The sequence below is a fragment of the Snodgrassella sp. ESL0253 genome, assembly GCF_013344965.1.
GTDB lineage: Bacteria > Pseudomonadota > Gammaproteobacteria > Burkholderiales > Neisseriaceae > Snodgrassella > Snodgrassella alvi_B.
Map to the genome: position 1 here is coordinate 1 of NZ_JAAEDQ010000004.1, position 115,343 is coordinate 115,343.

Sequence of the window (115,343 nt, forward strand, 5' to 3'; positions counted from 1 at the left end):
CTAACCATTTATAACACCGAAAGACCTCATGAAGCACTAAATAATATGACGCCGATTGAGTATAAAACACTAAAACAAGCAGCATGATTTTCTACGTCAGTTTTGTACTAACTATGGGGTATTTACACACCATCTACACTCATATAACGCGCCAATACCAAGCAGGGATAATCAAAGCCTCCTACACCTTAACTCACAGCCTCAAACGACTTGTCAAGATTTTTTTCGCACATAGAAATATCCATATATTCAATATTTTAACTACTTTGTTAAGAACATTTAACATAGGGCTAATATATAAGTTACCATTTAATCAGACTTGGTTACTAAACGCTGAATAATCAGTTTTCTTCCTGATAATAAATCTTATAAAACTTACGCCCATCACCATCTCTACCCTTTTCAATCATATCTTTACCACCGTGAATATAGATATGAAAATTTTTATCCAGCTTCACTACACTCTTAAAATACCTCTCCTGTTTTTTTACTGCTTTCGGAGAAATATCAAAGTTCTTAACCGGCTCTACTTGATTTTCCTGCGCATAATTCTGACTAAAATCTTGATATTTCCTGATTAAATCATCTTTGGCAAACACCTGCTGCTCAAATTCCTGTAAATCAAACTGTTCATTATTTTTAAAATAGTCCACAGAACGATTGAGTAAATCTATTTTTTCCGACTTACTGGCTTCATCATCAGCATCCATGGTTTGAGCTATAAATTGCTTAGCCGTTTCCATAATATGTGTCGTCTGATGAAATTCGTTATTGATTGGTTTAATACCCAGAAAATCATCTGTCCAGTACTTAGCTTCTGCACGTCTGTTTGTATTATCCACAATGGCAACCAGATAGCCCTGCTCCCGATGCAGATTAAAAATTAGACACCCTTTATCCAGCTTCTGAATGCTTAGGCCTTCAATATCCGCCAAATCGTAACCGGTTTGCTTGTCTTCAACTTTAAGAATTTTTTGCTTATTTTCTGATTTAAAGATACCAATACAACCCACTAATTCATCATCAACTGTACAATCAGCAAGATAAAATACCCCTAACTCACCAGCTTTGATTTGCGGGTGGTTAGTTTTCTCATACAGATAGCGCCCCATATTTTTAGACTGATTGATAAAACTATCAATATCAGTGTTCTCAAACATGGCATTGATAATGGTATAAACTGGATTAAGCTCCAAATCGGGAAAAAAATGAAACTGATACAATTCATCAAATTTGAAATTAGAAGTGATTAACTTATTAAGAGTATCTTCCACATTCGTATAATTGCTTAACTCATCGCATAGGCGTACACCGTCTGAGCAATTTTTATTGCCAATATAATGTATAACTAGTTGTTCAATTTTACCTAAGTGAATATTATGCATTGATTTAATCATTCTTTAATCAATTGTTGAGGAATTAAAGCATTACCATTTATGAACTCTTCAACAGTATGGAAATGTTCAAGAATATTTTCCCAATTATCTTTTGATGCATGCTCTACCATAAATATCTGAAAATCACCATTTTTTTTACTTACCATCAGATCAATAAATTCATTGAGCAAATGAAAAGCATCGGTAAGCTTTAAATCATCATTTCCTCCTTGATAGTACGGAATACTAGGCTGGTCAATAAATAAAAATTGTGGCACATAAGATTTTACAACATTAAATAAATAAGCATGTAGTCCAAGATAAAAATACAAATGCATAAACATAAAATTCGACTTGCTGCCTAAATTGCCAATCGGGAACATATCATTTGGTGGGTAAAGTCTCAAGGACATTTCATCAAGGTCAAATTTAGTAGCATAATTTTTATAAACAGGAATTGAATCAATTAAGCAATAAAAGAACTGAATAGAACTGTTTAGTTGATTAATTATGTCTCGTCGCATTGTTTTTACTGATGCCAAAGCATCCAATAATTCTTGTTTTAGTTCCTTATTATCTGCCAATTTTTTTTCTTTAATAGTTTTAGGGCTATAAGATTTTTTAATATTTTCTAATTTCTCCTTTATTTTACCCAAAATAAAACAATTATTTCTATTCTCTAATAAAGTAATATTAGTAATCTTACTTCTCCGGGCTATTTCCTCATCTACTAATTTTATTTGTTCTTGAATGAAATTAATCTCGCTTTCTATACTATCAGGAATAACATAGTTTACACTTGTTTTATTCTTTATCTTTTTTAAAGAATATTCTAAATTTTGCAAAAATTCCTTAGCTTCTAATGGATATATTATTTGATCTTGCAAATTTCTATATAAAAAATCAATAGGTTGAAGACTATCTGCCGATTTAATCAAACTATTGCGATAATTATTACATTCTTTTTGATATTTTCGAATTAAAAATAACTCACTTTGTAGATTATTCCTTTGATTTTTTAATTTATCTATTTCTTGTAAAAAATTATTATCTTCAACATTATTAACATCAGGAATAATACTCTCAATAATATTGACAATTTCTTCTGCTGAATCAAAAGAAATAGACTCATCTAGAAGTTTATTGTTTTTACATTCATCCAAAAGTTTTTTTAAACTCTCTTTGTATCTAACATTATTTTCTTCATTTTTCCTTTTTTTCTCTTCAGTATTCTCTATATATTTTTGAGTTTTCTTTAATTTTGACTGAGTTATGATATTTTCAAAAGTGGTAATGCCAGTCACAAGATTAAATATTTCTTTTAATTTATCTATATAACTACCTTTCGGGTACTCCCGTTCAAAATAAGAAGTGTCAAAATAAACTTCTTGAGATGCGATTATATTCTCCGTTAAAGAATTAAATAACAAAAAATCTCTATAGGAAATATTAAAATTATTCTTTAATTCCTGAGTTATATTGAGTGTTTCGTTTAATAAATTTATTATTTCTGTCGGGTTTGAATTTTTATAGGGTAGTTCTGGAAAAGAAGTTTTGTCTAAAAATAAATCAAATGATGGCGCACCATTATTTGCACTTTTACGCGCTATAAACAAATTTTCATCATTAATAGAAAATTTTATACCAAACCATTCAACGGCATTAATAATAGGTGTTGCAATTTTTACCTGATCAGAAATTAGGCAATAGTCGATAATGTTAAAAAAACTGCTTTTACCTGTATTAGAATCACCAGTAATTACATTTACTTTATTTGGTAAAAAATAATATGACTTCGGCTCAAAACTTTTATTTTTAAACCATAATTTAATTTCATGAAGAGTAAATTTCATAGTTTTATTTTTAAAATCCTATATAATTCATCTGTAGAGTAAAAATTCATCATTTGAACAAGTTTTGGAATCATCCTATTAATTTTATTAAAACGTTTACCCAAATCTTCATCTTCAAATGTAATCCTTTTTTTTTTCGTGACTTTTATATCTAATTCAATCACGTTATTTTTTGACAATATATGCAATGCATTTATACATACCGGCAGTAACATGTTATATCTTGAACTAAAAGATAAAAATATTTTTTGCTTTTCATCTATTAATTGCTGTAATGTAAATGTTTCTCTTTGTTTTCTTGTAAAGTAATTAACTGTTCTTTCATCAAAAACAAATGGCAATATTAAGCAAATCCGAGCTATATCCATGGTTTGACAATGATGTAATGCTGCAATAAACACACAACACGCTAAAGCTTCATTGTTATATATATAATAGAATTCTTTCATTGTTTTTTATACATCCTTTCCCAATCATAATGCCATCCAATTTTTAATTCATTTGAAAGCAACCAAAAAAAACCATTGTTGAATTCTATTCCTAATTTTGAACCGTAATCTGGCATAGATAAATTTATTTCACGTACTTTATCTACAACTTGTATGCCATTTTTAATAATTTCTTCTTCCAATTTATCAATATCCACTCCAAAATACAATTGATTTTCAATTTCTCTATAAACACTATCAAATATGTTATTCCAGATATCACAGCAATCCTTTTCATAAGATTTTAAATCAACACTTGTAATTGCTGTTTCCTTTAACCAATACTTTATATATTTATCTGCTTTCAACATTTCAATACAGTATCTTATTAATCTCTTATCTTTTCTTCGAGAATCACTCATCACAGCTCTAATATCAATTAATTGTCTAGCAAAATTCAGTTGCTCTAAATTCGCTGGGGGAGTTATTTCTTCGAAAATTCTTTTAGGGAGTCTTGTTTTATTTACAGTAGCATTAAAACAACTATTATATATTACGGTAAATTCATTTTTAGTGAGTATATATTTTTTTTCTGACTTTATTGCATCATATGAGGCAATTTTTAACTGTGCATATAAATCATTAAAAAATCTATCTATAAATTGCTCCGGTATATGAAAATTGTCATATAAAGACTTCTTGATTTCGGTAACAATATCATCTTTATTAAGAAAGATTTTTATTTTTTTCAAAAATAAACTAAGCTTATCATCATCTAAATTAATTACTTCCTCAATCTTTTTTGAGATAATTTTTGAACTAGTAGAGCTTAATATTAATCTCAATCTATACTTAACATTGTCTAAGTCATTATCATTATTAAAATCGTTATATAAACTAATAAATTGATTATCACTATGATTCTTATTACTGACTAACACAAAAGAATGTTTATCCAAAAAATTATTTTTTGATTTTACTTGCTTTGCCCAGTTATAAAGCGTATGCCATAAATCATCATCCAGACTAGATAGATTTATAATTTCCCCATTTTTTTTTCGTTGAGATGAATGTTTTAATTGAAACAATATCGTACTACCATCCTCTTTATCTAGTTGGACATCATCTTTATCCTCATAACTAATGCTTTCATCTTTTTTTAATTGTAAAGCAAGCAAAGTAAAATAATAAAATTGATAATCAAATCCTATTAATTTTTGACCTTCAAAAATTTTATTCTCAGTATGGATGCTTGTATTCATAGTTAGGATATCAATAAATTTACTTTAACAAAAATTAATAAAAAAATTATATCAATAAATGCAAAAATGACTTATCTACAACATAAACATCTATTAAATGTTAATTATTTTATTATTTTTTATCTATTTGTATATAGATATCTGTTTTAAAGTCCTATAATTATTTTTTTAAAAGTAAAAAAATATATATTTCAATCAAAATCTTTTTATAAATAATTACTTTACCTTATTTATTAGCATAATGTCTGAATGTATTATGAAAACTACACTTTTTAAAAGTTTGTCTTTTCATATAATTTTATACAATTTCATAATTGTATTATTGATCAGGTGACTAGTTTATCTTAGTAACTGCATTAACTGATTTATCTTTTAGGTTTATATAAATACAACTACAATTATCATGATTTAACAACCATACTTTAAATTCCATTATAAGGAAATTCTATATGACAGCCAGCACCACACTGCTCCCCATCACCGAAATTGCCCGCAAATGCGACATCCCTGAACAATACCTTATTCCTTACGGCCGTGAAGTAGCCAAGGTGGATTTGCAGGTGATTCAGCCGGATGCAAAACAGGGCAAGCTGGTGCTGGTGTCAGCGATTACGCCTACGCCGCTGGGTGAAGGAAAAACGGTTACGACAATCGGGCTGAGTCAGGGGCTGAATTTTATCGGGCAGAAGGCGATTGCCTGTATCCGCCAGCCCAGTCTGGGGCCGGTGTTTGGGGTGAAAGGTGGTGCTGCGGGTGGCGGTAAGGCACAGGTGTTGCCGATGGAGAAGCTTAATCTGCATTTAACCGGTGATATTCATGCGATTACGGCGGCGCATGATCTGGCCTCTGCGGCACTGGATGCACGCTTATACCATGAGGAGCATCTGGGTGAGGAGTTTACGGCGCAAACACAGTTGCCACGGCTGAATATTGATAAAAACCGGATTGTGTGGAAACGGGTCATCGACCATAACGACCGTGCGCTGCGCCGGATTAAGGTGGGTGTGGGCGGTGGTGCTAATGGGGTGGAACGGGAAGACGGGTTTGAGATTTCGGCTGCTTCGGAGCTGATGGCGATTCTGGCTCTGGCTACTGATTTACAGGATATGCGCCAGCGTATCGGGCGGATTATTCTGGCTTATGATACTCAGGGTAATCCGGTTACGGCGGAACAACTGGAGGTAGCCGGCGCGATGACGGTTTTACTGAAAGAGGCAATTAATCCTAATCTGATGCAGACGGCGGAGCAGACGCCGGTGCTGATTCATGCTGGCCCGTTTGCCAATATTGCCCATGGGAATTCTTCGGTGCTGGCAGATAAGGTGGGATTACAGCTAGCCGATTATGTGGTCACTGAAGCTGGTTTTGGTTCGGATATGGGTATGGAGAAGTTTTTTAATATCAAGTATCGCCAGACTGGTGTGGCACCGTCCTGTGTGGTTCTGGTGGCTACGGTGCGCAGTTTGAAATCCAACAGTGGCCGCTTCAATATTAAGCCCGGGCAGGCGTTACCGGCGGAGGTAACGCAATGCAATGTGGAACTGCTGGCAGAAGGCAGTGCCAATCTGGGCTGGCATATCCAGAATGCGAAAAGTTATGGTTTGCCGGTGATTGTGGCGATTAACCGCTTCCCTTACGACCATCAGGAAGAGCTGGATTTTGTTAAACAATATGCTCTGGAACACGGCGCTTGTGCCTGTGAAATCAGTGATGCGTTTACTCAGGGCGGTGCGGGTACGCAAGCGCTGGCACGGCATGTAGTGGCTGCGTGTGCACAGGATAATGCGGTTACTCTGCCGTATGCGGACAGTATGCCGCTGGCGGAAAAGATTCAGACGATGGTGAAAAAATATGGCGCGCGTCAGGCTAATCTGTCTGCACAGGCTGAGCAGAATCTGGCGGAAATCCAGCAACTCAAGCTCGACCATTTGCCTTTGTGTATGGTGAAAACGCCGTTGTCTATCAGTGCCGACCCTAATCTGAAAAATGTGCCTACTGATTTTGATGTTGAAATTACACGTTTGCAGCTATCAGCCGGTGCCGGTTTTATTCGGGTGTATGCTGGTAATGTGATGACGATGCCGGGGCTGGGTACTTTACCTGCTTACCGGCAGATTGATGTTGATGCTGAGGGCAATATTGTCGGCTTGCATTAGTATTGTTTAGGCGCGATTAATACGGACAGGTGTTAATTATCACTGAAAAGGCCACGATGGTTTGTATGCTGTTGTGGCTTTTTTTTGCGGTTTATTGCGGCAGTAGTGCTGGCAGTACGGTTTCAGGCTGGTTTATCTGTGGTGGTATTTTGCTATGCTCGGTTAATAGTGTTGGTGATGTCTGTAAGGATAGCGTTTAATTTTTAGGTATAAATATATAATGATTTTTTGTTATACAAAGTAATTTTGGTGACTTTTATAATCTTTTGTTTATATTTCATTTATTCATTTTACAATTTAGATTTAATAAATTTAAGTTGTAATTATAATTTCAGATAAATTTTATATTTTTACAATATAATTATTGGTTATATGTAATACAAATTTTATATTTGAAATTAAAAATAACAGGTATACATTACACATAATATAATGTATACCTGTTATTATTTTAACCTAAACCATTTAAGCTAAAGGTTGTAATAAGGCATCGAAGGCATCTACAAATTGTTGCAATCCTTCCTGTTGCAGACGGCTGGCCAGTGATTCAAGGTTAATACCCAGTTGCTCGATTTCAATCAGTACGCTTTTGGCCTGTTGTACGTCCTGAGTTAGGGTAGCAGCAGCTTTGCCGTGGTCGATAAAGGCGTTGAGGGTATTGGCTGGTACGGTATTGATGGTATCTGCACCAATGATGTTTTCTATGTAGCAGACATCGGAATAAGCTGGATTTTTGGTGCCGGTGGAAGCCCAGAGCAAGCGCAGTGGTGCGGCCTGCTGCGCAGCCAGATCGGTGAATTCGCGGCTTTGGGTAAATTCCTGCCATTCGGCATAGGCGGTTTTGGCCAGTGCTATGGCGGTTTTGCCCTGTAAAGAGGCTGGCAGGGTGATGTCCAGTGCGCTGTCAATCCGCGACAGGAAAAAGCTGGCTACTACTTGTATGCGGTCAACTGGCAGGTTGTTGGCCAGACGCTGGCGAATACCGGCTGCATGCGCCTGCCATGATTTTTGTAGCTGGGCTTTGGAAAACAGCAAGGTAAGGTTTACGTTGATGCCTTGTGCCACGAGTGTGGTTAGAGCCTGTATGCCGCTATCGGTAGCAGGTATTTTTATCATGACATTGGGGCGGTCAAGCAGTTTCCATAAGCGTTCGGCTTCGGTAACAGTGGCCTGTGTGTCGTCGGCCAGATCGGGAGCGACTTCCAGACTGACAAAGCCGGCTTTACCCTGACTACGCTCATATAAAGGCAGGCAAATATCACATGCAGCCTGTACATCAGCCACGGCTAGCTGTTCGTAACGCTGTTTCGGGGTAAGTGCCTGCTGTTTGAGACGGGCGATATCGCTCTGGTACAGGCTGTCGCCGGCGAAGGCTTTCTGGAAAATGGCCGGATTGGAAGTCACGCCACTGATGCCTGCCTCCAGCATTTGTGCCAGCTCTCCCGACTGAATCAGGCTTCTGGAAAGGTTGTCTAACCAGATTTGCTGTCCCAGTGTGTTGACTTGTGATAATACGGCCATATTATTTCCTTGTGGTAAATATCTGTTAGATATGATTTGTTTAGGTTAATCAATCGATTGAACCGGTTACTCATGGGTTATGGTTTACTCTAACGAGGCTTGGGTATTTTGACAAGTTCCTTAAGCAAACATAATGACTGTTATCAGGTTATAATCAGGTTAAATTTGTTGTGTCTTTGTTTGCTTATTATTGCTGCTGATGGTGCTATGAACGTTCAGGATAAATATTTAGACTGGGGCAAGGAAGTTTTTGCTATTGAAGAGCAGGCTGTACGCGAAGTTGCGGCCAGTCTGGATGAGCATTTTGCCGCGGCTGTGGCCACTATTCTGGATTGCCGCGGGCGGGTGATTATTACCGGTATGGGTAAAAGCGGCCATATCGGGCGTAAGATTGCTGCTTCTATGGCTTCCACTGGTACACCGGCCTATTTTGTTCATCCGGCTGAAGCAGGACATGGCGATCTGGGTATGATTGTTGATGGTGATGTGTTGATTGCTCTGTCCAATTCCGGTGAGAGTGAGGAAATTCTGGCGCTGATACCGGCCATCAAGCGCAAACATGTGCAGCTAATCTGTATCACCGGTAAAGCCAGCTCCAGTATGGCAAGGCATGCGGATATTCATTTGTGCGCCCATGTATCACATGAGGCCTGTCCGTTGGGACTGGCGCCTACATCCAGTACTACTGCGGTGCTGGTACTGGGCGATGCGCTGACGGTTGCGCTGTTGCGGGCACGTCAGTTTACGCCGGAAGATTTTGCCCTGAGCCATCCGGCCGGTAGCTTGGGTAAGCGTTTGTTGTTAACGGTGGCCGATGTGATGCATGGTGGTCAGGATATGCCGCTGGTACAGGAAGATACGCTATTGCGTCAGGCCATTGTGACTATGAGCGAAAAAGGCTTGGGCATGCTGATAGTGGTAGACTGCAACGGGCAGTTAACTGGTTTGTTTACAGATGGCGATTTACGCCGCCTGTTTCAAAGTAACCAGCAGTTGAAAGACTGGGTGATGGCGGACGTGATGGGGCATGCGCCTAAAACCATTACTCAGGAGCGGCTGGCTACGGAGGCTTTGAAAACCATGCAGGCCAATAAGGTAAATGGTCTGGTGGTTATTGATGAGGATAACCGTCCGGTGGGTGCGCTGAATATGCATGATTTATTACAGGCGCGCATTGTTTAGACGGATTGGCAAGTTATTTTAAAGGTATGTTGATGAATGCAATGATGTCTGCTACTGCGCTATTGCAGGCTGCACAGCAAATCAGGCTGTTTATTATGGATGTAGACGGGGTGCTGACTGATGGCCGTATCTTTATCCGTGATAATGGCGAGGAAATCAAGGCATTCCATACGCTGGACGGGCATGGGCTGAAAATGATGCACCGGCACGGTATCCAGACGGCAATTATTACCGGACGTGATGCGCCCTCTGTTGGAATTCGTGTTCAGCAGCTCGGTATTCATCATTACTTTAAAGGTATTACGGATAAGCGTAGTTGTTATCAGCAACTGCTCCAGCAACTGGAGCTGGGTGAACAGCAATGTGCTTATATCGGTGATGATGTGGTGGATTTACCGGTGATGAAGCATTGTGGGCTGGCGGTAGCCGTACCCAATGCGCATGAGCTGGTATTACGGCATGCTGATTATGTTACCCGTGCACCGGGCGGTGCCGGTGCGGTACGTGAGGTATGTGATTTGCTACTGGATGCACAAGGTTTTCTGGCTGCTGAGATGGCGGAGTATCTGGCATGAGTGTGTTACGCAGTCGCAGTAACTGGGCGTTCCCGCTGATTCTGGCGGTGGCGCTTGGTGGTATCAGCTTCTGGCTCGACCGCATTACTGAAGTGAAAATGGTGGAAGTTCCGCTGAATCCGAAAGAACCGAAATATGAGATTAGTACGATTAACGGTGAACGCTTTGATGAGCACGGGCAGTTGAGTGAAACTATCCATGCAACTGCTGCACGGCAGTTTCCACAGCAGACAGTTATCTATATCGATAATCTTGATATGAGTCTGTATAAAAACGGCGCAGAACTGTATCGTGTTAAGGCCACTACTGGCCAGTATTATACTGACAGCCGTAAGGTGGATTTGCTTGGGCAGGTAATGTGGCACAAGAAGTCGGTAGGCGATGAGCCGGAAGGCCAGCTGCAAACCAGTGTTTTACATGTAGATACACAAACTCAGGTGATTAAAACGGATGCACCGGTCACATACCAGTATGGTATGTCACGTGGTACATCGCAAGGTTTTGAATATGACAAACAGCGCGGTTTTCTGAATTTACCCGCGCGTGTAAAGGCTATTATTTATGATCCGCATTCGCACTAATGGTAAAGTTTTAGCAGCTATGTTGCTGCTTGCTGGCAGCGTGCATGCATGGGCACTGGACAGTGACCGGCAGCAACCGATTCAGATTGAGGCAGATCAGGGTTCACTGGACAAACAGAATCAGACAACGGTGTTTACTGGTAATGTTAAAATGCGGCAGGGTACTATGTATATGAATGCTGCCCGTGTGACTGCACATAAGGATAATGCCGGCAACCAGACCATTATTGCTGATGGCAAACCGGCTACGTTTGGCCAGCAACTGGAAAAAGACGGTATGGTGTTTGGTCAGGGTGATAATGTGCACTATGAAAGCCAGAGTGGTATTGTTACTATTACTGGTAATGCTCAGGTAAACCGCGGTGGCGATATGGCACGTGGTGCTGTGATTATCTATAACACCAATACTGAAGTTTATACGGTTAAGAGCGCGCCTAAAGGGCGGGTACATGTCATCATCCAACCGCAACAGAAAAAGAAATAAGCCAAGTTCATGAATATAACGCCAACTGTGCCGCAAAGCCAGCTACGTGTCAGCGGTCTGCAAAAAAGTTTTAAACAGCGTCAGGTAGTCAATGATGTTGCTCTGGAAGTGAATAGTGGTGAGGTAATCGGTTTACTTGGTCCGAATGGCGCAGGTAAAACCACCAGCTTCTATATGATTGTGGGGCTGATTGCTGCCGATGGCGGCTGTATTAAGCTGGATGATCAGGACATTACTCACCGTCCGATTTATGAACGCGCACGTCTTGGCTTGGGCTATCTGCCACAGGAAGCGTCAATTTTCCGTAAAATGACGGTAGCCCAGAACATCAATGCTATTCTGGAAATCAGCTATCCGCCGGAAAAACGTGCTGAACAGCTGGAATTGCTGCTGGCTGACCTGCATATCGAACATTTACGCAATAATACTGCGCGCTCTCTGTCTGGTGGTGAACGCCGCCGTGCCGAGATTGCGCGGGTGCTGGCGATGAATCCGCGCTTTATTCTGCTGGATGAACCTTTTGCCGGGGTGGATCCGATTGCGCTGATTGACATTCAAAATCTGATCTCATTCCTGAAACAACGCGGTATCGGCACGCTGATTACAGATCATAATGTACGTGAAACGCTGCGTATCTGTGACCGTGCCTATATTATTAATCAGGGTAGTGTACTGGCTTCCGGTGTACCGGAAGAACTGGTTAATAATGAACAGGTACGCGCTGTTTATCTGGGTGAGCATTTCGAATATTAAGTGCGTATGCAAAAGCCTGCTACTCATCTCAAACTCAATCTTTCAACACGCCTTAGTGCCAAGCTGCAACAATCGTTACAGGTATTGCAGCTATCCACACTGGAATTACAGGAACTGGTTTCTGGCTGGCTGGCCGATAATCCTTTTCTCGAAGAAGTTGAAAATACAGCTGAGGATGCTGCGGCTTTCGCCCAGTATGTGCAGCCACCACAGCATGGGATGATTCAAGGCGAAAGCGATGTCTGGGACACGCTGGCCGATGACCCTGATATGTATGCCTTACTGCGCCGGCAGGTATGTGAATACGACTTGGATGATGCTACGGAGACTCTGGTTTATTTTCTGATTGATAATCTAAATGAACAAGGGTATCTGGATGGCAGTTTAACCGATCTGGTAGAAAATGCGCCGCTGGAGTGGCGACTGGATGAAACCGAGCTGGCTCAAGCTTTGACTATTCTGCAACAGTTTGAACCAACCGGCGTTGGTGCACGTAATTTACAGGAATCACTGTTATTGCAACTGGATAATCTGTCACCTGCATCAGCTACAATTAGTGATGAAATTCATAGCTGTGCACGCTTACTGATTAGTGAACATTTTGGTCAGTGGCTCAGCACCCACCAGTTCAAGCAATTGTGCCGGAAACTGCCGCAATTTTCAGCTACCACTCTTGAGGCTGCCTGTAAACTGATTGGCACTCTGAATCCTTTTCCCTGTTATGGCTTACCCGATCGCAACGGCATTCTGGCTATCCGTCCTGATCTGGAAGTATATGCCGATAACAGCGGCTGCTGGCAAATCCGTATTCTGCGCGATGCTTTTCCACAATTGAGAATAGAAAGTGGTGTAGAAGAGTGGTTACAGCAGGAGGACACGGAAATGGATGCAATGTGCAAAAGCAAATGGCAGGAAGCGCAAACCTGTCTTCACAGCTTAGAGATGCGTAAAACCACTTTGCAACGTCTGGGGGAGTGGATTTTGCAGCAACAGCAGGATTTTTTCAGTTTTGGTTCGTTGGCATTGGCGCCTTTAACCATCAAGGAAACAGCTCAGGCGCTGGAACTGGCAGAAAGCACTATTTCACGCGCCATTAATCAGAAATACCTGACTTGTTCACAAGGTGTTTTTCCTCTGCGCTACTTTTTTAGCCAGTCTGTTGCAGCTATGGATGATGGTACGGGCAACAGCCAGACGGCAATCAAATCGCTACTGCAAAGTATGATTAACGAAGAAGATCCGCAACACCCCTACTCTGATGCTTATCTGGTCAGCCAACTGGCCAAGCAGGGCATCAATCTGGCACGGCGCACGGTAGCAAAATATCGTGAGGCCTTGAAAATTCCACCGGCGCACCAACGTAAAGTACAATATAACAATCATTAATTTTCAGTTAGCTTATACAAAATTTATCCTGTTTTCGAAAAAACCTTTAAAAAAGGAGTTAGGCTATGAATCTGAAATTTGTCGGACAGAATCTTGATGTTACCGCAGCCTTAAAGGACTATACCTTGAGTAAGCTGGAACGCATTATTCGGCATGTAGATCAGGTAATCAGTGCAACTGTTACTTTTTCAGTTTTAAAAGTTCAGAAAAAAGCGGAAATTAATTTACATTTATCTGGCAAAGACATTCATATTGACTGTGTTGATAATGATATGTATGCGGCGATTGACTGTTTGATGGATAAGCTGGATCGGGCAGTAATTAAATACAAGGAAAAAAAGCAACCTTCACACCAGACACCCGAGATATTGACGGATATTGTAACTGAAACTGAATAATCGATAGGTATCTTAATTATACTCATATAAATGCCTTTGCGTTTCTGAATGCAGTTTTTCTGCTAAATTGGTTCGCTACAGGTATATAATTAATATGGAAATAATACTTTGTTTGCTATTAAATGGTTTACTAGCAATACAAATATGATTTGATACATAAATAATCTATTACATTTGAAAGAGGCATTGACATGAAATCAAGTATGAAAACTTTGGTATTAGTAGCCGCAATAGCTGCATCCCTCTCTGCCTGTGCAGACATGACGCCAGCTCAGCGCAATACTGCCGCAGGTGTTGTGGTGGGCGGTGTGGCTGGTAATCTGCTTGGTAAGGATACGGGTGCTACTTTAGGTGGCGCTGCACTGGGTGGCGTTATTGGCAGCCAGATTAAATAATCAAGCCGTTAGATGTCAAAAGCCTGCGATTAATCGCAGGCTTTTTTTATGATTGCCTAATGGTACGAAATTATTCAGCTTCTGGCAGCTCAATTTTGCTGATGCGCACGCGTTCCAGACGATGGCCATCCTTGCTCAATACTTCAAAGCGGTAACCGGCATAATCAATGGTATCACCCACATCAGGAATATCCTGCATTTCCTCCATGATTAATCCAGCTACAGTATGATATTCAGCATCTTCCGGCAATGTAGGCAAAGACAGATGCTGGGCCAGAATGGCATATTCCAGACTGCCATCTACGGTAACACTGTTGTCAGCATTTTGCTGGATACTGGGGGCATCTGCGCGCTCATACTCTTCTGGGAAATCGCCGGCAATGGTTTCCATCAAATCTTTCATGCTTACGAGCCCGAGTACAGCACCAAATTCATCCACAACCAAGGCAATATCCGCACTGCGTGAACGGAACAATTCCATGGCATCAAGCACGGTACTGCTGTCTGGTAAAACCAGCGGCTGCCGTAAAGCAGCCTGAATATTTAACGATTCGCCCCTTAAAAGTTGGTTTAACAGGTCTTTTTTATTAACAAATCCCAAAGGTTCATCAATACCGGCCTTGCCTACTACTACCAGTCGGGAAAAGGGCGTATTTTGTAACTGCTGGTGCTGCTGTTGACGTGGTTGCGATAAATCCAGCCGTTCAATGTCGCTGCGTGGTGTCATTACACCCATTATCGGCCGTTCTGCCAGCGTCAACACACTACGTATCATGGATTTTTCATTCTCTTCAAAATGCTCATCATCTTCAGCTTGCGTACCATTCTTAGCCAGTTCCTTTTCACGCAATCCCATCATACCCAGTACACTGTCTGCGGTACGATACCGCCATGAACGGCCAATCATGTCGTTGCGACGGCTATTGCGTGTAGAAATCTGGTTAAAAATTTCAATCAGAATTGAAAAGGCAATCGCAGCATACAGATAGCCCTTAGGTATGGCAAAGTGCAACCCTTCGGCAATCAGGCTGAATCCAATCATCAGCAAAAAACCCAGACACAGCATCACTACCGTAGGATGTCGGCTCACAAACTCAGTTAGTGGCCCGCTAGCCCAAATCATCACTGCCATAGCTATAATCACTGCCAGCATTGCTACTGTAATATGTTGCACCATGGCCACTGCAGTAATCACTGAATCAAGTGAAAATACCGCATCCAGCACCACAATTTGCAATACCACACTCCAGAAACTGGCATATACAGTTACATTGGTAATGGAGGCCATGGCAGTATGGCCTTCAAGACGCTCATGTAATTCAGTGGTGGCCTTATAGAGCAAGAACAGCCCGCCACCAAACATAATCAGGTCCTTAACCGAAATGGCAAAACCATTGATATGCACAAACGGCTTGGTTAGAGTAATAATAAAAGACATCAGTGCCAGCATGACAATGCGAATCAGCACTGCCAGAGTTAGGCCGGCTATACGGGCATGATCGCGCTGTTTCGGACTGGCCTTATTGGCCAGAATGGCCACAAATACGAGATTGTCTATACCCAGAACGATTTCCAGAATCACCAGAGTAATCAGCCCTGCCCATGTGGCCGGTTCTCCCAACCAGCTAAAATCCATTTTCTTTTCCTATGCGTTAAACAGAAACAGGCAGCTTGCTACGCGAGCAAAGCTGCCTGAAATCAGAGAAAAACACGTCTACATGCACAATACAACTGCCCGAGACCTCGTCTTTCATCTGAACGTTTCCTTGAAATAAACTTCTATCAAGTTTAGCAGTATGAAGCAAAAAATCAAGTGTCGTGCGTTAAAACCTGCGTTAACATGCGTTGCTGAACCCGGATTGTGCGCAAAAACATGGTATGCTACTACCTTGTTATCTTTTTTTGTTACTCATGAATCTGTTCCGTCACGCCTGCTTTTATACTACCGTTAATCACCTGAAAGACCTGCCGGCAACAACCGCAGAAATTGCTTTTGTAGGCCGCAGTAATGCAGGTAAATCAAGTGCCATTAATACCCTGACCAGCCACACCCGTCTGGCCTATGTATCCAAAACACCCGGTCGTACACAGCATATTAATTTTTTCGAACTGACCAATGGCGGCTTTATGGTAGATTTACCCGGTTATGGTTATGCACAGGTACCGGAAGCAATACGCCGACACTGGGTAACTTTACTGGGCGATTATCTGCAAACGAGAGCACAGCTAATCGGGTTGATTCTGATTATGGATGCACGCCATCCGCTCAAAGAGCTGGACAGGCAGATGCTGGATTTTTTCGCGGTAACCAATCGACCCGTTCACATTCTGCTATCTAAAGCGGACAAATTATCCAAAAACGAGCAAATTAAAACGCTGGCCAACGTCAAAAAAGCACTTCAGCCATATTTTGCCCGCCAGCAAGTAACAGTACAGCTATTCTCCAGCTTGAAAAAACAAGGTATAGACGAAGTCAATCAGATTGTAGCTAACTGGTTTGCCCAACACGCTGCCCTGCCAGTAGCAGAAACAAATGAACAGAAAACCGCCGATTAATTTCCAGTTATAGCAGAAATTTATTATCACTGGCCTGACTGGTTACCAGACTACATATTAAAATCACGGTTGATTTTGAGGCAAATAGTATTGTGCAAATGGCGGGACACACTAGCCTGTAGCCAGAATGTGAAAAAACCGGATAAAGACAATAACTTTATCCGGCAACTGAGTAGGGCTTAATTTTTATCCTTCTGCCGATTCCTGTTTCTGCCCGGCGTAAATTTAGGCAACAAAAAATGCATACTTAAGCCTTTGGGCTGTTGATTATCCGCATAAATCTTGCCATGGTGACGATCAACAATATGTTTGGTTAATGCCAGACCTAAACCAGTACCCGGTTTATTGGCACTGCTGTCTGCCCGATAAAAGGCCGTAAAAATGTGCGGCAACTGATTTTCTGCCACACCGGGGCCATTATCACTGATATCGACCTGCCATTGCTGCTTGCCACCTTCATGCAGATGAATTCTGATTTCACTGCCATCAGGACTATAATTAATCGCATTTCGCACTACATTGTCAAAAGCGCGATACAAATAGCTTTCGTTAGCCTTTACCATCGCTGTTTCAGGAATGTCACATTGCCATGATAAAGTTTGGTGGTGCTGCATAGCCACTGCCTGATTGTCTTCAACAATCTGCTTAATTACCGGCACCAATGCCAGCGGTTCCAGCGTAATTGGCAAATCAGAAGTTTCCAGCCGCGACAGGGTAAGCAATTCCCCTACCAGTAAATCCATGCGTCCCAGTTCGCTTTCCAGACGTTGTAGGTGCTGTTCCTGCTTTTGCGGTTGCACATGAATCAATCCAATAATGGCCTGCATACGTGCCAGTGGTGAACGCATTTCATGAGAAACGTGATGCAATAAATGACGCTCTTTTTCAACCAGTTTCTGCAATTTATCTGCCATATTGTCGAACTGTACAGCCAGAGAATACAGCTCATCACGTCGTTCTGATAGTTGATGGGATACGCGAGTCTGTAAATTTCCATGTGCCAAGCGATCCATACCTCGCCACAGAACACGAATAGGCTGAGTAATATTGTTGGCCAGAATATAGGCGGTGAGTAAACCAACAATAATAATAAAACTGAGAATAATAAATTCATGCCAGACTGGTGCAATCGGCAGGCCGGGAATAAAAAACGGGCTTGGCGGACGAGGGGTACGCTCATGATTCCAGCCACGAATCATAAACAGGTATTCTTCACCAAGTGAATTATAGGAAATCTGCACCAGTTTTGAGTTTGGATGTGACAGGGCAAATTCATGCGCCTTATCTATGTCTTCAGGGTCAATAGGACGCCCAAGAATGTCGTTCTTATTGTCACCGGTAATTACATACAGATTTTCACCACCAGGACTATTACCCCATTCCATTAACTGTTCTCGTATACCGGCATCGCCACGTGCCTGAAACGCATTCATGGTACTGCTAAGCAGGTTTTCTTCAAAGTTACGCTGCTGCTTGAAGCGGGTTTCAGCCAACGTGTTTTGCACCAGCCAGAAAGAAGAGCTGGCCACAAAAATGGCACAAACAATCACTGCGCAAAACGTAGCAAATATACGGGGAAACAGTTTCATATATTAGAACAGGCTGTTTACCAACAGCCTGTATTCTGGTTCAATTTTTAACAAACAAATAACCCAGACCACGTACGGTCTGAATCAGACTGGCATTGCCAAGCTTATGCCTAATACTTGAAATATGAACGTCAATACTGCGGTCAAATTTAGCCAGTTTGCGTTCCAATGCTTCCAGTGACAGGGTTTCCTTGCTTACTACCTGTCCGGCATGGCGCATCAGTACTTCAAGCAGATTGAATTCCGTACTGGTCAGCTCGAGAGGTTCTTCCTCGATGGTAACCTGACGCTTGGCTGGATACAGTACTACACCACTGGCTGCAATACTGTTCGGAATACCATTCTGGTCACTGTCGTGACTCTGGTGCGTACGGCGCAAAATCGCATTAATGCGTGCCAGCAGCTCACGTGGCTGACAAGGTTTCGGTACATAATCGTCCGCGCCCATTTCCAGACCAATAATGCGATCAATATCGTCACCTTTGGCTGTCAGCATAATAATCGGTATCTTGCTTTGTACCCGTACGGTTTTCAAAACATCCAGACCGTTCATTTTCGGCATCATGGAATCCAGCACCACCACGTTATACTGACCAGTTAAAATTTCTTTAACACCGGCTTCGCCATCGGCGACACGACTCACTTCCAGCCCTTCTGCTGTCAGATATTCAGTGAGTAATTCAGTCAACAAGTTATCGTCATCAATTAATAATACACGATTCATATCATCCTCCTAAATGTAAGTGCACAGTCTGTATACACTACAAACGCATTTACTTTATTTACACTTTGTATCTTAACATGTAGGTTGAAATTATCTTTACAGTGGCAAGTCTTTTGCTCACTTTTTCATTAAAAACCACTATGTTAAATATCTGTCTAAACCCTATAAGCAATTCATTTTCTGAGCGCTTTGCTGCTGATATTTCAGGCAATCCTGTTGTAACTGTGGTATCACTGCCACTGCCTGAGGCTGCTGTCTGATTCTGCTTATAAAATTAGGAACTAATCTCGGATAATAATGACTTACCTGACTAAACCACTGCTGTGCAGCTTCATTCTGATGCTCCTGCTGTAAGTAAAGGCCACGCATAAAAGTGTTGCTGTAAGGCCGATACCGGCCAGAGAGCAATGCAGCCTGTTTACCCCACATAGGTAAAAAAGAATCAGTAACATTAAGTTTTTCGATAATAGCCATGTCAATATAATAACGCATAAAATACATTCGCTTACGCAAATCTTGCATACGACTCATTTGTTCTACCTGTGGCAGGTCACGATTAGCACGGACTTTTAAAAAACGTTGATAGGACAACATCTGCCACAACATCAATGTCATAAACAGCAATGCTAATATAGCCCAAAACTGGTTTGCCTGAGCGGAAGCTGGCCGGGCAGATTGTGTCTGCTGAGCCTGTGATAGCGGTGTCAATGCAATAAACAGTATAAAAACAGCAAGAAAATAGCTATACCACAACGGATATTCCAGCATACTGTGGCATAAAGACACCAGAATCATACTCACCAGCACAATCGAGGCTGGATTAAATCCCTTGTGCAAATGTGGCCAGATTGCCCAGATAAAACAGATAGTAGCAATTAAAAATCCGATGATTCCTGTTTCCGCCAGTAATTGTAGTACCAGATTATGACAATGCGTAAACAGTACTGTATTTTCATACTGGCGAAATCCATTCGGATAAATATCAGCAATGGCAAAGCCCTGATAAGCATAACTGCCCCAGCCATAGCCAAACCAGGGTGCACTTTTGAATATCAGCCACGCTTTATGCCATTCCATTTGGCGTCCAGACTGTGCAAATCCACCCTGCTCCAGCCGCGCTGTACCAGACTGGAAATTGATATGCAACAACATTTCAAACAAAGGACTCAATATCAGCTGAAACAGCAGTACCAGTCCGATAGCTGTGGCCAGCATCAGTAACAAACGATTTGCTGCGGCACCGGCACGCCAGCGCCAGAAAAAAAGTGACAGCCCAATAACCAGCACATACACAATAATCGTACGTGAACCAATCAGCCCCATCACACCGGTAAACCAGATTAATAATGGCCATACCAACCAGCTAGGTAGACGCCGCTGTTGCCACAGAAAACACAAGGCCAGCACACCCCACATCAGGTAATGCCCCAGATGATTGCGCTGTGCCAACTGTCCGTAGATGTAATGATTACCCGGGCCGCGCAATACACCCGGTATCCAGCCAGTCACACCGGTAAACTGCATCACACATACCAGCGATTGCAACAATATCCCCAGTACCAGAGCCATGGCCAGAATCGTTACCACCTGAGTCTGACCAATGCGAATCACCCAGTCGCGTGCAGCCCAGGCCAGCATAGCAAGCACCACAAACACCAGCGCCGTCAGGTCAGACTGGCTGGCATAAGGAAGGTGCATTAGTCGTGCCTGTAGCACCAGCAGAGCGGCAAGCAATAATAGCCCGATACTGGTAGCAGGAAGGGAAAACCGTGTTTTGCGTGTCAGCACTGTTAGCCCGGCCAGACAGAGTGCAAAAAATAATGTTCCTGCTTCCAGATAGAAACTTGACAGCGTACCAACACGCCAGCTCGACATAAATGGCACGATGCATAAAGTCAGCATCCCCAGCCACCAGATCAGAGTGGATGAGCGGTAAATATTTGGACACGAATCAATTTGCGACTGATTCATATAATTCTCCAACGAACAATGTCGTCAACTGGCTTAGTATTTATAAACAGGCTGCCTGAAAATTTTCAGGCAGCCTGTTTATTTCAGTATAAAGTAATAAAAAATTTATTGTCTCCGCGACTGGACAGATAAAGCTGTCTCTTTCCTGTTACCACCCAGGCAGCGACATACCAGAATCCCAACCTCATAAAGCAGTATCAGCGGAATGGCCAGCAAGGTTTGTGACAAAACATCCGGCGGCGTTACCACAGCTGCCACTACAAAAGCCCCTACTACGACATAAGCACGGGCTTTTCTTAACTGCATAACTGATACCAACCCAATTCTGTTTAGCAGAATCACCAATACCGGTACCTCAAATGTTACACCAAATGCCACAAACATACCCAGAATAAAGGACAAATACTTATCAATATCGGTCGCCATACTGACCCCGACAGGGGTAATACCAGTAAGAAAACGGAAGATAACCGGAAAAACCAGATAGTAGGCAAATGCCATTCCCAGCGCAAACAACAATACACTGGCAATTAACAGTGGCAAAATCAAGCGTTTTTCATGTCTGTACAGGCCTGGTGCAACAAAAGCCCAGATTTGATACAGCGTATGCGGCAACGTCAGCAAAAATGCCGCCATCAATGTTACTTTTAACGGTACAAAAAATGGCGCAATTACCTCGGTGGCAATCATATGCTGCCCGGCTGGTAAGTTCACCATTAACGGCTCAGCCACAAAAGTATAAATTTTCTGCGCAAAAGGCACCATAAGCGCAAAACACAGCAACAGAATACCCAGAATCCACATCAAGCGGCGACGCAATTCCAGCAGGTGATCAATTAGCGTCAATTCAGTATTTTCATCAACCGGCATCACAATCATTCATCCATCAATGTCGGCGCACGCGCAATTTCGGGGTTATGCTACGCCGTGGCCGCATATCCCGCCGGCGCTGTAAAGCCTGCCGGCGTAAGGAAACCCGATGCAGCAATGGTGCTTCTGCTACCGCTGCGCGACAGTTATGCAACGGTTGTGGTAATACGGACACACTGTCTGTATCCATCTGTTGTTCATCTTCGGCCAGCTGGCGCCTGAGCGTATCCACCTCACCACGAATACCGCGCACATTGGTGTTAATATCCTGCTCAAACGAACGGGCGGTCGCCTCAATACTGTCACGTGCCTGCCTGAATTCAGCCACCCCTGCCTGCTGGCTCAGCTCGGTTTTAACATTACTAATGAAATTCTGAATACGCCCAACCCACAGACCAGCGCTGCGCGCTACCTTGGGCAGCCGTTCCGGCCCGAGTACCACCAGTGCTACCACGGCAATCAGTAAAATTTCACCAAAACCCAAGCCAAACATAACCGTCTTCTATGCTTTATTGTCATCTTTATCGTGTTCGATTACAGCATCCTTTTTTGCATTTTCCTGATCACTTTCATTCAGTCCTTGCTTAAAATCACGTACTGCACCGCCCACATCCTTACCAAGAGTGCGTAACTTTTTGGTACCGAAAATCAGTACCACAATCAGCAATACCACTACCCAATGCCAAATTGAAAAGCTGCCCATAATACTATCCTTTACTTCAACTGCCAAAAAAAAACATGCGCCCGCCATTTATTTACAGCAGCGCATATTTAAAATACGTTGTAATTACTGCGGCTGACGACTGGCTTTTTCTGTCAATCCAGAAATATGTTGTCGCTGCTGCAATTCCTGCAATACATCCTCAACCCGTATCTGATGATAAGTCAGCAACACCATGGTATGAAACCAAACATCAGCCACTTCCTTAACCAGATGCTGCCTGTCGCCATCCTTGGATGCCATCAGCACTTCACCTGCCTCTTCAATGACTTTTTTCAGAATTTTATCTTCACCGCTTTGCAACAACTGCGCAACATAAGAAGTTTGCGGTGAAGCCTGACGTCTGGCGTCAAGCACATCAGCCAGCTCACTTAATACCATCGCTACATCTACTGCTTCTGGCGTCTGTGTCATCCTGTTCTCTTTTTAATCATTATCCGTCTGCCTTTGAGCAGAACGGATATATTTCATTTTCATCTTTGATAACCGGTTCAGTACTTGGCCAGTTACCATTCTGGTAAATCCGATAAAAGCAACTGGCGTGTCCAGTATGGCAGGCAATACCTCCGTGCTGTTCAACCATTAGCACCAAAGCATCACCATCACAATCCAGACGCAGTTCATATACTTTTTGCGTATGGCCAGACTGTTCGCCCTTCATCCACTGCTGCTGCCGCGAACGGCTATAATAATGAGCGAAGCCCGTAGCTATCGTCTGGCGCAAGGCCTCTGCATTCATCCATGCTACCATCAGCACACGCAAAGTATGTCTGTCCTGCACTACTGCACAAACCAGACCATTATCATCCCACTTTACCGCATCCAGCGTATTCACCACAGCAATTGTCCTTATTTTCAGGTAAACATACAACCACCATCAAGCCTGAACTATACACGCATTTCAATACCTGCATGTTTCATAGCCATTTTGGCATCCTGAATACGCACTTCACCGAAGTGAAAAATACTGGCCGCCAGCACGGCATCAGCATGACCTACCAGCACACCTTCAATCAGATGCTCAATATTGCCCACACCACCGGATGCAATTACCGGTACGCTAACAGCATCACTTACAGCTCGGGTAAGAGGTAAATTGAAACCGGCTTTGGTACCATCACGATCCATACTGGTTAACAGAATCTCACCAGCCCCACGCAATGCCATCTCCCGTGCCCAGACTACCGCATCCAAACCAGTCTGCCTGCGCCCGCCATGAGTGAAAACCTCCCAGCGCGTATTTTCAGCATTTACAGCCTTGGCATCTACCGCCACAACAATTGCCTGATTGCCAAAAAATGCACTGGCTTCGTTAACCAGTTCCGGATTTGTCACTGCGGCCGTATTAATCGATACTTTATCTGCACCCGCATTGAGCAGTCGGCGTACATCTTCAATACTGCGCACCCCACCGCCCACGGTCAGCGGAATAAACACCCGGCTGGCCACTGCCTCAATAACATGTAAAATCGTATCACGATTATCTGAACTGGCTGTAATATCCAGAAAAGTAAGTTCGTCTGCACCTTCATCATTATAGCGCTGGGCTATTTCCACAGGATTACCGGCATCGCGCAGGGAAACAAAATTAACGCCTTTCACTACACGTCCATTATCAACATCCAGACAGGGAATAATGCGTTTGGCTAAAGCCATGATACTATCTTTCTCAGCTATGCAATAGCAATAATTATTTCAGCAAATGCTCAACCAAAGCAGGTATATTCAGCTGTAAATAATAGTAGGCAACACCTGCCATGATCGAATAAATCACAGCACTTACGTTACTGAGGCAAACAATATCAAATAGCCACATAGCAATAAACACATAAATCCACTGCATAATCCATCCCACTAACCAGACATTGTTCACATCAGGCCAGGCATGTTGCATAATGCAATCTACCCCCATCATAATAATAATAAATATACTGGCCTCAAAAAAATTCTGCCGTGAGCGATTCATCCCCAGAAATAACCATAACGCCAACATCAGCGAACCAAATATATTAACCACAACACTACCTCCCTAATTACTATCTTGTTATTGTTAAATAAATCACACCATCTTCCAACATTCCCAGCTATCAAAATCATTATTAACAACATTTTTAGCCAGAATCAGATTATCTGATGCCTTACTGTATGCATAAGCGCCAGAAACTAATATTTGCCCTGATCAGCCATGCGCTGAGCTGCTGCCAGATCAAGTGAACCTTCATAAATAGCTCGCCCGACAATAGCACCGGCCACCCCCTGCCCGGCTACCGCGCATAGCGCTTCTACATCTGCCATATTGGTTACACCACCGGATGCAATCACGGGCACAGAAGCCTCTCTGGCTAGCTTCACTGTAGCATCTATATTAACGCCGCCCATCATGCCATCACGACCAATATCAGTATAGATAATACTGTTAACACCGTCATCTACAAACTGTTTAGCCAGTTCAGTCACATGAAAATCAGTCACCGTTGCCCAGCCATCAATCGCAACCATGCCATCTTTAGCATCCAGTCCGACAATAATCTGCCCCGGAAAGGCAGCACATGCCTGCCGGACAAACTGTGGATTCTTTACCGCAGCAGTGCCGATAATGACGTAACTCAGTCCCAGCTGTAAATATCGTTCAATAGTATGCAAATCACGAATACCACCTCCGAGCTGTACCGGCACATTATCTGCCACTTGCTCCAGTATAGATTTGATAGAAATCATATTTTCCGGTTTTCCGGCAAAAGCACCATCCAGATCCACCAGATGCAAACGGCGTGCTCCCTGCTGACACCAGTGCACGGCCATCTCTGCCGGTTCATCAGAAAATACCGTGGCCTTGTCCATCAGCCCCTGTTGCAGGCGCACACACTGTCCACCTTTTAAATCAATTGCAGGAATCAATAACATATCAAATTCGCATTACACTTACGAGTTAAACACAGCTACCATTAAATTAAAGCGTTCCATCCCAGCGCAAGAAATTACCCAGTAACTGCAAACCGGCCACATGACTTTTCTCAGTATGAAACTGTGTGGCAAAAACATTATCTTTACCCACTATACAGGCAAAATCATTGCCATATTCTGCCTTCCCCATAACAATGGACGAATCTTGCGGCAACAGATAATAGCTATGAACAAAATAAAACCACTCATCCTGTGCCACACCGTCAAACAAAGGGTGATTTTGAGTCTGATGTACACGATTCCAGCCCATATGAGGTATTTTCAGCGGTCTTCCATCTGCACTTAAAACAGTCTGAAAACGCGGTACAGTTCCCTGAAACCAGCCTAATCCGGCAGTATCACCTTCCTCACTGAATTCAAATAGCAATTGGGCACCAACACAAATACCAAAAAACGGTTTACGCCGTAAGCCATCTGTAAGCGCCTCTGCCAGCCCGCTTTGCTGCAATGCAGCCATACAGTCCGGCATGGCACCCTGACCGGGGAAAATAATTTTATCTGCCGTGTATATTTCATCCGGTTCGGCCGTCAGAATAATTTCAGCCGGCATCTGCTGTAACTGACTGGCTGCCTGTACTGATTGCAGAACGGAATGCAAATTACCCATACCATAATTGACAATGGCTACTTTCATCTTCACATCTTTATTTTTATTAAAATCAACCGAGCCTATATTGAATAAAATTTACCATAAATCCAAATACAATCAAATGGCTACTTGCAAAGAAATTGTCCATTCCTACCATCAATCATACCAATTAATCCAACACCGGCCACACTGGTTTTATCATTCGACTGACAGTTTCATTCATCTTTATCAAGCACACCTAAAGCACCAGCCACCTAATTAGTAATGACTCCAGAACCGGCAAAAAACCAGTATTACAGTCATCAGATTTTACAGGAAAACATTATCAAAAATAAACAAATAAATATATAAATAAAAATATTATTTATATATGTTAATTATAATCAACTTTCTCATTGCGACAACTCACATATTCACCGTCATTACACATATAAAAATCAACAGCAATATCAAAAATATAATCACCAGAAGCACAAATAAAACTATCCGTTAATGTACACACATTAACGGATAGACTATTCACTCAATAACATTAAGCAGTCAGCGTACCTTTGGTAGACGGCATCACCCCTGCCATGCGCTCATCCGCAGCTACTGCCATCCGCAGCGCACGGCCAAATGCCTTGAAAATCGTTTCAGCCTGATGATGCGCATTCACACCACGCAAATTATCAATATGCAGCGTCATCATCGCATGATTCACCAAACCATGAAAAAACTCACTGAACAAATCAACATCAAAGCGTCCGATTAAAGCACGGGAAAACTCAACGTTATACACCAGCCCCGGCCGGCCGGATAAATCCAGTACTACCCGGCTTAACGACTCATCCAGCGGTACATAACTGTGACCATAACGCGTAATCCCGCACTTATCCCCCAAAGCCTGTTTCAACGCCTGCCCCAGCGCAATGCCTATATCCTCAACTGTATGATGGTCATCGATATGCACATCTCCGCGACAGCGGATATCCAGATCAATCAGCCCATGGCGGGCAATCTGATCCAGCATATGTTCCAGAAAGGGTACCCCAGTATCAAAATTCCCCACGCCAGTGCCATCCAGATTAATACTTATCTGTATTTTTGTTTCGCTGGTGTTACGTGTAATCTTCGCAGTTCGCATGCAATTATCCATTCACAAAATCATTTATATGCCTATTAGCTCAACTTGCCAGCAGTATTCCTCCGTTTACAGGCACAATCTATACTAACTCCTGTTTACCAACAAGGCCGCCTAATCATTTTCATCATATAATCTTAAAAACAGCGCCATTACCAGACATAACATTATCCGACAATTCACCCTTGCTTTCGACCAGCTTGACTACATATTAATTAATAATTATTTAATTTCATTCAGCGTAATCATGAGTCAAACCAGCCATTATCAGCTTGAACAAATAGACAACACAGCCCTGCAACGCCTGTGTGGTGCACTAGACCAGCACATTACCAGTCTGGGCAAAGCCCTGAATCTTGAAATTACCCGCCGTTTCGACCATTTCACCTTAACTGGAAAACAAATCAGCCAGGGAATCAAAGCACTGGAAAATCTGGCCAGTATCGCACGGGAGCGCGATCTGAACGATAGCGACATCCAACTGGCCGCAGTAGAAGCCAAAACCAGCACTCATCAAGATACAGAACATCACGAGCCCAAAGTCTGGACATTACGCACCCGCCGCGGCAATATCGGTGGCCGTACGCCACGCCAGAACGGCTATATACAGGCATTGTTAAAACATGATGTGGTATTTGGTCTGGGTCCTGCCGGTACCGGCAAAACCTATCTGGCCGTGGCCGCGGCCGTAGATGCCATCGAAAAACATCAGGTAGAACGCATCGTACTGGTACGCCCTGCCGTAGAAGCCGGCGAAAAACTGGGCTTTCTGCCCGGTGATCTGGCACAGAAAGTCGACCCATATCTGCGCCCCCTGTATGATGCCCTCTACGACCTGATGGGTTTTGACCGCGTCACCAAACTGCTGGAAAAAGGGCTGATTGAAATCGCCCCTTTAGCCTATATGCGCGGACGCACACTTAACGGCGCTTATATTATTCTGGACGAAGCCCAGAATACCACACCCGAGCAAATGAAAATGTTCCTCACCCGCATAGGTTTTGGTGCCAAGGCAGTTATCACCGGTGATACCAGCCAGATTGACTTGCCCAAAAACATCAAAAGCGGCCTGAAAGACGCACGCGAAAAGCTCAACAACATTGACGGCATCTATTTTCACGTTTTCACCAGCGAAGATGTAGTCCGCCATCCTTTGGTGCAGAAAATCGTAGATGCCTATGATGCTGCGGCCGAAAAGGAGCAATAATCCAAAATGGTGTTTATCGAAATAACCAGAATATTTAACCTAAATAATGGAATTCAATGATTTAAATGATATAACTTCCTTATATAATGAGTATAAGCATTACATAACAGTGCATAAAGACATACAAAAACTAAAACAGAAAGTAATGGAAATCATAGTAGCAAAACAATTTATTCCTAATGATGAATGACCTCAAATGAATTAAATTGCAGCATGCTGTGAGTAGCTTAACTTTTGAACCGCCCTATGTATTGCGCTGTATTACAGATAAAGATAAAACCTGTCACGCCTGCTTAAACGAAGTACCAAACTGGCTAGGTGACTGGAGTAACTATTATTATGAAGGTATGCCTCCACTCTTTATAATTGAGTGGTTGAAAGTTCGACCACAACTAAGCCAGCATAGAGGCAGATTAATTGCCGATGCAATCATTGATGAAACTACTGCATTCAGAGCAATTCTTGAACGTCTGCGTATCCCTTATGATGAAGAAGGCAACATTTTTACCATTTATGGATATAAACAGGCTAAACATACAACCTTAGAAAATACATGCCATCCAGCATGTTAAACTAGAACCGTTAAAACGGACTTCAACCAAGTATAAACATGCAAAAAACTATCCTGATCACCGGCTGCTCCAGTGGCATTGGCTACGCCACAGCACAATTACTGCGTCAGGACAACTGGCGCGTCTATACAAGCTGCCGTCGCGCAGAAGATGTAGAACGCTTACGTGCCGAAGGTTTTCATAGTCTGCAACTGGATATCACTAATGACGAACAAATACAGACCGCTATCGAAACCGTAATCACTGAATTCGGCCGACTAGATGCCCTATTCTGCAATGCTGGCTATGGCCAGACTGGTGCTGCCGAAGACATCAGCCGCGCAGCCTTACAGGAGCAGTTCAACACCAATGTATTTGGTACCTGGCAATGCATCAATGCAGCCATGAAAGTCTTTCGCCGCCAGCAATACGGCCGCATTCTGGTTAACTCCAGCATACTGGGTTATGCAGCCATGCCATGGCGCAGTGCCTACATCAGCAGCAAATTCGCACTGGAAGGATTATGCGACACCCTGCGGCAGGAAACTCATGCCAGCGGTATCCATATCAGCCTACTCGAACCCGGGCCAATTGCCACCCGCTTCCGCCCCAATGCCCTAGTCAAATTCAAACAGTATATAGATGTTGAAAACAGCGTACATCGTACTGCCTATCAGGCGCAGCTCAACCGCCTGCAAACTGCTGGTGCTGTAGCACCATTTACATTAACTGCCGAACAATGCGCCGGCGTCTGCGTGCGCGCCCTGAATGCCCGCAAACCCAAAGCGCGCTATCCGGTTACCGTACCGGCACATCTATTCTGGTATTTAAAAAAGCTCTTACCCATTAGCTGGCTGGACTGGCTGTGTCGTATTGCCGTCAGCAAGCAGGGAAAGTAACACTGAATCAACCAGCCCTCTGATCTTTACAGCAAACAAAAATCTTACCGCAATATCAAAATGTAGAACCATCCAGTACGCAACCATTATCCTGCTAAGGCCACAACACCCGAATTGCCCTTATCCACAGTAGCGTAAAAATGATGACCACTCATGGCTACATCAGTGCGGATATTAAAAGCAAGCATACTGCAAAAACCGGCGCACCAAAAAATTCTTTTTACCATTACTTCAAAAACTTAGCTAAGATTATCCTGAAAGCCGATTAATCTATTGCATAATGGATTGCAACCAGACAACCAGCCTATAATAAAAATTAGACCCGCCATCCAGTTATCAACAACAGGAATACAACCATGTTAGCTAAAGCCATACTATTAGAAAAAAACCAGACCGCGTTTTCCTGTAACATTCAGAACATCACCGAAGAAGAGCTGTTGCAGCAAACAGGCGATACCCTGCTGCAAATACAGTATTCCAGTTTAAACTATAAAGATGCACTGGCCATCACCAATACCGGCCCAGTAGTGCGGCAGTGGCCGATGATACCCGGCATAGACGGCGTTGGAACCATTATTCACAGCAGCAGCAAACAATATCAGTCAGGAGACAGTGTCATTCTAAATGGCTGGGGCTGTGGTGAAACCCATTGGGGCTGCCTGAGCCAGTATGCCTATCTCAAGTCAGACTGGCTTATCCCTCTACCCACAGGTATCAGCACCCAACAGGCCATGATTATCGGCACTGCCGGCTATACAGCCGCTCTGTGCGTTCAACGCATAATCGAACATGGCATTACCCCAGAACAGGGCAACATCCTCATCACCGGTGCAACCGGCGGCGTGGGTTCAGTTGCCATCATGTTGCTCACCCAACTGGGCTACACCATCACTGCTGCCACCAACAAAATCAACAATACGGATTACCTGCAACAACTGGGCGTGCAACATTTCATCGACAGCAAAACTCTGGCCTGCACTGGCAAACCATTACAAAAAGAACAATGGGCAGCAGCCATAGACGTACTCGGTTCACACAGTCTGGCCAATATCTGTGCCCAAACTCAATATGGCGGCATCGTTACTGCCTGCGGCTTGGCACAGGGCATGGATTTTCCCGCAACAGTTGCGCCCTTTATCCTCAGAGGCATTACACTGGCCGGTATCGACAGCGTTATGGCAGCCCAGCCAAAACGCATTGCCGCATGGGATTTTCTAGCCAAACACCTGAACACCGACCAATTACAACACATTGGGCAAATCATTTCCCTGAACGAATGCCCTAAAATTGCACAAGACATCATCAATGGTCAAACCAAAGGCCGATTTATCGTCGACGTAAACCGTTAAGCTGACAACAAACAAGATACAAGCCACCATCAGCCAACACTGCCAGAACACAATACCCCATTATCAACAGCAAACAATGCGGCCTAAAGCAATGTTAAAATAACCACAGCAAACCTAAACAATACACAATTATCTGCACCAAACAAGACAATGAACCCGCCAACCATCTATCTGGCTTCAGGCAGCCCGCGCCGGCGTGAAATCCTCACCAATCTTGGCTACCATGTCCTGCGCTTACCCGCAGAGATTGATGAAACACCTTATCCGGGCGAAAATGCAACAGATTACGTCCAGCGCATGGCGCTCATGAAAAACAGCGCTGCACTTATCACATGGCAACAAACCCAGCAGCAGCCACCAGAATTTCCCCTTATCAGCGCCGACACCACCGTCAGCCTGAATAACCTGATTCTGGGCAAACCGGCCAACACCGACGATGCATTCCGTATGCTCAAACTACTTTCAGGCCGCCAGCATCAGGTTCACACTGCAGTTTGCATTTACTGGCACAACCAAACCAGCCATATCCTGCAAACCAGCACCGTTCACTTTGCCTCCTTACAAAACGAACAGATTGCTGCCTACATTGCTACCGGCGAACCACTGGATAAAGCAGGAGCCTACGGCATTCAGGGGCTGGGTGGCATGTTAGTCGAACACATCAGCGGCAGCTTTACCGGCATCATGGGCCTGCCCGTATATGAAACCATCCAGCTACTCAGCCAATGCGACTGTACACCACTAAACCAAGCATAATAAAATAATAAATCAGTCCCATACCAGCACAAAATCATGAAAACCTCTTCATTACTGCTCGTTTTCGTTATCACCTGCATGGCCGCCTGCTCACATCACGAAAACCAGCGCAGTGCCAGTGAAGCCGCGGCCATCACTGCTTCAGACGTACAAAGAGCCCATCTGGAAACCATCACCACCCTCGACCAGATTGCGGATCAAATAGCCTCAGCCAGCAGCATACCAGCTTCACACAGCTATTCAGCCCAACCCGCTTCAGCGCACTTGCAACAGCAGTAAGCCCATTATCTGAAATATTGATTTATCAGCATCAAACTCTTCTTAGATAAATAATTCATACACAGCTTAACCATAAGCCATCCAGTCTACAGCAATCAATAACAATTATTTAAAATAAACAATCAATTACAGAATCAGTTAACTTGCATCAACACAAGTAATATCCAACGGCATAAAGCATAAAAAAACAAACCATTACCAGCCATCCACAACTAGCATAATTGACGCAGCAAAATCAAAATCCTACCATTCTTGATTAAATAACTTAATCAAGATGAGCATACTAGTGGTTGATACAGCAGCAAAATCCAGTGGACACGGTGGTGCCAGAGCTGGTGCTGGACGCAAAGCCAAAATTGCTGGACCGAAAATAGTCAAACGCATCCCCGTAAGCCTGATACCCGCAGTAGAACACCTGATCAGCCAGCTAGCTAATACCTCGCTGCGCCCAGCACAAAATCTGCCTGCCGATTGCTGGAGAATAGCCGACAACCTCAGCCGGCTAAACATCCCCTTAGCCACAGAAACCATTCCCGCGGGTTTTCCCAGCCCGGCAGAGCCCTACATCAGCGATTATCTGGATTTCAACCAGTATCTGATAAAAAATCAGGCGGCCACCATTGCCGTACGCTGCGGCGGAGACTCCATGCACGACGCCGGCATCAGCCGCAACGACCTGCTCATCATCGACCGCTCCCTTACCCCCAAACACCGCGACATCGTCATGGCTGACTTGGGTAACGAATTCACCATCAAACGCCTGCATAAACTGAATAACGGCTGCATCGAACTGCATTCCGAAAACAGCAGCCAGTCCTATCCCAACTTCAGCTTTAAAGAAGGCGACACCCTCACCATCGTCGGCATAGTCACCTACGTTATCAAACACATCCGCTAACCCAGAAATCATGTTCCCAGACCAGCAACTTGCCTTTGTCGATATCGAAACCACCGGTGGCCGTACCACCAGCGACCGCATTACCGAAATTGCCGTCGTCTACACCGAAGCCGGCCAGCAGCAGCCACAGGTTTTCCATACCCTGCTCAATCCCAACACCAGCATTCCCTCTTTCATTCAGGCACTCACTGGCATCAGCAACCAGATGGTAGAACAGGCACCACAGTTCAACGACGAAATTGCCGACCAGCTCAGCGTCATTTTCAAAGAGCGCATCTTCGTTGCCCACAACGTACGTTTTGATTACGGCTTCATCAAAGCCGCTTTCAAACGTTTGGGCAGAACCTTCAATCCGCAACAACTATGTACCGTCAAACTGTCACGCCAGCTTTACCCTGAACACAAACACCACGGACTGGACAAAATCATTGCCCGTCATAACATCGACATGCACAACCGCCACCGAGCCTTTGCCGATGCACGCGCCATCTACGACTTCTGGCAGCAGCTCAAACACAGTTTTCCGGCCAGCACCCTACATCAGGCCTGCAAAACCATTATGCAACGTCCCAGCCTGCCCGCTCATCTCAATAACGATGCCCTAAAAAACATCAGCGACGATTACGGCGTGTACCTTATATACGGCGACAACGACCTTCCCTTATATATTGGCAAAAGCAAGCAAGTAAAAACCCGTCTGCTGAGCCATTTCGGTCAGGATGTGCACAACAGCAAAGAAATGAGCCTGTCACAGCAGGCCAAAAAAATCGACGTTATCCCCTGTAGTGGCGAACTGGATGCCCTGCTTACCGAATCGGCGCAAATCAAACAGCGCCAGCCTATCCTCAACCGCCGCCTGCGCCGCCAGAAAGACCTGTTCAGCTTCCAGCTCAGCACCAACACACACGGCTACGATACCCTGAACATCGTATCGATGCGTCATATCCAGTTCAACCAGCAACAGCGTTACTATGGCCTGTTTCACAGCAAAAGCGACGCCCAGAAAGCCATCAAAAGCACCATCAGCAACACTGACCTGTGTCTGCAAACTCTTGGTATCGAAAAAGGCAGCAGCAACCGCCCCTGCTTCCGCCACCAGCTACACCAGTGCAGCGGAGCCTGCATTAACAAAATCACCGCCACCACCCACAACCTCAAACTGGCACTGGCCTTACAAAAAATCAAACTGGCTGCATGGCCATTTACCAGCTATGCCTATATCAAAGAACGGCAGAAATACCACATCTTCCACAACTGGATTTATCTGGGCAGCGCCAGTAACAGCGATGAGCTGCATACCATCCTCAGCCAGCCACAAGGCCAACTGGATCGAGACGTTTATCAAATCATCCAGCAACACAAACACCGCCTGCAAGCCTTAAACCCCGCCCATGTTTGCCCTGATTGACGGCAATAACTTCTATTGCTCCTGCGAAAGAGTTTATCGCCCGGAACTCAAGCAACAGCCCATCATCGTCCTGAGTAACAATGATGGCTGCGTCATCTCCCGTTCCAGCGAAGCCAAAGACATCGGCATCAAAATGGGCATCCCCTATTTCCAGATTCAGCACCTCATACAGCGGGGCAAACTAACCGTTTTTTCCTCCAATTACGAACTGTATGCCGACCTGTCACGACGCATGATGAACACCATCGCCTCCCTCGTGCCGGCCATCGAAATCTACTCCATCGACGAATGTTTTGCCGACCTGCACGGCCTGAACAACCTGCACCAGCTCGGCCACAACATCCGCAACCGTATCCAGCAATGGGTAGGCATCCCCACCTGCGTCGGCATCGCCCCCACCCGTACTCTGGCCAAATTCTGCAACCATCTGGCCAAACGCCACCGCCACCATTTCAACGGCGTTATCGTCTGGACAGACTGGAATCCCAATATCCAGCGCCGCGCCCTTGCCAGCACACCTGTTAGCGAAATCTGGGGCATCGGCCGCAGAATCGGCCAGAAACTCGCTGCTCAAGGCATCCGCACCGCCCTCGATTTCATCAACGCCCATACTCCCACCCTCAGAAAACAGTTCGGCGTCGTGCTCGAGCGCACCCAGCGCGAAATGCAGGGCATCCCCTGTAGCGAACTCATCATCAACGAAGCCAGTCGCCAGCACATCGTTCGCAGCCGCAGCTTTGGCAACATAATTACCAGCCTTGACGGCCTGCAAGCTGCCATCAGCCATCACATCAGTGCTGGTGCAGCCAAACTGCGCCAACAAAACAGCCACGCCCATATCATCGGCGTTTTTATCTACACCAACCGCTTTCGCCATGACCAGTCCCAATACAATGGCTATCAGTTTATCAAACTGCCACAACCCAGTGCCGACACCCTCACCCTAAACCATATCGCCCAGAATCTGCTACGCAGCATCTACCGTCCCGGCCACGAATACAAAAAATGTGGTATCGAACTAAGCGGTATCGAACCAGCACAGACTTTCCAGCAACAGGATTTACTCTACCCTAGTAAGCACAACCACCGCCCCGAACTCATGAGCGCATGGGACAACATCACCAGCCGTTACGGCCGCAACAGCATTCAGCTTGGCAGCGAACTGCAATCCAGCCACTGGCACATGGCCCGCACCCAGCTCAGCCCATGCTATACCACTCAGTTTCTGGAAATATTAACTGTATAACCATTAACCCAGCAGTTTCTGCTTATAAAACTAAAAACTATACTGAAATACCGATTTTTTGTTTTCAAGAATTAAAAAAATCTTGCCTGACAACAATATTCGCTACTCTGACCTATTAAATAGTGATGCAAATCCAAGTAATTATCATGAAATAAATAACCATATCTACTTAAAAACATGGTTAATGCCTATAGCTGTCTGGCATGAATTCCCAAAGTTTAATTAATTAAATTTGCATCCAAGAAATTTTAAATAATTTTTAGCACTCATCCTTGCATTATGAACAATAAATTATAGCTTAAAATAATTATTTAAAAATTTGATAACTTGCTGATTTCAAAATACCAAAATCGTTTTTTTTGGATAGCATATGAAAGCTCTAATTCAATTGATTACACCAATGACTTTATCGCCACAGATGGCGCACTAACAACCGGATTGGCGGAACAATAAATTGAAGAAGAAATAGTGAATCTGGCCAGAACATTTATTGAGCAAAGAGATTTTATGCATTCAGAAAATAAATTATTTCTGCCACATAACATCATCGGCACAGAGGGGCAGGATTTATATGGTTCATTGAAGCAACTGTACATAATCAACCAATTTAATCCGCAAGTTTACTGGTTAAACAAACGTCATTATTCAGCGTTCAATGGCACTGATCTGGATTTACGCCTGCGTGAAAGAAACATCACAGAAATACATTTAACTGGTGTCTGTACCGACATTTGTATTTTACATACCGCAGTTGATGCTTATAACTTTAATTATAAACTAGTCAGCCATCAACATGCCGTTGCCAGCTTTGATGCTACAGGACACAACTGGGCTTTAAAGCATTTTCAAAATACTTTAGCAGCCAGCATAATCTAATCATTCTGATTAGCTCATAAATTATGATAATGAACAGACAGCCAGATTATTTAAGGTTTGTATAGATACAAAAAAACCTCACCAGTGTGAGGTTTAATTCACCTTACCGTTAAGTAAGGGTTTTTGGTGGGTCGTGAGCGATTCGAACGCTCGACCAACGGATTAAAAGTCCGCTGCTCTACCGACTGAGCTAACGACCCTTTGGCTCCCCGACCAGGGCTCGAACCTGGGACCTGCGGATTAACAGTCCGTCGCTCTACCGACTGAGCTATCAGGGAAAGGAAGAGCGCATTATAGGGAGCATTATTAAACTCGTCAAGCATTTTTGGCTACCTCTGAGCTAAAACAGGCCATAAATAATGCAAATATTTGGTAGTTATAGATATTTAATTTCAATTATTGCTTTGCTTTATTAATTACACGGCTGGATATATCGTATTTGCCCTATTATCTGTTTCTGCTGTTGTTCCAGTTTGCTGCCAATCTGGAACCATACTGCCCGATTCATTAACCTCAAGCACATAGTGGATGGGTTACTCCAGATTAACAGCAATGCTTTTTGGTAACTATAAAAAATGATTAATAGCCGATACAGCTCAGACAGCAAAATATTTTATTTTGCCACTACGCGTGGTGGGCTTATGGCTACCGCACTTATTCACAATGATTGATAATTATTATCTTGTTTTCTTTATGCAATTTTTTTTGCGCTCAAGTGCAGATTTCTGCACTACCTACAGCATAAATCTATTTAATAAAATAAATTTATGATTAAAAATCAATATACTATATTTTTATTTTTATGACGCCAAACTGGTACATGAATTGCAATAGTAAAGCAGCCTGCTTTTAAGCAAAGATGAATTTCTAACATGTAACAAGGAGTCGTTATGCAAAAAAAATTAATCACTACCGATAAAATCCGGGATTTTCTTAGAGACGGTATGACGATTATGTTTGGCGGTTTTATGGGGTGTGGTACGCCGTCAAAGATTGTTAATGCGATTCTGGAATCAGGTATTAAAGACATAACGCTTATCGGTAACGATACAGCCTTTGTTGATACTGGTGTTGGCCCACTGATTACTAATAATCAAGTGAAGAAAGTAATTACTTCCCATATTGGCACCAATCGTGAAACAGGCAGAAAAATGATTGCCGGAGAGATTGAGGTTGAGCTGGTACCGCAAGGTACGCTGGCTGAACGCATTCGTTGCGGCGGTGCCGGATTGGGTGGTGTTTTAACACCTACCGGCGTCGGCACGATTGTTGCTGAAGGCAAGCAAGTTTTATCGGTTAATGGACGTGAATATTTGCTTGAGCTGCCGCTGCAGGCTGATTTAGCCATCATACATGCTCATCAGGCTGATTATAACGGTAATCTGGTTTATCAATATGCCGCACGTAATTTCAATCCTCTGATTGCTACTGCTGCCGATACCGTGATTGCTCAGGTTGATGAGCTGGTAGAAGTTGGTCAGATTCATCCTGATGCCGTGATGACACCAGCAGCATTAGTTGATTTTATGGTTAGCACTAACGATTAAGGGAAAAGACAATGGATAAAAAAGAATTAATTGCTCGCCGTGTTGCTCAGGAACTGCGTGATGGTGATGTTGTTAATCTGGGGATTGGCTTGCCAACTCAGGTGGTTAACTATTTGCCAGAAGGTATCAATATTACTCTGCAATCAGAAAATGGTTTTCTCGGGCTAGGGCCGAAAACCGTGGACGAACCCAATATTGTCAATGCGGGTGGACAGCCCTGCGGTGTGGTTCCCGGCGCAGCCATGTTTGATAGTGCATTTTCTTTTGCGCTGATTCGGGGCGGGCATGTGGATGCCTGTGTACTCGGGGGACTGGAAGTTGATCAGCATGCCAATCTGGCAAACTGGATGGTACCGGGCAAAATGGTGCCGGGTATGGGCGGCGCAATGGATCTGGTTACTGGTGCAAAAAAGGTAATTATTGCCATGGAACATTGCACTAAAACCGGTGAACCTAAAATCCTGCCTGAATGTAGTTTACCGCTTACTGCTAAAGGTAAAGTGAGCATGATTATTACTGAGCTGGCAGTATTTGAATTCAGAAATGGGCAACTGTATCTGATTGAGACGGCTGAAGGAGTAGATGTTGATACAGTGAAAGCGCATACCACAGCAGAATTTATTGTCGCGGATAATCTGCAAACGATGTCTATTGCTACAGGGGCACAGGCTTTATGATTTCACGTTTATCCAGACATACTACCAATCTGGTGAGTAAATACCTGCCCGATCCTTTGATTTTTGCTTTACTGCTTACCTTTATCATTTTTTTTATGGCCTGGGGATTAACCGATTCCCAACCGCTCGGTCTGGTAAAAATGTGGGGGGATGGCTTCTGGAATTTATTGGCCTTTGGCATGCAGATGGCGCTGATTGTGGTTACCGGCCATGCTTTAGCCAGCTCACCACCAGTTAAATCTGTTTTGGTTTCTATTGCCTCACTGGCCAAAACACCTACTCAGGCAGCGATGCTGGTAACTTTTGTGGGTTGCATTGCCTGTATTCTAAACTGGGGCTTCGGGCTGGTTGTAGGCGCGATGCTGGCCAAGGAAGTCGCCCGACAGGTTAAGAATGTTGATTATGGCTTGCTGATTGCCTGCGCTTATATTGCCTTTATGACATGGGGTGGTGGTTTGTCCGGTTCAATGCCTTTAATGGCCGCAACTCCCGGCAATCCGGTTGCACACCTTATGGTTAGTGAATCCAATCCACAGGGCATTGTGCCGATTTCACAAACAATGTTTTCTGCCAGCAATATTTTTATTACCACCATGCTGATTATCTGCTTACCTCTGCTGGTACGTTTTATGGTCAGAACCGACGGTAAGGTAAATGTGGTTGACCCTGAGTTACTGGCACCGGAGCCTGATTTTCAACGTAAACTTGATCGGAAAACGGCTACCGTAGCTGAAAAGCTGGAAGAAAGTAAACTGCTCTCTTTACTGGTAGGTGCATTGGGTATCAGTTATCTGCTGATTTATTTCTATCACAGTGGTTTTAATATCACGATTAATACCGTTAATCTGATTTTCCTGACTGCTGGTGTTTTATTGCATCGTACGCCTATGGCCTATATGCGTGCTGTATCCAATGCAGCCAGAAGCACAGCCGGTATTGTTATTCAGTTCCCGTTTTATGCGGGCATTCAATTGATGATGGAACAATCCGGTCTGGGTGGTCTGATTACTGAATTTTTTATCAATATTGCCAGCAAGGATACCTTCCCTATCTGGACATTCTTCAGCTCCGGTATTATCAATTTTGCTGTACCTTCAGGTGGCGGTCACTGGGTTATTCAGGGGCCATTTGTCATTCCTGCTGCGCAGGCTCTGGGTGCTGATTTAGGTAAATCCACGATGGCAATTGCCTATGGCGAGCAGTGGATGAATATGTTGCAGCCATTCTGGGCATTACCTGCACTGGCAATTGCCGGGCTCGGGGTGCGGGACATTATGGGTTACTGCATGACGGCATTAATTTTCACTACGCCCATATTCCTGATTGGCCTGTACTTTTTCTAAATAAAAAGGGAGTTTATGATGATAAAAACCGTAATAGTTAGTGCTGCCCGCACAGCCATCGGCAGTTTTAATGGTGCACTTGCCACGGTGAGTGCGATTGATTTAGGCAAAACTGTTATTGATGAAGCATTGAAACGTGCTGCGCTTGATGCCGGTTTGGTGAATGAAGTTATTATGGGTAATGTGCTACAGGCCGGACTGGGGCAAAACCCTGCCCGTCAGGCTGCACTGAGTGCAGGTATTCCCAGTACAGTACCCGCATTTACCGTTAATAAGGTATGTGGTAGTGGCCTTAAATCGGTTGTACTGGCCACACAAAGCATTTTAACTGGCGATAATGATATTGTTGTGGCCGGTGGAATGGAAAACATGTCTCAGGCTCCCTATCTGCTTGGCAGCAAAGCACGATGGGGGCTGAAAATGGGAAATGCAGAACTATACGACACAATGGTGAATGATGGTTTAACCTGTGCCACCAATCATTATCATATGGGAATCACGGCGGAAAATATTGCCGAACAGTATGCTATCAGCCGGCAGGAACAGGATGAGCTGGCATTGCGTTCTCAGCAGCTTGCCACTCAGGCCATTAATAATGGCGAATTCATCGAAGAAATTGTGCCGGTGACCATCAGTTCACGTAAGGGCGATATTATCTTTAAACAGGACGAATACCCCAAAGCAGATACCAGTCTGGCCGGTCTGGCCAAACTCCGACCTGCCTTTAAAAAAGATGGCACAGTCACAGCCGGTAATTCTTCAGGCATTAATGATGGTGCAGCAGCCATAGTACTGATGTCGGAAACCAAAGCCAAAGAGTTAGGCTTAAAACCACTGGCGTATATTCGCAGCTATGCTTCAGGTGGTGTAGATCCGAGCGTAATGGGGCTGGGGCCGGTACCGGCAACCCGACTGGCTTTGCAAAAAGCAGCACTGGAATTGTCTGATATTGATTTAATCGAGGCAAATGAAGCTTTTGCTGCTCAGTTTCTCGGGGTTGGGCGCGAACTGAATTTTGATATGGACAAAACCAATATTCATGGCGGTGCCATTGCCCTCGGCCATCCTATTGGTGCCAGCGGCGCACGTATTCTGGTTACCCTGCTCCATTCCATGCTTCATCGTGATAAACAACTGGGACTGGCTACATTATGTATTGGTGGCGGACAGGGTACAACAGTCATTCTGGAACGCTGTTAACAATCACCAAATAATACTAATGATTATATCTGGTTATCCGGTATGTTATTAGATTAGGCAATCAGGCGGTATTGGATTTATCCGATATTGCCTGAGTTGTTAATCCGCATAATCTATCCGATAATTCAAAATAATTCAGATAAATATTTCGGCTAATAATCAGCCCGATGTTACGACATTAATTTATTGATAATGATGGATATTTGAGCACTTATGAACACCCGTTTCCTTCAGCGCCTATATCCAGACAGAATCAGTGCCCGTATTTTTTTGCTGGTAACCTTTCTGTCCTGTTTTTCAATCTGTGTCTGTGCAGTATTAATTGATAAAGAAGGACGTGAACTACTCAGGCAGGAAAAAAGCCAAAAACTTTATGCTGTTACCAAAACACTGGATTTGCTTTTAGGGGAAGCCTATCAGCAGGTGGATGAAAATCTGCCCAGAACACAGCAGATTGCACAGCTTAATCAGTATCTGTCTCCCAGAATTGAACCGTTACTAAAAGATATGCCGAGTATTGCGGCCGGTTATTATCACAAACAACTGGATGCCATTGTCGTCTATGCGCCACAATCTGCATATGGCGTGAATGTGGGTAAATCTATTGCAGCCACACACAAAGGGCGTGAAGTGATGCAGAATGGCCGGCACATGATTGATACTGGTCAACAGGTCAGGGGCAATATCATGAATGCCATGATTCCCATTGTGCGCAATAATCAGATACTTGGTTATATCTGGGCTAATGAAACACTGGATGATATTGAAAAGCAGGCATTTGTATTTGATAAAAATGTCATAATCATCAGCCTGATCTGTATGCTGAGCTGTATTTGTATCGCTTCTTTTTTATCCAGAAAACTGAATACTGATATTAATATAATCAAGCAGGGGCTGGAAAAGCTACCCTATTCGCTTGACTTTCGTCTGCCACTGATTCGCGGAGAATTGAATGAAATTGTGAATGGAATTAATAGTCTGGCTGAAAAGCTCAGAAAAACTAAAACCATGAACGAATTGATTTTGGAAAATACACTGGATGGCGTGATTACTGTAGACAATAATGGCTCCATAACCATGTTAAATCCGGCAGCAGAAAAAATAACCGGTTATCAACTTCAACATATACTCGGCCAGCCTTATTCGACCATAGTCGATGATAAAAATTTTCATAGTCCGTTACTGGATACCTTATACAATGGTATCGATCATGTAGGGGTTGAAGTAGATTTTCCGGTTACCGGACGCATTATCAGAATCTCTGCCAGTACCAGCCATCTGAAAAATCATCAGGGGCAGATAATTGGTGCAGTGGTTATTTTTAAAGATATCACTGAACGCAAAGAAGTAGAAAAACTAATCCAGCAAACAGAACGTCTGGTTGCACTGGGTGAACTGATGGCAGGCATTGCCCATGAAATCCGCAATCCACTGGCGGCAGTACGCGGTTTTGTCCAGTACCTGCAAAATGATGTACCGCGCACAGAACAAAATGAATATATTGAAATTATTCTGAAAGAAGTTGATTCAATCAATCAGGTTATCCAGCAACTGCTGGACTTTTCCGTGCCCTCCAAAAACTACTATGTTTCTGTACAGTTAAATACTTTAATTGAAGAAGTACTGGTACTGATTAACTCATCCCACCGGTCAAATAATATCAGCCTGATTCTTGCATTAACCTGTGAGTTGCCACCGTTGTATCTGGATAAAGAATTAATCAAACAGGCATTACTGAATTTATTAATCAATGCCATTCAGGCAATCAGGGATCACGGTAAAATTGAAATAGCTACATTATTGTCAGCAAACCAGAAGTATCAGTTGATTCGGATAAAAGATAACGGTGAAGGCATTAAAAAAGAATTAATGGATAAAATCTTTACCCCGTTTTTTACTACCAAAATTTCTGGTACCGGCCTTGGGCTGGCCATGGTACAAAAAATAGTTTCTTCCCATAAAGGGCAAATTAGCATTAAAAATAATGAGCACAGCAGTGGTGTTACCGTTGAAATAGCACTTCCCGTCAACTGAAACAAAATAATCTACTTATGTCGGAAAAAATCTTAATTGTCGAAGACGAACTCAATCTGCGCAAATTGTTATCCATTTTTTTATCACAACAACAGTATCAAGTTATCGCTGTTGATAATGCAGAAGAAGCTATTGCACTATTAGCGCAGCAACCCATTGATTTAATTTTAATGGATAACCGCCTGCCACAAATGACCGGGCTGGAAGCACTGAAAATAATTAAAGAAAGCCATCCAGAGATGTTTATCATACTGATGACGGCTTATGCTGGTGTTGATACAGCGGTTGAAGCATTAAAGCTGGGAGCGATTGATTACATTGTTAAACCCTTTGATCTCAATGAGCTTAAAGCATTGATAAAGCGGACATTAGAGTTAAGCAGGGCTAAAAAGCAGGGAATTGATTTATCGCCGAAAATCGAATTAACCAACTGCGATACCAAAGGGCATATTCTCACTAACAGCCCGAATATGATGGAACTGTGCCGCAATATCGCTAAAATATCACAAACCAAAACTACCGTATTAATCACGGGTGAAAGCGGTACCGGTAAAGAATTAGTGGCGAAAACCATTCATTACTATAGTACACGCTCAACCGGCCCCTTTATCAAAGTAAATTGTGGCGCATTGCCGGAAACCTTGCTGGAAAGTACGCTATTCGGGCATGAAAAAGGGTCATTTACGGGTGCTTATCAACGTCAGCTTGGCTTATTTGAACGTGCACATCGGGGCACACTTTTTCTGGATGAAGTAGCAGAAATGTCGACCAACCTACAGGTAAAACTTCTGCGTGTCATTCAGGAAAAGGAATTCGAACCAATCGGCGGCACCAGATTAATCAAAACTGACTTCCGGCTGATTGCTGCCACCAATCGTAGTCTGCAAGATATGGTCAGCACTGGCGAATTCCGTGAAGATTTATTCTATCGGCTTAATGTTATGGAATTAAGCTTACCACCATTACGCGACAGAAAAAATGATGTCATGCTGCTGGCACGCTACTTTGCCAATCAGTTTTGCCATGAAAATAACAAGGAATTGCTCGACTTCACCATCAGCGCTGTAGAAGTACTCAACCAGTATCCATGGCCGGGCAATGTGCGCGAATTGTCCAATGCGATTGAGCATGCCGTGGTAATGTCCAATGGGCTGTTTATTTATCCGCAAGATTTACCTGCACATATCATTGCCCATAAAAAAACGCCTGATTTCAATCCCGATTTTGGTGAAGATGAGCAGCATGGTGCTACCTTAAAGGAAAAAGTCAAAATTTATGAGAAAGAATTAATTATCAATGAATTGAAACTAAACCATGGACATCGGGAAAATACCGCCCGTTCACTGGGGGTCAGTAAAAGAACATTATTATATAAAATGCAGGAATACGAAATTGTAGAAACCATTAATTAAATATAATAAAACCAGCAAAATGAGTGTTCTTAACCATCTAATGCTGGATGACAAATATACCTTTTCCAGTCTGATTATCCCCGCGCTGCCAGAAATACACCAAGGGCTTCACCGCGTTGACGCACATACAATTCCCAAGCCATTCAATCCGAACTTGTCATTGTATGCGCGTATTTTGCTAAAAAAGCATGGCGAGCTGCGAACACTACTTTGTAACTTATTTAAAATTACTCATAAGTATAATCAACGATTAACGGTGCATGATCAGAAAATTTTTCATCCTTATAGATAGATGCAGTTTGTGCACAGGCAGCAAGATTTGGTGTTGCCAACTGATAATCAATGCGCCAGCCCACGTCTTTTGCATAAGCCTGTCCGCGATTACTCCACCATGTATAGCCAGGTATTTCCGGATACAGGGTACGCCAGATATCTACCCAGCCCAGTTCGTCAATTACCTGACTGAGCCACTGCCGTTCTTCGGGCAGGAAGCCAGAATTTTTCAGATTTCCGCGCCAGTTTTTCAAATCAATATTCTGGTGCGCAATATTCCAGTCACCACAAATCACCACATCCCGTTGCAATGCCTGTAATTCACGTAGCACGGGCAGGAACTTGTCCAGAAAACTAAACTTGGCCTGCTGCCGCTCCTCCGAACTGCTGCCCGATGGCAAATATAATGAAATAACCGTCAGCTTGCCAAAATCAGCGCGCACATAACGCCCTTCATGGTCAAAATCTTCCCAACCAAGCCCAATCTGAACAGCATCGGGCTCTTGCTTACTGTATATGGCCACACCACTGTAACCACGTTTAACGGCAGTATGCCATACCCCATACATGCCCTGCGGATGCTTCATCTCTTCCGTCAGATCAGCTTCCTGAGCCTTTAACTCCTGTACACACACAATATCGGCCTGTGCCTGTGCCAGATAATCAATAAAACCCTTACTGGTGGCTGAGCGTATACCATTTACATTGGCAGAGATAATGCGCATCCGCATGTCCTTTCGATTAATGCTAAAATTTAAAGCTTAATTTGTTTAATACATCATTTTATCACCAAGGATAATTATGTCTGATTTCCGTCAGGACTTTCTCCACTTTGCCCTGCAACAGAATGTTTTAAAGTTTGGCCAGTTCACCACCAAGGCCGGCAGACAGTCACCCTATTTTTTTAATGCCGGTTTGTTTAATGATGGCTACAGTATTCTGCAACTGGCTCGCTTTTATGCCCGCTCCATTCTGGCCAGCAACATAGAATTTGATATGCTGTTCGGACCTGCCTATAAAGGCATTATACTAGCCGCCGCTACCGCAATGATGCTGGCAGAAGAAGGACGTAATGTGCCATATGCCTATAACCGTAAAGAAGCAAAAGACCATGGTGAAGGTGGTGTACTGGTTGGTGCGCCCTTACAGGGACGCGTACTGATTATTGATGACGTCATTTCAGCCGGTACCTCAGTACGGGAATCAGTGGCCATTATTCAGCGTGAAGGTGCGATTACTGCTGGCGTGGCCATTGCACTTGACCGCATGGAAAAAGGTACCGGAACACAATCAGCCGTACAGGAAGTACAACAACAGTATCATATACCCGTAACAGCAATTGCTACACTAGAGGATTTACTGCGCTTGCTGGAAAATGATCCCACACTGGCCAGCTACCATCAACCGGTAGCAGCTTATCGCCAGCAATATGGTGTGTAAAATTTTTCTGGTTCTGGCAAAAAAGATTGCCTTAATGGTTCAGATAATCTTATGTTTATGAATTGATTACCTTTACCGCGTATTTACCAGATGAATGTTGAACAGTTACTCAATCATTATGGCTATCTGGCCATCTTTATTGGCAGTATCCTGGAAGGCGAAACCATCCTCACGTTGGCCGGTTTTTTTGTGCATAGGGGCTATCTGTTATTTGTACCATCCATTCTGTGTGCTACTGCTGGCGGCATGCTTGGTGATCAGGTATGCTTTTTACTCGGCCGCTATTATGGCACGCGCCTGTTGCAACATTTTCCCAAACTGGATCCGCTGGTAGAAAAAACCAACCGGTTACTGTGCAAGCACAGCTCAGTCATTATTATTGGTGTGCGCTTTATGTATGGCCTGCGTATTGCCGGCCCCATTGCCATCGGCATGAGTAAAGTATCGTTTCCCCGATTTCTCTTACTGAACGTTCTGGGCGCATTATTCTGGGCAACCATCATCGTTAGTTTTGGCTATTTGTTCGGACAATCAGCGCAATGGATGTTTGCCCAGTTTCATCAATATACAAAGCTATTGTTTGCCATTATTCTGTTGGTAGCTGTCATTGTCCTATCCATATACTGGTATAGCAAACAGCGCCGTAATAAATGAAACGGAAAATTTGTCCTCATCCATATCAGCAATTAGTGTCTCTACCTAAGTTGATTTTTTAGTAAAAATGTACATTATTTTTTCGATAAACAGACAACTTTAATACAGCCTGATCTGTTTTACCCAGACAGCCCAAAACAATAAACCCCGCCACAGCGGGGTTTATTGTTTTTCTAAAATCAGCTCACACTGCCTGATCAGAAAGTATGTTTCAAACCAACACCAAAGGCAGTGGTTTTGTTTTTACCTTTGCTTTGATTCAGTTCATCGTAGCCATTGCCTTCACGCAGCCAGCCCGCCTGAATATTAGCAGTAGTATGTTTAGAGAAGTCGTAATCTGCACCTAATACAACCTGATCGTACTTGGTGTTTTTCTCTTTGCTACCGTTAATTTTTACATCCCAGCCATGAGCATAAGAGATTTTCGGGAAAACATTATTGAAGTGGTAGCCAAGGGTCAAAACAGCTTCCTGTCCCCGGTTATCCCAGGTCACATTATGATCACCAACATTCATAGTATTTAAATGCCCCTCTCCGCCCACGGGAATTGATGCGCCTTTCAATCCACGGAAATAGGAGCTGGTATTTTTGCTATATTGATAGCCCACACCTACAAACAGGTTATTGGCATCATAGCCACCTTCAACACGATGCACTTGACCATCTTTAAGTTCGGTATGACCGGATTCAGAAATCATGGCAGCTGAATTTTTCAGGAAGTTAAAGCCGTATTTTGCAAAATAACCGGCATTATGATAATTCAGGCCTACGCTATACTTATCGCCAGCACCCATACCATAATCATACTCACTGTTACGATTGCCACCATTTACATTATCACGTGGAGAGTACAAGGCATTGAATTTAAAACCAGCCCATTCTGGGGAATTGTAGGCAATACCTACATAACGTTCACCAGTACGGGTAAATTTACCCAAACCTAAAACTTCATTGTTGTATTCCCATGGGTCAACAACATCCATATTGGCTTTCATGGTATTGCTGATACGACCCGCACGTACTGTACCGAAATCAGTTTGTAAACCGATAAAAGAGTCACGGTTAGCCCAGCCATCTGCTTTACCATTGCTGTTACCTAAATGAATGGCAGATTCTACCTGCCAGATGGCTTTCAGACCGTTACCCAAATCTTCAGAACCTTTAAAACCAATTCTTGAACCATAGTCAGCAATACCATTCTGGTATGGACCACGGCTGTCACCACTGGTTTTAGTAGAAGATACTTCATAGCCTGCTTTCATTTGGCCGTACAAAACAACCTCTGCCATAGCAGCAACTGGCAAAGTAGTCAAAGCCAAAGCAATCAGGGTTTTTTTCATTACTGTATTCCTAGTTTCAACGTCAAAAATACAAACTTCAAAAACCAAATGAAGAGCTTTTGAAGTTTTACATCAATCGCCATCATGACGAGTGTGCGGAATATACTGGTGGGGTTATAAAAAAGCAAACCACTGATTCTGAATAGCAGATTGAGATAGTTTCTGCTATTAAAGAACAGGTTAAATAAATATCAGAAATGTATCCAAATGACGGTGAAAGCCACTGGTTTTATCGTTAAACTGACTTTCTGCTACAGTTTTTTCACATTACCTACTATTAGCAATACATTTTTATATATAGGCAAATTATTATTCAGAAAAGTCATATACAACAACCAGCACAAGAATGTTTACAGAAAACAAAAATTTTTACGCAACTGTTGTCAATATATTAACCCATAATCCTTAAAACCATGCTCAGGTATGATTATAGATGCAGTCTATCATGTTGCTTATCTATCTAATTTCCAGCTATGGATAGAACAATTTAATTATTCAATATCAAATAGATATAATTAGTAAATAAGTAAGTTATTTTACTTGTGATTTCTTGCGCCATTTTTTCAATAATTTTAACTACATATTTGTCATTATGGCTAAGATTTTATCCCCTGATTTTTTATAAGAGCTGATATGCTTAATAATTATGCTTTTGTTGCTATATGCAGTGCCATCTGCATCAAGATTTTATTAATGCAATGATGTTTATAAAATAAGTTAATCCCTGACTGATGAACAGTGCAATCTGTTCATCAGTCAGGGATTAAGTTCAACTACTAATTAGTAAGGATTAAATACTAATTAGAAAGTGTGTTTCAGACCAACACCAAAAGCGGTAGTTTTGGTTTTACCATTGTCTTCGCCTAAGCCTTCACGCAACCAGCCAGCCTGTACGTTAGCAGTAGTGCGTTTAGAGAAGTCATAGTCAGCACCTAACACGATCTGATCGTATTTGGTGTTTTTCTCTTTGGTACCGTTGATTTTCACATCCCAGCCATGAGCATAGGAGATTTTCGGGAAAATGTTACCGAAATGGTAGCCAACAGTCAGAGCAGCTTCCTGACCTTGGTTATCTACAGTCATATTGTGGTCGCCTACACCAAGCGCTTTAACTTTAACATAATCATTCACTTCATCCATAAATTTAGAATAAGAAGTTGCATTTTTGGTGTATTGATAACCCACAGCTACAAACAGGTTATTTGCATCATAACCACCTTCAATACGGTGTACCTGACCATCTTTTCTTCGACCAGTCCAACCCGTTACTTCACCAGTTTCTTCATTTTCAGTGATAGAGGACTCATCAATTTTTACTGCTGAGTTTTTCAGGTAATCAAAACCATATTTAGCATAAAAACCGGAATTTTTGTAGTTCAGGCCAACACTGTATTTGTCACCAGAACCGATACCACGATCATATTCACCCGTACGATCGCCACCATTCACGTTATCACGTGGAGAGTACAATACGTTGAAATTGAAACCAGCCCATTCTGGAGAATCATAAGCGATACCTACATAGCGAGCATCGGTACGAGTGAATTTACCCAGACCCAGTGTTTCACTGCTATATTCCCAAGCATCAACAACGTCCATGTTAGCATTCATAGCATTGCTGATACGGCCGGCACGTACAGTACCGAATTGGTCATGCTGCAAGCCGATGAATGAGTCACGGTCTGCCCAACCATCAGATCCACCATTGCTGTGACCCAAGTGAATGCGAGATTCAACCTGCCAAATAGCTTTCAGGCCATTACCCAAGTCTTCAGAACCTTTGAAACCAATACGAGAACCATAATCAGCGATACCGTTTAAGTATGGGCTACGATCTTCGTCAGTAGTTTTTGATGAATTAACTTCATAGCCTGCTTTCATTTGGCCATACAAAACAACCTCAGCCATAGCGGCAACCGGCAAAGTGGTCAAAGCCAAAGCAATCAGGGTTTTTTTCATTGCTGTATTCCTTTTCTATGTCGAAAAAACAAACTTCAAAAACCTAATGAAGAGCTTTTAAAGTTTTGCATTAATCGCCGCGTTAGCGATTTCATGGCTGTCAATATAATGCTTTAGTTGCAAAAAAACAAATTCATTTGCAAACACACAACACTTTTGACAAATCACACTGCGATAAATAATAGCCAAAATACAATATTACTTAATGAATTCAATATATTATTCAAAAAATAATACATTAAAATAAAATATTTTCAGTATATAAAAGTGTTGTAGTTTTTCAACACAATAACTGAATTAAATAATCATATTGAGCAGTTACAGCAATATAGTCACTACACATCTAGTGTACAAGATGCAATCCATCATTTTGTACTTTATTGCGATACTGATACTATTTTGCAAGATAATGAATAACTTGTAAATATCTTCGTTTATGCATCAACTTGCCTGTATCAGCAATAAGAATTTTACTGATGCAGGCAAATATATCAACAAATAAAATACCATTGGATGAAACAGATATCTCTATATTCTGGTTTCAACCTGTTCCAGTGCTGCTGGTACTACTGGCACACTATCTGGCTGGCTAAACACTCTATCTTTGCGCCGCAATTTAGGCTGCTCCGACACAATGTTTGTATCATCACTGATTGATACGGTTTTATCCGCACTGGTCTCAACCAGTATCAGTCCACCCTGTTCGGCTATATGGCACAGATTAATATCTGCTGCTGTATTCGTCGTTACTGATTCCATCTGAGCAACAACCACCGGTTGGGTTTGCGCTATCGTTTCGGGATTAATAACAACAGATTTATCACCAGTCGATATCTGCTGATCGTGCTCTAACTGGGCAAGAACACGGATAATGGTCTGTTGTGCCTGCTCTACTGCATGCTGCACGATGCCATCATGAGTTTCACTTAACTGGGCAGTATTAACACTGTTGCTGTGCTGCACAGGATTAAGCACATGCTCAGTAGTCTGCTGTATCTGTGCTGTAATAGTGTGAATGTCAATATTGCGGCTGACTTTTCTGGCCGATATGATGTAGCTGCGCTTTTTCTTGCCATTTTGACGCCGGCTGTTTTTATCATGCCGGGTTTTATGGTGCTCATTTTTCGCTCCTCCAGCAGACAGGGTAATAATCAACGGATCGCTGGCCTGAGCTTCGTTAATCGAATCAATAATATTTGCTTGCTGTACTGGCGTCTCAGTTTTTCCTGATGCCCGTTGGCGACGACGGCGAGAAGTGTTTTGCTCCTGTTTAAGGCCACTGTGCCCCTGAGTGGTATCGGTTGCTGTATCGGTTTGTACAGCTGCATATTTATCGGCACGTTTTTCTTCGCGTCGGTTACGCTGCTCATTTACCGGCCGGCCTGCCAGTATGGCATCAACTGCTGTTTTACTTTCAGCAGCAACGTCAGCTTTTTGGGCAGAATCGGTATTTTTAGCCAACCGGTTAGCACGTGACTGACGCCGTTCCTGTGTCTGGGTTTTCTGATTTTTTTTCTGCTGTGTGGTTTTAACTGTTTTTTCTGGTATGGCACTGCTTTGCACAGCAGATTCGGCAGTCTGACCACCAAACAGCTTACTCAGCCAGCCAGACAGTTTTTTCCACATACTTGGCGCTGCCTCAGTTTTAACTGCGGGCGTCTTCTCAATTACGGGAGCGGGTTGGGTATGATGAATACCTTTAACTGCTGCCTCGGGTCTGACAGGTTTATTCTGACCAATAGAGAATGGCAGCTCACCGAGGTTCTCAGGTTCCTGTACCTGATGGTAGCTGGGTACGGTTTTTTCTTCGACATTATCTGTGCGTACACGGGTAACACTGTAATGTGGATTTTCCAGATGAATATTCGGAATCAGCAATACACATACATCCAGCCGCTCTTCCAGCCCAAACAATTCAGCACGTTTTTCATTCAGTAGAAAAGTAGCAACATCTACGGGCACTTGCACCCGCACTTCAGCAGTATTATCTTTCATCGATTCTTCCTGAATGATGCGCAAGATATGTAATGCTGTTGATTCAATGCTGCGAATAAAACCGGTACCTGCACAGCGCGGACAAATAGTATGGCTGCTTTCTCCAAGAGATGGTTTCAGGCGCTGTCTTGACAATTCCATTAAGCCGAAGCGGGACAGCTTAGCCATTTGTACCCGTGCACGGTCTTTTTTCAAGGCTTCACGCAGGGTGGTTTCAACATCACGCTGGTTTTTGCTGTTCTCCATATCAATGAAGTCAATAACCACCAGCCCGCCCAGATCGCGTACACGCATCTGTCGTGCGACTTCTTCAGCAGCCTCCATATTGGTTTTGAATGCTGTATCTTCGATATCTGCTCCGCGTGTTGCCCGGGCGGAGTTAACGTCAATGGATACCAGTGCTTCGGTGTGATCGATAACAATGGCTCCACCGGATGGCAAGGCGACTTCGCGGGAAAAGGCAGATTCAATCTGCTGCTCAATCTGAAAACGGGAAAAAAGAGGGGTATGATCAGTATAATGCCGTAAGCGATTGATATAGGCTGGCATAACATAAGACATGAATTCGCGAATCTGATCATAGACTTCCTGCGAATCAATCAGGATTTCTCCGATATCTGGCTGGAAATAGTCGCGAATGGCGCGGATAAGCAGTGAACTTTCCATAAATAGCAGATAGGGTTCATTATGCTGGTGTGCCGCCTGCTCAATTGCGCGCCATAGCTGCACCAGATAATTCAGATCCCACTGCAATTCTTCTGTACTGCGGCCAATACCAGCGGTACGTGCAATCAGACTCATGCCACGCGGTGTATCAAGCTCACTCATGGCCTGCTTGAGTTCCTGCCGGTCTTCACCTTCAATACGGCGGGAAACACCGCCACCACGGGGGTTGTTCGGCATCAGTACCAGATAGCGTCCGGCCAGACTGATAAACGTGGTCAGGGCTGCCCCCTTGTTACCACGCTCATCCTTTTCCACTTGTACAATGACTTCTACGCCTTCTGACAGCACATCCTGAATACGGACACGACCACCTTCATAATTCTGAAAATAACTGCGTGATATTTCCTTAAATGGCAGGAAACCATGGCGATCTGTGCCATAGTCAACAAAACACGCCTCCAGTGAAGGTTCGATGCGGGTAATAATACCTTTGTAGATATTGCCTTTGCGCTGTTCTTTACCCAGCGTTTCGATGTCCAGGTCAAGCAGACTTTGTCCATCCACAATTGCCACGCGCAATTCTTCCGCCTGCGTGGCATTGAATAACATTCGTTTCATGAAAACCTCGTGATGTGCACTGACGAGGCGTTGTAATTAGTATTTGACACCCGCAGCCTTGCCAGATTGAATTGTTCACGGCAAATTAAGCAGGCTTTCATCATAAAGAAGGTGTAAAGATCATATTCGCTATCCAGCATCACAATACCTGCTAAACAGCGTGTGCCCGATAGTCGATAAAGACGGTTACGGCACTTAATTGGGGTAGCCATTCTTCTGTTATTCTGTCAGGTGCTTGGGCACAGTAGCGGCTGCGTTATCCGGTTTTGTCTTGCCAGATCACGTCTGAAGCCGTGGCTTGCCACCTGATGGAGTCAAACTTAATCACTAACCCTTGCTGTTGACGGCTGGTCAACAACATGGGGAAATACGCCTGCAACAGTGCGTTTTTCCAATAAATACGTTAACATTTCATTATTTGCAGCCAAAATGCGCTTTCAGGCGCTTTTCAGCTCCGGGCAAAATGCGCCCTTTTTCGGTTCAGTATCGTCTGCCACTATTACTTCTGGCCATGACAACTGATGACTTCTATTTATTTATAAAAGCTTACGGATTATAAGCAATATGACGGTTTTAAGCAAAGATTCAGTGCAGTTTTTGTCTGTCTGTGCGGAAAGTGCTGGGCAACGACTGGATAATTATCTGATACGGGAATTGAAAGGTGTGCCAAAAAGTCATATCCAGCGCATTATCCGTAATGGGGAAGTACGTCTGAACAAGAAACGCTGTAAAGGGACAGACCGTGTTGCCGCCAATGACCAGATTCGTTTACCGCCCATTCGTGTTGCCTCCAGTCATGCGCCTGCAACCGCCTCGGCCATTCCTGCGCAGGAATTTGCTATTGTGTATGAAGATGATGTACTGCTGGTGATTAACAAGCCCTCTGGTGTCGCAGTTCACGGCGGCAGTGGTATCAGCTTCGGTGTCATTGAGCAGTTACGTCGTGCCCGTCCTGAAGCACGTTATCTGGAGCTGGTTCACCGGTTGGATAAAGACACCAGCGGTTTACTTATGATTGCCAAAAAACGCAGTGCTCTAGTCAAACTGCATGAATCGATTCGCCAGAATCATCCACATAAAGTATATCTGGCCCTGGCCGTTGGTACATGGCCAGAAAAAGTACATCAAGTCAAATTGCCACTGCTGAAATACACTGGTGCTCAGGGAGAAAAAATGGTACGCATTGCCAGTAATGCTCAGGAAGGACAGCGGGCACATACACAGTTTCGAGTATTGCAACAGTATGCAGGCACTCAGTTACACGCCGTAGGCATAAAAGCATTAACTCTGATGGAAGCGACGCTGAAAACGGGCCGCACCCACCAGATACGTGTGCACATGCAATCACAGTTGTGTCCAATCGCTGGTGATGAACGTTATGGGGATTACCAGATAAACAGGCGCCTGCACAAAACCGGTTTGAAAAGAATGTTTTTACATGCTGCAGAATTAACGCTGGCACATCCGGTTAGTGGCGATATTTTACAACTTACCGCCCCTCTACCGGATGACTTGCAGCAGTTTCTGCGTAATCTGCCAGCAGTTTCGGACAAACAGTCACAGCAGAGTTAAAACTGAATTTAGTGGTGCCTAAAATGATTGTTGCTGTAGCCATTGTTTAAGTTGAGAGCCACATTTATCATGACGCAAGCTATATTCAATAAAGGTTTTCATATAACCCAGTTTGTCGCCACAATCATGTGAATAGCCCTGAATCATAAACGCATCTACGGCTTCCTGTTGCATCAGTGCAGCAATGGCATCTGTAAGCTGAATCTCACCACCCGCGCCTGGCACTGTTTTCTCCAGCAGCGGCCAGATACTGGCTGAAAGCACATAGCGGCCAACGACTGCCATATCAGATGGTGCCTGTTCTAGCGCAGGTTTTTCGACAATAGCGTTCATGGCAATACTGCTTCCGGCAGCAGCCTGCTGATTATTACAATCTACAATACCGTATTTGTTGACTTCACTCATCGGCACGCGTTCAACCATAATCTGGCTACGCTGTGTTTGGTCGAAATGCCTCAACATTGCCGCCAGATTATCTGTAGCCAGATTACAGGCACTTTCATCTATCAGTACATCAGGTAGCAAGACAGCAAATGGTTCATTACCAATCACAGAACGTGCACACAGCATTGCATGACCCAGACCTTTTGCTTCGCTTTGACGCACCTGAATAATTTGCATTTCAGCAGGTAAAACAGCACGAATTTCAGCCAGTAAAGCAGTTTTACCCTTGTTTAATAACTGTGTTTCCAGCTCAAATGCGGTATCAAAATGGTTTTCAATAGCAATTTTAAATGCATGGTTAACCAGAACAATTTCATTAATACCTGCAGCAGCACATTCTTGCACAATGTACTGAATAAGTGGTTTATCGGCTACAGTCAGCATTTCTTTAGGAATAGCTTTTGTTGCGGGCAACATACGTGTACCTAAACCAGCTACAGGAATAACAGCCTTCATTTAGTTCTTTTCCATTTCAATAAAATGATTATTCAAATAACTATATGATTTATATAAAATATAATATCGAAGCAAATTTTAACTCAATCTAGATACTCACGTTCCCAGACAGAGCCGGTCATGACTACTGATGATGAAAACTTTTATGTAACAACAGCAGATAAACTTAATCTGCCAGCTTATTTTCCAGTTCGTTCAGCGCAGCCAATACCTCAGCTACAGCAACCGCTCCCGGATCAGCCACACCTGCCAGATTCTGTTGATTAACATACGATGAGCGTCCTGCTCCGGCTTTATGCATGGTAGCCGTTTCTTCCGCCCCTTCTCTGGCAGCCAGAGCCGCGGCTTGAATATCCTGTTTCTGCCATGCATGCAATGCTGGTTGCAAGGCATCAATCAGAGTACGGTCACCCAGGTCTGCACCGCCATAATGCTTCATTTGTGCCAGCCCGTTTAATAAAGCCTCTACCAAAGTGCCCCCTGTCTGCAACTTCTGGCCGGCTGCGGTGAAGAAAATCGACATTAAGACACCGCTTGAACCGCCCATCACAACAGCCAGCCGCTCTCCAATACACAGTAATAACTGCGACAAATCATTCAGAGGTAAGCGCTGTTGTGCCAGTTGCTGAGCAACGGCATGGGCTCCATGAGCAAAAGTGCTGCCGGTATCACCATCACCCACCTTTGCATCCAGCGCATTCAGGCGACTTTCCAGCCGGATAAGCGTGTCTGTTATAACGGTAACATAGGCGGCCACCTGAGAATTTTCAGACGGCGTGTAATCTGACTGTGCGTATACAGGTTTACAGGCAAGTGTTTTTAATGGCTTTAATGCTACCGGCTTCTGCCAGCCCTGAGTTTCAACTGGCGCATTAAGCGCCTGCCTGAAGTCATCGTTCAGCCTGAGTAATGACAGTGAAAAACCTTTCATATCCAGCGAGGTAACCAGCGGTGCAGGGCCAATCAGCCATTCAATTTGCTTACTTAAGGCAGAATGTGCCAACTCACGGGTTAATAAAGCCATTTCCAGAGCAGAAACACCACCCAGATTATTAATTAAAACAGCAAAACGTCCTTCCCCGGCTGACTGTTGCAATGTATTAACCAGAGTATCAATAAGTATCTTGCTATTTTGCGTACTCACTACCGAAGCGCCGGGTTCTCCATGAATACCCAACCCCAGCTCTACCTGCCCGTCTTTAATACGCTTTTCTTCCTCATAGTCTGGCAAATTACAGGTTTGCATGGCTACGCCCAGACTCCATAGATTGTCACATACCTGCTGCGCCAGATTACGCACCTGAATTAATGATTTGCCTTCTTCAGCAGCATAACCAGCTATTTTATGCACCAGCACTGTACCAGCAATACCACGCGGTTGTCTGTTATCAGGCAGCGCAATATCGTCTGCAACAATAACCATTTCTACATTCAGGCCATGACTTTTAGCCTTTTCTGCTGCCAGCCCGAAATTTAGCCTGTCTCCAGTGTAATTTTTAACAATTAACAAACAGCCATGTTCACCGGTTACCGCAACGATAGCGTTAAATATCGCATCGACACTGGGTGAAGCAAATAAATCTCCGCATACAGCCGCAGTTAGCATGCCTTTACCAACAAAACCTGCATGTGCTGGTTCATGCCCAGAGCCACCGCCAGAAATGACTGCCACCCGGCTTTTATCCCAGTCGCTACGTACAACTATCCGTATTGCTGGATCAGTATCCAGTTTGACAAGATTGCCCTGAGGTGCAGAAATTACTAAACCTTCAATAGCTTCATTAACTAATTGTTTACGGTCATTAAAAAAGAATCTGGACATGATTTTCCAAAGTTATAATTAATAATTGACAAGCAGAATTAATACTGAAGATTCTGTATTTATTTACCAAAGTAAATGATTCAATCTTCAGGCTATCTGAATATTGTGGCAGACACAGCCTGTTTTCAGCACTCAATATTAAGATGCAAACGACACACATAAAATACATTGCTCGCCTGCAAGACAATATATTGCTTTATCTTATGTTGTTTTTTACCACCAGCTGGCCTGACTGACTTGTACTAGCAAGGTGGCAGCAGCGCTATTATAATGTAGACACTTAAGTGGATAAAGTTTAGCCGGAAATTTCATCACAACAACAGATGCATCAATATAAAATTCAGATATAATTTCAGACATCACTTACTTTTGCTGATTAAACACAACAGAGTAGACTTGCCTGATAAATCAGCTAATGCTCAAATATCAATACTAAAACCAGAGAATAAACCAGATGAAAATGAAAATTAAAGGATCAGGCCTGACAGACGGCAATCCAGAAGAAAACAGCAGCTGGGAACGCAATATGCTGGAAAAGCTATTATTTGAAGTTTATCGCGAGCAACGACGTAATCGAATCTGGCGCTGGTTTTGGCGGCTGTTCTGGATTTTCATTATTGTCGTCGTCATTACTTCTTTAGGAAGCACAAAACCAGGTGGTGCACATACTGCGGTTATCGATTTGGATGGTATTATCAGCAGCGACAATAATCAGGCAGATTTATTACGTAAAAGCCTGAAAGAAGCCTATAAAAACAGTAATGTCAAAGGCATTATTATTCGTGCTAACAGTCCTGGCGGGTCGCCGGTTATTTCCAGTATCGCCTATGAAGAAATCCGTTACCTGAAAGCTAAGCATCCGCGCATACCTTTATATATTGTTACGGAAGATATGTGCGCTTCTGGCTGCTACTACATTGCCAGTGCCGCAGATAAAATTTATGCAGATCCATCCAGCCTTGTTGGCAGTATCGGGGTTATTGGCAGCAGCTTTGACTTTACCGGCCTGATAGACAAACTAGGCATTAAGCGCCGGGTAAAAATTGCAGGTAGCAATAAAGATATGGGCGATCCGTTTGTACCAGAAACACCGGAACAGGCAGAAATCTGGCAACAAATGTTAAGCAGCATTCATAAGCAGTTTATTCAGGCTGTGCAACAGGGGCGTGGCAACCGTTTGAAAATTGCTGATAATCCTGACATCTTTAGTGGTCGTGCCTATACCGGTGAAGAAGCCAAAGCAGTTGGTCTGATAGATGACTTTGGGAATGTCTATACTGTTGCACGCGATGTCATTGGTGCACCGGAATTGGTAGATTACACCTCTGAAACCGGCTGGGGCTCACGCCTTGGCAAAGGTATTAGCAGTACATTGCAGCAAAATATTCAGGGCATGGCGAACAAACCATGGTAACTTCTGCTATTGGCAACAATAGCTAATCCGGCTTTCTGACTATTATGCCCATTTATGTTTCCGCAATCTGTTCAGAAACAGAAATGGGCATATCGTTATATAGACCAGTATCACTACTCGCCCAACTTTAAGTATGCTTTTGTACCAGCACTATTTAGTGACATGAATTTATCAAGCCTGCTCTGCCTGTAATCAAATAGTTTAAGTTCACCAACACATACTGAATTTAATTGTTTTCCACTCGATTTGATAGAGTTGTTGGTTATAATATTTCTCCCTTATCCAGCCTCAATATCATGTACCCAATCATCAAGCCGCTGTTATTCCAACTGGATCCAGAAACTACCCATCACCTGACATTAAAATGTTTGCGACTACTGCATCGCTATCATTGCGGTTTTTTACTTAAAGGCAAACACAATCATGCCAATAATACACTGGCCGAAAGTGATAGCAGCAGTACAACGACACTGATGGGTCTGACTTTACCCAACCCGATAGGTTTAGCAGCAGGGCTGGATAAAAATGGTGAATATATAGATGCACTGGCCATGCTTGGTTTTGGCTTTATAGAAGTGGGAACCGTTACCCCATTACCGCAAGCTGGCAACCCCAAACCGCGTTTATTCAGATTACCTTCACAACGGGCAATTATTAATCGCATGGGGTTTAACAACTATGGTATTGATACCCTGATTAACAATATTGCAAACAGCCAGTATCGGGGGATACTCGGTATTAATATTGGCAAAAATGCGGCCACGCCAATAGAGAAAGCTGTAGATGATTATCTGATTTGTCTGGAAAAAGCCTATCCCTATGCCAGCTACATCACCGTCAATATTTCTTCGCCCAATACCAGCAATTTACGCAGCCTGCAAAGTGCCAATGAACTGGACAGATTATTAAATCATCTGAAAAACCGGCAGGCACAGCTGGCAACTCAGCAAAGCCGTTATGTACCCATTGCCATTAAAATTGCACCTGATCTGGATGAAGAGCAAATTGCAGCTATTGCTGATGTCGCACTGAATACACAGATAGACGGGATTATCGCTACCAATACCACCATTGATAAAACTGTCCTGGGTAACCACAAATTTGCGCAGGAAGCCGGAGGTATGTCTGGTTTGCCAGTACAGACACAAAGTAACCATGTACTGCGCCAACTCTCTGCCCTCCTTGATTCGCAGATTCCACTGATTGGTGTAGGCGGCATTACCTCCGGTGCTGATGCGGCTGAAAAAATTCGCCTTGGTGCCACTGCATTGCAACTGTATTCCGGTCTGATATTTCGCGGCCCTCAGCTAATTAAAGAATGCATCAATGCCTGCCACCAGCTAAAATAACATCCTGTCCGGATAGTTAAAATTTATAATAATTTATTGTATTATCATTATATTTTCACCAATCATACCTCATCCGGACTCACTGCAAACATTAACACTCCTCTCTGTACCTATTATTTGATTTTACCTTCTCTCCTCTTTGCATTTTCTGGCATACAACTTTATGCGACTGCGTTTGGCAGTAAGCTCACGCCTGCGCTATGATATCAGCTTTCATGCAAATATTTGCCCAGATTACTTTGTGCAGTTTTTATCTGTACAGGCAAAAACTGCACAAAGTAATTTGATTAAATTGAAAGCCACATCATGCATAACAGCGACATACCGCTGCCAAAGGATATCCAGCGGCCAGCAGAAACCGTATTGGTGAATATTACCCCGCAAGAAACCAGAGTAGCTGTTATGGAAGAAAACAGGCTGTGTGAAATTCACATAGAACGTAACAGCGGTTATGGTCTGGTAGGTAATATTTATCTGGGTGTTGTCCGGCGCGTACTGCCCGGCATGCAAAGCGCCTTTATTGACATCGGCCTGGAACGTGCTGCTTTTCTGCACATTGTTGATATTCTGGAGCAGCGTCAGAAACCCGAGCAGCCCCTGCGTATTGAACACATGCTGCATGAGGGTCAGGCAATTGTTGTACAGGTAATCAAAGACCCGATCAACACCAAGGGAGCGCGCCTGTCTACGCAGATATCACTGGCAGGACGCTTTCTGGTACACCTGCCACAGGATCAGCATATCGGTATTTCACAACGTATTGAAGACGAAGAAGAACGCAACCATTTACGTGAACGTCTGCAAAAGCTGTTACCAGCCGATGCAGGCCATGGCTATATTATCCGCACCAGTGCAGAGAATGCCACGGATACAGAATTACAGGCTGATATCAACTATTTAACCAAACGATGGCAGCATATTCAACAGTTATCCAAAATCAGCCCGCCGGAAACATTGCTGTATCAGGATTTACCTTTGAGCCTGCGCGTATTGCGCGACATGTATAGTGACAATATTGACCATATCATCGTAGATTCAACAGCCAATTATGAAAGCATGCGTGAATTTGCCATGAACTACTCTCAAGGCGCACTGGATAAACTGAAATTATTCCAGAATGACAGTCCACTATTTGAAGCGCACAATATCGAAACCAGAATCACCCAATCCCTACAGCCACGGGTAAATCTGGACTTCGGCGGTTATATTATTATAGAACCAACTGAAGCCATGACCACCATTGATGTCAATACTGGCGGGTTCGTAGGTGCACGCAACTTTGAAGAAACCATCTTTAAAACCAATCTGGAAGCATGTCATGTGATTGCACGCGAGCTGCGCTTACGTAATCTGGGTGGCATTATTATTATTGATTTTATTGACATGACCAACGAAGCACATCAAGAGGAAATTCTGACTGAGCTGGCACAGGCACTGGCTTATGACCGCACTCGAGTGACCCTTAACGGCTTCACCAGTCTCGGACTGGTCGAGCTGACACGCAAACGCACACGCGAAAACCTGTCCCAGATCCTGTGCGAACCCTGCCCGGCCTGCCAAGGGCGCGGCCGACTGAAAACCGCACAAACCATATGCTATGAGATTCAGCGCGAAATCGTGCGTGAATCACGCCGTATAAATGCACAAGAATTTCGCATACTTGCTTCACCAAGTGTCATTGATTTATTTCTGGATGAAGAAGCCAACTCTCTACACATGTTAAGTCAATTCATCGGCAAACCGATTGCGCTGGCAGTAGAAGCCACCTACAATCAGGAACAATATGATATTGTGCTGCAATAATTTTATTCTGCAAAAGAGAAACCAGACGTATGAACTTACCTGATGCTGCTCAGGCAGAAAGCCTGTGGCAAACCATTCGCCATGAAACTGAAAATGCGGTGCGTAACGAGCCGATACTGGCCAGCTTTCTGCATCTGAGCGTATTACGCCATAAAAACTTTGCCCGCATGCTCGCCTTTCATCTTTCCACCAAAATGTCCAGCGCGGTAATGGATGCGCGGGCATTGTTTGAAATCTATCTGGAAGCATTACATCAGGATCCGGCCATTATTCATGCTGCACTGGCCGATATTATTGCCTACTATGAGCGCGATCCGGCCTGTGATACCTATTCCCTGCCATTATTGTATTACAAAGGTTTTCATGCCATACAGACCCATCGGATTAACCATTGGCTCTGGCAGCAGAATCGCCATACACTGGCCTATTTCCTGCAAAACCGTGCCTCAGAAGTATTAGGTGTTGATATTCATCCTGCCGCCTCAATGGGATATGGCATCATGATTGATCATGGTACCGGAGTGGTCATCGGCGAAACAGCGGTATTAGGCAATAATATTTCCCTGCTACACGGTGTTACTCTCGGAGGTTCTGGTAAACAAAGCGGAGATCGACATCCGAAAATCAGTGATGGCGTTATGATTGGTGCCAATGCTTCTGTACTGGGCAATATTCGGGTACACACCTGTGCTAAAGTGGGTGCGGGCAGTGTGGTGGTTAATGACGTTCCTGAATACTCAACGGTAGTAGGCGTACCCGCACGGGTTATTAGCAAAACAGATAAACATGAAAGTCCGGCACAGCAAATGGATCAGCGTATTTAAAAGTACAGCTTGTTCAGACATCTTAAAATACAGCTACCGTCCGATACTAACTGGAGAATTCAGGCATAAATCTGTTTTCGGCGTGACAGGCATACACTAAAGGCTGCCTACAAGTTGATGCAATCAACCAGTCTGGATAAATCACATTTATTTAACGGTGGCTGATAGCTGGATAGAATAATAAGACTGATTATCTGGATTGAATTTACTTCAGGCACAACACCATATTAACTACCCACATATCTAATCAATAGCTAGTTAATATCGGTGCATTAACCGGCTATGCTAACACATTCAAATAGCATAAAGATAAAAAGGCATAAAAAAACGCAAACCCTAATTAGAATTTGCGATTTATTTGGTGGCGAATCAGGGATTCGAACCCCGGACACAAGGATTATGATTCCTCTGCTCTAACCGACTGAGCTAATTCGCCGTATCTCGTTTTCAAGAGAGACGCAATTATACGATATTTTTTCGCACATGCAAGTACTAGTTAAGCAGAAAATTATTATATAATTGTTTTAAAAAATAATTTTATTTCATTCGCACTTATTTAATTTTGTTACAGCAGTCAAATGTGCCTCAGCTCGCGTTTGCAGCAAACAGCGCAACTCTTCGCTGGTTCAGCACAGGTATCACTATGCTTTATGATACAATTCAGCCATTTTTATATCCAGCCAATTTCCAAGGAATATCATGAGTTTGAAATGTGGCATTGTGGGTTTACCCAATGTGGGCAAATCCACCCTGTTTAACGCCCTGACCCAGTCTGGCATTGAAGCTGCCAACTACCCTTTCTGTACTATTGAGCCAAATGTCGGCATTGTTGAAGTACCAGATGAACGTATGGCTGAACTGGCCAAAATTGTTAACCCGAAACGCACCCAGCCGGCCATTGTTGAATTTGTCGATATTGCCGGATTGGTAGCTGGTGCCAGCAAAGGCGAAGGTCTGGGTAACCAGTTTCTCGCCAACATCCGTGAAACCGATGCCATTGTTAATGTGGTACGCTGTTTTGATGATGACAATATTGTCCATGTTGCCGGCAAAGTAGATCCGATTTCCGATATTGAAGTTATTGGTACCGAGCTGGCACTGGCAGATTTGGCCAGCGTAGAAAAAACTATTGTGCGTGAAGGTAAACGGGCCAAATCCGGTGACAAGGAAGCACAAAAACTGGTGGCTATTCTGGAACGCCTACAGCAACACCTGCTGGAAGGTAAACCAGTTCGCGCAGCCGGGCTGGATCAGGACGAGCTGGCGCTGATTAAACCACTGTGCCTGCTGACGGTTAAACCTGCCATGTATGTGGCCAATGTGGCCGAGAATGGCTTCGATAACAACCCCCATCTGCAACGCCTGCAACAGCTAGCCGCACAGGAAAATGCGCCTGTTGTTACCCTGTGCGCTGCTATGGAAAGTGAAATTGCAGATCTGGACGAGGCTGATAAAGCAGAATTCTTAGCAGAAATGGGCTTAAAAGAGCCCGGACTGAATCGTCTGATTCGCGCCGGCTACGACCTGCTTGGCCTGCAAACCTATTTTACTGCTGGTGTGCAGGAAGTCAGAGCATGGACTATTCATAAAGGTGATACTGCTCCTCAGGCTGCAGGGGTAATACATACTGACTTTGAACGTGGCTTTATCCGCGCACAGGTAATTGCCTACGCCGATTTTATTGCCTGTGGCGGTGAAGCCAAAGCCAAAGAAGCCGGTAAAATGCGTGCCGAAGGCAAAGAATATGTGGTGAACGACGGCGACGTCATCCACTTCCTGTTTAATGTTTAACTGACAGTAACAGCTAGCCAGCAACAGCCCGGGCAGGGCTGTTGCTTTTTTATGCATTCCAGTTCATAGCAAGTCATGATCTAAGCTGGCAAAATTCCCTTACCGAACAGTAAAAGTTAAACTCCCCTGATTTCAGCCGACAAAGATTGTCCTGTTTCTGCATGGCAAAATATCGGCACAACAACCATACATACCATCTTAAGCATTGATTTTCATCATAATTAATGCATTAAATATGCAAATACACATATTAACAGCCTCAGCACCGACAAAAGCAGGTATAACTTCTCTTGCCATAGCCAAACTAATGATTTATCAATTTATGGCAAGCATAAATGCAGTAACAAACAAATCGTGTAAAATAATGCATCATTATTAATTATCTAACTGGAAAACAGGCTAACTGGCCAGAATCAGCCAAAACGTTTTATGATATTTGCTATTTTGGCTTTTTCATGCAGCCAGATACCAGTAAAAACCGGTTTTAGCCATTTTTATTTAATATGAAAGTATAAAATCTCACCATGACCAGTGTTGTTCACGATTTACAGCAGCGTGGCCTGATTGCCCAAACTACCGATGCTCAGGCTCTTGATACCTTATTAAACGAACAGAAAATCACCCTTTACTGTGGTTTTGACCCCACTGCCGACAGCCTGCATATCGGCCATTTATTACCTATTCTGGTATTGCGCCGTTTTCAACTGGCCGGACACACGCCTATTGCCCTTGTAGGTGGTGCCACCGGCATGATTGGCGACCCCAGTTTCAAGGCTCAGGAACGTTCACTCAATACATTGGAAACCGTACAGGATTGGGTAGCCAAAATACGTGCCCAGTTGCAGCCATTTCTCAGCTTTAGCGGTGAAAACGCAGCCATCATGGCGAATAACTACGACTGGTTCGGCAACATGAACTGTCTGGATTTCCTGCGCGACATCGGTAAACACTTTTCCGTGAACGCCATGCTGAATAAGGAATCCGTAAAACAGCGTCTAAGCCGTGATGATGTGGGTATTTCTTTTACTGAATTCGCTTATGCCCTGCTACAGGGTTATGACTTTGCCGAGCTGTATCGCCGCCACGGTGCCGTACTACAAATTGGTGGTTCAGACCAGTGGGGCAATATCACCGGTGGTATTGACCTGTCCCGCCGCCTGCATCAGGCTACCGTATATGGTTTAACCCTGCCACTGGTAACCAAAGCTGATGGCACCAAATTCGGCAAAACCGAAGGTGGCGCAGTGTGGCTAAGTGCAGAGAAGACCTCCCCCTATCAGTTCTACCAGTTCTGGTTAAAAGTTGCTGATGCCGATGTATACAAATTCCTCAAATACTTTACCTTCCTCAGCGTTGCCGATATAGATGCCATTGAAGCAAATGATCAGGCCAGTGGCACCAAGCCGCAAGCGCAGCGTATTCTGGCTGAAGAAATGACCCGGTTAATTCATGGTGAAGAAGCACTGGCAGCTGCCCAGCGTATTTCTGCCAGCCTGTTTGCCGAAGACCAGAGTGCTCTTACTGAAAGCGATTTCCAGCAATTATCTTTGGACGGCCTGCCCGCCTTTACCATTACCGATTCCATTAACATTGTACAGGCATTAACCACAGCAGCGCTGGCTAAATCCAACAATGAAGCACGCGGCTTTATCAGTCAGGGAGCAGTAATGGTTAATGGTCAGAAAATAGACAGTGCTGACTATGTATTCAGCGATAGCGACAAACGTTTCGGACAATACACCATTGTACGTCGCGGTAAACGCAACCATGCCTTACTGGTGTGGCAATAATTTTTTCAGATTCTACAAATGCACAACTCAAAGGAGTAAATATGAGTGATCACAGTACTATCCTGCAACACCTGCCCGTGGGCGAAAAAGTCGGCATTGCTTTTTCCGGCGGGCTGGATACCTCAACAGCATTGCTGTGGATGAAACTGAAAGGTGCCTTACCCTACGCCTATACGGCCAATCTGGGACAGCCAGATGAAGACGATTACCATGCCATTCCAGAAAAAGCACTGAAATACGGTGCACAGAAAGCCCGGCTGATTGATTGCCGTACTCAACTAGCACGTGAAGGTATCGCAGCCATTCAAAGCGGTGCCTTTCATGTGCACACTGGTGGTATGCCGTATTTCAACACCACGCCGTTAGGCCGCGCTGTTACCGGTACGATGCTGGTGGCCGCAATGAAAGAAGACGATGTCCATATCTGGGGTGACGGCTCAACCTATAAAGGCAACGATATTGAACGCTTCTATCGCTATGGCCTGTTAACCAATCCGGCTTTGCGCATTTACAAACCATGGCTGGATCAGCAGTTTATTGATGAGCTGGGCGGTCGGCATGAAATGTCGGAGTTCCTGATTGCTCAGGGTTTCGACTACAAAATGTCAGTAGAAAAAGCCTACTCAACCGATTCCAATATGCTTGGTGCAACCCATGAAGCCAAAGACTTGGAAATGCTCAATAGCAGCATGAAAATCGTACAGCCAATCATGGGGGTTGCTTTCTGGGACGAGCAGGTAACCATCAAGGCAGAAGAAGTACGCGTACGTTTTGCAGAAGGCGTACCAGTAGCTTTAAATGGGGTTGAATACAATGATCCGGTAGCCTTGATTCTGGAAGCCAATCGAATCGGCGGCCGCCATGGTTTGGGTATGACCGATCAGATTGAAAACCGCATTATTGAGGCCAAATCACGTGGTATTTATGAAGCACCGGCGATGGCATTGCTGCATATTGCCTATGAGCGTCTGCTCACCGGTATTCATAATGAAGATACCATCGAACAGTACCGCATCAATGGCTTGCGTCTGGGCAGATTGCTGTATCAGGGGCGCTGGTTTGACTCACAGGCACTGATGCTGCGCGAAACTGCACAGCGCTGGGTAGCTAAAGCCATTACTGGTGAAGTAACTCTGGAATTACGTCGTGGTAACGATTACTCTATTCTTAATACCGAATCGCCAAATCTGACCTATCAGCCGGAACGGCTAAGTATGGAAAAAGTCGATAATACTGCCTTTTCTCCAGCCGATCGTATAGGCCAGCTCACCATGCGTAATCTGGATATTGCCGATACCCGTAATAAACTGGGAATCTATACCAAGAGTGGGCTGTTATCAGTAAATCAGGATGCATTGCTACCTCAATTAACTGATAAAAAAGATATTCTGTAAGATTCATAATTTAAAAAATTCAAAAACCGGATGGCATTTATGCGCCACCCGGTTTTTTATTGCAAATATAATCTAATTGGCATCTATAAATATTAGGTTCAATCATTTGACCAATGCGTTTACCGTGTCGATTATTGCACCAGCTGTGCCATAATCTTCATACGTTAAATGATCAGCAAATTACCGGAAATGCCTCGACAATACCATCTTCCTCTTCGACAGAACGCGAACTGTGCCTTTCACAATCAACTTCTTTTACTATTATAGCTTGTACTACTAGCCACATGCCGTAATATGACTTCAACTAAACCATCAAGCTTTTTATAGTGCCATATTAAAGTATAAGCTGTATTAGGTTCATTAAAGGCATATTTATCTCTTCACAATATCCCAGAATCTTAATCATTCAGATTATCTACTACGGTAACAGCATTATCTTGTAATATATTTCTTACTGGGATAGATATTTATTTTGCAGAAATAAATATAAGAGATAAATTTATAAATACTTCAGTCAGCACTGAATAAACTATTCGTATTAGATATAAACAAACTATTGCTATTGGAAAGAAAATAAATAACCTGACAAGGTTATCAAGTATGCCATTCTTAATCTGAGTTACTTTAACATCAGATACTGTATTGGCTGAATTTAATTCCATTTTTAAAATTCTGGCTGCGCGATAATTTTGTTCTGAAGTACCACAAAATTTAAATCCTTGTTTAAGCAAATGCTTTGTATACTGATTACAGTAACAAAAGCACATGACTACAATAAATAGCAGTGTCCCCAATCTGGGAAAATTAAGCTGAGCACCAAGAAAGGAAATAATTACGCACCAGATAAACCAGTACAATGAGCCTCGAACATCTTTAACTAATAATGGAGTAAGGAAACCCATAAAAAAAGGCGTTATAGATAATCCCGTATATGCTATTTTAAATTCACCTGTATCTGGATTAAACATAGGCGTTAGCTTACGTTTTAAAGCCAAAAAAGGAATTTTAATAGTAAATGAATACTTTGGCTGATACTCATTTTCGTTAAACAGTCTATACTCCTCAGACTTCTCTACTTTAGTTTCAACAGGTTCTAATAGTTCAGGAATTATCTCCTGCCTTAACTGTGGATTTTCTGTCAGCAATTTAGCATTATATTTTGTCCGCAAATCAGGGTTAAGCAATACTTTGCGACAGGTTTGCCATCTTTCCCAATCTAAAATCTGCTCATCTGCTGCCCTTTTCAATGCACAACGGATTTCATCATCGCTAGCAGATAAACTAACCTTTAGCAGAGAATATAAGTTAATCATCGCCATATTTCTCACCCTATTATTCAGATTAAATGTGTTAATTACAATCCAGCAAGCACTTAACTTTCATTCTTTATACTGCAAATTGACTGTTATACGCAATTTTATGCGGCATTCAGAAAAATATTCACAAAAAACTAATATTAAAGCTAAAATGTAATTACTCAATAATATATATATTTCCAGAGTAAATTATTCTACCATTGAACTGAATAAACTCTTATGAAATAAATATGTACACAAAAGATTATTTCGAACAAAATGGCTATGCTGTTATTAATGCATTAATTACGCCGCAACAACTAACAGAAATAGAACAACAGCTAGAACAGGTTAATTTAACCACTGCTGGCAGCCGTGAATTACTTACACTGCCTGGTGCCAGTTACTTGCTAACGATTTAAAAACCAACACGCTGCTAACTACTCTGCTTCCAGAAAAACCGATTGCGATTCAATGCACCTTATTCAAAAAATCAGCAGACAAAAACTGGCTGGTACCGCTACATCAGGATTTAAGTATAGCTGTCAGACACCGGTTCTGTGACAGCCGCTTCACAGGCTGGTCTCACAAACAGAATATATTGTTTGTACAGCCACCCGCGCAATATATGCAGCAACTTGTTGCAGTAAGATTGCACATAGACGATTGTTTGCATGAGCATGGTCCGCTCAAAGTGGTTGCGGGTACACATCAGCATGGCAGAATTGCTGAATCAGAACTGCTACGGCTGCGTGATCAACAAAGAGAGCAAGAGTGTATTTTATCCAAAGGTGGTGCGGTTATTATGCGACCGCTTATTGTGCACTCATCTTCTAAAGCCATCCAGACAAATGGCAGACGGGTATTACACTTTCTGTATGCGCCTGCGACTCTGGCTGAAACCATTCCCTTTCAATTCTGCATTTGAATGTCCCAGTATTCATCAGACGGGAACTGACCATATTCATGAACTGGATACAGTTAATTATTTATACTGTGAATTAATCTATTTTTCAGACTAAATAAATAATCCAGTTAATCTACTTATATTAGCCACAAATATTTCATTAGCAAACTAACTCGATAGTGAGTCTGATTAATGGGACAACATAGTTTTATCACAATCAATCAGCTCAAATAATGGTTCTCCGGTATCTGATTCATCGACATCAAACTGATGATTTTATTTAACCAGAATAGTAACCATTGTCTTACAGTGAATTTACACAATAATACTAAATATTCAGATATCTGCCAGGGTGCAACTGCGTTGCCATAAGGATATTTTACAACGTAAATGGCCAACATATTGCAATGGATAAACCGGTACCACAGAGGGGATATCACCAGCGCGCATATGCAGCAAATCACTGGGTGCAACCCACTCAGCCGGGGTTTTGGTTAAAGGCAGTCCAGCATAATCATAGGCGGCTACTACTAGCTGCGAGCAAAAATAGCGATCAGAAGAGAAAGGTGTTACCTGCACCAATGCCATGGTATTCAGACACAGATGGCGAAAGGCACGGGGAATTACTGGTAATTCGCATACTTTACGCGTGAAAGTATAAGGAGTTTGCTTGATAATACCCAGATAATTGTATTTCCCCCCAGCTTCAGCCTTGGCAAATTGACGAATTTTTTCAGCCTGCAAATTATTCAAATGTGGATGGCGATAAACCACCAGTAACGGACTTTCATCAACACTTTCAGCCAGTGACATAATATGCACACCGCCACCAACAGCCTCTGCAATTTCGCCATCGCCCAGATACAGAAATGCATGGCTGACCGATGTGTTACCAAACAGACGCAAAACGCGTGAATTCAGACTAGAATCAGCAGAAAATAAAATATCACCACTTTGTAAGTCCATTGGTTCAACCAATACTACACCGGTCTGCGGAGCTGTATTTTGCCGTTGAAATTTTACGACAACATGTTTTTTCTCTCCAGAAGTATCAGGGACTCGATGAAACTGGGCAGTGCAGGCAGCACAAAGATAACAGCATAAAATTAAGAACAGAAATTTTGCATATTTCATAATTAAAACGATATTAAATTGAGTTTTATAAATATTTCTCATTATTTAAAGCTTAGTTTCCGTTTGAACTCAATAAATAAGAATTTAATCAACACTTTCCCGTTTACTTGAGCAACAATTCTATATGCTGGACATAATTGTTAATAAAAATTTATGAATTTAGTTAAAAATAACTGATATTTTTTACATTAATAGATTTAATATTCACATAATAACATATATTAACATTTATAAGCTAATCATCAAAAAGCAGCAGTAATAAATAAAATATCTATTTTAATTAAAAACTGCAGCAAACTACCATTTTTGCAAATCGCACTGGCAATAACAAAAAAATATATTTAAGCTACCCAAATTATCATTGATACAAAAAAACCCTGCTTAGAGCAGGGTTTTTTATCACTAAGGTAGAAAATTATCTAACTTTTTTAGCTACCATAGTGCGGATTTTAACGTCTACACGGCGATCAGGTGCGATACATTCGATCAAAGCAGCACGTTTCTTGGCAGCTGAAACTTTTTTGCCCAGTTTGGCAACTTCAGCCTGACAGGATTCGGTCATGCGTGCTTCAGATTTGCCCAAGCCAACTGCAGAGATTTTCTCAGCAGGAACGCCTTTGGAAACCAGATATTCAGCAACAGCATGAGCACGATGATCAGACAGAGTCTGGTTATATGCTTCAGAACCTTTAAAGTCGGTGTGACCTTCAACACGTACAGTTTGTACGCTGCTGTCAGCCAGACGGGTAGCCAATTGATTCAGAGTATCAATTGCTTCCGGACGCAAGTTGTATTTATCAAAGCCAAACAGGAAGTTAGCAGACAAAGATACAGTTTCATCAACAAATTTAGGCGCTTGAGGAGCAGCCTGAGCAACAACGACTGGGTGACCGCAGTTGTTACCCAGAGTAGGCTCGTTATCGTTGTTGAAACGGTTTTTCACACATTCAGGTGTGCCATCAGCACCGTTTTCACGGGTGACAAGAATTTCGCCAGTTCCTTTTTCAGGAGCAGAGCTAGTAGTATAGCCATTGTAAGCACCAGCAGGTTCACCGGTCCAGTCGGCACCCGGTACAACACCATTGGCAAAAGCGGCAGTTGAAGCAGCCATAGCAACGATCAATGCGCTCAATTTTAGCTGTTTGGTCATGTTATTCCCTCATCAAAAAATTTGTTATGTGTTGATTCAGCCTGAAATTCGCCTGATCAAAACACAAATACCATTTACAGGCCGCTCAAACCGGGCGGGTAGCTTGGTAAATCAGGCCTATACTATAAAAAACCGCAGCATAAACTGTCAATATGCAAACTACCAAGGCGAAGCTGCTAGACGACCCGCTTCCTAACTGTGCATCATGCCTAAAAAATAGCTTTGTGTCACTTATTTACAACTAAATTCACGCCCTCACCCTAATTAAGTTGCTTTAAAACAACATGCAAGCTTCTCTTGAGCTGATCGCCCGCAGCAGGCTGATTAGCTTGTAAATTTGTTCAGCCTCAAGTGAAAGTGTCCCATGTCAGAATGGGTAAATTGCGTTATGATGCAGATAAAGAAGCTTTTTTGTTGTATTTGAGCGACAATTAAAACAACGCCAAACTTAAAGGGGCTGAAGCAATATGAAGCTGCAACAGTTACGCTATGCAGTTGAGGTTTATCGTCAAAATCTGAATGTCTCGGAAGCAGCAGAGGTACTGTTTACTTCCCAGCCGGGTATTTCCAAGCAGATTCGCATGCTGGAAGAAGAACTGGGTGTACCTCTGTTTATCCGCCACGGCAAACGTATGGTTGCAGTTACAGCACCGGGCAAAATTGTATTGGAAACTGCCGAACGGGTTTTGCGTGAAGTACAGAATATCAAGCGTATCGGCACAGAATTTGCGGATCAGAATATTGGTTCTCTGACTATTGCCACTACCCATACACTGGCGCGTTACGATTTACCCGAAGTCGTATCTGCTTTCGTTGAGCGCTATCCTCAGGTTCAATTAAGTATTCATACTGCCAGCCCGAAAACCATCAGCCATATGGTACTGGATGGAGAGGTAGATTTTGCTATTGGCATGGGAATGGGAATTGAGCACCCCGAGTTGCGTAAACTGAGCTGTGAGGCATGGAATCGCAGTGTCATTGTTCCCGACAATCATCCCCTGTTGAATCTGAAACGTCCGTTACGACTGGAGGACATTGCTGCCTACCCGCTCATTACCTATGATATTGCTTTCAACGAACAATCCAAAATTGCCCGTGCCTTTACTCAGGAGGGTTGTAATTTACCCAGAGTAGTACTGGCTTCAGCTGATACAGATGTAATAAAAACTTATGTAAAACAAGGATTGGGGATTGGGCTAATGGCCAGCATGGCTTTTGACAGTACACAGGATCAGGGTTTGCAGTTAATTAGCGCTGAACATTTATTTGAACCTTCGTTTTCACAGATTATACTCAGGCAGGATGTTTATCTGCGCGGCTTTGGCTATGAGTTTCTGGCCTTATTCGCTCCGGGGCTAACGCGTGCCCGGATTGAGTCTGCATTGTATTCTTCTTTCGAAGAAGATTTTTCAATTTAAGAATGCATTTATACCATAGCCATTTTGTATGCATTGTACAAAATGGCTATGCAAATAGTTTTAACTGATATCAGGTATCAGGGCATTAGCATTCCGCCGTTAACGTGCAGTGTTTGCCCTGTGATATAACGTGCTTCTTCACTGGCCAGAAACAATACAGCTGCGGCCACATCTTCTACAGTACCAAAATGATTCAATGCAGTTTGTGCTGCAAAGAAATCACGCTGTTCCTGTGGTAAAGCCTGTGTCATATCGGTTTCAATAAATCCGGGTGCAACACAGTTCACAGTAATACCACGTGTACCTACTTCGCGCGCCATGGATTTACTGAATCCAACCAGTCCTGCCTTGGCGGCAGCATAGTTTGTCTGGCCGGCATTACCGGTAAAGCCAATCACGGAAGTCACATTGATAATTCGCCCCCAGCGTGCTTTCATCATGCTGCGCGTTACCGCTTTACTGGCACGAAAGGCTGATTTCAGGTTGATTTGCATGATTTCATCCCATTCTGCTTCTTTCATGCGCATCAGGAGGTTATCGCGGGTAATACCAGCATTGTTCACCAGTATTGCAATATTGCCGATATTACTTTCGATATCCGCAATCAGATTTTCAATACTGTTTTCCTCTGCAATACGTAATTCCCGTCCTTCACCGCCAACATCAGCCAGTGCCTGATTAATACTGGCCACACCAGTAGCAGAAGTTGCCGTACCGATTACCTTAGCTCCTTTTTCAGCCAGAAGCCGGGCAATAGCCGCGCCAATTCCACGGGTAGCACCAGTTACCAGAGCGATTTTACCTGTTAAATCCTGATTCATAATTCTTTCCTTTAGCTGGCAGAATGCGCAGCAATAAAACTTTCCATGGTTTCCACACTGGTTAATGCGGCACAGCTGGCACTTTTATCAATTCGTTTAGCCAGACCAGCCAGCACTTTACCCGGACCACACTCTGCAAATTCAGTAATACCTTCTGCCACCAGCTTGCTCACTGTTTCGGTCCAGCGTACCGGTGAATACAACTGCTGCACCAGCGCCTGTTTAATTGCTTCCGGCTCTGAATGCACGGCAACATCTACATTATGTAATACCGGAATCTGCGGCGTTTCAACTTTAACCTGTGCCAAAGCCGTAGCCAGTTTGACGGCAGCCGGTTTCATCAGGCAACAGTGAGAAGGTACAGATACAGGTAAAGGCAGTGCACGTTTGGCACCAGCCGCTTTAGCCAGTTCACAGGCGCGGGAGATGGCCGCAGTACTTCCGGCTATCACTACCTGACCGGGCGAGTTATAGTTTACTGCTTCGGCAACAGTACCAGACAATTCATTTTGCGCCTGTAAGCAAACCTGACGCACGATATCATCATCCAGTCCCAGGATTGCTGCCATTGCGCCTTCATCAGCTGGTACAGCTTCCTGCATCAACTGAGCACGCAGGCGAACCAGTTTAACGGCATCATTAAAGGCCAGACTGCCGGCTGCTACCAGAGCGGAGTATTCGCCCAGACTATGACCCGCCAGCATCACCGGCATCTGTCCGTGCAGTTGCTGATAGACACGCCAGCTAGCAATACCGGCAGTCAGCATCAGTGGCTGGGTGTTAACGGTTTCATTCAGGGCGGTGTTGTCCTCACCATTCATCAGAGCCCACAAATCCTGATCAAGCACTGCCGAGGCCTGTTCAAATGTTTCTTTAACAACGGCCATGTCGTTGAAACCGGCCATCATATTGAGACTTTGTGACCCCTGACCGGGAAAGAAAAAAGCAATACTCATGGTCTTCCTTGATTTGAATGGAACTAATGTCCAAATAATTATTTTGATGGAGGCTGGTTAGCCTGTAAAGGCTGATTGTGGTGCAGAAACATTCTGGCACCAGCTGGAGCGCCTATTGCATAAGCCAGATTAGCTTCTAGTGACTGGGTAAATGGCCCCTGATAGATTTTATTACCCATATGGGTCAGATTGGAGCGTGCATCAACATAAACTTTACCGCCCAGTAGATTCCATAAACGGCAAAAACTGAAATCCTCAGACAAATAGCGTTTGGTTACCGGATCAACCAGACAGTCATAAAAACGGTAATGATAGCCCTGATCGGCAACACCAAGAGAATCAGGCTGATATTGCAGTTCAGGATAAGCTTGTATCAGACGGGTAAAGACCTGACGCTTAATAACCATGAATCCGGTTGGCGCTTCCGGAAGCTCAATAAAGCCTTCGTCATCAACCTGTACATGCACTTCATTATTGGCATCTGCCTGACTAATATTGATGGTATAGCGGGTATAGGTGGCATTGAACTGCTGCTGGGTCATATGTGCGTCAATACCTTCCGCTGGCCATGACTCAAACTTGAGCGGATACACGCCAGCAACAATATCGCGATCTGCCAGCAGCAGGCGCTGAAATGCTTCCGGTGAAAAACCAATATCGGTATCAACCCAGCACAAGTGTGTCCATTCAGGATGCGCCAGGAACTCGGCTACGCAATTATTGCGCGCCCGGGTAATCAGGCTTTCACCCTGATGCATGAATACCTGTATCGGAAAACCGGCACTGGTATGCGCCGCCACCAAAGCCAGCAACGACTGTACATAATTACCAAAGTAACGGCCATCATGGCTGGGTGACATAATGACCGGATACATACTGGCTAACGCAGATTGAGGTAGCATAATCCGACCCTGATAAGAACGATATTAGTATTTCAGGGTAATCGCACCCCAGGCAAAACCACCACCAATACCCTCGAGTAATAAAGTCTGGCCATGCTGGATGCGACCGCTTTTAATCCCTTCATCCAGAGCAAGCGGAATAGAGGCAGCGGAGGTGTTACCCTGCTCTGCCAGCGTAACAATGACTTTGTCCATCGGTACGCCCAGATGACGGGCAGTGGATTCGATGATACGCAGATTGGCCTGATGCGGAATAATCCAGTCTATATCAGCCGGCTGTAAATCAGATTCTTCAATAACTTCTTTGGCAATATTGGCCAGTGCCTTGACAGCAAATTTATACACTGCCTGACCATCCATATAAAGATAGGGTGACCCTTCAATGGCACCGGCAGCGATTTTTCCCGGCGTTTGCAGGATATGGCTATAGCCGCCATCTGCCTGTAATCTGGTCTTGATGATACCGCCCTCCTGTTCGGAGGCACCCAGAATTACAGCTCCGGCACCATCACCAAACAGTACGCATGTACGCCGGTCATTCCAGTCTAGCAGGCGGCTGAAAGTTTCAGCGCCAATAACCAGTGCTTTGCTCGCCATACCGCTTTTGATATAGGCATTGGCCGTAGCCATTGCATACATAAATCCGGCGCACACGGCCTGAACATCAAATGCCGGGCAACCAGAAATACCAAGTTTGTTCTGTACGATGCAGGCAGTAGCCGGAAAGGTCATGTCTGGCGTTGATGTAGCGACAATAATCAGATCGATGTCATCTGCGGCTATAGCAGCATCGGCGAGTGCGGCCTGTGCTGCAGCAACAGCCAAATCACTGGTCTGTTCATTTTCACCAGCAATATGGCGCGCTTTGATACCGGTACGTGTGGCAATCCACTCATCTGAGGTATCAACAATTTTGCTCAGGTCATCATTGGACAGACGGCGTGCAGGCAGATAACTGCCTGTGCCTAGAATATGAGCATTTAGCATGGCATAGTCTTTATTTACGACAAAGGCCACATTTTAAACAAAGTTATTTAACTTGTCTGCCTTTGTAACAGGATGATTTATTCTTCCAGTGCAGCCAGTTGCTGGGCTACACCGGCCTGAATTTTCGTGATTGAATCTGCTTTGATGGCCTTGTAAGCCTCCTGCAGTGCAAAACAGAAACCCGTAGCATCGGTGCCACCATGGCTTTTGACTACCACACCACGCAAACCAAGAAAAATAGCACCATTGAAGCGTCGTGGGTCCAAACGTTGTTTAAAGCCTTTTAATGTTGGTAACGCAATCAAAGCGGCCAGTTTATTAAACCAGCTGCGGGTAAACTCCTCTTTAACAACTGTACCAACGAATTTAACAGCACCTTCTATACTTTTCAGCATGGCATTGCCGGTAAAGCCATCAACTACGAGTACATCGACTTCAGCCGTAAAAATGGCATTACCTTCAACATTACCGATAAAATTCAGATTGCTGCGCCGTAGAAGCTGATAGGTTTCCTTGACGGCGGCATTACCCTTGATATCTTCAGTACCAACATTAAGCAAACCCACCCGCGGGCGGATATTTTCAGGCGACAGTGCTGCCACCTGCTGGCTGCCAACTATAGCAAACTGTAAAAGCTGAGTACTACTGCAATCAACATTGGCACCAAGATCAAGTACCAGTGTGACATGATTATTGCGGCCGGGTAAAAACTTGGCAATAGCCGGACGATCAATACCGGCAATGGTTTTTAATACAAAGCGTGCGGTTGCCATCAGGGCACCAGTATTACCAGCCGATACGGCAGCCTGCGCCTGACCTTCTTTAATCTGGTTGATGGCCACACGCATGGAAGAATCTTTTTTATTCTTGAGCGCTGACGTTGGTTCTTCATCCATGCCTACCACTTCACTGGCAGAACAGATAGTAATCCGCTCCATGGAAGCGTTGGCTTCAGTTAATGCATTTCTGATTTTAGTCTCGTCACCAACGAGAATCAGTGCCGCATCTGTTTGCTGCTGTAAAAATGTCAGCGCACCCGGAATGGTTACATCCAGTCCGAAATCGCCGCCCATTGCATCAACTGCGATGGTTTTCAAGGTCATATGTTATGCCTCAGGTGTCGTTTGGGCTGCAACGTTTTCATAGTGCTCATCAATATCAAGTGCATCCCAAGGATAATTAATCCACCAGTCGTCAACCTGTATTGCGCTATAGAAAGGTAAATCAGCTGGCAATACCCCTTTTTTGGGTTTGCGTTTCTCGTGCAATACAGCAACGCCCAGCTGCTGGAAACCTTCATGCTGTAATTCACGAATACAGTATTCTAGTGTAGCCCGACTGTCATCCACTTCGTCAACAATCAGCAGTTTTTTGTCTTTCATTTTTTCATCAAAACCATTAGTCCACTGGATTTTCTGTGGGCAGTCGGTCGGACAGTCGTTGATGTCATAATAAGACAAAGTAACAGTATATACAGGAATATTCAGAAAACTTCGCAATATACGAGCCGGAATAAATCCACCACCACCGATAGCAATCATTGCATCAAATGAATGTCCTGATTTCTGGATTTTTTCTGCCAGCTGTTTGATGGCACGATGTATGTCTTCGTAGTTATACCAGATTTTTTTCATGGGAAACCCGGGTCAATATAAAGAGCAAGCCACTGATGGCTGCTGGAAAAGTGGAAGTATTTTATTTAACAGGATGAATTATCCTGCTAACAATGGATACAAAAAAGCCAGTGATTGCTAATGCAATGTCTGGCTTTCATACGCATTTAATAATCACAGATGTGAATTATTCACCTTTGGCTTTGATTACCTTGCGTCCGCGGTACATACCATTTGGAGAAATGTGATGACGCAGATGTACTTCACCAGTAGTGGTGTCAGTAGAAACCTGTACAGCGGTCAGACCATCGTGTGAACGGTGCATACCACGTTTTGAAGGTGATTTTTTGTTTTGTTGTACTGCCATGTTAAAGCTCCTGGGTAATTTAAGTTAATTCGTTAGTGGCCGCTTTTCAGTCCTGCCAGTCTGGCAAAAGGATTGCCAGAGTCTTGATTGGTTTGGGGTGCCAGAGTGTGATCACAATCTTCATGTCGCGGAGCAACCGGAATCGCCATTAAAATCTGGTCTTCCAGCAGTGCAGTAAGATTATATTCTGCACTCCATACTGCGCCTTCAAGTGATTCATCAGCGGCCATGGCCTCGTCCAGCAACTGTTCGCTGGCAAACAGCACTATATGCGACTGGTCATTCAGCGCCCAGGAAACTGCCTGTAAACAGCGCTGACACACCAGCTGCAACTCACCTTCTATGCTGATATCGATAAAAGGACGCTGCCAGCGGTCAATACCACCGCTGACTTTATACTGGATAATGCCATCGCGTTGCGCCAAAAGTTCATGTGACCAAACCCGCCGGTCAAGCGCCTGAAGCTGCAATTGACCGCCGCGTTGCTGCTGTTCACGTGTGAACGTGGCTGTATCAATCAAAATAGGGTCTAACATAAACGGCGGATGATATAATTTAAGTCTTCTAATGTCAATGAGTTCGCAATTATGCCAATTGAGAAAAAGCTGATTCTGGCCTCCAGTTCATGTTTTCGCCAGCAGCAGCTTCAGCAATTGAACATTCCTTTTGAGGCAGTCAAACCTGATTTTGAGGAAATACCACTACCTGGCGAAGCTGCGCCACAGACTGCCTTACGTCTGGCCAGTGGTAAAGCCCATTCGCTAGCCAGTCTTTATCCAGATACATTGATTATCGGCTGCGATCAGGTAGCATGGTGTCGCGAACAGCAACTGGGTAAACCGCTAACCGTGGCAAAAGCACAACAGATGTTACACTATTTAAGTGGTCAGGAGGTGGTGTTTTACAGTGCCCTGACGGTACTGAATGTTGCTGAAAACCGCCTGCATCAGCATATTGATGAAACACGCGTTATGATGCGTACTTTAACAGATGCCCAAATTAGTTATTATCTGACGCTGGAACCTGATGCAATCCATTGTGCCGGTGCGGCCAAAAGTGAAGGACTGGGCGCACTGTTGATTAAACGTATTGAAAGCACAGACCCACATGCGCTAATTGGTTTGCCGGTTTTTCGTCTGGTGGACTTTCTACTGGCTGAAGGAATAAATATTTTATGAGCAGCCCTGTACTCTATCTGATTCCTACACCATTAGGAACGGCAGACACGCCCTGTCTGCTTGCATATGAACGGGAATATATTGTTAATCTGACCGATTTTGTTGTTGAAGCCGAAAAAACGGCGCGTGCTCATTTAAAGGCATTTGGCGTACACACGCCGATTCGTGAACTGAATCTGCGTACGCTGAATGAACATACAGCAGAGCGCGATATTGCTGCATTATTGCAACCGTTACAGGCTGGCCGCAGTATGGGCCTACTTAGTGAAGCTGGCTGTCCGGCAGTAGCTGACCCGGGAGCACAGCTAGTGGCACTGGCACATCAGGCTGGTTTTACCGTTATGCCACTGGTTGGCCCTTCCAGTATCATGCTGGCGCTGATGGCCTCTGGCGCCAATGGACAGTGTTTTGCCTTTAAAGGCTACCTGCCTGCAGAGAAAACCGCACGTACAGAACGTCTGCGTGCACTGGAAAACCGTTCACGGCAGGAAAATGAAACCCAGCTTTTCATTGAAACGCCTTACCGCAATGATGCTTTACTGGCAGATGCGATTGCCAGCCTGCATCCGCAAACCCGCCTGTGTATTGCAGCTGATTTAACCATGCCCACTCAAACCATTATCAGTCAGAGTATTGCAACATGGAGAAGCATGAAAGTACTGCCGCAACTGAAAAAAAGGCCATGCCTATTTGTGCTGTATGCTGGCTGATACCTTCCTGACATTTTTTGGGAATAATTTGCGCCCTGCTCTTGTCAAGGTGCACAGCGCTGCCTATAATGCACAACTTCTTTCGGAGTGTAGCGCAGCCCGGTAGCGCACCTCGTTCGGGACGAGGGGGTCGAAGGTTCGAATCCTTTCACTCCGACCATATATTTAAAACCGTCTGTTCAATATGAGCAGACGGTTTTTTTACAACCGAGTAATTTATGTCAAATGACTCTACTATTACAATATAAAGAATAATATTTATACTTTCCAGAAATAAAACAAACCATCGTAAATAGAATTAAATTTTTGCCAAGCTAATGTTTTTACAAAAAAATCCTTTATAGTATGCGTCTCTTGACTGTATGTTTATCATTTAGTAATTAATAAAGCTTTTCCGTTAAGTTATGTAGGCTTTATAATCAGCGGATTATGCCTCATAATGCTCATAATAACTTTAAAACCCAGTAGTTTTTAAACACAAATCCTTGAGAGATTAACATGTTACCACTCGAAATTGAGGAAATGAATCCACCACAAAAGAAACAGCGGTGGTATCAGATTCTATATGTACAGGTAATTATCGCCATTATTATTGGTATTTTACTTGGTAACTTTTTCCCCAGTGTTGGCGAAAGCATGAAGCCTTTGGGCGATGCTTTCATCAAATTAGTTAAAATGATCATCTCCCCGGTTATTTTCCTCACCGTGGTAACCGGTATCGCCGAGATGACCAATATGAAAACCATGGGACGTGTAGCCGGCAAGGCTATGGTTTATTTTCTCACCTTCTCTACTCTGGCACTGGTTATTGGCTTGCTTGTGGCCAATATTGCCCAGCCGGGACACGGTCTGAATATTGACCCGACTACCCTGCAAAGTGCCAAGGTTCATGAATATGTGCAGAAATCACATGAATCCAGTCTGACCGGTTTTCTGATGGACATCATTCCGACTACTGCAATGAGTCCGCTTACCAATGGCAATATCCTGCAAACCCTGTTTATTGCTATTCTGTTTGGTGTTTCTCTGGCCATGATTGGTGAAAAAGCCCGTCCGCTGATCAATATCTTTCATGATTTGTCTGCACCGGTTTTCAAAATGGTATCCATTCTGATGCGCGCGGCACCAGTAGGCGCATTTGGTGCCATGGCCTTTACCATTGGTAAATACGGTATTGACTCTATTGGTAATCTGCTCTACCTGATTCTGACTTTCTATATTTCTTCAGTGCTGTTTATTCTGATTGTGCTGGGTGCGGTAGCCCGTTATAACGGCTTTTCTATTATCAAGCTGGTGAAGTACATTAAGGAAGAACTGTTACTGGTACTGGGCACAAGCTCATCTGAAGCCGCCCTGCCTACGCTGATGCAGAAAATGGAAAATGCCGGTTGCAAAAAATCAATTGTTGGGTTGGTTGTACCTACTGGTTATTCCTTCAATCTGGATGGTACGAATATTTACATGACCCTGGCCGCACTGTTTATCGCGCAGGCTTGTAACATTGATCTGACACTGCAACAGCAGGTATTGTTGCTGCTGGTGGCCATGCTCAGTTCGAAAGGTGCAGCAGGGGTAACCGGCGCCGGCTTTATCACACTGGCTGCCACCTTATCCGTTGTACCGTCTGTACCGGTAGAAGGGATGGCGCTGATTCTAGGTATTGACCGCTTTATGTCTGAATGCCGCGCCCTGACCAATCTGGTTGGCAATGCCTGTGCTACTATTGTTGTTGCACGCTGGGAAAAAGGTCTGGATTCAGAGCGCTTGCATGAAGTGTTGAAATAATCATTTCATTTAGGTGTAAGATTCTGCTTACAGAAATTTAGCGGCCATATCACAGGTGATGAGATTAACAATCTCATCACTTTTTAGATAAAAAAACAGACCAGTTAATATCAACTGGTCTGTTTTTTGAGAATGAATAATCAGCCGACTTTCATACCTGGCTCAGCACCACTATCTACATCCAATAAGAATAGTTTGCCATTACCGGCAGCCGAAGTAATCATGCCCTCAGACATACCAAATTTGGCCATTTTACGCGGCGCAAAATTGGCCACCACGATTACCATGCGTCCAACCAGTTTTTCGGGCTCAGGATAGCTGGCTGCAATACCTGAAAATATCGTACGCTGTTCAAAGCCAAGATCAACCTGAAATTTGAGCAATTTGCTGCTACCTTCAACTTTTTCACATGTCAGCACTCTGGCCACACGCATATCGATTTTCATGAAATCATCAAATGAGGCTGTGGCAGCCACAGCTTCATATGCGGCAGTAGCAGCTGTTGGCGCTGGCTGAATATTCTGGCGATTGGCCGCCACCAAATCATCAATCTGCTTTTGTTCCACCCGCTGCATCAAGTGTTGATAGGCATTAATGCTGTGACCTGCTGGCAGTAAAGTGGTGCTGTCTGCCCAGCTTAGTGGCGCCACATTCAGAAAAGCTGCCGCTTCAGTAGCCAACTGCGGTAATACTGGCGACAGATAGACAGTAAGGATACGGAAAGCATTTATCAGCTCACTGCATACCTGCTGCAAACGTACTTCCTGACCTTCCTGCCGTGCCAGCTCCCACGGTTTGTTGGCATCTACATATTCATTCACGATATCGGCCAGTGCCATGATTTCGCGCAAGGCTCGCGCATATTCCCGTGCTTCAAAGCAGGCTGCAATGGCTTCACTTTGTGCCTGTAACTGTGGCAACAGCTCACTGTTGCTGACATCGGTTAATTTACCCTGAAAACGCTTGCTGATAAACCCGGCAGCACGGGCAGCAATATTCACGTATTTACCAACTAAATCGCTATTAACACGGGCGATAAAATCGTTCAGATTTAAATCCAGGTCTTCAATTTTGCTATTGAGCTTGGCCGCAAAATAATACCGCAGCCATTCCGGATTCAGACGCTGTTCCAGATAGGAGCGTGCTGTAATGAAAGTACCGCGCGATTTAGACATTTTTTGCCCATCTACGGTGAGAAAACCATGAGCAAATACGCCTGTCGGTGCACGCAGGTTTGCATATTGCAGGGTTGCCGGCCAGAACAGTGCATGAAAATACAGAATATCCTTGCCAATAAAATGATACATTTCGGTATCGGTGTCTGCACGGAACCAGTGGTCAAAATCCACGCCGATGCGCTCACACAGGTTTTTAAACGAAGCCATGTAGCCAATAGGCGCATCCAGCCAGACATAAAAATATTTACCGGGTGCATCCGGAATTTCAAAACCGAAATAAGGCGCATCACGGCTGATGTCCCAGTCACTTAGGTTATCATCCTGAAGCCACTCATTCATTTTATTCAGGGCTTCTGCCTGCAAATGCGGCTGCTGGCGGCCATCAGCCAGTTGGGTATTGCCGGCAGTCCATTGTTTCAGATAATCAGCGCACTCTCCTAGCTTAAAGAAGAAATGTTCTGATTCTTTCAGTACTGGAGTAGCGCCAGAAATGGCAGAATACGGATTAATCAGCTCGGTTGGGCTATAGGTAGTACCACATGCTTCACAATTGTCGCCATACTGGTCCTGCGCATGACATTTCGGGCATTCACCTTTAACAAAGCGGTCTGGCAGAAACAGATTTTTTTCCGGGTCAAACAACTGCTTGATGGTACGGCTTTCAATTTTGCCATTGGCTTTCAAAGCCAGATAGATACTACGGGATAATGCTTCATTTTCAGGAGAATGGGTACTGTAATAGTTATCATAGCCAATACCAAAACCAGTAAAATCGGCCAGATGGTCCTGACGTACTCTGGTAATCATTTCTTCTGGTGTTACACCCTGTTTTTGTGCTGCCAGCATCACCGGCGTACCATGCGTGTCATCAGCGCAGACGTAGTAGCACTCATGTCCGCGGGCTTTCTGAAAACGCACCCAGATATCTGTCTGAATATGTTCAACCATATGCCCCAGATGAATGTTCCCGTTTGCATAGGGCAAGGCAGAGGTAACCAGTATTTTGCGTTGTTGTGTCATGATTGATGTATCGTTGAAATCCAGTAAAAATTCTTGAAATTATACCAGAGCCGTTTCTTTGCTACAGTAACGGCTTATATGCTGTTCGAGCAAAGTGGAATTTAGTTAAGTTTCTGGTGCAAGCGAGCAATGCGAGCGGCCAGACGTGCGCTGTCATCGCGTAATGTTGCCACCTGAGCAGCAAACTGCTGTAATTGCATCTGCCCCACTACAGCGGCATCGCTCTCACGTGCATAATCAGCCACCTGTGCTGCAATACTGTGGCTGATTGCACGGCCATGCTGATAGAGATTTTCCAGTTCCAGTGCCACTTTTCCGCCCACAGCATCACCAAGCAGCCGAGCAATATCATCACGCCAGTCATATTGTAATGCCTGTATAAGCGGCAGAATGGCCATACCCAGTGCGCGGTCACCGCTAATCTGCACATCGCCCACACCCGGCTGTATGCCACTGAGCATTTTACTCAGTGCGCTTGACGCAATCGTAATTGTGGTGTCAGCTTCGGCACAATCCTCCTGCCAGAAACCCTGTGCATCAATCCGTCCCTTAAGTGTGAGCATGGGTAACACCAGTGCAATAACCCGCTGCTGGTGCTGCTGCCAGCGCGTTTTGAGCTCTACATTCTGCTGAATAAGGTGATTAAGCAGCGCCAGAGTTAACATAGCGTTTCTCTGCTCTGCTGCGCCCATTGCGGTGTAACCCATTTCACCGCATCCCGTGGCTGCCAGTGGCGCATCTGTTCCAGTAGTTCTGCCGGTATGGTGGCACAGCAGAGTAAATCCATGTTTTCTGGTGGCATGAAACCGGCTGTCACAGTATTTTGCAGCATCTGGATTAACGGATCAAAAAAGCCGGCTACATTCAGAATCCCTACCGGATGAGGATGCAGCTTTAGCTGTGCCTGTGATAACACTTCAAACAACTCTTCATAAGTGCCCAGACCACCGGGCATGGCAATAAAACCATCAGCCAGTTCAATCATTTTGTTTTTGCGCTCGGTCATATTGGCTGTTTCATACAGTTCAGTCAGCCCCGGATGTGCGCCTTCCATATTTTTCAGAAAGCTCGGAATCACACCAATGGCTTCACCGCCATGTTGCAGCACGGCCGAAGCAATTGTACCCATCAGACCGATATTGCCACCACCATAAACCAGACGGTATCCCTGTTGTGCCATTTCCTGTCCGAGCTGCTGCGCAGCATCGAAATAAGCTTTATTCTGTCCCAAATTGGAACCACAATATACAACAATATTTTTCATACTTGTTTTTCTCCATGCCAGAGGTGATTTGCGCCTGTTTCAGGCCAATATTTGTTTTACGTTTAAATCACAGCTTGCGGATAAGAACCAATCAGTTTCAGGAATGCCGAACGCTGCTGCAAGGCAGCCAGTGCTGCCGCTACTGCTGCATCCTGTTGATGGCCTTCAATATCGATAAAAAATACATATTCCCATAAACCACCATGACTAGGGCGACTTTCGAGCTTGGTCATGGAAACATGATGGTCTGCAAAAGGCTGGAGTAAGTCATGTACAGCGCCAGCCTTATTGGGTGCAGCCACAATCAGCGTAGTTTTATCCCGGCCGCTGCTGGTGGTGATATTGCGCCCCAGTACCAGAAAACGGGTAGTATTGTTGGGTTCATCTTCAATATTCTGTGCCAGTATCTGGAGCTGGTAATGGTCGGCAGCCATCAGTGAGGCAATGGCTGCGGCACTACTGTCAGCAGCAGCCAGCCGTGCTGCTTCGGCATTGCTGGCCACGGCAATCCGTGCCACCTGCTCAGACAGATTTTTATCCAGCCAGTTACGGCACTGTGCCAATGCCTGTGCATGCGCGTAAACTTTATTGATGCCCTGTTCAGAAGCAACAGCACGCAGCAATTGATGATGAATGCGCAAATTGACTTCACCACAGGCTTTTAATGGCGTGGTTACCAGCAAATCAAGCGTGCGCCCCACTGAGCCTTCAGTAGAGTTTTCGATGGGTGCTACCACGTAATCTGCCTGCTGCGCTTCTACCAGACGAAAACCTTCATCTATTGAAGCACATGGATGTGTCTGTGCTGCCTGACCAAAATGTTTGATGGCAGCCTGTTCGGTAAACGTGCCCTGCGGGCCAAGATAAGCCACGGTTAACGGCCGTTCCAATGCCAGACATTCACTCATAATCGCCCGCTGTAAACGGGCAACCGCCTGACCAGATAATGGTCCCGGATTCTGCTCCTGTATCCGGCGTAAAACGGCTGCTTCACGCTCAGGACGGTATACTATGCCTTCTCCTTTTAACGTACCAATGGCCTGAGCATGGCCGGCACGCTGGTTTAATAACCGCAAAATTTCGCTGTCAATCTGGTCTATAGCATCGCGATGTGGTTTGAGTTTATCATTATCATACATAATTAGTAATGTTATTAGTAGTTTGTTCAAGAAAGACATGAAAAAGGCAGCCTGCTACGGCTGCCCGGAATTATTTAAGTTTTTTCTGCCATGCACTACGTGACAAAACCCATAGCAAAATGGCGCCACAGCTGGAGGAAATCAGCATCATCGTCGGCATCACATGTGTCGAACCATTATGCACCAATGTAGTCAGCCAGCCCACTATGGCGGCAATCAGAAATTGCATGGTACCCAGCACGGCATTGGCGCTGCCGCCTATTTTACGAAAATAGCTCATGAAACATGCCTGCGTATTGGAGCCAATCAGCCCCTGTGAACCAATGGAAAACATGATTAGCGCCAGTAGCAGGAAAAACGGTGGCCGATCCATGCTCCACACCACCATGGTTAATAATAAATTACAGCCCAGTTGCAGGAACACACCACTGAGTAAAATATTTCGCGCCGGCGTGGTACGCAGACGATAGGCTGTTACCCGATTAAACAGCATCATGGTAATTATATTGGCGGCAAAAGCCCAAGAATACTGATGTGCGCTCAAGCCATAGATATTCATATAAACAAATGAAGATTCAGTCAAAAAGACAAACATAGCCGCAAAAGCAGCAGTCTGCAAAAACATGAATCCAAGTGCTTCACGCTCATGAAAAACCACAGAAAAATTCTGTTTTATCTTGTGGAAAATTTGACTGTCCAGTGGCTGAAAGTCCATTTTAGCCTGCGGCATAAACCGCCACACACACATCAGCACGACCAGAGCATATACGAGCAGAAAAATAAAGATAATACGCCAGCCACCCAGTGCGGCCAGTGCTGTACCCAGCATCGGAGCAGCCAGCGGTGCAGCCAGAGTGATAATGCCTATGGTAGCGAACATTCTGGCCGCTTCATTGCCTTGAAAAAAATCACGTACCGTAGCACCTACAGTGACAGTTGCCATGCCGCCACCCAGAGCCTGAATCCACCGCCAGAACAGCAGTTCGCCGGCTGAATCAATGAAGATAATGGCAATGGCTGAGAGCAGATAGATACTCAGGCCAATCATGGCAATAACTTTGCGCCCTTTAATATCGGATAGTGCTCCCCCTAGCAATTGTCCAAGTGCCACACCAAACATAAAACTGGATAAACTGCGTTCAACCTGATAAATCGGTGCATGTAAGGAAGTAGCCATTTCTGGCACAGAAGACAGATAGATATCCGTGGAAAATGGCATAATCGCCACCATCACCGCTAACAGCAATGCCAGATAGTGCGGATTAATCAGTAACTGATTGGGGGAAGCTTTCATAACCATTCTCTCCATTAACAACAGGCTAAATCCGTTCAGGTGCCCAGTAATGCTACCAGTACGGCTTTAATGGTATGCATCCGGTTTTCCGCCTGCTCAAATACGATAGAAGCAGCACTTTCAAATACATCTTCGCTCACTTCAGCACCATCCAGAGCAAACTCATCGAAAAGCCATTGCCCTAGCTGAGTATCACGATTATGAATCGCCGGCAGGCAGTGCATGAATTTAACATCAGGATTGTGACTGGCTGCAAGCAGCCGGGCATCGACCCGATACGGCCTGAGCTGCTCAATACGTTCTTTCCAGATTTCTTTCGCCTCTCCCATCGACACCCAGACATCGGTATGGATAAAATCAGCTTCATTAACTGCGGCGGTTGCATCTTCTGTTAAGGTAATCCGCGCACCTGTCTGCGCCGCAATCTCGCGACACTGTGCCACCAGACTATCATCCGGCCAGAACGCGCGTGGGGCGCCGATACGCACATCCATGCCCATTTTGGCACCGGCTACCAGCAAAGAATTACCCATGTTGTAGCGGGCATCGCCTACATAAGCATAGGTAATCCGGCTTAAAGGTTTCCTGCTGTTTTCCTTCATGGTAAGCAAATCAGCCAGCATTTGCGTAGGATGGTATTCATTGGTTAATCCATTAATTACCGGAACCCCCGCATATTCAGCCAGCTGCTCAACAATCTCCTGACCAAAACCACGATATTCAATGGCGTCATACATGCGTCCGAGAACCCTTGCGGTATCGCGGATACTTTCCTTATGGCCAATCTGGCTGCCACTGCTATCCAGATAAGTTACATGCGCACCCTGATCATGTGCGGCCACTTCAAAGGCACAACGCGTACGGGTGGAAGTTTTTTCAAAAATAAGCGCAATATTTTTACCCGTCAGACGTGGCTGCTCTGCGCCGGTTTTCTTCTCAGTTTTCAGTCTGGCGGCTAAATCCAGCAACGTCTGGATTTCTGTTGGTGTATAGTCCAGCAGCTTTAAAAAATGTTTCTGGCTAACAAGACTCATTATTTTCTCCTTATGCAGATTGGCAGGAATCAGGCTGGGCAAGCTGTTGCAGCATATCTTCATAAATCGCCGATAACTGTGCTATGGCAGCAATATCCACACACTCATCTATCTGATGAATGGTTGCATTCACTGGCCCCAATTCAATCAGTTCACTGGCAATGGCTTTAATAAAGCGGCCATCAGAAGTACCACCGGTAGTAGATAACTGTGCAGCCACTCCGCACACACGGTCAATGGCTGTCTGTGCCACGGTGGTTAAACGTCCGGCTGCGGTCAGAAATGGTTGTCCCGACAATGCCCAGTCCAAATCATAGTGTAAACCATGCTTATCCAGAATGGCATGCACACGCTGGCGCAAACCCTCGGCACTGGATTCAGTCGAAAAACGGAAATTAAACTGCACCGTTAATTCAGCCGGAATCACATTGGTAGCACCAGTACCAGCATGAATATTGGAAATCTGAAATCCGGTAGGCGGAAAATAGGCATTACCGTCATCCCAGTGTGTGGCTGTTAACTCAGCCAGTGCCGCTGCGGCCAGATGAACAGGATTAGCTGCCAGATGCGGATAAGCCACATGTCCCTGACGGCCATATACCCGTAACGTGCCGGATAACGAACCACGCCGGCCATTTTTTATCATATCCCCCAGCGTATCAACAGCAGTAGGCTCACCTACAATACAGTAATCAATATGCTCACCACGCTGTTGCAGAATCTCGACCACGCGTTTAGTGCCATTATGTCCATCGCCCTCTTCATCTGAAGTAATCAGCAAAGCCAGACGCAGCGGCAAATCCGGCTGTTGTGCCAGCAAGCGCTCACAGGCAGTGACAAAAGCAGCAACGCTGCTTTTCATATCGGCAGCACCACGACCATACAGTCGGCCATCACGCTCGGTAGGCGTGAATGGTGGCGAAGTCCAGCAGCTTTCATCTCCTGCCGGCACCACATCAGTATGACCAGCAAAGCACACCAGTGGCCCCTGCTTGCCATAAACCGCATAAAAATTATCAGTCTCCCCAAACCGCAGAGTCTCAATGTGAAAACCCAGTGCTGTTAGCCGGTTCATCAGCAGCGGCTGGCAACCATGATCATCTGGTGTGACAGACGGCTGTGCAATCAAGGCTTTAGCCAGTTTCAGTGTTTCTATTTCCATTATCATAAACTCAAAAAAAATAACTTCAGGCAGCTTGAGAGGCTGCCTGAGAACATATTACATCTTTATAAACCAATTTTTCTGTCTTGCCAAACATTTACCCAATAATTGACAATCCATGGCAATTTATTCATATACCATTTCTGCCCGTTTGACATTACACAGTAATTCATAGGCAATGGTTCCGGCAGCAGCAGCCACCTCATTCACATTGACAGTATCGCCCCATAATTCCACCTCACTATCCAGTGACTGCCGGTGGTCATCTAGCTGTACCGTCATCATATCCATAGAAACCCGCCCCAGAACCCTACTGCGTACGCCATCAATGGCCACCGGAGTGCCTGTCGCAGCACGACGCGGATAACCATCGGCATAACCACAGGCCACCAGCCCTACCCGGGTTGAACGATTGGTAACAAAACTGGCACCGTAGCCAATCGGTTCGCCCATCTGCAACACCCGCTCACCAAACACCTTGCTTACCAGCCGCATCACTGGCTTAAAGCGGCTATCCACACCACCCATGGGTGAAATTCCATACAGCGCCAGTCCGGTTCGTCCCCAGCCACACTGGGTTTGCGGATAGACCATTATCGCTGCTGAATTGGCCAGACTCACTTCTCCGGGCAAATTGGCACACACCATCTCAAATGTGTGAATCTGTTCAGCAGTCATCGTTTTCATGGGTTCATCAGCACAGGCAAAATGGGTTATTTTCACCACATCGGCTACCTTGTCACTTTGTGCCAGCGCCTGATAGGCCGGTGCATAATCATGCGGAAAAAAGCCGGTACGGTGCATGCCCGAGTCCATTTTCAGCCATACCGTCACCGGTTTTTGCCAGTCATGAGCGAGCAGGGTTTCCAGCTGCCACAAATTACCCACTACCGGCCATAACTGGTAACGGTCTACCAGCGCATATTCTTCAGCGGCAAAAACACCTTCCAGCATCACAATCGGCAATTGTATGCCCGCTTCCCGCAGCTGCACCGCTTCATTGATACACGCCACCGCAAAACCATCAGCCATATCAGCCAGCGCTTGAGCACAACGCACTGCACCATGTCCGTAGGCATTGGCCTTCACCACGGCCAGCATTTTGCCACCGCCATGCATCTGTTTTAAAGCCAGAAAATTATCACGTAAGTGATTTAAACGTATATGCGCAACTAACGGACGCATAATGACTCCCCTGTTATCGTGGTTACCAAATTTTATTGTTTAAGCAAAGCAATCCCTGTAAGCGAACCAAACTGAGCCAATTTACGCAATGATCTGCGCTGCTGTATATCATACCGCCACAGATTACCGCCCAGATCTGTAATATAAATCACAGAACCGGCAAAATCCGCAGCCAAACCATCTCGTCCTGTAAACCGGTTGCCAGCACTTCATGGTTTGGCAGCCCGTCTGTACCAATACAGGCACCATTCAGGCTGTTGCCTCCTGCGCTATCGAGGTCACGGTTAGTCCAATACATCATCTGGTTTGCATGGTCAATTTCCAGATCGATAGGTTCGGGCAAATTATCCAGCACAATTACAATATCTGTACGGGCAGCGGCATCATATTCTTCCTGGCTGCAAACGGGCACGCAGAGTCTGGCTTTCACTACCTTTCATCAGGTGCCCTTTCTGAGTCCAGTAAAAATAATTATGCGGCTCATCCAGCGCAATGCCGACACAGTGACGTGAATAGTCATGCGCATCACGCGGATACAAACCAATCTGTACCAGTACCTCTATTCTACCGTTTACCACATCATAACGGCAGACACGCACTTTTTCACAGTCACACCAGTAAATCTGCTGTCTTGTTCATCAAACACCACCTGTTTACCGGGGACAAACAAACCATTGCCCACCAGCTCATACCGATGATGCCCATCCAGCGGAATTTCTGCAATCATGCCATCAGCCTGAAAAAATTCAAGTGACTCCGGTTCCTTTATCCGCTCCATGCTCGAATAAAATAGCCGCTGGTGTTGCCGGTCAACAGCAATACCATCAGGAAAATCATGCAACTCATCCACCAGTATCCGGTGCGTAGCCGTTAGCGTATCAAATTCTATAATCCGGCCAACAGGAGCAACATCCAGTAATAGAATTTTATCATTAGCCATATACACCTTATCCCTAAACAGGATAAATTAATAATATATTAACTATAATAAAACCTTTTACCAATCCTGTATGTCCTTAAAAACTGCATATTCTGGTACCGCACCACACAGGCAAATACATTTCATCAAACGATATTATTCGCTTAAACATAACGTGCCAGCGATAAATCACTGGTTTCAATTTCTGGCTTAACCCCACTAATCAAATCTGCCAGAATTTTTCCCGAACCCAGCCCCATCGTCCAGCCCAGCGTACCGTGGCCAGTATTCAACGACAGATTCACAAAACGGCTGGCACCAATAATCGGCGTACTGTCCGGTGTCATCGGGCGCAGACCACTCCAGAAAAAAGCCTCAGAAGTATGGCAACTGCCCGGAAACAGATCATTAACTACCAAGTCCAGCGTAGCCTTACGTTTTGGGTTCAGTTCAATACGATAACCAGACAACTCAGCCATACCACCAGCTCGGATGCGTTCATCAAAACGCGTTATCGCCACCTTATAAGTTTCATCAATAATCGTAGAAACCGGTGCTTTATCCTGATCAATTATCGGGATAGTCAGTGAATATCCCTTCACCGGATAAACTGGCAGATTAATCCCCAGCTTGCTCAGCATATTGCGGCTGAAACTACCTAACGCACAGACATAATGGTCGGCAGTAAACCACTGGCCATTAGCCTGCACGCCTTTAATCGAGCATTTATCCTGCTGAATTTCCGAAATAGCATGCCGGTATAAAAACTTCACGCCTAAAGCCGCACACTTTTCGGCCAGCTGAGTAGTAAATAAATGACAGTCACCCGTACCATCCTGAGGCAAATACAATGCACCGGCCAGCTTTCCGGCCATATGTGCCAGTGCTGGTTCATACTGCGTACATTCAGCAACACTATTGAGTACCTGCAACGGCACACCGAATTCCTGCAAAACAGCTATGTCAGAACGGGAATCAATCACCTCTTTTTCCGTGCGGAAAATTTGCAAAGTACCCTGCTTGCGCCCTTCATACTGAATATTTTCTTCTGCCTCCAGCTGCTGCAACATCTCGCGGCTATACTCAGAAATACGTACCATGCGTTCTTTATTAGTTGCATAGCTCTGTGCATTGCAATTGCGATACATCTGCCACAGCCATTGCAGTTGTGAGAGGCTGCCATCAGGGCGAATCAGCAAAGGAGAATGCTCCCTGAACAGCCATTTCCATACTTTAGCCGGTATATTCGGTGCTGCCCACGGTGTGGTATAGCCATAGGATAACTGGCCGGCATTGGCAAAACTGGTTTCCATCGCGGCCTGATCAGCGCGCTCCAGTACAGTAACTTCGTGTCCGGCTTTAGCCAGATACCAGGCAGTACTTACACCAATAATACCTGCCCCCATAATCAATACTTTCATTCTCTCGTCTCCCTAGTAATCAAACGGAATAATCTCAGCCGTTCAATTGCCTAATCCTCAAACAGCCCATTTAGTTACTTTTCATAGTGTAAACAAAGAATGGTAGTGAATTTCACTTTATTTAAACAAAAAAAAGGAGTATTTTTATAAATTATCACATTTATATCATAGATAAACCATGCACCATATTGACAAAGTGGACATGAAGATACTGTCCTTACTACAAAAAAACGCTCGTACCACCATGACCGAACTGGCCGACAAGGTAGGATTGTCCACTACTCCCGTCACTGAACGGGTACGGCGACTGGAACGAGAAAACATCATTACCGGCTATCACGCACGCCTGAATCCGCGTGCCTTAAACCAAAGCCTGCTGGTGTTTGTGGAAATCAAACTGCGTTCCAAATCCGGCAATATTTTTGAAGATTTCCGCCGTGAAGTACTGACCATTCCGCAAGTACTGGAATGTCACCTGATTTCCGGCGAATACGATTACCTGATTAAAGTACGCCTGCCCAATATGCATGCATATCGCAACCTGCTAGGCAATATCCTGTTGCAACTACCGGCCGCAGCCGAAAGCCGCAGTTATGTTGTTATGGAAGAAGTAAAAGAAGAACAGATGTTACATCTGGAATAAATGCCGGCTGTATTAAGTACTGGTCAATTGAGCCTGAATCTACTCTTCTGGCCGCGCCAGCCGTAAGCCCACACCCTGATTAACTGTATCAACGGCAGTATCAGCGGTGGTAAATGCCCTGTTTTCGGTCACAGTAATCTATTGGTAAGACAACTGCTGCTGTTTATAGCTAACAGTTTCAATCAGTGGATAACGCCTAAGCACATCCTAACCAGGCAATGCCGGTCATGCCAGCAACAACTACAAATGCCGCGCAACAACAACCTAATTGACTTCCGGCAATAACTTACCTTGCCGCATTACCTCAACGTCTGGTGTAATAATAAACACAAGTGCACAAGAACAATTTTCAGTACTTTAAAACCAGCTTGATAGACCCTGTTAAGCAACCATTTAACAGGGCCATCCACGGATTTATATGTTGCAATCATTCAGCCCGCATATGGTATTAAAAAATGTAGAGCACGATGCTTCTTACTGGCCTTATGTGTAAATATCGGCATCAATAACATGAACTACAACATGAAACAAATCACCAATATCTTTTGCATAGGGTGTTTGATATTGCATCATCTGTACATTTATCATTTACGTCAATTATTCAGTTTTACCATCAGCCAGCCAAATTTCAATTATCCGACTACAATTATTCACTCAAACTGTTCAGAATGACCAAAGCCTGCTGCACATCATCTTCAGCCACAAAAATATGGTCATGATAATAGCCAGCTACCACATTACAGCTGATATTCTGCTGCGCCAGTGCATGCGAAAATGCTGCTGTCAGCCCTACTGCCGCCAAAGAAGAATGCACTTTTAAGGTAATCCAGCCAGCAACATATTCATAGCCCAACTGCTGTGCATCTGCCACAGCCTGCGGCAGAATCAATGTAGTACCCTCACTCTCCTGTATGGTAGCCACAGCAGCGTCCAGCAATGCCGGTGCGGGTTGCTGCACAGTACAGAACACATATTTCCCCGGATTATGCTGCGGCGCAGCCGTTTGCAACAGAATTTGCAAATTACGTTCACCAGACATCATCATTTCCTGCTAAAAATGTAAAAATATTTATCCTAGCAATATTTATTTTCAGACGATAGCACTGCCAACCTTCCAATCAACAAGACACTAGATATGCAGACAAGCATGGGCAACAATCAGCTAAAGCAATTTGTTTTCAGATAACCCAGATAAAGTTGCCATGCAGCATTCCGGCATGACCAGACATATATACCGTAAGCATAAAGAAAAATAGATAAAAAAATGCGCACACGGTTAAGTGTGCGCCAAGTCTACAAAGGAGAAATAGAGGAGAAACTGTTAAACCAACTAGGAGCTGATTTAACGAAGCGAATTATGCATCAAATACGCATGCATGGCAAGTCATATTTTGTATTATTTCGACAAAATAGAGTTATTTTAATTAAAAATGCCGCAAAATTGATTAACTGCACCTATCTGGCACAGTCAAAAACACCAAAAAATGCTTTATTCAACCACTACTTAGCCAGAATAATGTCTTTATCTGCCAGAATTACCCCTTGCAGTACTTTTTTTTCTAATTCTGCCAGTCTTCGCGTATTTTCTGCGCTTTGGCAAAAAAAGCAGTCAACTTCTGCGCATCACCCTGTTGCAAACATTGCTGCAAATACACCAGCTCCTGCTGTTGCTGCTGTAATAGATCAGCCAGCACCTTACGATTGGCCAGACAGATGTCCGTCCATATCTGCGGATGACTAGCCGCAATCCGCGTAAAATCACGGAAACCACTACCGGCAAACTGCAACAGCTCATCGGCATTCGCTGCTTCTGCCAGCTGGTGAACATACGCATAAGCCAGCATATGTGGCAAATGACTCACTGCTGCAAAAATCGCATCGTGTCTGGCCACATCCAGATGATAAATCTGCGCCTGTACTGCCTGCCACATCGCCACTACTGCCTGCAATGCTGTTTCATCCTGATGCTCATGCGCACAGATAATGCATTTTTTCTGTGCAAACAGGCCAAACTGTGCCGCCAGTGCACCATGCCGGTCGGAACCGGCAATCGGATGAGCTGCAACACAACGCGGATAGTGATGCGGCAGCTCAGACGCAAAAGCCTGTAGTGCCAGCTGCTTCGTACTGCCCACATCGGTAACAATACACTGTTCAGGCAGATATGGCGCCAGCTCACGACAGACGAGGGGCAATGTATTAACCGGCGTAGCAATCAGCACCATATCAGCATCAGCCACACTCTCTGCATCAATCCGTGTATAGGCACAATCAATAACGCGCCGCTCCAGTGCCCGGGTAAGATTATCTGCATCAATATCAATACCGGCTACCTTGTCTACCAATCCGGCACGTTTTAAATCCAGTGCCAGCGAACCACCAATCAGGCCTACCCCAATCAGCACCAGCCTGCGCATACTCATATCAGGAAACACCCCACACAAACCATTATCCCGGCATCCGGTTCATTTACATTGATAGTCAACTTGAGCTTCCCCATGCAGCCAGAAATTCCTGCCAGTGTTGTGCCTGTTGTCCGTTCAGATAAGCTTTCAGGCAACGGATTTCCTGCTCGTACTCATCCGCATTCAGAAATCCACGCAACAGATTAAAGCGCAGATACATTAAATAAGTATTGGCAGCATCGGTTTCACAATAGTGCCGAATCTGCGCCAGCTCACCCTGCTGATAGGCCGCCCATACCTTACTGCCATCCATACCCAGTTTCCCCGGGAAACCACACAGCTTGGCCATGTCATCCAGTGGCACACAGGCACGTGCCTGATATAAGGAGAGTAAATCCATCAAATCACAATGGCGCGCATGATAGCGACTGATATAATTATTCCATTTAAAATCGCGGCTGTCGCCAAAATCCCCCTCCCCCATATCCCAGTAACGCGCAGCACTGATACCATAAATCAGGGCACGATAATGCAATACCGGCAAATCAAAACCACCACCGTTCCAGCTTACCAGCTGTGGCGTATGAGTTTCTATCAACTCAAAAAAACGTGCAATCAGTGTTTCTTCACTGTCTTCAGGTGTGCCGATACTACCAATATGGATTTTATCCGCACCCCAGCGCATACAGCATGATATGGCCACCACCTGCTGCAAATGCAGCTGCATAAAATCATTACCACCAGTTTTAGCACGTCGCTGCTGCAAGGCAAATTCCACCACATCTGCATCACTTACTTCTGCCGGCAAATGATTCAGCACACGAATACCGGCTACGTCTGGAACGGTTTCAATATCGAAAGCCAAAATCGGAGTCATGGCATGTATTCACATTAGTTAACAAACAAGTATTGTGGCATGAAGCCGGTAGCCACGCCAACCGTTTCACAAGCAAAACAACATTACATACCCGGCTCAATTGCCTTATACTCAACAACTAACAAGCAGACTATACAACTATGGACACTCAGTGCAGCTATCGCGACAACAGATTGCAGCCTGTCTGGTTTCGTAACTGAACAGCAGCAAAATAGCGACAGTTTTCACACAAATCCTTTTATGCAATCCACCGCTTGTGCATAATAGCAGCATATAATTTCAAATCATTCATTAACCATTAACTAAAAAGTAAAAGCCTTTCAATATGAAAAAATCCTACTTATGGCATTGGCTTACCCCCCTGCTCACCATACCTTTAATCGCATCCTGCGACGGTACACCGGTACACAATACCGGTTCAGCAGCCAGTGCCGCTTCTGGCATCAGTGCATCCGCTGCCAGTAACACAACAACTGAAACCAGCCAGACTGTCGATGCCAATACCAGTAAAAAACTTAGCGACAACCTGATAAAAAAAATGCAAAAAGCATTCAAAGGTCAGGAATTAAACATACAGAATATCTATACCACCCCATTTAAAGGTATTTATGAAGTTGTAATTACCGGTAATCAGATTATCTACACCGACGAAAATGCCGATTACATCATGCTGGGCAACCTGCTTGACCTACAACGCCACCAGAATCTGACCGAACAGCGTTTAAGTGAATTGTCCAAAGTAGATTTTGACCAACTACCGCTGGATAAAGCCATCAAAGAAGTTCGCGGTAATGGACAGCGTATAATGGCCGTATTTTCTGACCCTGATTGCCCGTTCTGTAAAAAGCTTGAAGAAGAAATCGCCCAGATTGATAACGTTACTGTCTATACTTTTCTCATGCCCGTACCCGAACTGCACCCGAAAGCACAGAAAAAATCAGTACAGATATGGTGTCAGAAAGATCGCACCACAGCCTGGACTGCCTGGATGCGTCATGGCAAAGAGCCTGCTAGCGTAGCCAATTGTAACAATCCAGTAGCTGAAACCATGAAACTGGGGGACAAATTCGGCTTTAATGGTACCCCTACCATGATATTCCCGAATGGTAAGACTATTTCCGGCCTGATGCGTAAAAACGATTTAGAGCAGGAATTGAACGACAACCAGAAATAACCAGCGTCTATAGCAAAAAGCAGCCAGTTGTGGCTGCTTTTTTTTATTCTATCCATAATCCAGTACGGCCTGCATATTGCTTACAGACATAGCATTTATCAAAACCAGCATTAACCAACCCATTCACAGCATCTGAATATATTCTCAACTGTCATTGCCGTCATAACAGTTGCCACAACAAATTTCAGAAATTATGATTAATCATTTCTAAAATTCAGCTCAATAGCCATGTATAGCGTTCAGCGTGTTTACATCTACCAGCACCAGCAACCGGCCGTATTAATTGACCGCCTGTGGCCACGTGGTATCAGTAAAGCCCGACTAAGCACAGTGGAATGGATGAAGACTATTGCGCCTTCCAGCCAGCTACGACAATGGCTGCATCAAAGTCCAATCAGTCGCTACAGCGAATTCTGCCATCTCTATCAGCATGAACTGTGTCAGCCACAACAACAGCAGGCATTGCAAACACTGCAACAACTGCATCAGCAGCACCAGCAATTATGGCTACTAACCGCAGCTAAAGACATTGCCCACAGCCATATACCTGTATTACTGGCGCAATTACAGGCATAAAGCGAAAGTTTACACCACTCTTCCCAATCCGCAAAAGATGGTTATATCTGTTTGCTAAAGAATGTCTGGCAACATTAATCTGGACGAACACATCTCAGTTTACAGTTTTACCAACTTCACATATGTTTCAGCCTGCCAGACAAATAAAAGCGCCCTGAAACAACATTTCAGGGCGGCTATAGTTAATTATTCAGTTCAACAAACGAATATTCATCAAGCTGCATCTTCACTAGCTTGGGAGCGTAGCAAACCAATCAGGCGCACAATGCGCTCTTTCAATTCACGCCGGTCAACAATTTGATCGACTGCCCCTTTATCCAGCAAAAATTCCGCACGCTGGAAACCTTCAGGCAAAGTCTCGCGCACCGTCTGTTCAATCACCCGTGGACCAGCAAAACCAATCAGCGCATTCGGTTCGGCCAGCACCACATCACCAATAAAGGCAAAACTGGCTGATACCCCGCCCATAGTCGGATTAGTTAATACAGAGATAAACGGTAGCGACTTTTCAGTAAGCAGATGTAATGCAGCACAGGTTTTAGCCATCTGCATCAACGAATTCAAGCCCTCCTGCATCCGTGCACCACCAGAAGCAGCCACACAAATAAAGGTACAGTTATGTTTCACCGCCTCACGCACACCGCGCACAAAACGTTCACCCACAACCGAACCCATTGAACCACCGATAAAGTTGAATTCAAACGCAGCCACAACCACCGGTACACCATTCATGGTGCCACGTACCACCACCAGCGCATCATCTTCCTGTGTCAGCTTGCGTGCTGTACTCAGGCGATCAGTATATTTCTTACTGTCACGGAACTTCAGAATATCAACCGGCTTAATGTCAGCACCGATTTCATACTGTTTAGTCTCATCCAGCATTATCTGGATACGTTCACGTGCCGAAACCGGATTATGATGTCCGCATTTCGGACACACTTCCATGTTTTTCTTTAAATCCGTGGCATATAAAGTTGCCGCACAAGACGGGCACTTCTGCCATAATCCTTCAGGGATACCTGCGGATTTGGCCACAGGATCTTTTTTAATCTTGGGTGGCAGGATTTTATCTAACCAACTCATTTTTTCATTCCCGGTTATTTGCCGGCAGCCTGTAACAGGCTGCCATGCAGAATTAGGACTCTGCGCAGATTATTCCAGCGCCTGCCTGAGCTCGGCAACAATAGGTGCCAGAGCCTCAGCCTCACGACCAGCATGCTCGGCTATCGTCTGCACAAAGCGGCTGCCAACGATTACCGCATCTGCTATCGCCCCGATACGACGGGCACTGTCGGCATCACGAATACCAAAACCCACACCAACAGGCACCTGAATAAACTGGCGTAAATGATCAATTTTACGCGAAACTTCAGCCGTATCCAACTGTGATGAACCAGTCACACCCTTGAGAGACACATAATAAACAAAACCACTGGCTCTGCTGCCAATCAGCTTAATCCGCTCATCTGTTGTGGTTGGTGCAATCAGAAAAATACAGTCCAGCCCATTTTTCTGTAACTGTACATACAAATCATCAATCGCCTCTGCCGGGCAGTCTACTGTCAGCACCCCGTCCACACCAGCCTGTGCAGCAGCCTGTGCAAAGCGCCCATAGCCCATATGATAAACCGGATTCAGATAGCCCATGAGAACCACCGGCGTAGTCTGATTTTCCTGCCTGAACTGGGCTACCACCTGCAATACATCTGCTAAAGACACATGATTGCGCAAAGCACGTTCAGTTGCCGCCTGAATAACCGGCCCATCCGCCATCGGGTCAGAAAAGGGCACGCCCAGCTCAATGATATCTGTACCACTGGCAACCAGCGTCTGCATCAATTGTAGTGTTGTGGCCAGGTCCGGATCACCACAAGTGATATACGACACCAGAGCAGTGCGACCATGCAGCTGCTCAAACGTCTGTTGAATTCTACTCATTTTCGTTCTCTATTCATTCCCGAACACATCAGTGGTGTTTCCAGACAACTACCATGCTGTCGCCCCTTGCAAGCAGCCGAATATAGACTGCCTGCAACACCACCAGTGCTGATTGTCATAGCCTGCATCATAACATGCAGTAGCGGCACAACTCTTAATTTTTCATTGCCTGCACCGGCGCTGGCACACGTCCGCCACGATTAATAAATACCTCACAGGAACCAGATTTCACAGGCATGACTGGTGCCCGACCAAGCAGACCACCAAACTCAACATAATCGCCTACATCCTTACCGGTTACCGGAATAACCCGCACTGCCGTAGTTTTACTGTTAATCAGGCCGATAGCTGCTTCATCAGCAATAATGCCTGCCAGCGTACTGGCCGGTGTATCCCCCGGCACGGCAATCATATCCAGCCCTACCGAACACACCGCAGTCATCGCTTCCAGCTTGTCCAGCGTCAACACACCAGCTTCTACTGCCGCTATCATACCTTCATCTTCCGATACCGGAATAAACGCGCCACTCAGCCCCCCTACCGCACTGGAAGCCATCATACCGCCTTTTTTTACCGCATCGTTCAGCAAGGCCAGCGCCGCCGTTGTTCCATGAGTTCCGCAGACACTTAACCCCATTGCCTCCAGAATCCGGGCGACACTATCACCTACAGCCGGTGTTGGCGCCAGTGACAAATCCAGAATACCAAACGGAATACCGAGCATCTTACTGGCTTCATGCCCAATCAGTTCCCCCACACGGGTAATCTTGAAAGCAGTTTTCTTCACCAGCTCGGCAACTTCAGTCAAAGACAGGCCTTGCGTATTCTGCAACGCAGCGCACACCACACCCGGGCCAGATACGCCAACATTAATCACACAATCCGCCTCACCTGCACCATGAAAAGCACCGGCCATAAACGGATTATCTTCTACAGCATTACAAAACACCACCAGCTTGGCACAACCAAAGCCTTCCGGCGTTATTGCTGCCGTCTGCCGGATGGTTTCACCCATCAGCCGGACTGCATCCATATTGATACCGGCACGGGTAGAACCGATATTTACCGAACTGCATACCACATCAGTACAGGCCATGGCCTCAGGAATGGAACGAATCAGCACCTCATCCGCAGCACTCATACCCTTATGTACCAATGCAGAAAAACCACCGATAAACGAAATACCAATAGCCTTTGCTGCCTTATCCAGCGTCTGCGCAATCGAAACATAAGAATCCGCACCAGTAGCCGCACCAATCTGCGCAATCGGCGTTACCGCAATGCGCTGATTCACAATCGGCACACCATATCTGGCAGACAACTCAGTTGCCGTTTGCACCAGATTTTTACCAACCCGAGTAATCTTGGCAAAAATCTTCTCATTCAGCCGATTAATATCCGTATCAATACAGTCATGCAAATCAATGCCAATAGTTATCGTACGGACATCGAAATGCTGATCAGAGACCATGCGTACAGTCTCCAGAATTTCATTATTCTGAATAGAAAACGACATAAACAACTCCTAAATCCGGTGCATGGCATTAAATAGAGCCTCATCCTGCACACGGATGTGCAAACCCCGTTTTTCACCCTCACTATCCAGAAATTCACTGAACTGCAAACGCGGCAAAGTACACCGTTCCGTGTCCAGCAAAATAATCATAGTGAAATAATCATCCATTAACTGCTGGCTGATATTCATAATACTAACCTGATGTTCTGCCAGCAGCGTAGCCACCTCAGCAACAATACCAATACGATCTTTACCAATCACTGTCATCACAGCATGATTAGACATACACAATCCTATTCACAATAACAATTACAAACCAGAGCAGGCCATACAAACCACTTGCCCGGCCAACACCAAACCGGCCGTACAGACCTAAGACATACGTTCACATTTAAATAACAGTGCACACAGCAAAATCAGCAGCGCAATCGCGCCACCCAGCAGCGCCACCCCACTCCAGCCATAATGTGCATAAGCCATAGCAGAAGCAAGCGAGCCGAGTACCCCGCCAATAAAATACATACTCATATAGCCAGAAGCAATCCGGCCTTTCAGTGCCGGATCTGAACGATAAATCAGCGACTGATTACAGATATGCAAAGCCTGAATAGCAAAATCCAGCAGTATCACACCACCAATCAGCGCCCATAAATGCATTCCTCCAGCATATAACAGCGCCCAGCTAAGCAGAAACAACAGTGCACACACCACCGTCATCGCATAAGTGCGGCCTTTATCAGCCGCCCAGCCGCCCACATTCGAACCAAATATCCCCAGCGCACCAAATAAGCCAAACAGGCCAATCGTACTTAAACTGAAATGATAAGGTGCATGGCTTAGCAAGAGCGTCAGCGGTGTCCACAACACCGAAAACAGACAGAAATCCAGCGCCCCCAGCACCCCACGCTGACGCAATAACGGCGTACGCCACAGCAACGACCATACCGATACCAACGTCTGCCAGTAGCCCAGCGCACTGCGCTCACGCTGCACATGAGGCAACTTCCATTGCAAAATCAAAGTCATTAGCAACAGCATCGCCGCACCCAGCACATAGACCATGCGCCAGCCCCACCAGTGAGCAACCAGACCAGAAAAAGTACGTGACAGCAGAATGCCAAGCAACAGCCCACTCATCAGCGTACCAATCACCCGTCCACGCTGCTCCGGAGCCGTCAGGCTGGCCGCCAGCGGCATCAGTATCTGCGCCACCGTACAAAAAGCCCCAACCAGCAGCAAGCCAGCAACAAACAGCCACAAGCTCGGTGCCAGCGCAATCAGCAGTGCACTGATACTTACCACCGCATACAGCGACACAATCAGCTTTTTGTTATCCAGCAAATCGCCCAGCGGCACCAGAAAAATCAGCCCGAGCGCATAAGCCAGCTGCGTCAGTGTAATCAGCATCCCGCTACTAGCCACATCCAGGCCAAAATAGCGTGCCATTACCTCAATCAGCGGAAACACAAAATAATTACTGGCCACCGCCAGACCGATGGCCAGAGCCATCAGAAAAATCTGCACAGAAGACAGCTTAATACTCTTATTCATACACACAACAAATAATTATTATCTGGCCTCTAGCATAGCGCAGTAACCCGAATAATCACAGATTAATTCCATCCAGACGGGCTACCGTATTGATATCCTTATCGCCGCGGCCAGATAGATTCACCAGAATCACCTCATCCTTGCTCATCTTTGGCGCATTGGCTACCGCCCAAGCCAGCGCATGGCTGGATTCCAGTGCCGGAATAATACCCTCCTGATGACACAGCAAATGAAAAGCTTCCATGGCTGCCTCATCACCCATTGCTTCATACTGCACCCGGCCAATATCATGCAGCAGACTGTGTTCCGGGCCAATGCCCGGATAATCCAGACCGGCAGACACAGAGTGAGTGGAAACCACCTGTCCATACTCATCCTGCATCAGATAACTGCGAAAACCATGCAATACGCCCATCGGGCTGCGTGAACTGATAGGTGCTGCATGCTGATGCCCGGATAAACCCAAACCACCAGCCTCAACCCCAACCAGCCGCGTTTCGGGTACATTAATATAAGGATAAAACAGACCTATGGCATTTGAACCGCCACCGACACAGGCCACAGCCACATCCGGCTGGCGACCGATAGCTTCCTGCATCTGCTCTTTCGCTTCATTGCCAATGACACACTGAAAATCGCGAACCATCTCCGGGTATGGCATCGGGCCTGCCGACGTACCAATAATATAATAGGTATCATCTACCCGCGCCACCCACTCACGCAAAGCCTCATTCATAGCGTCTTTCAGGGTACACGAACCAGAACTCACCCCTACCACCTGAGCACCCAGCAGCTTCATCCGGTACACATTCGGCGCCTGACGCTGGATATCCTCCGTGCCCATAAACACCGTGCATTCCATACCAAAGCGCGCCGCTACCGTAGCCGAAGCCACACCATGCTGGCCGGCACCGGTTTCAGCAATCACCCGCTTCTTACCCATCCGCTGCGCCAGCAAAGCCTGACCAATCGTATTATTAATCTTATGTGCACCAGTATGATTCAAATCTTCCCGCTTCAGATAAACCTGTGCCCCACCCAGATAGGCAGACAGGCGACGGGCATGGTAAACCGGGCTGGGACGACCCACATAATATTTTAAATCCTCATAGTACTGCGCCCAGAACGCCGGATCAGCCTTCGCTGCATAATAAGCCTGTTTTAATTCAGTTAAAGCTGTAATCAGCGTCTCCGACACAAACAGCCCACCATGCTCACCAAAAAAACCCTGTTCATCTGGATAGTGATAATTTTCCATATTTCATTCCATTGAGCAACAATTTACCCGCAAAGTAAAACTATTCAGCCATATTAACATTTTTTAAATTCATTATCCTGTTATCCATACTCAAGCCAGAATAAATAAAACCATTTCACCCTGCTAAATAACAACCAAATCCCAGTTACCGCCAACCTAGCAGTTGACTGACAACGAGAATTTACCAATATCTGACTCAAAAGAGATGACTAATCCAGCTTACTATCAGCCTATATGACCACCAATTAAACAGCCTAAATACACTCACCATAAATTTTTAATCTAGTATCAATCTGACTGATTACCTGTTTGGCACAGCAATTAAAATAATGAATATCAAAATTTTCTGCCAGTTTCTGAGCAAATGCACCCACCTGTTTCTCATGAACGGTTAATGCTCTGGGATATTCAAGTAACAGAATCTTTGTTTTTTCTGAGTACTTAAAAAACAACTTTTCATTCCAACCCCAGTTGCTGCGGACAACCTACAAGCCCCAGCTTCACTCTGGCTGGTATTCTGTTTTACCCCCACTTGGCGTCATTACCGCTAATGTCCTATTCGCCCGATCCAATATAATCCGCCGAGCTGTTTTGAACAGCTACGTTTTACGCACCGAATAAGCCAGATAAACATTGAAATTTATCAATACAATGGTAAACAATACAAAAACCGCATTCAGCATAGTTGCTGCAATCAAGGTATTAAACAAAAAGTATTTACAAATACAGTAATTTATAACAAGCATTGTAGCCAACAAACAGCCGTACTTTAATTCTCTCTCAAACAGATTATCTTTTCCTTGTAAATCAGCGTATCCTTGCCATTGCAGTATTATTTGTTCATGCTCCGGCTCTTCCCTGATCGTTCTGAGCACTTGTTGTACTCTGCGTATTATTATCATCTCCCTTGTCCGAAGCCTGCGTAGCCAAACACCACTAATACTCAATATATTTTATTGATAACATAATCCCGTGCACGGATAATATTCAATTCTTTAGCAAGAATATCTGCCACCTCAATCAATTGCTTCAAAGCGTCAACGTCACAGAAGAAATATTCAAACAGGATCTCAGCAGTTTTCAGATTTTCATCCTTGATTACTAGCCTGCCTCTGCGCCAAAGTGGTGGTTTATATGATGAAACTTTACGCCCATAAGGTAAAGCACACTCAACTCGGATAAAATAATTATCGGTAAGCTGGTGCTGCCTGATCGCATATTGCTCATTGCTTACTGTGATCGTTCTATTTTTACGATCTAGGCTGACTAAATGAGACTCCTTTATAGCACAGGTTTTCTTATTATTATGCATCCATATCGCATAAATAATGATTGAAATAAACAATACTACAATCGAAAGACTATAAATAAAAAGTAGCTCAGCGATAAAATACAAACTAAATATAATTACATTCCAAATACTAAAATACTGGCCTGTCCATTTAAATAATTTAGAAAATCTTACCGGACAAGATTGCCACTCAATTATCGGCTTTTCTGACTGCACATCTGCTTTCATCTGTAAAAAAACTTTATGCTCTGAAAGATTCATTCTTCCCCTTATTTTTTGACATTCTACCCATAACAAAACCGTGAAATTTAACTAACTAACAATTAAAATGTACACAACTGTTATTAATACATAACTCTTATAGCATAACACTCATATCAGTACAGCAACAAGCTGAGCAGAGGATAAAACAAGCAGCATAATTAAAATATTTACCAACAAGAAAATATAAAATCGGTGTGCATTTTAAATCGATTAATTAAATTTATTCTGAACAAGAGCGTTAAGAAACAGCATAAATAATCCCAATAAGATAATAAATATTTTCTGGAGCTACAGTACAAATATTAGTCCACAGACAGCCCAAAACTATTAATTGCAGCCATTAATGCCTGCATCTTTTGCCCGTCCTTAATTCCGGCTGTGATTTCCACACCACTGGACACATCCACAGCCTGCGCATGACTTTGCCTAATCGCAGAAGCAATATTTTCCGGCTTCAGCCCGCCAGAAAGAATCCACGGCCGATTTAGCTGCCGCGGCAATATCTGCCAATCGAATGTCTGCCCCGTACCACCATACTGGCCAGCGACAGCAGCATCAAACAATAACGCGCGCGCATCCGTATACGTGGCAATAGCAGCTTCAATATCACCCGTATTGCACACCCTTATTGCCTTAATATACGGGCGTTGAAACTGGCGACAGAATTCAGCACCCTCATCGCCATGAAATTGCAATGCATCCAATGGCACATGCGCCAATACTTCCTGTACCTCGGCCGCACTGGCATTAACAAACAAACCAACTACCGTGACAAACGGCGGTACAGCACGCACAATTGCCTGAGCCTGTTGCAGAGTGACATGCCGTTTGCTGCCGGCAAAAAAAATCAATCCGATGGCATCCACGCCCAGCCGTGCAGCCAGCAGTGCATCTTCCACCCGCGTCATCCCGCAAATCTTGCTCCGAATTTTCATATCCAGCCCTTTTTAAAATCAGCCGGCCACAAGCCGTATTAACTCAGATACGGCCATAGCCACACCGGCAGAGTTGCCGTAGCCACCCCCCATTGTTGCGGGTAATCTACACCAGTAAGATACAGCCCATCGGGCATAAACGTTGGCGGTGCCAGACGGCGGCTTTTCGCGGCCACCAATTGAGCAAAACCGGCCACACTCAGCTTACCGGCGCCTACATACACCAATGCGCCCACAATATTGCGCACCATATTGTGCACAAAGGCACTGCCATGAAAATCAATCGCCATCAATTCAGGGCTGCCAGCAAGGCTTAGCTCATATAAGGTTTTTACCGGTGACTTAGCCTGACAGTCACTGGAGCGGAAACTGGAAAAATCGTGTTCACCAATCAGCATCGCCGCCGCTTCACGCATCAATTCCATGTTCAGCGGATAGTGAGTCCAGCCAACCCGCCCACGTAATTGCGGCATACGTACCCGACTGGACTCCAGCATATAGCGGTAGCGACGTCCATACGCATCAAAGCGGGCATGAAATTCAGCAGCTACCGGCTGTGCTTTCACAATACGGATATTCTTATCCATTGCCGTATTCGTCCCGCGCAGCCAGGCTTCGGCACTACGCCGTGCATTAGTATCAAAATGTACAATCTGTCCTGTGGCATGAACACCGGCATCCGTGCGGCCAGCCACCACAACATTAATCGGCTCTGCCGCAATAGCGCTTAAGGCTGCTTCCAGTACCGACTGAATGGTATACAAACCATCCGGCTGCTTTTGCCAGCCATGAAATGCACCACCATCATAAGCCAGTGTTAATGCCCAACGCTGCACGGGTTGATTGTCATCAGCCGTCATCGCCGGTTGTTCTACTACATTAGCAGCCATTGCTCTTCCTAATCCACACTAATTTACGCCAACAGAATGCATTATTATCGCATAGCCATTAACTGCTTTCACACCTATAACTAATCCGGCTATTGCTTAAACTGACGCTATACTACTGTCTTAATGTCGACTCATTTTCCTGGCTTACACAATATTGAATACAGAAGAAAAACCCTCCTCACAAGCCAACGCACTTTCGGCCTGTAAAAAACTATTCCGCTGGCTACAGGAATACACTCGCAGCACAGATGCGTCTATCAAACAACGCCAGATACCTAAAAAAGACTTGTGTCTACCCGATATCACCTCCGAAACGCAAATAAATGGCTTACTGTCGATTCCAGATACTGATACTGCTTATGGCGTGCGCAACAATATATTACTTGAAGTCATGTATACAACAGGCTTGCGTATCAGCACAGTCGTAAACCTGTACATTTAAACAAAATTGACCCATAAAACGGTTTATCAGGCACTATCATTAAAGATAACAAACAAAAAATAGTACCTCTTGGTAAAAAGCCAGAGATCGGTTACAGTATTGCTTTAACCAGTGCAGCCCGATCCTACCGCCGGTTGCGCCTGTGGTGCTGTACTCGTCAGCCCACAAAACGTGCCATAATTTACCAGCTAGCAATGGGTGATTGTAAGCAAATATATTAAAAAAGCAGGTATTCACCATTTTAAACCGGTACGGAATGCACCACATATTTGCTACTTATCTGGATATATCACGGCACTGAGCGGATAGCAGCATAATCCAGATTTATATCCATATTACCAACAAACGAATAACAAAATCATTCACGTGACCAAGGTCATATCGATAAAAAATGCCAGCGCATAACAGCACTGGCATTCTCAAAACATAAATCTAATCAATTAAAAAGTATCTAAAACCAAACCTTAATAAATTGATATTATTTATTATTGCGATAAACCGTATTTTCCGGTGTTTGATTCAGCGTAAATTTAGGATGCGATGTATAATCAAATTGAATCCACAGCGAAGTATTGATTGTTTTATTCCGGTGAACTCGACTGATTCGTGAATTATCAAAGATAAATCTATACATTTCATGCATTGCAAGCAAACGCCCCCGATCATCTAAATAAAAATCCGTTATTACCGAATCGTATTTAATTTTACCCAGCTTATCACTCAATATCTGCTCACGTTTTTCAGCCAGTAATTTTTGTATTGCCGCATAGTCCTTTTTCTGCAATTGATTAGCTTTAGCCTTTAAATTCGTTTCCCGTATTTCTGATTGTTTTAATTGCTCACTCAAGCTATCAACAACAGCCACCGCCATTACCCGATCTTGCTCATCAGTAGAATTCAGCCGAATTCGATAACGAGCTCCTATTTTTTTTCCAGCTTCATCTATAGATAAACGAGCAAAAGCCTTTTTATCATAACTGGCATAACCATCATCAATTGCCTTTGGCGCTGCAAGTATTAATTCTTTCAATGGCAGATTATTTGCACGTTCAGGAAATTTTTTAGCAATATAGGGTTTATTTAGAATTTTAGGCGATTGATCCATCCGAGGAAAGATAGCATTGATAACACTTGCAAATGGTTTAATCGCTCTCACATCTGCTATCAGCATTTTCTCTTTAATATCTATCTGCACCGGCACTTTAATCGAAAATAATATATTTGATGCTTCATAACGCACCGCGGGAACAAATTCAAATTTTCCACGCGGTATATCAATCGCCCCACTAAATGGGATAGTTGTTTTTTGTGCAATAAAACTTAAAGCCCCATTTAATGACTCATTTTTTTTATCACAATCCTCTGCCGAATTATCATGCGCACAATATGACTTTTTATTTGCCTCAGCACTTATTTTTGCCGCCTGTTTTTTTCTAACAGATTCAGATGAAGATGCAGAATCCGTTGCCTCTGTCTTATGATCTAAAGCTTGATCAGCTACCTTATCCGAAAATTTCTTCACTTCATCCTGATCAGCCAACAATCGAATCTGACCATTAAAATTAAACTGATTATCATGAAGCAAATTACGCTGTATGCCCTGCCGAACCAGTTCATCCGGTGTTTTGTTACCCACCGTACTACATGCAGACAACACCAGTGCCATCCCCAGCCACAGCACTTTTTTACCAGTTACTATTCGCATATACCATCCCCATATTCAATACAAAATGTAAATATTTCAGACGCTATTAACTTATATTAATAATTATAATACAGGAAAAATCAAAAATCGGGCTGTTTATAGCTAATATTCAGTCACAAATACTGCTTTGATTTTCAGCATCAACATACTGAAATTTCATATTTATTCTGTCACATTAATGATAAAAAGCCATTAAGCAGTTAACTACATCACACAACCGTACTGAATAATGCGTAAAAACAGCACAATAAATCTTTTAAATCTCATTACTAATCAATAATTGATACAAAATTTAATTAATCTCCAAGATTATATTTACTCAATAAACATACAACATATCATTCTACAATAATAAAAAAATCTCATCACAAGCTAAAATTGCCACATATTTTGTCTGCCTGCACCAAATATCAGCAAACAAAATCCAGTTATTTTCTTATCAAGACTTTAGTTTAATTCATAATACTTATTACAGTTGTACCCAGCTATTAAAATATATTGGCAAATCTGGTCAGACTGATTCATACGCCGATGCAGTTCACAAAACCAAACTTAATCACATTCAGGAAAACATTAAACAAAACAATTTTTGCCAGATAATAAAATTTAAATAAGACATACTACAGATTCAAGGCAAATAAAAAGACTGAATCCTGACACAGGATTCAGTCTTAACCAGAAGCAAAAAATTTCACGTCTGATAACTAAAGCACAATCAATGCAAAATTAACCACCCAACTGCTGCAACAGATTTTGAGCTTCAGCCAGTATTGAACCATTCGCCTCATCAACCAGCTCACGCAGAGTCTGGCGCGCGGTAACTGCATCATCCATTTCCAGATACATTTTTGCCAATTCCAGTTTAGCCTGTAGCGGAACAGCCTGCTGCTCAGGTGTCAGAGGTTGATCAGCAGGTTCAGATCCGGCTGATCGTTCCAGCCAATCCTGTGCACCACTTCCGGTAGCAAATGAAGAAGCCGGTGTAGTAGCAGTTGAAGCAGCATATTCAGACTTATCGTCATCCAGCACAAAATCCATGGATGGAATATCCAGGCTATCAGCTTCTGTTGCTAGGGTAGAATCAGCAGCAGGTGTAGGAGTTGAGCTGGCTGGTTGAGCTGGTGAATTGTCATCACTTACGCCCAATGTTTCCCAGTCAATATCCATTGAAATCGCATCGTCTTCTGCCGCAAACGCATGCTGCTCATGTGAAGCCAGAGTCTGCTCTTTAGTAGAAGGCACTTCTTCAGCAACAGGTGTGGTATCCTGCTTGTGTTCTTCATCAAACTTGAAGTCTTCATCCCACTGCAAATCATCCAGAGCATTTAACGTCTCATCTTCTGATGTTGCTGGTTTAGGCTGCTGTGTAGCCTGAATAGCATCCTGATGTGCTTCTGCTTTAGGCTCATCCAGTTGCGATTCATCAGCCACAACCCACTCAAAACCTGTATTATCTGCCACCTCTTCATGAGGTGCAGCAATAGCCGGCTCGTGTGAAGTCAAAACTTCTGGCTGCTCGGTTTCATCAATCTGATCCAGCCAGGATAAATCGTCAGCATTATCCAGCTTAGTAGTTGACGGAGCCGCCGTAGCAGCAGGAGTATCATCCGTGAAATTAAAATTCAGCCAGTCAGTATCATCTTCTTCCTGCTTGTCGACAGCTGGTGCTGTATCAGCAAGGTGTGGTGTTGCAGCCACTTGATTCACATTTCCAGCCGGTGCATCAGCTTTAGCTGGCGTGTCTGTTGCAGCGTCATTTAACCATGACCAGTCGCCATCGTCTTCAGCTGTACTGCTAGCAGCTGTAGCCGCAGCTGCCGCAGTTGATGCTGCTGCTTTAGCTGATGTAGACGGAACAGATACAGATTGTTCAACTTTAGGTGGTACAGCATCAAATACCACATCATCATCTTCATCAGATGCATAATCTTCATCATCTTCTGCGTTATCGCTTTTTTTACGTCTTTGCCAGAGTAAAGCAGCAATTAACAACACCCCTGCCACACCTGCCAATGCATATGGCCACCATGCAGGCAACATGGATTCTTCTGCCGGTTCTTCTACAGGTTGTACCGGCTGCGCTACCTGATTAACTTTAGGTTGTACTGGTTCGGCTTTTACCACAGATGCTGCTGTTGCAGCAGGTGCAGATGCCTGAACTGGCGCGGAAGCCTGAACAGGTGCTGAAGCCTGAGCTGGTGCAGATGCAGGTACAGTTTCGGTTTTAGCTTTCCCATCCCTGGTTAGAGCCGAGGCTGCGTTACTAATTTCAGAAACTATCGTATTAGCAGCC

At 44.4% G+C, this 115,343-nt stretch carries 109 protein-coding genes and 4 tRNA genes (1 of these 113 running past the window's edge); 48 read left to right on the plus strand and 65 right to left on the minus strand.

Annotated elements, in window-relative coordinates; translation table 11 throughout:
* Positions 1 to 6: 6 nt before the first annotated feature.
* On the plus strand, positions 7 to 87 hold the full coding sequence (locus tag GYX26_RS11660; protein ID WP_141670356.1) for a transposase: 81 nt from the start codon (positions 7 to 9) through the stop codon (positions 85 to 87).
* Between the two features lie 254 nt (positions 88 to 341).
* Here GYX26_RS11660 and GYX26_RS04355 read toward each other — a convergent pair whose 3' ends face one another.
* Genes GYX26_RS04355 through GYX26_RS04370 form a run of 4 tightly spaced genes read right to left on the minus strand, consistent with a single transcriptional unit; the run spans position 342 to position 4,919 of the window.
* Positions 342 to 1,397, minus strand: a complete 1,056-nt coding sequence (locus tag GYX26_RS04355; protein ID WP_202984283.1) for a nucleoid-associated protein — start codon at positions 1,395 to 1,397, stop codon at positions 342 to 344.
* Positions 1,394 to 3,229 (minus strand): DUF3732 domain-containing protein, encoded by a 1,836-nt coding sequence (locus GYX26_RS04360; RefSeq protein ID WP_174828264.1) that lies wholly within the window; start codon positions 3,227 to 3,229, stop codon positions 1,394 to 1,396. The genes GYX26_RS04355 and GYX26_RS04360 overlap by 4 nt, the downstream gene beginning before the upstream one ends.
* Positions 3,226 to 3,678, minus strand: coding sequence for a three component ABC system middle component (locus tag GYX26_RS04365; RefSeq protein ID WP_174828265.1), 453 nt, complete (start codon positions 3,676 to 3,678; stop codon positions 3,226 to 3,228). The genes GYX26_RS04360 and GYX26_RS04365 overlap by 4 nt, the downstream gene beginning before the upstream one ends.
* Positions 3,675 to 4,919 carry an ABC-three component system protein gene (locus GYX26_RS04370; RefSeq protein ID WP_174828266.1) on the minus strand — a complete coding sequence of 415 codons (1,245 nt, stop codon included), beginning with the start codon at positions 4,917 to 4,919 and terminating at the stop codon, positions 3,675 to 3,677. Before GYX26_RS04370 ends, GYX26_RS04365 begins: the two co-directional genes overlap by 4 nt.
* Positions 4,920 to 5,368: 449 nt before the next feature.
* Between GYX26_RS04370 and GYX26_RS04375 the strand changes: the two genes are divergently transcribed.
* Positions 5,369 to 7,075 carry a formate--tetrahydrofolate ligase gene (locus tag GYX26_RS04375; protein WP_174828267.1) on the plus strand — a complete coding sequence of 569 codons (1,707 nt, stop codon included), beginning with the start codon at positions 5,369 to 5,371 and terminating at the stop codon, positions 7,073 to 7,075.
* Positions 7,076 to 7,540: 465 nt separating this feature from the next.
* Here the strand turns inward: GYX26_RS04375 and tal are convergent, their stop codons facing one another.
* Positions 7,541 to 8,596 (minus strand): transaldolase, encoded by a 1,056-nt coding sequence (gene tal, locus GYX26_RS04380; protein WP_174828268.1) that lies wholly within the window; start codon positions 8,594 to 8,596, stop codon positions 7,541 to 7,543.
* Between the two features lie 207 nt (positions 8,597 to 8,803).
* On the opposite strand from tal, the gene GYX26_RS04385 reads away from it, so the two are divergent.
* From GYX26_RS04385 to GYX26_RS04420, 8 genes are all read left to right on the plus strand, one after another.
* On the plus strand, positions 8,804 to 9,778 hold the full coding sequence (locus GYX26_RS04385; RefSeq protein ID WP_174828269.1) for an SIS domain-containing protein: 975 nt from the start codon (positions 8,804 to 8,806) through the stop codon (positions 9,776 to 9,778).
* A 41-nt stretch (positions 9,779 to 9,819) separates the two neighbouring features.
* Complete coding sequence (gene kdsC / locus GYX26_RS04390; RefSeq protein ID WP_174828398.1) at positions 9,820 to 10,353, plus strand: 3-deoxy-manno-octulosonate-8-phosphatase KdsC; 534 nt, start codon at positions 9,820 to 9,822, stop codon at positions 10,351 to 10,353.
* Complete coding sequence (gene lptC / locus GYX26_RS04395) at positions 10,350 to 10,934, plus strand: LPS export ABC transporter periplasmic protein LptC (RefSeq protein ID WP_174828270.1); 585 nt, start codon at positions 10,350 to 10,352, stop codon at positions 10,932 to 10,934. Before kdsC ends, lptC begins: the two co-directional genes overlap by 4 nt.
* Before the next feature lie 19 nt (positions 10,935 to 10,953).
* A complete protein-coding gene (gene lptA / locus GYX26_RS04400) occupies positions 10,954 to 11,418 on the plus strand; it encodes a lipopolysaccharide transport periplasmic protein LptA (protein ID WP_174828399.1) in 465 nt (154 codons plus the stop codon).
* A gap of 9 nt (positions 11,419 to 11,427) precedes the next feature.
* Entirely contained in the window at positions 11,428 to 12,171 is a 744-nt protein-coding gene (gene lptB / locus GYX26_RS04405) for an LPS export ABC transporter ATP-binding protein (RefSeq protein ID WP_100090865.1), read from the plus strand.
* 6 nt (positions 12,172 to 12,177) lie between these two features.
* Entirely contained in the window at positions 12,178 to 13,557 is a 1,380-nt protein-coding gene (gene rpoN, locus GYX26_RS04410) for an RNA polymerase factor sigma-54 (protein ID WP_174828271.1), read from the plus strand.
* Positions 13,558 to 13,622: 65 nt separating this feature from the next.
* Positions 13,623 to 13,955: a ribosome hibernation-promoting factor, HPF/YfiA family gene (gene hpf, locus GYX26_RS04415; protein ID WP_100113154.1), complete on the plus strand. Its 333-nt coding sequence runs from the start codon at positions 13,623 to 13,625 to the stop codon at positions 13,953 to 13,955.
* Positions 13,956 to 14,146: 191 nt separating this feature from the next.
* A complete protein-coding gene (locus GYX26_RS04420) occupies positions 14,147 to 14,350 on the plus strand; it encodes a glycine zipper 2TM domain-containing protein (protein WP_100090862.1) in 204 nt (67 codons plus the stop codon).
* A gap of 70 nt (positions 14,351 to 14,420) precedes the next feature.
* On the opposite strand, the gene GYX26_RS04425 is transcribed toward GYX26_RS04420, so the two are convergent.
* Positions 14,421 to 15,986 (minus strand): TerC family protein, encoded by a 1,566-nt coding sequence (locus GYX26_RS04425; RefSeq protein ID WP_174828272.1) that lies wholly within the window; start codon positions 15,984 to 15,986, stop codon positions 14,421 to 14,423.
* Between the two features lie 275 nt (positions 15,987 to 16,261).
* Between GYX26_RS04425 and yihA the strand changes: the two genes are divergently transcribed.
* Entirely contained in the window at positions 16,262 to 16,906 is a 645-nt protein-coding gene (yihA, locus tag GYX26_RS04430; protein WP_174828273.1) for a ribosome biogenesis GTP-binding protein YihA/YsxC, read from the plus strand.
* 179 nt (positions 16,907 to 17,085) lie between these two features.
* On the opposite strand, the gene GYX26_RS04435 is transcribed toward yihA, so the two are convergent.
* The 13 genes from GYX26_RS04435 to hisB form a co-directional block, all read right to left on the minus strand.
* Positions 17,086 to 18,495 carry a cell wall metabolism sensor histidine kinase WalK gene (locus tag GYX26_RS04435; RefSeq protein WP_100113157.1) on the minus strand — a complete coding sequence of 470 codons (1,410 nt, stop codon included), beginning with the start codon at positions 18,493 to 18,495 and terminating at the stop codon, positions 17,086 to 17,088.
* Between the two features lie 40 nt (positions 18,496 to 18,535).
* Positions 18,536 to 19,219, minus strand: coding sequence for a response regulator transcription factor (locus tag GYX26_RS04440; protein ID WP_174828274.1), 684 nt, complete (start codon positions 19,217 to 19,219; stop codon positions 18,536 to 18,538).
* Positions 19,220 to 19,381: 162 nt separating this feature from the next.
* Entirely contained in the window at positions 19,382 to 21,190 is a 1,809-nt protein-coding gene (locus GYX26_RS04445) for a PglL family O-oligosaccharyltransferase (RefSeq protein WP_174828275.1), read from the minus strand.
* Between the two features lie 105 nt (positions 21,191 to 21,295).
* A complete protein-coding gene (gene tatC / locus GYX26_RS04450) occupies positions 21,296 to 22,060 on the minus strand; it encodes a twin-arginine translocase subunit TatC (protein ID WP_174828400.1) in 765 nt (254 codons plus the stop codon).
* A gap of 16 nt (positions 22,061 to 22,076) precedes the next feature.
* Entirely contained in the window at positions 22,077 to 22,553 is a 477-nt protein-coding gene (gene tatB / locus GYX26_RS04455) for a Sec-independent protein translocase protein TatB (protein WP_174828276.1), read from the minus strand.
* Between the two features lie 9 nt (positions 22,554 to 22,562).
* Positions 22,563 to 22,763, minus strand: coding sequence for a Sec-independent protein translocase subunit TatA (tatA, locus tag GYX26_RS04460; protein WP_174828277.1), 201 nt, complete (start codon positions 22,761 to 22,763; stop codon positions 22,563 to 22,565).
* An 84-nt stretch (positions 22,764 to 22,847) separates the two neighbouring features.
* Positions 22,848 to 23,162, minus strand: a complete 315-nt coding sequence (locus GYX26_RS04465) for a phosphoribosyl-ATP diphosphatase (RefSeq protein WP_174828401.1) — start codon at positions 23,160 to 23,162, stop codon at positions 22,848 to 22,850.
* A gap of 52 nt (positions 23,163 to 23,214) precedes the next feature.
* The gene (gene hisI, locus GYX26_RS04470; protein ID WP_174828278.1) at positions 23,215 to 23,619 is read right to left on the minus strand and encodes a phosphoribosyl-AMP cyclohydrolase; all 405 of its coding nucleotides are present in this window, start codon (positions 23,617 to 23,619) and stop codon (positions 23,215 to 23,217) included.
* 50 nt (positions 23,620 to 23,669) lie between these two features.
* On the minus strand, positions 23,670 to 24,437 hold the full coding sequence (hisF, locus tag GYX26_RS04475; RefSeq protein ID WP_174828279.1) for an imidazole glycerol phosphate synthase subunit HisF: 768 nt from the start codon (positions 24,435 to 24,437) through the stop codon (positions 23,670 to 23,672).
* Between the two features lie 34 nt (positions 24,438 to 24,471).
* Positions 24,472 to 24,798, minus strand: coding sequence for a hypothetical protein (locus GYX26_RS04480; RefSeq protein WP_174828280.1), 327 nt, complete (start codon positions 24,796 to 24,798; stop codon positions 24,472 to 24,474).
* Between the two features lie 146 nt (positions 24,799 to 24,944).
* Positions 24,945 to 25,685 carry a 1-(5-phosphoribosyl)-5-[(5-phosphoribosylamino)methylideneamino]imidazole-4-carboxamide isomerase gene (gene hisA, locus GYX26_RS04485; RefSeq protein WP_174828281.1) on the minus strand — a complete coding sequence of 247 codons (741 nt, stop codon included), beginning with the start codon at positions 25,683 to 25,685 and terminating at the stop codon, positions 24,945 to 24,947.
* A gap of 46 nt (positions 25,686 to 25,731) precedes the next feature.
* Positions 25,732 to 26,379, minus strand: coding sequence for an imidazole glycerol phosphate synthase subunit HisH (hisH, locus tag GYX26_RS04490; RefSeq protein WP_174828282.1), 648 nt, complete (start codon positions 26,377 to 26,379; stop codon positions 25,732 to 25,734).
* A 487-nt stretch (positions 26,380 to 26,866) separates the two neighbouring features.
* Positions 26,867 to 27,460, minus strand: a complete 594-nt coding sequence (hisB, locus tag GYX26_RS04495; protein ID WP_100138516.1) for an imidazoleglycerol-phosphate dehydratase HisB — start codon at positions 27,458 to 27,460, stop codon at positions 26,867 to 26,869.
* Between the two features lie 244 nt (positions 27,461 to 27,704).
* Between hisB and GYX26_RS04500 the strand changes: the two genes are divergently transcribed.
* The 10 genes from GYX26_RS04500 (at position 27,705) to GYX26_RS04545 (ending at position 36,926) form a co-directional block, all read left to right on the plus strand.
* Positions 27,705 to 28,664, plus strand: coding sequence for a PhoH family protein (locus tag GYX26_RS04500; protein ID WP_174828283.1), 960 nt, complete (start codon positions 27,705 to 27,707; stop codon positions 28,662 to 28,664).
* Between the two features lie 206 nt (positions 28,665 to 28,870).
* A complete protein-coding gene (locus GYX26_RS04505; protein ID WP_370520844.1) occupies positions 28,871 to 29,236 on the plus strand; it encodes a DUF6678 family protein in 366 nt (121 codons plus the stop codon).
* Between the two features lie 38 nt (positions 29,237 to 29,274).
* Positions 29,275 to 30,114 (plus strand): SDR family NAD(P)-dependent oxidoreductase, encoded by an 840-nt coding sequence (locus GYX26_RS04510; protein WP_174828285.1) that lies wholly within the window; start codon positions 29,275 to 29,277, stop codon positions 30,112 to 30,114.
* 356 nt (positions 30,115 to 30,470) lie between these two features.
* On the plus strand, positions 30,471 to 31,463 hold the full coding sequence (locus GYX26_RS04515) for an MDR family oxidoreductase (protein WP_174828286.1): 993 nt from the start codon (positions 30,471 to 30,473) through the stop codon (positions 31,461 to 31,463).
* A gap of 150 nt (positions 31,464 to 31,613) precedes the next feature.
* Positions 31,614 to 32,219 carry a nucleoside triphosphate pyrophosphatase gene (locus GYX26_RS04520; RefSeq protein ID WP_174828287.1) on the plus strand — a complete coding sequence of 202 codons (606 nt, stop codon included), beginning with the start codon at positions 31,614 to 31,616 and terminating at the stop codon, positions 32,217 to 32,219.
* Positions 32,220 to 32,255: 36 nt separating this feature from the next.
* A complete protein-coding gene (locus GYX26_RS04525) occupies positions 32,256 to 32,498 on the plus strand; it encodes a hypothetical protein (protein ID WP_174828288.1) in 243 nt (80 codons plus the stop codon).
* Positions 32,499 to 32,784: 286 nt separating this feature from the next.
* Complete coding sequence (locus tag GYX26_RS04530) at positions 32,785 to 33,396, plus strand: LexA family protein (protein WP_370520845.1); 612 nt, start codon at positions 32,785 to 32,787, stop codon at positions 33,394 to 33,396.
* A 10-nt stretch (positions 33,397 to 33,406) separates the two neighbouring features.
* On the plus strand, positions 33,407 to 34,804 hold the full coding sequence (locus GYX26_RS04535; RefSeq protein ID WP_174828290.1) for a 3'-5' exonuclease family protein: 1,398 nt from the start codon (positions 33,407 to 33,409) through the stop codon (positions 34,802 to 34,804).
* A complete protein-coding gene (locus GYX26_RS04540; RefSeq protein ID WP_174828291.1) occupies positions 34,788 to 36,050 on the plus strand; it encodes a Y-family DNA polymerase in 1,263 nt (420 codons plus the stop codon). Before GYX26_RS04535 ends, GYX26_RS04540 begins: the two co-directional genes overlap by 17 nt.
* Before the next feature lie 507 nt (positions 36,051 to 36,557).
* On the plus strand, positions 36,558 to 36,926 hold the full coding sequence (locus tag GYX26_RS04545) for a cysteine hydrolase family protein (RefSeq protein WP_255453843.1): 369 nt from the start codon (positions 36,558 to 36,560) through the stop codon (positions 36,924 to 36,926).
* Positions 36,927 to 37,050: 124 nt separating this feature from the next.
* Here the strand turns inward: GYX26_RS04545 and GYX26_RS04550 are convergent.
* Positions 37,051 to 37,126, minus strand: a tRNA-Lys gene (locus GYX26_RS04550).
* A 2-nt stretch (positions 37,127 to 37,128) separates the two neighbouring features.
* Positions 37,129 to 37,204 (minus strand) — tRNA-Asn (locus GYX26_RS04555).
* 612 nt (positions 37,205 to 37,816) lie between these two features.
* On the opposite strand from GYX26_RS04555, the gene atoD reads away from it, so the two are divergent.
* The 6 genes from atoD (at position 37,817) to GYX26_RS04585 (ending at position 45,139) form a co-directional block, all read left to right on the plus strand.
* Entirely contained in the window at positions 37,817 to 38,473 is a 657-nt protein-coding gene (gene atoD, locus GYX26_RS04560) for an acetate CoA-transferase subunit alpha (RefSeq protein WP_174828292.1), read from the plus strand.
* Between the two features lie 11 nt (positions 38,474 to 38,484).
* Entirely contained in the window at positions 38,485 to 39,150 is a 666-nt protein-coding gene (locus GYX26_RS04565) for a 3-oxoacid CoA-transferase subunit B (RefSeq protein WP_100113655.1), read from the plus strand.
* Complete coding sequence (locus tag GYX26_RS04570) at positions 39,147 to 40,493, plus strand: TIGR00366 family protein (RefSeq protein ID WP_174828293.1); 1,347 nt, start codon at positions 39,147 to 39,149, stop codon at positions 40,491 to 40,493. Before GYX26_RS04565 ends, GYX26_RS04570 begins: the two co-directional genes overlap by 4 nt.
* An 18-nt stretch (positions 40,494 to 40,511) precedes the next feature.
* The gene (locus GYX26_RS04575; protein WP_174828294.1) at positions 40,512 to 41,693 is read left to right on the plus strand and encodes an acetyl-CoA C-acetyltransferase; all 1,182 of its coding nucleotides are present in this window, start codon (positions 40,512 to 40,514) and stop codon (positions 41,691 to 41,693) included.
* A gap of 213 nt (positions 41,694 to 41,906) precedes the next feature.
* On the plus strand, positions 41,907 to 43,727 hold the full coding sequence (gene atoS / locus GYX26_RS04580) for a two-component system sensor histidine kinase AtoS (RefSeq protein ID WP_174828295.1): 1,821 nt from the start codon (positions 41,907 to 41,909) through the stop codon (positions 43,725 to 43,727).
* Between the two features lie 17 nt (positions 43,728 to 43,744).
* On the plus strand, positions 43,745 to 45,139 hold the full coding sequence (locus GYX26_RS04585; RefSeq protein WP_174828296.1) for a sigma 54-interacting transcriptional regulator: 1,395 nt from the start codon (positions 43,745 to 43,747) through the stop codon (positions 45,137 to 45,139).
* A gap of 227 nt (positions 45,140 to 45,366) precedes the next feature.
* Here the strand turns inward: GYX26_RS04585 and GYX26_RS04590 are convergent, their stop codons facing one another.
* Entirely contained in the window at positions 45,367 to 46,137 is a 771-nt protein-coding gene (locus GYX26_RS04590; RefSeq protein ID WP_174828297.1) for an exodeoxyribonuclease III, read from the minus strand.
* A 76-nt stretch (positions 46,138 to 46,213) separates the two neighbouring features.
* Between GYX26_RS04590 and pyrE the strand changes: the two genes are divergently transcribed.
* Positions 46,214 to 46,852 carry an orotate phosphoribosyltransferase gene (pyrE, locus tag GYX26_RS04595; RefSeq protein WP_174828298.1) on the plus strand — a complete coding sequence of 213 codons (639 nt, stop codon included), beginning with the start codon at positions 46,214 to 46,216 and terminating at the stop codon, positions 46,850 to 46,852.
* Between the two features lie 90 nt (positions 46,853 to 46,942).
* Positions 46,943 to 47,506, plus strand: a complete 564-nt coding sequence (locus GYX26_RS04600; RefSeq protein WP_174828299.1) for a DedA family protein — start codon at positions 46,943 to 46,945, stop codon at positions 47,504 to 47,506.
* 197 nt (positions 47,507 to 47,703) lie between these two features.
* Here the strand turns inward: GYX26_RS04600 and GYX26_RS04605 are convergent, their stop codons facing one another.
* The 3 genes from GYX26_RS04605 to GYX26_RS04615 all read right to left on the minus strand — a co-directional run bounded on the left by GYX26_RS04605 (position 47,704) and on the right by GYX26_RS04615 (position 54,084).
* Positions 47,704 to 48,846, minus strand: a complete 1,143-nt coding sequence (locus tag GYX26_RS04605; protein ID WP_174828300.1) for a porin — start codon at positions 48,844 to 48,846, stop codon at positions 47,704 to 47,706.
* Positions 48,847 to 49,647: 801 nt separating this feature from the next.
* Positions 49,648 to 50,805 carry a porin gene (locus tag GYX26_RS04610; protein WP_174828301.1) on the minus strand — a complete coding sequence of 386 codons (1,158 nt, stop codon included), beginning with the start codon at positions 50,803 to 50,805 and terminating at the stop codon, positions 49,648 to 49,650.
* A gap of 528 nt (positions 50,806 to 51,333) precedes the next feature.
* Positions 51,334 to 54,084, minus strand: a complete 2,751-nt coding sequence (locus GYX26_RS04615; RefSeq protein ID WP_174828302.1) for an Rne/Rng family ribonuclease — start codon at positions 54,082 to 54,084, stop codon at positions 51,334 to 51,336.
* A 564-nt stretch (positions 54,085 to 54,648) separates the two neighbouring features.
* Here GYX26_RS04615 and GYX26_RS04620 point away from each other — a divergent pair.
* The gene (locus GYX26_RS04620) at positions 54,649 to 55,656 is read left to right on the plus strand and encodes an RluA family pseudouridine synthase (RefSeq protein WP_174828303.1); all 1,008 of its coding nucleotides are present in this window, start codon (positions 54,649 to 54,651) and stop codon (positions 55,654 to 55,656) included.
* A gap of 18 nt (positions 55,657 to 55,674) precedes the next feature.
* Here the strand turns inward: GYX26_RS04620 and galU are convergent, their stop codons facing one another.
* Together galU and GYX26_RS04630 are read right to left on the minus strand one after the other, a co-directional pair.
* Complete coding sequence (gene galU, locus GYX26_RS04625) at positions 55,675 to 56,556, minus strand: UTP--glucose-1-phosphate uridylyltransferase GalU (protein ID WP_174828304.1); 882 nt, start codon at positions 56,554 to 56,556, stop codon at positions 55,675 to 55,677.
* Positions 56,557 to 56,722: 166 nt separating this feature from the next.
* Entirely contained in the window at positions 56,723 to 58,378 is a 1,656-nt protein-coding gene (locus GYX26_RS04630) for a dihydroxyacetone kinase subunit DhaK (protein WP_174828305.1), read from the minus strand.
* Between the two features lie 454 nt (positions 58,379 to 58,832).
* On the opposite strand from GYX26_RS04630, the gene GYX26_RS04635 reads away from it, so the two are divergent.
* From GYX26_RS04635 to cysE, 4 genes are all read left to right on the plus strand, one after another.
* Complete coding sequence (locus tag GYX26_RS04635) at positions 58,833 to 59,792, plus strand: S49 family peptidase (protein WP_174828306.1); 960 nt, start codon at positions 58,833 to 58,835, stop codon at positions 59,790 to 59,792.
* Between the two features lie 296 nt (positions 59,793 to 60,088).
* Positions 60,089 to 61,141 carry a quinone-dependent dihydroorotate dehydrogenase gene (locus tag GYX26_RS04640; protein WP_174828307.1) on the plus strand — a complete coding sequence of 351 codons (1,053 nt, stop codon included), beginning with the start codon at positions 60,089 to 60,091 and terminating at the stop codon, positions 61,139 to 61,141.
* A gap of 306 nt (positions 61,142 to 61,447) precedes the next feature.
* Complete coding sequence (gene rng / locus GYX26_RS04645; RefSeq protein WP_174828308.1) at positions 61,448 to 62,944, plus strand: ribonuclease G; 1,497 nt, start codon at positions 61,448 to 61,450, stop codon at positions 62,942 to 62,944.
* A 29-nt stretch (positions 62,945 to 62,973) separates the two neighbouring features.
* Complete coding sequence (gene cysE, locus GYX26_RS04650) at positions 62,974 to 63,768, plus strand: serine O-acetyltransferase (protein WP_174828309.1); 795 nt, start codon at positions 62,974 to 62,976, stop codon at positions 63,766 to 63,768.
* 359 nt (positions 63,769 to 64,127) lie between these two features.
* Here cysE and GYX26_RS04655 read toward each other — a convergent pair.
* Positions 64,128 to 64,204: transfer RNA gene (locus GYX26_RS04655), tRNA-Met, on the minus strand.
* A gap of 263 nt (positions 64,205 to 64,467) precedes the next feature.
* On the opposite strand from GYX26_RS04655, the gene ychF reads away from it, so the two are divergent.
* From ychF to argG, 3 genes are all read left to right on the plus strand, one after another.
* Positions 64,468 to 65,559, plus strand: a complete 1,092-nt coding sequence (gene ychF, locus GYX26_RS04660) for a redox-regulated ATPase YchF (protein ID WP_174828310.1) — start codon at positions 64,468 to 64,470, stop codon at positions 65,557 to 65,559.
* A 524-nt stretch (positions 65,560 to 66,083) separates the two neighbouring features.
* Positions 66,084 to 67,349, plus strand: a complete 1,266-nt coding sequence (tyrS, locus tag GYX26_RS04665) for a tyrosine--tRNA ligase (RefSeq protein ID WP_174828311.1) — start codon at positions 66,084 to 66,086, stop codon at positions 67,347 to 67,349.
* A gap of 41 nt (positions 67,350 to 67,390) precedes the next feature.
* A complete protein-coding gene (argG, locus tag GYX26_RS04670; protein ID WP_174828312.1) occupies positions 67,391 to 68,743 on the plus strand; it encodes an argininosuccinate synthase in 1,353 nt (450 codons plus the stop codon).
* A 467-nt stretch (positions 68,744 to 69,210) separates the two neighbouring features.
* Here argG and GYX26_RS04675 read toward each other — a convergent pair whose 3' ends face one another.
* Positions 69,211 to 70,062: a hypothetical protein gene (locus tag GYX26_RS04675; RefSeq protein WP_174828313.1), complete on the minus strand. Its 852-nt coding sequence runs from the start codon at positions 70,060 to 70,062 to the stop codon at positions 69,211 to 69,213.
* A 227-nt stretch (positions 70,063 to 70,289) separates the two neighbouring features.
* Here GYX26_RS04675 and GYX26_RS04680 point away from each other — a divergent pair, with 227 nt between their 5' ends.
* Positions 70,290 to 70,460: a hypothetical protein gene (locus GYX26_RS04680; RefSeq protein WP_174828314.1), complete on the plus strand. Its 171-nt coding sequence runs from the start codon at positions 70,290 to 70,292 to the stop codon at positions 70,458 to 70,460.
* A 47-nt stretch (positions 70,461 to 70,507) separates the two neighbouring features.
* Positions 70,508 to 70,966 (plus strand): phytanoyl-CoA dioxygenase family protein, encoded by a 459-nt coding sequence (locus GYX26_RS04685; protein WP_370520847.1) that lies wholly within the window; start codon positions 70,508 to 70,510, stop codon positions 70,964 to 70,966.
* A 315-nt stretch (positions 70,967 to 71,281) separates the two neighbouring features.
* Here GYX26_RS04685 and GYX26_RS04690 read toward each other — a convergent pair whose 3' ends face one another.
* A complete protein-coding gene (locus tag GYX26_RS04690; RefSeq protein WP_174828315.1) occupies positions 71,282 to 71,911 on the minus strand; it encodes a hypothetical protein in 630 nt (209 codons plus the stop codon).
* 583 nt (positions 71,912 to 72,494) lie between these two features.
* On the minus strand, positions 72,495 to 73,229 hold the full coding sequence (locus tag GYX26_RS04695; RefSeq protein ID WP_174828316.1) for an OmpA family protein: 735 nt from the start codon (positions 73,227 to 73,229) through the stop codon (positions 72,495 to 72,497).
* 467 nt (positions 73,230 to 73,696) lie between these two features.
* Here GYX26_RS04695 and GYX26_RS04700 point away from each other — a divergent pair, with 467 nt between their 5' ends.
* A complete protein-coding gene (locus GYX26_RS04700; RefSeq protein WP_174828317.1) occupies positions 73,697 to 74,647 on the plus strand; it encodes a CysB family HTH-type transcriptional regulator in 951 nt (316 codons plus the stop codon).
* A gap of 77 nt (positions 74,648 to 74,724) precedes the next feature.
* Here GYX26_RS04700 and fabG read toward each other — a convergent pair whose 3' ends face one another.
* The 8 genes from fabG to GYX26_RS04740 form a co-directional block, all read right to left on the minus strand.
* Complete coding sequence (gene fabG, locus GYX26_RS04705; protein WP_174828403.1) at positions 74,725 to 75,471, minus strand: 3-oxoacyl-ACP reductase FabG; 747 nt, start codon at positions 75,469 to 75,471, stop codon at positions 74,725 to 74,727.
* Between the two features lie 8 nt (positions 75,472 to 75,479).
* Entirely contained in the window at positions 75,480 to 76,424 is a 945-nt protein-coding gene (fabD, locus tag GYX26_RS04710) for an ACP S-malonyltransferase (RefSeq protein WP_174828318.1), read from the minus strand.
* A gap of 38 nt (positions 76,425 to 76,462) precedes the next feature.
* A complete protein-coding gene (locus GYX26_RS04715; protein WP_174828319.1) occupies positions 76,463 to 77,326 on the minus strand; it encodes a hypothetical protein in 864 nt (287 codons plus the stop codon).
* A gap of 24 nt (positions 77,327 to 77,350) precedes the next feature.
* A complete protein-coding gene (locus tag GYX26_RS04720; protein ID WP_174828320.1) occupies positions 77,351 to 78,313 on the minus strand; it encodes a beta-ketoacyl-ACP synthase III in 963 nt (320 codons plus the stop codon).
* A gap of 77 nt (positions 78,314 to 78,390) precedes the next feature.
* On the minus strand, positions 78,391 to 79,410 hold the full coding sequence (gene plsX / locus GYX26_RS04725; RefSeq protein ID WP_174828404.1) for a phosphate acyltransferase PlsX: 1,020 nt from the start codon (positions 79,408 to 79,410) through the stop codon (positions 78,391 to 78,393).
* Positions 79,411 to 79,419: 9 nt separating this feature from the next.
* On the minus strand, positions 79,420 to 79,947 hold the full coding sequence (locus GYX26_RS04730) for a phosphoribosyltransferase (protein ID WP_100090806.1): 528 nt from the start codon (positions 79,945 to 79,947) through the stop codon (positions 79,420 to 79,422).
* Positions 79,948 to 80,113: 166 nt separating this feature from the next.
* Positions 80,114 to 80,293: a 50S ribosomal protein L32 gene (gene rpmF, locus GYX26_RS04735; RefSeq protein WP_037404788.1), complete on the minus strand. Its 180-nt coding sequence runs from the start codon at positions 80,291 to 80,293 to the stop codon at positions 80,114 to 80,116.
* A 32-nt stretch (positions 80,294 to 80,325) separates the two neighbouring features.
* The gene (locus GYX26_RS04740) at positions 80,326 to 80,829 is read right to left on the minus strand and encodes a DUF177 domain-containing protein (protein WP_174828321.1); all 504 of its coding nucleotides are present in this window, start codon (positions 80,827 to 80,829) and stop codon (positions 80,326 to 80,328) included.
* Positions 80,830 to 80,880: 51 nt separating this feature from the next.
* On the opposite strand from GYX26_RS04740, the gene GYX26_RS04745 reads away from it, so the two are divergent.
* The 4 genes from GYX26_RS04745 (at position 80,881) to GYX26_RS04760 (ending at position 83,966) form a co-directional block, all read left to right on the plus strand.
* Positions 80,881 to 81,471, plus strand: a complete 591-nt coding sequence (locus GYX26_RS04745) for a nucleoside triphosphate pyrophosphatase (RefSeq protein ID WP_174828322.1) — start codon at positions 80,881 to 80,883, stop codon at positions 81,469 to 81,471.
* On the plus strand, positions 81,468 to 82,181 hold the full coding sequence (locus GYX26_RS04750) for an SAM-dependent methyltransferase (protein ID WP_100138334.1): 714 nt from the start codon (positions 81,468 to 81,470) through the stop codon (positions 82,179 to 82,181). The genes GYX26_RS04745 and GYX26_RS04750 overlap by 4 nt, the downstream gene beginning before the upstream one ends.
* Positions 82,182 to 82,264: 83 nt before the next feature.
* Positions 82,265 to 82,341 (plus strand) — tRNA-Pro (locus GYX26_RS04755).
* A gap of 338 nt (positions 82,342 to 82,679) precedes the next feature.
* Entirely contained in the window at positions 82,680 to 83,966 is a 1,287-nt protein-coding gene (locus GYX26_RS04760; RefSeq protein WP_100090802.1) for a dicarboxylate/amino acid:cation symporter, read from the plus strand.
* Positions 83,967 to 84,106: 140 nt separating this feature from the next.
* On the opposite strand, the gene metG is transcribed toward GYX26_RS04760, so the two are convergent.
* The 12 genes from metG to GYX26_RS04820 form a co-directional block, all read right to left on the minus strand.
* Positions 84,107 to 86,164, minus strand: a complete 2,058-nt coding sequence (gene metG / locus GYX26_RS04765; RefSeq protein ID WP_174828323.1) for a methionine--tRNA ligase — start codon at positions 86,162 to 86,164, stop codon at positions 84,107 to 84,109.
* Positions 86,165 to 86,265: 101 nt separating this feature from the next.
* Positions 86,266 to 86,871 carry an SCP2 domain-containing protein gene (locus tag GYX26_RS04770; protein WP_144235410.1) on the minus strand — a complete coding sequence of 202 codons (606 nt, stop codon included), beginning with the start codon at positions 86,869 to 86,871 and terminating at the stop codon, positions 86,266 to 86,268.
* A complete protein-coding gene (locus GYX26_RS04775; protein WP_100090799.1) occupies positions 86,823 to 87,428 on the minus strand; it encodes a TIGR00730 family Rossman fold protein in 606 nt (201 codons plus the stop codon). The genes GYX26_RS04770 and GYX26_RS04775 overlap by 49 nt, the downstream gene beginning before the upstream one ends.
* 62 nt (positions 87,429 to 87,490) lie before the next feature.
* A complete protein-coding gene (gene pheA / locus GYX26_RS04780; RefSeq protein WP_174828405.1) occupies positions 87,491 to 88,567 on the minus strand; it encodes a prephenate dehydratase in 1,077 nt (358 codons plus the stop codon).
* 70 nt (positions 88,568 to 88,637) lie between these two features.
* The gene (locus GYX26_RS04785; protein ID WP_174828324.1) at positions 88,638 to 89,861 is read right to left on the minus strand and encodes a multidrug effflux MFS transporter; all 1,224 of its coding nucleotides are present in this window, start codon (positions 89,859 to 89,861) and stop codon (positions 88,638 to 88,640) included.
* 35 nt (positions 89,862 to 89,896) lie between these two features.
* The gene (gene argF / locus GYX26_RS04790; protein ID WP_174828325.1) at positions 89,897 to 90,895 is read right to left on the minus strand and encodes an ornithine carbamoyltransferase; all 999 of its coding nucleotides are present in this window, start codon (positions 90,893 to 90,895) and stop codon (positions 89,897 to 89,899) included.
* Between the two features lie 10 nt (positions 90,896 to 90,905).
* Positions 90,906 to 92,063 carry a succinyl-diaminopimelate desuccinylase gene (dapE, locus tag GYX26_RS04795; RefSeq protein ID WP_194240695.1) on the minus strand — a complete coding sequence of 386 codons (1,158 nt, stop codon included), beginning with the start codon at positions 92,061 to 92,063 and terminating at the stop codon, positions 90,906 to 90,908.
* 120 nt (positions 92,064 to 92,183) lie between these two features.
* On the minus strand, positions 92,184 to 93,242 hold the full coding sequence (alr, locus tag GYX26_RS04800; RefSeq protein WP_174828326.1) for an alanine racemase: 1,059 nt from the start codon (positions 93,240 to 93,242) through the stop codon (positions 92,184 to 92,186).
* Between the two features lie 148 nt (positions 93,243 to 93,390).
* Positions 93,391 to 93,654 (minus strand): hypothetical protein, encoded by a 264-nt coding sequence (locus GYX26_RS04805; protein WP_174828327.1) that lies wholly within the window; start codon positions 93,652 to 93,654, stop codon positions 93,391 to 93,393.
* The gene (locus GYX26_RS04810; protein ID WP_174828328.1) at positions 93,626 to 93,820 is read right to left on the minus strand and encodes a hypothetical protein; all 195 of its coding nucleotides are present in this window, start codon (positions 93,818 to 93,820) and stop codon (positions 93,626 to 93,628) included. Before GYX26_RS04810 ends, GYX26_RS04805 begins: the two co-directional genes overlap by 29 nt.
* Complete coding sequence (locus tag GYX26_RS04815) at positions 93,814 to 94,182, minus strand: hypothetical protein (RefSeq protein ID WP_174828329.1); 369 nt, start codon at positions 94,180 to 94,182, stop codon at positions 93,814 to 93,816. Before GYX26_RS04815 ends, GYX26_RS04810 begins: the two co-directional genes overlap by 7 nt.
* Positions 94,183 to 94,325: 143 nt before the next feature.
* Entirely contained in the window at positions 94,326 to 95,582 is a 1,257-nt protein-coding gene (locus GYX26_RS04820; protein WP_174828330.1) for a D-amino acid dehydrogenase, read from the minus strand.
* 178 nt (positions 95,583 to 95,760) lie between these two features.
* Between GYX26_RS04820 and GYX26_RS04825 the strand changes: the two genes are divergently transcribed.
* Positions 95,761 to 96,225, plus strand: a complete 465-nt coding sequence (locus tag GYX26_RS04825; protein ID WP_100090793.1) for an Lrp/AsnC ligand binding domain-containing protein — start codon at positions 95,761 to 95,763, stop codon at positions 96,223 to 96,225.
* 646 nt (positions 96,226 to 96,871) lie between these two features.
* Here the strand turns inward: GYX26_RS04825 and GYX26_RS04830 are convergent.
* The 3 genes from GYX26_RS04830 to GYX26_RS04840 all read right to left on the minus strand — a co-directional run bounded on the left by GYX26_RS04830 (position 96,872) and on the right by GYX26_RS04840 (position 99,507).
* Entirely contained in the window at positions 96,872 to 97,264 is a 393-nt protein-coding gene (locus tag GYX26_RS04830) for an ACT domain-containing protein (protein WP_174828331.1), read from the minus strand.
* Between the two features lie 520 nt (positions 97,265 to 97,784).
* A complete protein-coding gene (locus GYX26_RS04835; protein ID WP_174828332.1) occupies positions 97,785 to 98,648 on the minus strand; it encodes a prephenate dehydrogenase/arogenate dehydrogenase family protein in 864 nt (287 codons plus the stop codon).
* 58 nt (positions 98,649 to 98,706) lie between these two features.
* Entirely contained in the window at positions 98,707 to 99,507 is an 801-nt protein-coding gene (locus GYX26_RS04840) for a 3'-5' exonuclease (RefSeq protein ID WP_174828333.1), read from the minus strand.
* Between the two features lie 325 nt (positions 99,508 to 99,832).
* Here GYX26_RS04840 and GYX26_RS04845 point away from each other — a divergent pair, with 325 nt between their 5' ends.
* Both GYX26_RS04845 and GYX26_RS04850 read left to right on the plus strand, forming a co-directional pair.
* Positions 99,833 to 100,681, plus strand: a complete 849-nt coding sequence (locus tag GYX26_RS04845) for a DsbC family protein (protein ID WP_174828334.1) — start codon at positions 99,833 to 99,835, stop codon at positions 100,679 to 100,681.
* 228 nt (positions 100,682 to 100,909) lie between these two features.
* The gene (locus GYX26_RS04850) at positions 100,910 to 101,257 is read left to right on the plus strand and encodes a DUF488 domain-containing protein (RefSeq protein ID WP_174828335.1); all 348 of its coding nucleotides are present in this window, start codon (positions 100,910 to 100,912) and stop codon (positions 101,255 to 101,257) included.
* 213 nt (positions 101,258 to 101,470) lie between these two features.
* On the opposite strand, the gene accD is transcribed toward GYX26_RS04850, so the two are convergent.
* The 9 genes from accD to truA form a co-directional block, all read right to left on the minus strand.
* Positions 101,471 to 102,343, minus strand: coding sequence for an acetyl-CoA carboxylase, carboxyltransferase subunit beta (gene accD / locus GYX26_RS04855; protein ID WP_174828336.1), 873 nt, complete (start codon positions 102,341 to 102,343; stop codon positions 101,471 to 101,473).
* Between the two features lie 69 nt (positions 102,344 to 102,412).
* On the minus strand, positions 102,413 to 103,198 hold the full coding sequence (gene trpA, locus GYX26_RS04860) for a tryptophan synthase subunit alpha (protein WP_174828337.1): 786 nt from the start codon (positions 103,196 to 103,198) through the stop codon (positions 102,413 to 102,415).
* A gap of 154 nt (positions 103,199 to 103,352) precedes the next feature.
* Positions 103,353 to 104,714 carry a PFL family protein gene (locus tag GYX26_RS04865; protein ID WP_100090786.1) on the minus strand — a complete coding sequence of 454 codons (1,362 nt, stop codon included), beginning with the start codon at positions 104,712 to 104,714 and terminating at the stop codon, positions 103,353 to 103,355.
* A 9-nt stretch (positions 104,715 to 104,723) separates the two neighbouring features.
* On the minus strand, positions 104,724 to 104,999 hold the full coding sequence (locus GYX26_RS04870) for an ACT domain-containing protein (protein ID WP_100090785.1): 276 nt from the start codon (positions 104,997 to 104,999) through the stop codon (positions 104,724 to 104,726).
* Between the two features lie 87 nt (positions 105,000 to 105,086).
* Positions 105,087 to 106,265 (minus strand): MFS transporter, encoded by a 1,179-nt coding sequence (locus GYX26_RS04875; RefSeq protein WP_174828338.1) that lies wholly within the window; start codon positions 106,263 to 106,265, stop codon positions 105,087 to 105,089.
* Positions 106,266 to 106,320: 55 nt separating this feature from the next.
* Positions 106,321 to 107,523, minus strand: coding sequence for a tryptophan synthase subunit beta (gene trpB / locus GYX26_RS04880; protein ID WP_100113620.1), 1,203 nt, complete (start codon positions 107,521 to 107,523; stop codon positions 106,321 to 106,323).
* Positions 107,524 to 108,466: 943 nt separating this feature from the next.
* Positions 108,467 to 109,075: a hypothetical protein gene (locus tag GYX26_RS04885; RefSeq protein WP_100090781.1), complete on the minus strand. Its 609-nt coding sequence runs from the start codon at positions 109,073 to 109,075 to the stop codon at positions 108,467 to 108,469.
* 305 nt (positions 109,076 to 109,380) lie between these two features.
* On the minus strand, positions 109,381 to 110,013 hold the full coding sequence (locus GYX26_RS04890; RefSeq protein WP_174828339.1) for a phosphoribosylanthranilate isomerase: 633 nt from the start codon (positions 110,011 to 110,013) through the stop codon (positions 109,381 to 109,383).
* A 38-nt stretch (positions 110,014 to 110,051) separates the two neighbouring features.
* Positions 110,052 to 110,903, minus strand: a complete 852-nt coding sequence (truA, locus tag GYX26_RS04895; protein WP_238791232.1) for a tRNA pseudouridine(38-40) synthase TruA — start codon at positions 110,901 to 110,903, stop codon at positions 110,052 to 110,054.
* Positions 110,904 to 111,057: 154 nt separating this feature from the next.
* On the opposite strand from truA, the gene GYX26_RS04900 reads away from it, so the two are divergent.
* Entirely contained in the window at positions 111,058 to 111,345 is a 288-nt protein-coding gene (locus GYX26_RS04900) for a hypothetical protein (RefSeq protein WP_174828340.1), read from the plus strand.
* Between the two features lie 478 nt (positions 111,346 to 111,823).
* Here the strand turns inward: GYX26_RS04900 and GYX26_RS04905 are convergent, their stop codons facing one another.
* Both GYX26_RS04905 and GYX26_RS04910 read right to left on the minus strand, forming a co-directional pair.
* Positions 111,824 to 113,050 carry a hypothetical protein gene (locus tag GYX26_RS04905; protein WP_174828341.1) on the minus strand — a complete coding sequence of 409 codons (1,227 nt, stop codon included), beginning with the start codon at positions 113,048 to 113,050 and terminating at the stop codon, positions 111,824 to 111,826.
* A 726-nt stretch (positions 113,051 to 113,776) separates the two neighbouring features.
* Positions 113,777 to 115,343 carry the 3' portion of a FimV/HubP family polar landmark protein gene (locus GYX26_RS04910; protein ID WP_174828342.1) on the minus strand. The gene runs 806 nt beyond the window's last position, so only the last 1,567 of its 2,373 coding nucleotides appear in the window; the start codon falls outside the window, past its right edge; its stop codon occupies positions 113,777 to 113,779.

What these genes read in the sequence shown, in the direction of transcription:
- GYX26_RS04680 (WP_174828314.1), top strand. Translation starts at nt 70,290, where the DNA reads ATGTACACAAAAGATTATTTCGAACAAAATGGCTATGCTGTTATTAAT.
- pheA (WP_174828405.1), bottom strand. Translation starts at nt 88,567, where the DNA reads ATGTATGATAATGATAAACTCAAACCACATCGCGATGCTATAGACCAG.
- GYX26_RS04635 (WP_174828306.1), top strand. Translation starts at nt 58,833, where the DNA reads ATGAAAATGAAAATTAAAGGATCAGGCCTGACAGACGGCAATCCAGAA.
- GYX26_RS04750 (WP_100138334.1), top strand. Translation starts at nt 81,468, where the DNA reads ATGAGCAGCCCTGTACTCTATCTGATTCCTACACCATTAGGAACGGCA.
- hisA (WP_174828281.1), bottom strand. Translation starts at nt 25,685, where the DNA reads ATGTTATTGATTCCTGCAATTGATTTAAAAGGTGGACAGTGTGTGCGC.
- GYX26_RS04510 (WP_174828285.1), top strand. Translation starts at nt 29,275, where the DNA reads ATGCAAAAAACTATCCTGATCACCGGCTGCTCCAGTGGCATTGGCTAC.
- metG (WP_174828323.1), bottom strand. Translation starts at nt 86,164, where the DNA reads ATGACACAACAACGCAAAATACTGGTTACCTCTGCCTTGCCCTATGCA.
- trpB (WP_100113620.1), bottom strand. Translation starts at nt 107,523, where the DNA reads ATGGAAAATTATCACTATCCAGATGAACAGGGTTTTTTTGGTGAGCAT.
- GYX26_RS04720 (WP_174828320.1), bottom strand. Translation starts at nt 78,313, where the DNA reads ATGCTAAATGCTCATATTCTAGGCACAGGCAGTTATCTGCCTGCACGC.
- GYX26_RS04690 (WP_174828315.1), bottom strand. Translation starts at nt 71,911, where the DNA reads ATGGACTTACAAAGTGGTGATATTTTATTTTCTGCTGATTCTAGTCTG.
- GYX26_RS04360 (WP_174828264.1), bottom strand. Translation starts at nt 3,229, where the DNA reads ATGAAATTTACTCTTCATGAAATTAAATTATGGTTTAAAAATAAAAGT.
- GYX26_RS04825 (WP_100090793.1), top strand. Translation starts at nt 95,761, where the DNA reads ATGCACCATATTGACAAAGTGGACATGAAGATACTGTCCTTACTACAA.
- GYX26_RS04600 (WP_174828299.1), top strand. Translation starts at nt 46,943, where the DNA reads ATGAATGTTGAACAGTTACTCAATCATTATGGCTATCTGGCCATCTTT.
- GYX26_RS04425 (WP_174828272.1), bottom strand. Translation starts at nt 15,986, where the DNA reads ATGGATTTTAGCTGGTTGGGAGAACCGGCCACATGGGCAGGGCTGATT.
- argG (WP_174828312.1), top strand. Translation starts at nt 67,391, where the DNA reads ATGAGTGATCACAGTACTATCCTGCAACACCTGCCCGTGGGCGAAAAA.
- GYX26_RS04870 (WP_100090785.1), bottom strand. Translation starts at nt 104,999, where the DNA reads ATGTCTAATCATGCTGTGATGACAGTGATTGGTAAAGATCGTATTGGT.
- fabD (WP_174828318.1), bottom strand. Translation starts at nt 76,424, where the DNA reads ATGAGTATTGCTTTTTTCTTTCCCGGTCAGGGGTCACAAAGTCTCAAT.
- GYX26_RS04420 (WP_100090862.1), top strand. Translation starts at nt 14,147, where the DNA reads ATGAAATCAAGTATGAAAACTTTGGTATTAGTAGCCGCAATAGCTGCA.
- GYX26_RS04565 (WP_100113655.1), top strand. Translation starts at nt 38,485, where the DNA reads ATGGATAAAAAAGAATTAATTGCTCGCCGTGTTGCTCAGGAACTGCGT.
- GYX26_RS04500 (WP_174828283.1), top strand. Translation starts at nt 27,705, where the DNA reads ATGAGTCAAACCAGCCATTATCAGCTTGAACAAATAGACAACACAGCC.
- GYX26_RS04715 (WP_174828319.1), bottom strand. Translation starts at nt 77,326, where the DNA reads ATGCTACCTCAATCTGCGTTAGCCAGTATGTATCCGGTCATTATGTCA.
- GYX26_RS04435 (WP_100113157.1), bottom strand. Translation starts at nt 18,495, where the DNA reads ATGAAACTGTTTCCCCGTATATTTGCTACGTTTTGCGCAGTGATTGTT.
- pyrE (WP_174828298.1), top strand. Translation starts at nt 46,214, where the DNA reads ATGTCTGATTTCCGTCAGGACTTTCTCCACTTTGCCCTGCAACAGAAT.
- lptA (WP_174828399.1), top strand. Translation starts at nt 10,954, where the DNA reads ATGTTGCTGCTTGCTGGCAGCGTGCATGCATGGGCACTGGACAGTGAC.
- GYX26_RS04440 (WP_174828274.1), bottom strand. Translation starts at nt 19,219, where the DNA reads ATGAATCGTGTATTATTAATTGATGACGATAACTTGTTGACTGAATTA.
- ychF (WP_174828310.1), top strand. Translation starts at nt 64,468, where the DNA reads ATGAGTTTGAAATGTGGCATTGTGGGTTTACCCAATGTGGGCAAATCC.
- hisH (WP_174828282.1), bottom strand. Translation starts at nt 26,379, where the DNA reads ATGAAAGTAGCCATTGTCAATTATGGTATGGGTAATTTGCATTCCGTT.
- GYX26_RS04540 (WP_174828291.1), top strand. Translation starts at nt 34,788, where the DNA reads ATGTTTGCCCTGATTGACGGCAATAACTTCTATTGCTCCTGCGAAAGA.
- GYX26_RS04830 (WP_174828331.1), bottom strand. Translation starts at nt 97,264, where the DNA reads ATGTCTGGTGAACGTAATTTGCAAATTCTGTTGCAAACGGCTGCGCCG.
- GYX26_RS04520 (WP_174828287.1), top strand. Translation starts at nt 31,614, where the DNA reads ATGAACCCGCCAACCATCTATCTGGCTTCAGGCAGCCCGCGCCGGCGT.
- GYX26_RS04355 (WP_202984283.1), bottom strand. Translation starts at nt 1,397, where the DNA reads ATGATTAAATCAATGCATAATATTCACTTAGGTAAAATTGAACAACTA.
- GYX26_RS04730 (WP_100090806.1), bottom strand. Translation starts at nt 79,947, where the DNA reads ATGAAAAAAATCTGGTATAACTACGAAGACATACATCGTGCCATCAAA.
- GYX26_RS04890 (WP_174828339.1), bottom strand. Translation starts at nt 110,013, where the DNA reads ATGAAAATTCGGAGCAAGATTTGCGGGATGACGCGGGTGGAAGATGCA.
- GYX26_RS04745 (WP_174828322.1), top strand. Translation starts at nt 80,881, where the DNA reads ATGCCAATTGAGAAAAAGCTGATTCTGGCCTCCAGTTCATGTTTTCGC.
- rpoN (WP_174828271.1), top strand. Translation starts at nt 12,178, where the DNA reads ATGCAAAAGCCTGCTACTCATCTCAAACTCAATCTTTCAACACGCCTT.
- argF (WP_174828325.1), bottom strand. Translation starts at nt 90,895, where the DNA reads ATGAGTCTTGTTAGCCAGAAACATTTTTTAAAGCTGCTGGACTATACA.
- lptB (WP_100090865.1), top strand. Translation starts at nt 11,428, where the DNA reads ATGAATATAACGCCAACTGTGCCGCAAAGCCAGCTACGTGTCAGCGGT.
- GYX26_RS04610 (WP_174828301.1), bottom strand. Translation starts at nt 50,805, where the DNA reads ATGAAAAAAACCCTGATTGCTTTGGCTTTGACCACTTTGCCGGTTGCC.
- GYX26_RS04845 (WP_174828334.1), top strand. Translation starts at nt 99,833, where the DNA reads ATGAAAAAATCCTACTTATGGCATTGGCTTACCCCCCTGCTCACCATA.
- GYX26_RS04575 (WP_174828294.1), top strand. Translation starts at nt 40,512, where the DNA reads ATGATAAAAACCGTAATAGTTAGTGCTGCCCGCACAGCCATCGGCAGT.
- yihA (WP_174828273.1), top strand. Translation starts at nt 16,262, where the DNA reads ATGAATCTGTTCCGTCACGCCTGCTTTTATACTACCGTTAATCACCTG.
- GYX26_RS04515 (WP_174828286.1), top strand. Translation starts at nt 30,471, where the DNA reads ATGTTAGCTAAAGCCATACTATTAGAAAAAAACCAGACCGCGTTTTCC.
- GYX26_RS04365 (WP_174828265.1), bottom strand. Translation starts at nt 3,678, where the DNA reads ATGAAAGAATTCTATTATATATATAACAATGAAGCTTTAGCGTGTTGT.
- GYX26_RS04570 (WP_174828293.1), top strand. Translation starts at nt 39,147, where the DNA reads ATGATTTCACGTTTATCCAGACATACTACCAATCTGGTGAGTAAATAC.
- GYX26_RS04445 (WP_174828275.1), bottom strand. Translation starts at nt 21,190, where the DNA reads ATGAATCAGTCGCAAATTGATTCGTGTCCAAATATTTACCGCTCATCC.
- tatA (WP_174828277.1), bottom strand. Translation starts at nt 22,763, where the DNA reads ATGGGCAGCTTTTCAATTTGGCATTGGGTAGTGGTATTGCTGATTGTG.
- GYX26_RS04740 (WP_174828321.1), bottom strand. Translation starts at nt 80,829, where the DNA reads ATGTTAGACCCTATTTTGATTGATACAGCCACGTTCACACGTGAACAG.
- GYX26_RS04370 (WP_174828266.1), bottom strand. Translation starts at nt 4,919, where the DNA reads ATGAATACAAGCATCCATACTGAGAATAAAATTTTTGAAGGTCAAAAA.
- accD (WP_174828336.1), bottom strand. Translation starts at nt 102,343, where the DNA reads ATGAGTTGGTTAGATAAAATCCTGCCACCCAAGATTAAAAAAGATCCT.
- GYX26_RS04815 (WP_174828329.1), bottom strand. Translation starts at nt 94,182, where the DNA reads ATGGCTAATGATAAAATTCTATTACTGGATGTTGCTCCTGTTGGCCGG.
- trpA (WP_174828337.1), bottom strand. Translation starts at nt 103,198, where the DNA reads ATGAGTAGAATTCAACAGACGTTTGAGCAGCTGCATGGTCGCACTGCT.
- tatC (WP_174828400.1), bottom strand. Translation starts at nt 22,060, where the DNA reads ATGCCGGTTGATGAAAATACTGAATTGACGCTAATTGATCACCTGCTG.
- rpmF (WP_037404788.1), bottom strand. Translation starts at nt 80,293, where the DNA reads ATGGCAGTACAACAAAACAAAAAATCACCTTCAAAACGTGGTATGCAC.
- GYX26_RS04675 (WP_174828313.1), bottom strand. Translation starts at nt 70,062, where the DNA reads ATGGCGATGATTAACTTATATTCTCTGCTAAAGGTTAGTTTATCTGCT.
- GYX26_RS04840 (WP_174828333.1), bottom strand. Translation starts at nt 99,507, where the DNA reads ATGACTCCGATTTTGGCTTTCGATATTGAAACCGTTCCAGACGTAGCC.
- GYX26_RS04605 (WP_174828300.1), bottom strand. Translation starts at nt 48,846, where the DNA reads ATGAAAAAAACCCTGATTGCTTTGGCTTTGACTACTTTGCCAGTTGCT.
- GYX26_RS04630 (WP_174828305.1), bottom strand. Translation starts at nt 58,378, where the DNA reads ATGTCCAGATTCTTTTTTAATGACCGTAAACAATTAGTTAATGAAGCT.
- GYX26_RS04375 (WP_174828267.1), top strand. Translation starts at nt 5,369, where the DNA reads ATGACAGCCAGCACCACACTGCTCCCCATCACCGAAATTGCCCGCAAA.
- galU (WP_174828304.1), bottom strand. Translation starts at nt 56,556, where the DNA reads ATGAAGGCTGTTATTCCTGTAGCTGGTTTAGGTACACGTATGTTGCCC.
- GYX26_RS04850 (WP_174828335.1), top strand. Translation starts at nt 100,910, where the DNA reads ATGTATAGCGTTCAGCGTGTTTACATCTACCAGCACCAGCAACCGGCC.
- kdsC (WP_174828398.1), top strand. Translation starts at nt 9,820, where the DNA reads ATGATGTCTGCTACTGCGCTATTGCAGGCTGCACAGCAAATCAGGCTG.
- dapE (WP_194240695.1), bottom strand. Translation starts at nt 92,063, where the DNA reads ATGATAATGGAAATAGAAACACTGAAACTGGCTAAAGCCTTGATTGCA.
- GYX26_RS04525 (WP_174828288.1), top strand. Translation starts at nt 32,256, where the DNA reads ATGAAAACCTCTTCATTACTGCTCGTTTTCGTTATCACCTGCATGGCC.
- GYX26_RS04700 (WP_174828317.1), top strand. Translation starts at nt 73,697, where the DNA reads ATGAAGCTGCAACAGTTACGCTATGCAGTTGAGGTTTATCGTCAAAAT.
- tal (WP_174828268.1), bottom strand. Translation starts at nt 8,596, where the DNA reads ATGGCCGTATTATCACAAGTCAACACACTGGGACAGCAAATCTGGTTA.
- GYX26_RS04545 (WP_255453843.1), top strand. Translation starts at nt 36,558, where the DNA reads ATGCATTCAGAAAATAAATTATTTCTGCCACATAACATCATCGGCACA.
- GYX26_RS04785 (WP_174828324.1), bottom strand. Translation starts at nt 89,861, where the DNA reads ATGAAAGCTTCCCCCAATCAGTTACTGATTAATCCGCACTATCTGGCA.
- GYX26_RS04465 (WP_174828401.1), bottom strand. Translation starts at nt 23,162, where the DNA reads ATGGTATTAAGTGAGCTGGCTGATGTGCTTGACGCCAGACGTCAGGCT.
- GYX26_RS04640 (WP_174828307.1), top strand. Translation starts at nt 60,089, where the DNA reads ATGTACCCAATCATCAAGCCGCTGTTATTCCAACTGGATCCAGAAACT.
- GYX26_RS04615 (WP_174828302.1), bottom strand. Translation starts at nt 54,084, where the DNA reads ATGAAACGAATGTTATTCAATGCCACGCAGGCGGAAGAATTGCGCGTG.
- hpf (WP_100113154.1), top strand. Translation starts at nt 13,623, where the DNA reads ATGAATCTGAAATTTGTCGGACAGAATCTTGATGTTACCGCAGCCTTA.
- tatB (WP_174828276.1), bottom strand. Translation starts at nt 22,553, where the DNA reads ATGTTTGGCTTGGGTTTTGGTGAAATTTTACTGATTGCCGTGGTAGCA.
- GYX26_RS04535 (WP_174828290.1), top strand. Translation starts at nt 33,407, where the DNA reads ATGTTCCCAGACCAGCAACTTGCCTTTGTCGATATCGAAACCACCGGT.
- GYX26_RS04590 (WP_174828297.1), bottom strand. Translation starts at nt 46,137, where the DNA reads ATGCGCATTATCTCTGCCAATGTAAATGGTATACGCTCAGCCACCAGT.
- rng (WP_174828308.1), top strand. Translation starts at nt 61,448, where the DNA reads ATGCATAACAGCGACATACCGCTGCCAAAGGATATCCAGCGGCCAGCA.
- GYX26_RS04865 (WP_100090786.1), bottom strand. Translation starts at nt 104,714, where the DNA reads ATGTCGTTTTCTATTCAGAATAATGAAATTCTGGAGACTGTACGCATG.
- GYX26_RS04695 (WP_174828316.1), bottom strand. Translation starts at nt 73,229, where the DNA reads ATGACCAAACAGCTAAAATTGAGCGCATTGATCGTTGCTATGGCTGCT.
- lptC (WP_174828270.1), top strand. Translation starts at nt 10,350, where the DNA reads ATGAGTGTGTTACGCAGTCGCAGTAACTGGGCGTTCCCGCTGATTCTG.
- GYX26_RS04875 (WP_174828338.1), bottom strand. Translation starts at nt 106,265, where the DNA reads ATGAATAAGAGTATTAAGCTGTCTTCTGTGCAGATTTTTCTGATGGCT.
- hisB (WP_100138516.1), bottom strand. Translation starts at nt 27,460, where the DNA reads ATGCGAACTGCGAAGATTACACGTAACACCAGCGAAACAAAAATACAG.
- GYX26_RS04585 (WP_174828296.1), top strand. Translation starts at nt 43,745, where the DNA reads ATGTCGGAAAAAATCTTAATTGTCGAAGACGAACTCAATCTGCGCAAA.
- cysE (WP_174828309.1), top strand. Translation starts at nt 62,974, where the DNA reads ATGAACTTACCTGATGCTGCTCAGGCAGAAAGCCTGTGGCAAACCATT.
- alr (WP_174828326.1), bottom strand. Translation starts at nt 93,242, where the DNA reads ATGCGTCCGTTAGTTGCGCATATACGTTTAAATCACTTACGTGATAAT.
- GYX26_RS04760 (WP_100090802.1), top strand. Translation starts at nt 82,680, where the DNA reads ATGTTACCACTCGAAATTGAGGAAATGAATCCACCACAAAAGAAACAG.
- GYX26_RS04835 (WP_174828332.1), bottom strand. Translation starts at nt 98,648, where the DNA reads ATGAGTATGCGCAGGCTGGTGCTGATTGGGGTAGGCCTGATTGGTGGT.
- tyrS (WP_174828311.1), top strand. Translation starts at nt 66,084, where the DNA reads ATGACCAGTGTTGTTCACGATTTACAGCAGCGTGGCCTGATTGCCCAA.
- GYX26_RS04385 (WP_174828269.1), top strand. Translation starts at nt 8,804, where the DNA reads ATGAACGTTCAGGATAAATATTTAGACTGGGGCAAGGAAGTTTTTGCT.
- GYX26_RS04885 (WP_100090781.1), bottom strand. Translation starts at nt 109,075, where the DNA reads ATGAATCTTTCAGAGCATAAAGTTTTTTTACAGATGAAAGCAGATGTG.
- truA (WP_238791232.1), bottom strand. Translation starts at nt 110,903, where the DNA reads ATGGCTGCTAATGTAGTAGAACAACCGGCGATGACGGCTGATGACAAT.
- GYX26_RS04770 (WP_144235410.1), bottom strand. Translation starts at nt 86,871, where the DNA reads ATGGGTTACACCGCAATGGGCGCAGCAGAGCAGAGAAACGCTATGTTA.
- GYX26_RS04620 (WP_174828303.1), top strand. Translation starts at nt 54,649, where the DNA reads ATGACGGTTTTAAGCAAAGATTCAGTGCAGTTTTTGTCTGTCTGTGCG.
- atoS (WP_174828295.1), top strand. Translation starts at nt 41,907, where the DNA reads ATGAACACCCGTTTCCTTCAGCGCCTATATCCAGACAGAATCAGTGCC.
- GYX26_RS04905 (WP_174828341.1), bottom strand. Translation starts at nt 113,050, where the DNA reads ATGCGAATAGTAACTGGTAAAAAAGTGCTGTGGCTGGGGATGGCACTG.
- hisF (WP_174828279.1), bottom strand. Translation starts at nt 24,437, where the DNA reads ATGGCTTTAGCCAAACGCATTATTCCCTGTCTGGATGTTGATAATGGA.
- atoD (WP_174828292.1), top strand. Translation starts at nt 37,817, where the DNA reads ATGCAAAAAAAATTAATCACTACCGATAAAATCCGGGATTTTCTTAGA.
- GYX26_RS04820 (WP_174828330.1), bottom strand. Translation starts at nt 95,582, where the DNA reads ATGAAAGTATTGATTATGGGGGCAGGTATTATTGGTGTAAGTACTGCC.
- GYX26_RS04775 (WP_100090799.1), bottom strand. Translation starts at nt 87,428, where the DNA reads ATGAAAAATATTGTTGTATATTGTGGTTCCAATTTGGGACAGAATAAA.